88 protein-coding genes and 1 pseudogene are annotated in these 85,386 nt (G+C 70.4%); 54 read left to right on the plus strand and 35 right to left on the minus strand.

The genetic code is table 11. The features are described from left to right. Window positions 1-208: hypothetical protein (locus tag ACFYWS_RS33375; RefSeq protein ID WP_389282655.1), on the plus strand; the 208-nt coding region annotated here is incomplete at its 5' end. A gap of 78 nt (window positions 209-286) precedes the next feature. Here ACFYWS_RS33375 and ACFYWS_RS33380 read toward each other — a convergent pair. Both ACFYWS_RS33380 and cofC read right to left on the minus strand, forming a co-directional pair. Further along, window positions 287-499 carry a hypothetical protein gene (locus tag ACFYWS_RS33380; RefSeq protein ID WP_389282657.1) on the minus strand — a complete coding sequence of 71 codons (213 nt, stop codon included), beginning with the start codon at window positions 497-499 and terminating at the stop codon, window positions 287-289. Between the two features lie 37 nt (window positions 500-536). Continuing rightward, a complete protein-coding gene (gene cofC, locus ACFYWS_RS33385) occupies window positions 537-1,172 on the minus strand; it encodes a 2-phospho-L-lactate guanylyltransferase (RefSeq protein WP_389282659.1) in 636 nt (211 codons plus the stop codon). 121 nt (window positions 1,173-1,293) lie between these two features. Between cofC and ACFYWS_RS33390 the strand changes: the two genes are divergently transcribed. From ACFYWS_RS33390 to ACFYWS_RS33400, 3 genes are all read left to right on the plus strand, one after another. Continuing rightward, complete coding sequence (locus ACFYWS_RS33390) at window positions 1,294-2,097, plus strand: lysophospholipid acyltransferase family protein (protein ID WP_389282661.1); 804 nt, start codon at window positions 1,294-1,296, stop codon at window positions 2,095-2,097. Next, window positions 2,094-3,104, plus strand: a complete 1,011-nt coding sequence (locus tag ACFYWS_RS33395; protein ID WP_389282662.1) for an NAD(P)H-dependent glycerol-3-phosphate dehydrogenase — start codon at window positions 2,094-2,096, stop codon at window positions 3,102-3,104. The genes ACFYWS_RS33390 and ACFYWS_RS33395 overlap by 4 nt, the downstream gene beginning before the upstream one ends. Before the next feature lie 92 nt (window positions 3,105-3,196). Further along, window positions 3,197-4,360: a D-alanine--D-alanine ligase family protein gene (locus ACFYWS_RS33400; RefSeq protein WP_389282663.1), complete on the plus strand. Its 1,164-nt coding sequence runs from the start codon at window positions 3,197-3,199 to the stop codon at window positions 4,358-4,360. 24 nt (window positions 4,361-4,384) lie between these two features. Here the strand turns inward: ACFYWS_RS33400 and ACFYWS_RS33405 are convergent, their stop codons facing one another. Then, window positions 4,385-4,897 (minus strand): DUF3515 domain-containing protein, encoded by a 513-nt coding sequence (locus tag ACFYWS_RS33405; protein ID WP_389282665.1) that lies wholly within the window; start codon window positions 4,895-4,897, stop codon window positions 4,385-4,387. Window positions 4,898-4,917: 20 nt separating this feature from the next. Then, complete coding sequence (locus tag ACFYWS_RS33410; protein ID WP_037933238.1) at window positions 4,918-5,151, minus strand: Lrp/AsnC family transcriptional regulator; 234 nt, start codon at window positions 5,149-5,151, stop codon at window positions 4,918-4,920. 241 nt (window positions 5,152-5,392) lie between these two features. Here ACFYWS_RS33410 and ACFYWS_RS33415 point away from each other — a divergent pair, with 241 nt between their 5' ends. Then, window positions 5,393-6,361 carry a thiamine-phosphate kinase gene (locus ACFYWS_RS33415; RefSeq protein WP_389282667.1) on the plus strand — a complete coding sequence of 323 codons (969 nt, stop codon included), beginning with the start codon at window positions 5,393-5,395 and terminating at the stop codon, window positions 6,359-6,361. A gap of 142 nt (window positions 6,362-6,503) precedes the next feature. On the opposite strand, the gene rpmB is transcribed toward ACFYWS_RS33415, so the two are convergent. Beyond that, the gene (rpmB, locus tag ACFYWS_RS33420) at window positions 6,504-6,689 is read right to left on the minus strand and encodes a 50S ribosomal protein L28 (RefSeq protein WP_266714523.1); all 186 of its coding nucleotides are present in this window, start codon (window positions 6,687-6,689) and stop codon (window positions 6,504-6,506) included. Between the two features lie 255 nt (window positions 6,690-6,944). Between rpmB and ACFYWS_RS33425 the strand changes: the two genes are divergently transcribed. Next, window positions 6,945-8,657, plus strand: coding sequence for a DAK2 domain-containing protein (locus tag ACFYWS_RS33425; protein WP_389282668.1), 1,713 nt, complete (start codon window positions 6,945-6,947; stop codon window positions 8,655-8,657). Between the two features lie 20 nt (window positions 8,658-8,677). Here the strand turns inward: ACFYWS_RS33425 and ACFYWS_RS33430 are convergent, their stop codons facing one another. Next, complete coding sequence (locus tag ACFYWS_RS33430; RefSeq protein WP_389282670.1) at window positions 8,678-9,472, minus strand: IclR family transcriptional regulator; 795 nt, start codon at window positions 9,470-9,472, stop codon at window positions 8,678-8,680. Between the two features lie 130 nt (window positions 9,473-9,602). Here ACFYWS_RS33430 and ACFYWS_RS33435 point away from each other — a divergent pair, with 130 nt between their 5' ends. Together ACFYWS_RS33435 and ACFYWS_RS33440 are read left to right on the plus strand one after the other, a co-directional pair. Then, window positions 9,603-10,883 carry a glucarate dehydratase family protein gene (locus ACFYWS_RS33435; RefSeq protein ID WP_389282672.1) on the plus strand — a complete coding sequence of 427 codons (1,281 nt, stop codon included), beginning with the start codon at window positions 9,603-9,605 and terminating at the stop codon, window positions 10,881-10,883. Then, the gene (locus tag ACFYWS_RS33440) at window positions 10,877-11,878 is read left to right on the plus strand and encodes a 2-hydroxyacid dehydrogenase (protein WP_389282673.1); all 1,002 of its coding nucleotides are present in this window, start codon (window positions 10,877-10,879) and stop codon (window positions 11,876-11,878) included. The genes ACFYWS_RS33435 and ACFYWS_RS33440 overlap by 7 nt, the downstream gene beginning before the upstream one ends. Window positions 11,879-11,931: 53 nt before the next feature. On the opposite strand, the gene ACFYWS_RS33445 is transcribed toward ACFYWS_RS33440, so the two are convergent. The 6 genes from ACFYWS_RS33445 to ACFYWS_RS33470 all read right to left on the minus strand — a co-directional run bounded on the left by ACFYWS_RS33445 (window position 11,932) and on the right by ACFYWS_RS33470 (window position 18,226). Further along, on the minus strand, window positions 11,932-12,648 hold the full coding sequence (locus ACFYWS_RS33445) for a sulfite exporter TauE/SafE family protein (RefSeq protein ID WP_389282675.1): 717 nt from the start codon (window positions 12,646-12,648) through the stop codon (window positions 11,932-11,934). Beyond that, entirely contained in the window at window positions 12,645-13,661 is a 1,017-nt protein-coding gene (locus ACFYWS_RS33450) for an ABC transporter ATP-binding protein (protein WP_389282676.1), read from the minus strand. The genes ACFYWS_RS33445 and ACFYWS_RS33450 overlap by 4 nt, the downstream gene beginning before the upstream one ends. Further along, window positions 13,658-14,647 (minus strand): ABC transporter ATP-binding protein, encoded by a 990-nt coding sequence (locus ACFYWS_RS33455; RefSeq protein ID WP_389282677.1) that lies wholly within the window; start codon window positions 14,645-14,647, stop codon window positions 13,658-13,660. The genes ACFYWS_RS33450 and ACFYWS_RS33455 overlap by 4 nt, the downstream gene beginning before the upstream one ends. Beyond that, window positions 14,644-15,654, minus strand: a complete 1,011-nt coding sequence (locus tag ACFYWS_RS33460; RefSeq protein WP_389282679.1) for an ABC transporter permease — start codon at window positions 15,652-15,654, stop codon at window positions 14,644-14,646. The genes ACFYWS_RS33455 and ACFYWS_RS33460 overlap by 4 nt, the downstream gene beginning before the upstream one ends. A gap of 10 nt (window positions 15,655-15,664) precedes the next feature. Next, the gene (locus ACFYWS_RS33465) at window positions 15,665-16,594 is read right to left on the minus strand and encodes an ABC transporter permease (RefSeq protein WP_389282680.1); all 930 of its coding nucleotides are present in this window, start codon (window positions 16,592-16,594) and stop codon (window positions 15,665-15,667) included. 90 nt (window positions 16,595-16,684) lie between these two features. Next, window positions 16,685-18,226 (minus strand): ABC transporter substrate-binding protein, encoded by a 1,542-nt coding sequence (locus ACFYWS_RS33470; protein ID WP_389282682.1) that lies wholly within the window; start codon window positions 18,224-18,226, stop codon window positions 16,685-16,687. 247 nt (window positions 18,227-18,473) lie between these two features. Between ACFYWS_RS33470 and kdgD the strand changes: the two genes are divergently transcribed. From kdgD to mutM, 10 genes are all read left to right on the plus strand, one after another. Next, complete coding sequence (kdgD, locus tag ACFYWS_RS33475) at window positions 18,474-19,388, plus strand: 5-dehydro-4-deoxyglucarate dehydratase (RefSeq protein ID WP_389282683.1); 915 nt, start codon at window positions 18,474-18,476, stop codon at window positions 19,386-19,388. Between the two features lie 42 nt (window positions 19,389-19,430). Continuing rightward, window positions 19,431-20,411 carry a 2-hydroxyacid dehydrogenase gene (locus tag ACFYWS_RS33480; RefSeq protein WP_389282685.1) on the plus strand — a complete coding sequence of 327 codons (981 nt, stop codon included), beginning with the start codon at window positions 19,431-19,433 and terminating at the stop codon, window positions 20,409-20,411. Window positions 20,412-20,459: 48 nt separating this feature from the next. After that, window positions 20,460-22,664: an ATP-dependent DNA helicase RecG gene (gene recG, locus ACFYWS_RS33485; protein ID WP_389282687.1), complete on the plus strand. Its 2,205-nt coding sequence runs from the start codon at window positions 20,460-20,462 to the stop codon at window positions 22,662-22,664. A 152-nt stretch (window positions 22,665-22,816) separates the two neighbouring features. Next, the gene (rsmD, locus tag ACFYWS_RS33490) at window positions 22,817-23,416 is read left to right on the plus strand and encodes a 16S rRNA (guanine(966)-N(2))-methyltransferase RsmD (RefSeq protein ID WP_389282689.1); all 600 of its coding nucleotides are present in this window, start codon (window positions 22,817-22,819) and stop codon (window positions 23,414-23,416) included. Window positions 23,417-23,442: 26 nt separating this feature from the next. Continuing rightward, window positions 23,443-23,922 carry a pantetheine-phosphate adenylyltransferase gene (gene coaD, locus ACFYWS_RS33495; protein WP_389282690.1) on the plus strand — a complete coding sequence of 160 codons (480 nt, stop codon included), beginning with the start codon at window positions 23,443-23,445 and terminating at the stop codon, window positions 23,920-23,922. 91 nt (window positions 23,923-24,013) lie between these two features. After that, entirely contained in the window at window positions 24,014-25,084 is a 1,071-nt protein-coding gene (locus ACFYWS_RS33500; RefSeq protein ID WP_389282692.1) for a cell division initiation protein, read from the plus strand. 148 nt (window positions 25,085-25,232) lie between these two features. Next, the gene (locus ACFYWS_RS33505) at window positions 25,233-25,877 is read left to right on the plus strand and encodes a YceD family protein (RefSeq protein ID WP_389282799.1); all 645 of its coding nucleotides are present in this window, start codon (window positions 25,233-25,235) and stop codon (window positions 25,875-25,877) included. Window positions 25,878-25,879: 2 nt separating this feature from the next. Beyond that, the gene (gene rpmF, locus ACFYWS_RS33510; RefSeq protein ID WP_030361955.1) at window positions 25,880-26,053 is read left to right on the plus strand and encodes a 50S ribosomal protein L32; all 174 of its coding nucleotides are present in this window, start codon (window positions 25,880-25,882) and stop codon (window positions 26,051-26,053) included. Window positions 26,054-26,060: 7 nt separating this feature from the next. After that, on the plus strand, window positions 26,061-26,864 hold the full coding sequence (gene rnc / locus ACFYWS_RS33515) for a ribonuclease III (protein ID WP_389282693.1): 804 nt from the start codon (window positions 26,061-26,063) through the stop codon (window positions 26,862-26,864). Window positions 26,865-27,013: 149 nt separating this feature from the next. Next, window positions 27,014-27,874 (plus strand): bifunctional DNA-formamidopyrimidine glycosylase/DNA-(apurinic or apyrimidinic site) lyase, encoded by an 861-nt coding sequence (gene mutM, locus ACFYWS_RS33520; RefSeq protein WP_389282695.1) that lies wholly within the window; start codon window positions 27,014-27,016, stop codon window positions 27,872-27,874. Between the two features lie 15 nt (window positions 27,875-27,889). Here mutM and ACFYWS_RS33525 read toward each other — a convergent pair whose 3' ends face one another. Then, on the minus strand, window positions 27,890-28,831 hold the full coding sequence (locus ACFYWS_RS33525; RefSeq protein ID WP_389282697.1) for a CAP domain-containing protein: 942 nt from the start codon (window positions 28,829-28,831) through the stop codon (window positions 27,890-27,892). A 160-nt stretch (window positions 28,832-28,991) separates the two neighbouring features. Here ACFYWS_RS33525 and ACFYWS_RS33530 point away from each other — a divergent pair, with 160 nt between their 5' ends. The 4 genes from ACFYWS_RS33530 to ACFYWS_RS33545 all read left to right on the plus strand — a co-directional run bounded on the left by ACFYWS_RS33530 (window position 28,992) and on the right by ACFYWS_RS33545 (window position 35,347). Then, on the plus strand, window positions 28,992-29,273 hold the full coding sequence (locus ACFYWS_RS33530; RefSeq protein ID WP_389282699.1) for an acylphosphatase: 282 nt from the start codon (window positions 28,992-28,994) through the stop codon (window positions 29,271-29,273). A 382-nt stretch (window positions 29,274-29,655) separates the two neighbouring features. Continuing rightward, the gene (locus ACFYWS_RS33535; RefSeq protein ID WP_266714564.1) at window positions 29,656-29,859 is read left to right on the plus strand and encodes a hypothetical protein; all 204 of its coding nucleotides are present in this window, start codon (window positions 29,656-29,658) and stop codon (window positions 29,857-29,859) included. 222 nt (window positions 29,860-30,081) lie between these two features. Beyond that, complete coding sequence (gene smc / locus ACFYWS_RS33540; RefSeq protein ID WP_389282701.1) at window positions 30,082-33,690, plus strand: chromosome segregation protein SMC; 3,609 nt, start codon at window positions 30,082-30,084, stop codon at window positions 33,688-33,690. A gap of 238 nt (window positions 33,691-33,928) precedes the next feature. After that, entirely contained in the window at window positions 33,929-35,347 is a 1,419-nt protein-coding gene (locus ACFYWS_RS33545; protein ID WP_389282703.1) for a sugar porter family MFS transporter, read from the plus strand. Window positions 35,348-35,437: 90 nt separating this feature from the next. Here the strand turns inward: ACFYWS_RS33545 and ACFYWS_RS33550 are convergent, their stop codons facing one another. Together ACFYWS_RS33550 and ACFYWS_RS33555 are read right to left on the minus strand one after the other, a co-directional pair. Beyond that, window positions 35,438-36,415 carry an LLM class flavin-dependent oxidoreductase gene (locus tag ACFYWS_RS33550; protein ID WP_389282705.1) on the minus strand — a complete coding sequence of 326 codons (978 nt, stop codon included), beginning with the start codon at window positions 36,413-36,415 and terminating at the stop codon, window positions 35,438-35,440. 65 nt (window positions 36,416-36,480) lie between these two features. Further along, on the minus strand, window positions 36,481-37,926 hold the full coding sequence (locus ACFYWS_RS33555) for a cytosine permease (RefSeq protein WP_389282706.1): 1,446 nt from the start codon (window positions 37,924-37,926) through the stop codon (window positions 36,481-36,483). A gap of 256 nt (window positions 37,927-38,182) precedes the next feature. On the opposite strand from ACFYWS_RS33555, the gene ftsY reads away from it, so the two are divergent. After that, window positions 38,183-39,409, plus strand: coding sequence for a signal recognition particle-docking protein FtsY (gene ftsY / locus ACFYWS_RS33560; protein WP_389282708.1), 1,227 nt, complete (start codon window positions 38,183-38,185; stop codon window positions 39,407-39,409). Between the two features lie 113 nt (window positions 39,410-39,522). Here the strand turns inward: ftsY and ACFYWS_RS33565 are convergent, their stop codons facing one another. Continuing rightward, on the minus strand, window positions 39,523-40,191 hold the full coding sequence (locus ACFYWS_RS33565) for a bifunctional DNA primase/polymerase (RefSeq protein WP_389282710.1): 669 nt from the start codon (window positions 40,189-40,191) through the stop codon (window positions 39,523-39,525). A gap of 435 nt (window positions 40,192-40,626) precedes the next feature. Between ACFYWS_RS33565 and ACFYWS_RS33570 the strand changes: the two genes are divergently transcribed. The 4 genes from ACFYWS_RS33570 to ACFYWS_RS33585 all read left to right on the plus strand — a co-directional run bounded on the left by ACFYWS_RS33570 (window position 40,627) and on the right by ACFYWS_RS33585 (window position 46,508). Then, complete coding sequence (locus tag ACFYWS_RS33570; protein WP_389282712.1) at window positions 40,627-42,099, plus strand: hypothetical protein; 1,473 nt, start codon at window positions 40,627-40,629, stop codon at window positions 42,097-42,099. 239 nt (window positions 42,100-42,338) lie between these two features. Continuing rightward, entirely contained in the window at window positions 42,339-43,688 is a 1,350-nt protein-coding gene (locus ACFYWS_RS33575; protein WP_389282713.1) for an ammonium transporter, read from the plus strand. Beyond that, complete coding sequence (locus ACFYWS_RS33580; protein ID WP_326015327.1) at window positions 43,685-44,023, plus strand: P-II family nitrogen regulator; 339 nt, start codon at window positions 43,685-43,687, stop codon at window positions 44,021-44,023. The genes ACFYWS_RS33575 and ACFYWS_RS33580 overlap by 4 nt, the downstream gene beginning before the upstream one ends. Before the next feature lie 10 nt (window positions 44,024-44,033). Continuing rightward, window positions 44,034-46,508, plus strand: a complete 2,475-nt coding sequence (locus ACFYWS_RS33585) for a [protein-PII] uridylyltransferase (RefSeq protein WP_389282715.1) — start codon at window positions 44,034-44,036, stop codon at window positions 46,506-46,508. Window positions 46,509-46,552: 44 nt separating this feature from the next. On the opposite strand, the gene ACFYWS_RS33590 is transcribed toward ACFYWS_RS33585, so the two are convergent. From ACFYWS_RS33590 to ACFYWS_RS33605, 4 genes are read right to left on the minus strand one after another with little or no spacing between them, the layout of a single operon-like run. Continuing rightward, window positions 46,553-47,581: a glycine betaine ABC transporter substrate-binding protein gene (locus ACFYWS_RS33590; RefSeq protein ID WP_389282717.1), complete on the minus strand. Its 1,029-nt coding sequence runs from the start codon at window positions 47,579-47,581 to the stop codon at window positions 46,553-46,555. A gap of 31 nt (window positions 47,582-47,612) precedes the next feature. After that, window positions 47,613-48,413: an ABC transporter permease gene (locus tag ACFYWS_RS33595; protein WP_389282719.1), complete on the minus strand. Its 801-nt coding sequence runs from the start codon at window positions 48,411-48,413 to the stop codon at window positions 47,613-47,615. Continuing rightward, window positions 48,410-49,519 carry an ABC transporter ATP-binding protein gene (locus tag ACFYWS_RS33600; protein WP_389282720.1) on the minus strand — a complete coding sequence of 370 codons (1,110 nt, stop codon included), beginning with the start codon at window positions 49,517-49,519 and terminating at the stop codon, window positions 48,410-48,412. The genes ACFYWS_RS33595 and ACFYWS_RS33600 overlap by 4 nt, the downstream gene beginning before the upstream one ends. Continuing rightward, a complete protein-coding gene (locus tag ACFYWS_RS33605) occupies window positions 49,516-50,163 on the minus strand; it encodes an ABC transporter permease (RefSeq protein ID WP_389282722.1) in 648 nt (215 codons plus the stop codon). Before ACFYWS_RS33605 ends, ACFYWS_RS33600 begins: the two co-directional genes overlap by 4 nt. Before the next feature lie 372 nt (window positions 50,164-50,535). Between ACFYWS_RS33605 and ffh the strand changes: the two genes are divergently transcribed. Together ffh and ftsH are read left to right on the plus strand one after the other, a co-directional pair. Beyond that, on the plus strand, window positions 50,536-52,095 hold the full coding sequence (ffh, locus tag ACFYWS_RS33610; RefSeq protein WP_389282724.1) for a signal recognition particle protein: 1,560 nt from the start codon (window positions 50,536-50,538) through the stop codon (window positions 52,093-52,095). Between the two features lie 172 nt (window positions 52,096-52,267). Next, window positions 52,268-54,211, plus strand: coding sequence for an ATP-dependent zinc metalloprotease FtsH (ftsH, locus tag ACFYWS_RS33615; RefSeq protein WP_389282726.1), 1,944 nt, complete (start codon window positions 52,268-52,270; stop codon window positions 54,209-54,211). A gap of 64 nt (window positions 54,212-54,275) precedes the next feature. On the opposite strand, the gene ACFYWS_RS33620 is transcribed toward ftsH, so the two are convergent. Further along, window positions 54,276-55,139, minus strand: coding sequence for an SAM-dependent methyltransferase (locus ACFYWS_RS33620; RefSeq protein ID WP_389282727.1), 864 nt, complete (start codon window positions 55,137-55,139; stop codon window positions 54,276-54,278). Between the two features lie 275 nt (window positions 55,140-55,414). On the opposite strand from ACFYWS_RS33620, the gene proS reads away from it, so the two are divergent. The 18 genes from proS (at window position 55,415) to ACFYWS_RS33710 (ending at window position 70,758) form a co-directional block, all read left to right on the plus strand. Next, window positions 55,415-56,830 (plus strand): proline--tRNA ligase, encoded by a 1,416-nt coding sequence (gene proS, locus ACFYWS_RS33625; RefSeq protein WP_389282728.1) that lies wholly within the window; start codon window positions 55,415-55,417, stop codon window positions 56,828-56,830. Between the two features lie 194 nt (window positions 56,831-57,024). Further along, window positions 57,025-57,621 (plus strand): hypothetical protein, encoded by a 597-nt coding sequence (locus tag ACFYWS_RS33630; protein WP_326015317.1) that lies wholly within the window; start codon window positions 57,025-57,027, stop codon window positions 57,619-57,621. 195 nt (window positions 57,622-57,816) lie between these two features. Then, a complete protein-coding gene (gene rpsP, locus ACFYWS_RS33635) occupies window positions 57,817-58,236 on the plus strand; it encodes a 30S ribosomal protein S16 (protein ID WP_389282730.1) in 420 nt (139 codons plus the stop codon). A gap of 2 nt (window positions 58,237-58,238) precedes the next feature. Further along, complete coding sequence (locus ACFYWS_RS33640; protein ID WP_014176063.1) at window positions 58,239-58,478, plus strand: RNA-binding protein; 240 nt, start codon at window positions 58,239-58,241, stop codon at window positions 58,476-58,478. A gap of 98 nt (window positions 58,479-58,576) precedes the next feature. Beyond that, window positions 58,577-59,131 carry a ribosome maturation factor RimM gene (gene rimM / locus ACFYWS_RS33645; RefSeq protein ID WP_389282732.1) on the plus strand — a complete coding sequence of 185 codons (555 nt, stop codon included), beginning with the start codon at window positions 58,577-58,579 and terminating at the stop codon, window positions 59,129-59,131. Continuing rightward, window positions 59,128-59,949 carry a tRNA (guanosine(37)-N1)-methyltransferase TrmD gene (trmD, locus tag ACFYWS_RS33650; RefSeq protein ID WP_389282734.1) on the plus strand — a complete coding sequence of 274 codons (822 nt, stop codon included), beginning with the start codon at window positions 59,128-59,130 and terminating at the stop codon, window positions 59,947-59,949. Before rimM ends, trmD begins: the two co-directional genes overlap by 4 nt. Before the next feature lie 170 nt (window positions 59,950-60,119). Further along, window positions 60,120-60,470 carry a 50S ribosomal protein L19 gene (rplS, locus tag ACFYWS_RS33655; protein WP_389282736.1) on the plus strand — a complete coding sequence of 117 codons (351 nt, stop codon included), beginning with the start codon at window positions 60,120-60,122 and terminating at the stop codon, window positions 60,468-60,470. Between the two features lie 78 nt (window positions 60,471-60,548). Next, entirely contained in the window at window positions 60,549-61,253 is a 705-nt protein-coding gene (lepB, locus tag ACFYWS_RS33660; protein WP_389282738.1) for a signal peptidase I, read from the plus strand. Beyond that, complete coding sequence (gene lepB / locus ACFYWS_RS33665) at window positions 61,246-62,343, plus strand: signal peptidase I (protein ID WP_389282740.1); 1,098 nt, start codon at window positions 61,246-61,248, stop codon at window positions 62,341-62,343. The genes lepB (ACFYWS_RS33660) and lepB (ACFYWS_RS33665) overlap by 8 nt, the downstream gene beginning before the upstream one ends. After that, window positions 62,246-63,202: a signal peptidase I gene (gene lepB, locus ACFYWS_RS33670; protein WP_389282742.1), complete on the plus strand. Its 957-nt coding sequence runs from the start codon at window positions 62,246-62,248 to the stop codon at window positions 63,200-63,202. The genes lepB (ACFYWS_RS33665) and lepB (ACFYWS_RS33670) overlap by 98 nt, the downstream gene beginning before the upstream one ends. A 93-nt stretch (window positions 63,203-63,295) precedes the next feature. Next, entirely contained in the window at window positions 63,296-64,033 is a 738-nt protein-coding gene (gene lepB / locus ACFYWS_RS33675) for a signal peptidase I (protein WP_389282744.1), read from the plus strand. Continuing rightward, on the plus strand, window positions 64,026-64,538 hold the full coding sequence (locus ACFYWS_RS33680; RefSeq protein WP_389282745.1) for an NUDIX hydrolase: 513 nt from the start codon (window positions 64,026-64,028) through the stop codon (window positions 64,536-64,538). Before lepB (ACFYWS_RS33675) ends, ACFYWS_RS33680 begins: the two co-directional genes overlap by 8 nt. Before the next feature lie 55 nt (window positions 64,539-64,593). After that, a complete protein-coding gene (locus ACFYWS_RS33685; RefSeq protein WP_055510545.1) occupies window positions 64,594-64,902 on the plus strand; it encodes a DUF2469 domain-containing protein in 309 nt (102 codons plus the stop codon). Between the two features lie 94 nt (window positions 64,903-64,996). Continuing rightward, window positions 64,997-65,374, plus strand: a complete 378-nt coding sequence (locus ACFYWS_RS33690) for a YraN family protein (RefSeq protein WP_389282746.1) — start codon at window positions 64,997-64,999, stop codon at window positions 65,372-65,374. Then, on the plus strand, window positions 65,374-66,993 hold the full coding sequence (locus ACFYWS_RS33695) for a YifB family Mg chelatase-like AAA ATPase (protein WP_389282748.1): 1,620 nt from the start codon (window positions 65,374-65,376) through the stop codon (window positions 66,991-66,993). Before ACFYWS_RS33690 ends, ACFYWS_RS33695 begins: the two co-directional genes overlap by 1 nt. Window positions 66,994-67,690: 697 nt before the next feature. After that, entirely contained in the window at window positions 67,691-68,857 is a 1,167-nt protein-coding gene (dprA, locus tag ACFYWS_RS33700) for a DNA-processing protein DprA (RefSeq protein WP_389282750.1), read from the plus strand. A 350-nt stretch (window positions 68,858-69,207) separates the two neighbouring features. Beyond that, complete coding sequence (whiG, locus tag ACFYWS_RS33705; protein ID WP_389282752.1) at window positions 69,208-70,050, plus strand: RNA polymerase sigma factor WhiG; 843 nt, start codon at window positions 69,208-69,210, stop codon at window positions 70,048-70,050. A 150-nt stretch (window positions 70,051-70,200) separates the two neighbouring features. After that, window positions 70,201-70,758 carry a TetR/AcrR family transcriptional regulator gene (locus ACFYWS_RS33710; protein ID WP_389282800.1) on the plus strand — a complete coding sequence of 186 codons (558 nt, stop codon included), beginning with the start codon at window positions 70,201-70,203 and terminating at the stop codon, window positions 70,756-70,758. Here the strand turns inward: ACFYWS_RS33710 and ACFYWS_RS33715 are convergent. Both ACFYWS_RS33715 and ACFYWS_RS33720 read right to left on the minus strand, forming a co-directional pair. Continuing rightward, window positions 70,719-70,805: pseudogene (locus tag ACFYWS_RS33715) on the minus strand (hypothetical protein); the annotation flags it as partial. The gene ACFYWS_RS33710 and the pseudogene ACFYWS_RS33715 overlap by 40 nt on opposite strands. Further along, window positions 70,768-71,349 carry a M23 family metallopeptidase gene (locus tag ACFYWS_RS33720; protein WP_389282753.1) on the minus strand — a complete coding sequence of 194 codons (582 nt, stop codon included), beginning with the start codon at window positions 71,347-71,349 and terminating at the stop codon, window positions 70,768-70,770. The pseudogene ACFYWS_RS33715 and the gene ACFYWS_RS33720, both read right to left, overlap by 38 nt. Before the next feature lie 288 nt (window positions 71,350-71,637). Between ACFYWS_RS33720 and rpsB the strand changes: the two genes are divergently transcribed. The 6 genes from rpsB (at window position 71,638) to ACFYWS_RS33750 (ending at window position 77,230) form a co-directional block, all read left to right on the plus strand. Further along, the gene (rpsB, locus tag ACFYWS_RS33725; protein ID WP_389282755.1) at window positions 71,638-72,573 is read left to right on the plus strand and encodes a 30S ribosomal protein S2; all 936 of its coding nucleotides are present in this window, start codon (window positions 71,638-71,640) and stop codon (window positions 72,571-72,573) included. 121 nt (window positions 72,574-72,694) lie between these two features. Then, entirely contained in the window at window positions 72,695-73,531 is an 837-nt protein-coding gene (gene tsf, locus ACFYWS_RS33730; protein ID WP_389282757.1) for a translation elongation factor Ts, read from the plus strand. A gap of 171 nt (window positions 73,532-73,702) precedes the next feature. Then, window positions 73,703-74,473, plus strand: coding sequence for a UMP kinase (gene pyrH, locus ACFYWS_RS33735; protein ID WP_389282759.1), 771 nt, complete (start codon window positions 73,703-73,705; stop codon window positions 74,471-74,473). Window positions 74,474-74,628: 155 nt separating this feature from the next. Further along, window positions 74,629-75,186 (plus strand): ribosome recycling factor, encoded by a 558-nt coding sequence (gene frr / locus ACFYWS_RS33740; protein WP_389282761.1) that lies wholly within the window; start codon window positions 74,629-74,631, stop codon window positions 75,184-75,186. A 32-nt stretch (window positions 75,187-75,218) separates the two neighbouring features. Continuing rightward, complete coding sequence (locus ACFYWS_RS33745) at window positions 75,219-76,424, plus strand: phosphatidate cytidylyltransferase (RefSeq protein ID WP_389282763.1); 1,206 nt, start codon at window positions 75,219-75,221, stop codon at window positions 76,422-76,424. Window positions 76,425-76,573: 149 nt separating this feature from the next. Next, window positions 76,574-77,230 (plus strand): YceI family protein, encoded by a 657-nt coding sequence (locus tag ACFYWS_RS33750; protein WP_389282765.1) that lies wholly within the window; start codon window positions 76,574-76,576, stop codon window positions 77,228-77,230. A gap of 138 nt (window positions 77,231-77,368) precedes the next feature. Here the strand turns inward: ACFYWS_RS33750 and ACFYWS_RS33755 are convergent, their stop codons facing one another. The 12 genes from ACFYWS_RS33755 to ACFYWS_RS33810 all read right to left on the minus strand — a co-directional run bounded on the left by ACFYWS_RS33755 (window position 77,369) and on the right by ACFYWS_RS33810 (window position 84,792). Then, a complete protein-coding gene (locus ACFYWS_RS33755; protein ID WP_389282766.1) occupies window positions 77,369-78,631 on the minus strand; it encodes a tyrosine-type recombinase/integrase in 1,263 nt (420 codons plus the stop codon). Then, complete coding sequence (locus tag ACFYWS_RS33760; RefSeq protein ID WP_389282768.1) at window positions 78,631-78,825, minus strand: helix-turn-helix transcriptional regulator; 195 nt, start codon at window positions 78,823-78,825, stop codon at window positions 78,631-78,633. Before ACFYWS_RS33760 ends, ACFYWS_RS33755 begins: the two co-directional genes overlap by 1 nt. 2 nt (window positions 78,826-78,827) lie before the next feature. Further along, window positions 78,828-80,201, minus strand: a complete 1,374-nt coding sequence (repSA, locus tag ACFYWS_RS33765; protein ID WP_389282770.1) for a replication initiator protein RepSA — start codon at window positions 80,199-80,201, stop codon at window positions 78,828-78,830. Then, window positions 80,194-80,385 carry a hypothetical protein gene (locus tag ACFYWS_RS33770; RefSeq protein ID WP_389282771.1) on the minus strand — a complete coding sequence of 64 codons (192 nt, stop codon included), beginning with the start codon at window positions 80,383-80,385 and terminating at the stop codon, window positions 80,194-80,196. The genes repSA and ACFYWS_RS33770 overlap by 8 nt, the downstream gene beginning before the upstream one ends. An 87-nt stretch (window positions 80,386-80,472) precedes the next feature. Next, window positions 80,473-80,787, minus strand: coding sequence for a SpdD-like protein (locus ACFYWS_RS33775; protein WP_389282773.1), 315 nt, complete (start codon window positions 80,785-80,787; stop codon window positions 80,473-80,475). A 26-nt stretch (window positions 80,788-80,813) separates the two neighbouring features. Beyond that, window positions 80,814-80,969, minus strand: a complete 156-nt coding sequence (locus ACFYWS_RS33780) for a hypothetical protein (protein ID WP_328633431.1) — start codon at window positions 80,967-80,969, stop codon at window positions 80,814-80,816. 10 nt (window positions 80,970-80,979) lie between these two features. Continuing rightward, window positions 80,980-81,171, minus strand: a complete 192-nt coding sequence (locus tag ACFYWS_RS33785; RefSeq protein ID WP_266714668.1) for a mobile element transfer protein — start codon at window positions 81,169-81,171, stop codon at window positions 80,980-80,982. Between the two features lie 18 nt (window positions 81,172-81,189). Then, the gene (locus ACFYWS_RS33790; protein ID WP_389282775.1) at window positions 81,190-81,882 is read right to left on the minus strand and encodes a DUF2637 domain-containing protein; all 693 of its coding nucleotides are present in this window, start codon (window positions 81,880-81,882) and stop codon (window positions 81,190-81,192) included. Window positions 81,883-81,885: 3 nt separating this feature from the next. Then, window positions 81,886-82,071 (minus strand): hypothetical protein, encoded by a 186-nt coding sequence (locus tag ACFYWS_RS33795; RefSeq protein ID WP_389282776.1) that lies wholly within the window; start codon window positions 82,069-82,071, stop codon window positions 81,886-81,888. 78 nt (window positions 82,072-82,149) lie between these two features. Beyond that, complete coding sequence (locus ACFYWS_RS33800; protein ID WP_389282778.1) at window positions 82,150-83,514, minus strand: FtsK/SpoIIIE domain-containing protein; 1,365 nt, start codon at window positions 83,512-83,514, stop codon at window positions 82,150-82,152. 2 nt (window positions 83,515-83,516) lie between these two features. Next, the gene (locus ACFYWS_RS33805; RefSeq protein WP_389282780.1) at window positions 83,517-83,873 is read right to left on the minus strand and encodes a hypothetical protein; all 357 of its coding nucleotides are present in this window, start codon (window positions 83,871-83,873) and stop codon (window positions 83,517-83,519) included. A 139-nt stretch (window positions 83,874-84,012) separates the two neighbouring features. Continuing rightward, window positions 84,013-84,792 (minus strand): GntR family transcriptional regulator, encoded by a 780-nt coding sequence (locus ACFYWS_RS33810; RefSeq protein WP_389282782.1) that lies wholly within the window; start codon window positions 84,790-84,792, stop codon window positions 84,013-84,015. A gap of 18 nt (window positions 84,793-84,810) precedes the next feature. Between ACFYWS_RS33810 and ACFYWS_RS33815 the strand changes: the two genes are divergently transcribed. Then, a complete protein-coding gene (locus ACFYWS_RS33815) occupies window positions 84,811-85,278 on the plus strand; it encodes an NUDIX hydrolase (protein WP_389282783.1) in 468 nt (155 codons plus the stop codon). The last annotated feature ends 108 nt before the right edge of the window (window positions 85,279-85,386 follow it).

Consider the following 85,386-nt stretch of genomic DNA (forward strand, 5'->3'; position numbering starts at 1 on the left):
CGCCAAGAAGGCGGCCCCGGCGAAGAAGGCCACCACCGCCAAGAAGGCCACGGCCAAGAAGACCACCGCCAAGAAGGCGGCCCCGGCGAAGAAGGCGACCGCCAAGAAGACGGCGCCCGCCACGAAGGCCACGGCCAAGAAGGCGCCCGCCAAGAAGTCGACGGCGCGCAAGACCACCGCCAAGAAGGCCACCGCCCGCAAGAAGTAAGTCGCTTCTCGGGCGTACGCCACAAGGTTGCTCACGCGTCGGGCCGGGCTCCCTCCGGGGAGACCGGCCCGCGGTGTGTCAGAACGTCTGCAGGGTCACCAGTGTGATCCGCCGCGCGTCGGCCGCGCCCTCGGTGTCCTGCACCTCGATACGCACCCGCTGCCCGGGGCGCAGCAGCCGCAGGCCGCCCGCGTCGAAGGCGGCGGCGTCGAAGGGGACGGGCGTGCCGTCGTCCAGGAGGACGCTGCCGGCGCGGGTCTCGGAGTCGTAGGTGTACGCGGTGGCCTGCATACGGGCAGCGTACTCAGTCCGGGATTCCCCAAGGGATTCAGTCCGGGATCAGGAGCCCCGCCGCGGCCTTCGCGGTGTGCGGGCCCACGCCGAGGGCGAGCGCCGCTCGCAGGTCATCGCCGGTGTCGACGTCCTGGCGTACGGAGTGGACGCCTTCGAGGGGGAGTTCCGCGGCGCCGGACGCCGTATGGCGGGCGCGGGATGCCCCGCCGAATGCGGGCAGCAATTCCGTGCCGGGGGCCGCGGACAAGAGTGTTGTGCCGATTCCGGCGGCATCGGGCAGAAATGCGCGGGGAAATTCCGCGGCCGTCGCGAGAACGCGGGCCAATTCGGAGGGGCGCAGAGCCGGCAGATCGGCGTTCAGGGCCGCCACGGCGGCGGCCCGGCGTCCGGAGCGTACGAACGCCTCTCCGTGCGCGAGGGCGGCGTTGAGGCCCGCCTGTGGGGTGTCCGGCACCACGTGGGCGCCCAGGGCCGCCAGTTCGCGCTCCGCACGGGAATCGTCCGTGACGACCACCACATCCCGCACCGCCGCACAGGCCCCCGCCGCGGCCACGGTGTCCTGGGCGAACGCCAGGGCGAGGCCCGGGCGCAGGGCGTCCCCCGCCGTCGGGGCCAGTCTGCTCTTGGCCCGCACCAGCGGTTTCAGCGGTATCACCAGGGTCCACTGCACGCGCCCATTGTGACCTGTGCATGAGGTGCGGCTGTCTGCGCGGGCGTACGGTGTTCTCGACAGGCCGGTGGGCCGGGGCGACACTTGTGCGGCCCCAGGCCCCCTAGAGGAAGGTGTCCGAGTGTCCCGCCGCAGAATCGGCTTCTGGTACCGCTTCGCCGCGGTCCTCTGCAAACCACCGCTGGTGGTTCTGTTCAAGCGGGACTGGCGTGGAATGGAGAACATTCCGGCCGACGGAGGATTTATCACCGCGGTCAACCACAATTCGCATCTCGATCCGTTCCTCTACGCCCACTTTCAGTACAACACGGGGCGGGTCCCGCGTTTCCTCGCCAAGCACGGCCTCTTCAAGAAGGGGTTCGTGGGCGCCGCGATGCGCGGCACAGGACAGATTCCCGTCTATCGCGAGTCCACGAACGCGCTGAGCGCCTTCCGCGCCGCGATCGACGCCGTGGAGCGCGGTGAGTGCGTGTCCTTCTATCCGGAAGCAACGCTCACGCGCGATCCCCAACTGTGGCCGATGACCGGTAAAACCGGCGTCGCGCGCGTGGCTCTGCAGACGAAGTGCCCGGTCATTCCCGTCGGCCAGTGGGGCGCCACCGAAGCGCTCGCGCCGTACTCCAAGAAGCCGCACTTCTTCCCGCGCAAGACGCACCACGTGCTCGCGGGTGCACCGGTCGACCTCTCCGCGTACTACGGCAGGGAGATCACGCCCGACCTCCTTAAGGAGGTGACCGAGGTCATCATGACCGCGATCACCGCCGAGGTGGAGGTGCTGCGCGGCGAGAAGGCCCCGCAGAAGCGTTACGACCCGCGTGAGGCGCGCATCGAGCAGCGCCGCAAGGCCCAGGCGGCAGGCGGCAAGTCCCCGGCGGAAAGCGGCAGTTCGGCAGTGAGTGGCACGAGCGAGGAGAGCAGCAAGTGACCCGACCCGTGAAGGCCGCCGTCTTCGGCACCGGCTCCTGGGGCACCGCTTTCGCGATGGTGCTCGCGGACGCGGGCTGCGACGTCACCCTCTGGGCCCGCCGCGCCGAACTCGCCGAGGCCGTCAACTCCACGCGTACGAACCCGGATTACCTGCCCGGCGTGGAACTCCCGGAGAACATCCGGGCCACCACCGACCCGGCACAGGCCGCCGCGGACGCCGATTTCACGGTGCTCGCCGTGCCCTCGCAGACGCTGCGCCAGAACCTGGGGGAGTGGGCGCCGCTGCTCGCTCCCGACACCGTCCTCGTGTCCCTCATGAAGGGCGTCGAGCTCGGCTCCGCGATGCGCATGAGCGAGGTCATCGAGGACGTCACGAAGGTCGGCGAGGACCGCATCGCGATCGTCACAGGACCCAACCTCGCGCGCGAGATCGCCGCCCGGCAGCCCGCCGCCGCGGTCGTCGCCTGCCGCGACGAGGCCGTGGCCCAGCGCCTCCAAGTCGCCAGCCACACCCCGTACTTCAGGCCGTACACGAACACCGACGTGATCGGCTGCGAGCTCGGCGGCGCGGTCAAGAACGTCATCGGGCTCGCCGTCGGCATCGCGGACGGCATGGGGCTCGGAGACAACACGAAGGGCTCGCTCATCACGCGCGGGCTCGCGGAGACGACCCGGCTCGGGCTCGCCATGGGCGCCGACCCGCTGACGTTCTCCGGACTCGCGGGCCTCGGCGACCTGGTGGCCACCTGCTCGTCGCCGCTGTCGCGCAACCACACGTTCGGCACGAACCTCGGCAAGGGCATGACCCTCCAGGAGACCATCGCGGTCACCAAGCAGACCGCCGAGGGCGTCAAGTCCTGTGAGTCGGTGCTCGATCTGGCGCGCCGCCACGACATCGACATGCCGATCACGGAGACCGTCGTCGCGATCGTCCACGAGGGCAAGTCCCCGGTCGTCGCGGTGAAGGAGCTCATGTCGCGCTCCGCCAAGCCGGAACGACGCTGAGCGACGAGTCGGCGACGGGTCTACGACAACTGTGCGACCGGCGCTCTGTGGGCGCTGACTCTCGTACTACCAGCAGGTACGCTCAACGCGATATGAGCAGCGAGAACCTCCCCCAGAGCCCTGCGTCCACCGCGGGTGGGCCCAAGCCGCGTGTGGCCGTCGTCTTCGGTGGCCGCAGCTCCGAGCACGGCGTCTCCGTGGTCACGGCGGGCGCCGTGCTGCGCGCCATCGACCGCTCCAAGTACGACGTGCTGCCGATCGGCATCACGCGCGAGGGCCGTTGGGCGCTGACGACGGACGATCCCGAGCGGATGGCCATCACCGACCGCCAGGTGCCGGACGTCGCCGATCTCGCCGAGTCGCCCGAGGGCGGCGTGGTCCTCCCCGTCGACCCGGGCTCCCGCGAAGTCGTCTACAACGAGCCGGGATCCGTCCCCAAGGCCCTCGGCGAGGTCGACGTGGTCTTCCCCGTGCTGCACGGCCCGTACGGCGAGGACGGCACGATCCAGGGCCTCCTGGACCTCTCCGGAACCCCGTACGTCGGCTGCGGTGTGCTCTCCTCGGCCGTCGGCCAGGACAAGGAGTACATGAAGCGCATCTTCACGTCCTTCGGACTGAAGGTGGGGCCCTACGTAGTCGTGCGGCCGCGGGAGTGGGAGCTCGACCAGGAAGGCGCCCGCCGCCGCATCGCCGACTTCGTCGGGGACCACGGCTGGCCGCTGTTCATCAAGCCCGCGCGCGCGGGGTCGTCGATCGGCATCACGAAGATCGACTCCTTCGACGGGCTCGACGAGGCGATCGACACCGCCCGTGAGCACGACCCGAAGGTGATCATCGAGGCCGGCATCGTCGGGCGCGAGATCGAGTGCGGGGTCCTGGAGTTCGAGGACGGGCCGCGCGCCTCCGTCCCGGCCGAGATCCCGCCGGCCGACTCCCACGCGTTCTACGACTTCGAGGCGAAGTACATCGACTCCGCGGCCGGCATCGTGCCCGCGCCGCTGAGCGAGGAGCAGACCGCCGAGGTCCGCCGGCTTGCCGTCGACGCCTTCGAGGCCATGTCCTGCGAGGGGCTCGTGCGGGCGGACTTCTTCCTCGACGAGGACGGGGAGTTCGTCATCAACGAGATCAACACGCTGCCGGGCTTCACGCCGATCTCCATGTACCCGCGGATGTGGCAGGAGACCGGGGTCGGCTACCCGGAGCTCGTGGACCGGCTCATCCAGGCGGCGCTGCGGCGCTCGACGGGACTGCGGTAGACCGCGGCTTCCGTGTCGGGCCTTCTAGTCGGCGATCCCCTTGGGGATCGCCTTCTTGATGGGTCCTGCCAGGTCGACCAGGGAGCCCGCCCCGTTCTTGGCCACCTCGTCCTTGGGGATCGTCACTTCTACGTAGGCGAGGCGTCCGCCCGTCGTCATGCGCTGCGCGCCGTCGTCGAGTTCGTCCGCGACCCAGCCGACGCCGTCGATCGTCGCCGTGTTGCTGCTCGTCTTCAACGCCGCGTCGGGCCACGGCACGCCGCAGCGCAGTATGATCGCGGGGCTTCCCCACGCCGCGGTGAGCTCCGAGCCCGGTTCGGGATCGTTGCGATCGAGTCCGTCGACCTTCTCCGGCAGGACCTTGTCCAGGTTCCGGCACAGCTTGGCGGCCTTCGCGTCCGGAGTGGGAACCGCCGCCTTAGGCGCCTCGTCCGTCGAAGCGCAGCCCGCGGTGGCGATCAGCAAGGAGAGCGAGGGCACCGCGATGGACAGGCGGCTCAGCCGGCCGTGCCGGATCCGGTGACGATATGACTTCACCGGCACAGCGTAGACGGGGGCTACAGGTGGACGACCGGGCAGGTCAGAGTGCGCGTGATGCCGTCCACCTGCTGGACCTTGGCGACCACCATGCGGCCCAGATCGTCGACGGTGTCGGCCTGCGCGCGCACGATCACGTCGTAGGGGCCGGTGACGTCCTCGGCCTGGATCACTCCTGGAATCTTCCCGATCAGCTCGGCGACGGTCGACGCCTTGCCTACTTCGGTCTGGATCAGGATGTACGCCTGTACCACGGAACCTCCAGGGCAGCCACGAGGATCATCACGGGGATCATGTGGGAGAAGGGACGCCACGTTATCGCGTCACCGCTCGTCGCGGGGAGACCCGGTGACGGCTGTGGCGCCCGACGGACGTGGAAGGCAGGCCCGTGACACAAACCGTACCCATGACAGAGACGGCCCGCGACCGCAAGCGGGCCGGGGCAGATGGCCCTGGCGGGCGGCAGCGAACCGGGGCAGAAAGGGCAGCACGCGCATGAAGGGCACCGTCGGCGAGTTGGGGGAGTTCGGCCTCATCCGAGAGCTGACCTCTCGGCTCACCACCACCCCGGCCGTACGCATCGGTCCCGGCGACGACGCCGCCGTGATCGCGGCACCGGACCGCAGGGTCGTCGCGAGCACGGACGTCCTGCTGGAGAACCGGCACTTCAGGCGCGACTGGTCCACCGCGTACGACGTCGGTCGCAAGGCCGCCGCGCAGAACCTCGCCGACATCGCGGCCATGGGCGCCGTGCCCACCGCGCTGCTCCTGGGCCTCGTGGTGCCCGCCGAACTGCCCGCGTCCTGGCCCTCGGAGCTGATGGACGGGCTGCGGGACGAGTGCCAGGTGGCCGGTGCCGCCGTCGTCGGCGGTGATGTCGTGCGCGGCGACACGATCACCGTGGCGATCACCGCGCTCGGCGACATGCAGGGCCACGAGCCGGTGACCCGCGCCGGCGCGCAGCCCGGCGACGTCGTGGCCGTGACCGGCTGGCTGGGCTGGTCCGCCGCCGGATACGCGGTGCTCTCGCGCGGCTTCCGCTCGCCCCGTGCCTTCGTCGAGGCGCACCGCCGCCCCGAACCGCCGTACGAAGCGGGCCCCGCGGCGGCCGGGCTCGGCGCCACCTCCATGTGCGACGTGAGCGACGGGCTCATCGCCGACCTGGGGCACATCGCAGAGTCGAGCAAGGCCCGTATCGACATCAAGTCGGGGCAGGTGGATGTGCCCTCGCAGATGAGCGACATCGGCCAGGCCGTCGGCGTCGACCCGCTGCAGTGGGTGCTGAGCGGGGGAGAGGACCACGCGATCGTGGCCACGTTCCCGCCGTCCGTGAAGCTGCCCGCCCGGTGGAAGGTGATCGGCGAGGTGCTGGGCCCCTCGGCGCTGCCCCAGGTGACCGTGGACGGGGCGCCCTGGACGAACCAGAGCGGCTGGGACCACTTCGGCGGGGAGATCGAGTCGTGAGCGCCTGCCCAGCAGGGCCCTAGAGGCAGGGTCCTGGAGGCAGGGTCCTGGAGGCAGGGTCCTGGAGTACAGAAAAGAGCCGGTCCCCGAGGGGACCGGCTCTTTTCAAGCAACCAGCTAGGTGGCCGCGCTAGGCGTAACGTCAGCGCGAGACCTTGCCGGCCTTGATGCACGAGGTGCAGGCGTTGAGGCGCTTCGGCGTCCCACTGATCACGGCACGCACACGCTGGATGTTCGGGTTCCAGCGACGAGGCGTACGGCGGTGCGAGTGGGAGATGCTGTTGCCGAAGCCCGGCCCCTTGCCACAGACGTCGCAGTTGGCAGCCACGGGTCACTCCAAAGACTTCAGATGCTCTTACGGTTGATCCCGGCATGCCGGGATCAGGATCGGAGGATCTGAGTGGCGGTGCCAGGGGATGGCCCGATGAATATCGGGCAACCCGAGCAGCATACAACGGCTGCGTCGGTACAACGAAACTACCATGGCTGGTCGGGCGGCCCGCCCGGGCTCCGGACCAGGTCGGGACCGGCTTGCGGGCCGGGCCCTCTTTCCGGACGCTCGTCTTCCGCGGTCTACTCTGCGGTGCCAGTCCAGCTGCTCGAGGAGGCGCAGGTGCCGCAGGTGCTCGACGTGATCGCGGTGCGCGCCTGGTGCTCACTCGCCCTGGAGGCGCTCGGCCGCGACCGTGCGGAGATAGACGCGATCAACGTGTATCCGGTGGCCGACGGGGACACCGGCACCAATCTCTATCTGACCGTCGAGTCCGCGCATCAGGCGGTCGAGGCGGTCTTCGCCGGTCTTGAGGCGGGGCCCGAGCCGGCCGCTCCCGCGCTCCCCGAAGTGATGCGCGCCATGGCGCACGGCGCCCTCATCGGCGCCCGGGGCAACTCCGGGACGATCCTCGCGCAACTGCTCCGGGGCATGGCGCAGGTCCTGGCCGCGGGCGGAGTCAGTGAGGGAGATCACGCCGCGGGAGCCGACGGCGACGCCCTGCGGCTCGCGCTGGGCCGGGCCGCCGAGTCCGCGCGCGAGGCGGTCGCCCATCCCGTGGAGGGCACCGTCCTGACCGTGGCGACGGCGGCCGCGGAGGCCGCCTCCGGGGCCGAAGGGGGTTGCCGGGACGTCCTCCGCGCCGCCTACGAAGGCGCGTGTGTGGCGCTGGACGCGACGCCGGGGCAGCTCGCCGTCCTGGGCAGCGCCGGGGTCGTGGACGCGGGTGGGCGGGGGCTCGTGGCCGTCCTGGGGGCGCTGAGCGAGGCGGTCTCGGGGGAGGCGGCGCCGGTGCGCCGGGGTGGACCGGGCGTCCACGCGCGCGTGGACGCCGTCCCCGATGGCGTACTGCTCGAATGCCCTGAGGACGAGGGTGCCGCGGGCCCCGCCTTCGAGGTCATCTATCTGCTGGAGGCGGACGACGGGCCGGTGGCCCGGCTGCGGGCCCGGCTCGACGCCCTCGGGGACTCGCTGGTCGTCGTCGGCGGGGACGGCCTGTGGAACGTCCACGTACATGTCGACGACGCGGGCGCGGCCGTGGAGGCGGGCGTCGAGGCCGGGCGCCCGTACCGCATCCGCATCACCCACTTCGGGCTCGGCGACGTGCACGCGACGCACGCCTCGGCGCCGCCCCGTGAGCGCGCGCAGCGGGCCGTCGTGGCGGTCGTGCCGGGCGACGGGCTCGCCGGGCTCTACCGGGAGGCGGGCGCGACGACGGTGCCCGACCGGCCCGGCGAACCGCCCGCGAGCGGGGAGCTCGTCGACGCGATACGGCGGGCCCACGCGCGCGAGGTGGTGCTGTTGCCGAACGACGCCGAGCTGCGGCACACCGCCGCGGCGGCGGCCGAGCAGGCCCGCTCCGAGGGGCTGCGGATCGCGCTCATCCCGACCCGCTCGGCGGTCCAGGGCATCGCCGCGCTCGCCGTCCACGAGCCCGACCGGCGCTTCGACGAGGACGTCGTGGCGATGACCTCGGCCGCGGGCGCGACCCGGTACGGCGAACTGGCCGTCGCCGAGCGGCAGTCGTGGACCATGGCGGGCATCTGCCAGGCGGGCGACGTCCTCGGCCTCATCGACGGCGACGTGGCGGTCATCGGCGGCGAGGTCCCGGCGACGGCCCGCACGATCCTCGACCGGATGCTGGCGGCGGGCGGCGAGCTCGTCACGCTCGTCCTCGGCGAGGAGGTCTCCGACGAGGTCGCGGCCGGACTCGAACAGCACGTACGCGAGTCCTACCTGGCAGTGGACACGGTGGTGTACCGCGGCGGCCGGCAGTCGGCGCTGATGCTGATCGGCGTCGAGTAGGCGGAGTGTGACGGCAGGCCCTAGCGGATGCCCCTGCGGCGCAGGGTCGCCGCGAGTTCGTCCGCGTGGCGGCGCAGTGTTTCCGTGACGCGGGTGAGTTCTCCGGCGGAGGCGCGGGGCAGTGGCATCGAGCAGCTGATCGCGTCGGTCGCCGGGATGCGGTAGCCGACGCAGGCCGCCACGCAGCACAGCCCCGCGGTGTTCTGCTCCCGCTCGATCGACCAGCCGCGCACCCGGCCGGCCTCCAGCTCTGCGTGGAGCGCCGCGCGCGTGGTCACCGTGTGCTCGGTCAGCTGCCGCAGCGTGTCGTCCGGCAGGATCGCGTCGACCTCGGCGGGGGTGCGCTCGGCGAGCAGCGCCTTGCCCAACGAGGTGGCGTGTGCGGGCAGTTGGCGGCCCACGCGGGACACGAGACGCTTGGGCTCCGTGACCTCACGGCTGGCCAGGTAGATGACGTTGGGGGCGTCCAGGCGCGCGTAGTGCACGGTGTAGCCGGTCTCGGCCCGCAGGCTCTCGAGCTGCTGGACGGCGAAAGGCAGTGCCGGGTCGCGGTCGAGGTAGGCGGTGCCCGCGAGCAGGGCGCGCGGCCCGATGCCGTATGTCTGCTCGCCGTCGGAGGTCTCGATCCACTTCAGGGTCGTGAGCGTGCGCAGCAGGGCGTACAGGCTGGAGCGGGGGTAGCCGGTCCGCTGTTGCAGTCCGCTCAGGCTGAGGCCGTCCGCGGACTCGGCGAGCGTTTCCATGATCCGCGCGGTGCGCTCGGCGGACTTGACCAGGCCCCGGCCCAACTGGGCGTTTTCCGCTGCCACTTCCATCCCCCCGAACGTCCGGCTGAACGTCCGGGTCATCGTAGGCGACGGGGTGGCGGATGCCGGTGGGCCCGGACCTCCGGAATCACATACGCAAGTCTTGTCTACGTACGTGGACGCGTGCCAGGATCCCGTCATGTCTGACACTGAGAAGCACCGGATCTCCGAGGTACGCGTGACGCCGGTGGCCTTCCGCGACCTTCCGCTGCTCAACTCCGTAGGCGTGCACGAGCCCTTCGCGCTGCGCTCGGTCGTCGAAGTCGTGACCGACAGCGGTCTGTGCGGGCTCGGAGAGTCCTACGGGGACCTGCCGCATCTGCGCCGCCTGGAGCGGGCCGGGCAGCACTTGGTCGGCACCGACGTCTTCGACCTCAACGGCGTCTGGCGCGCGGTCAACGAGTCGCTGGCCGCCGACAGCGGCGTGGGCGGGCACGGGATGAGCGGGATGGTGACCGACAGCTCGCTCGCCGACCGCGTCGTCTCGCCGTTCGAGGTCGCCGCGCTCGACCTTCAGGGCAAGGTCGTCGGCCGCCCGGTGAGCGACCTGCTGGGCGGCGCCGTGCGTGACCGCGTCGCCTACAGCGCGTACCTCTTCTACAAATGGGCCGGCCACCCCGGCCAGGAGGATGACGAGTGGGGCGCCGCCCTTGACCCGGAGGGGCTGGTCCGGCAGGCCCACCGCATCATCGACACGTACGGCTTCGGTGCGATCAAGCTGAAGGGCGGCGTCCTCCCGCCAGAGGAGGAGATCGACGCGGTCCGGGCGCTGCGCGCCGCCTTCCCCGAGCTGCCGCTGCGGCTCGACCCCAACGGGGCCTGGAGCGTGGCCAGTTCGATCAAGGTGGGGCAGGAGCTCGACGGTGTCGTCGAGTACCTGGAGGACCCGACGCCCGGCATCGAGGACATGGCCCGCGTCGCGCGCGAGGTGTCGATGCCGCTGGCCACCAACATGTGCGTGGTCGCCTTCAAGCACCTGCCGCCCGCCGTGCGCCAGGACGCCGTCCAAGTGGTGCTCTCCGACCACCACTTCTGGGGCGGGCTCCGCCGCTCCCAGCGGCTCGGCGCGATCTGCGAGACGTTCGGCATGGGGCTCTCCATGCACTCCAACTCGCATCTGGGCATCAGCCTCGCGGCCATGACCCACCTCGCATCCGCCACCCCGAACCTCGACTACGCCTGCGATACGCACTGGCCGTGGAAGGACCCCACCGAGGACGTCGTCGTGCCGGGCGCGCTCACGTTCGAGGACGGCGCCGTCGCCGTGCCCACTGCACCCGGTCTCGGCGTCGAGCTGGACCGTGACGCGCTCGCCCGGCTGCACGAGCAGTACCTCGCCAGCGGCATCCGCGAGCGCGACGACACCGCCTACATGCGCCGCTTCCAGCCGGAGTTCGACCCGACGGTGCCGCGGTGGTGAGCGGGGGAGCCGGGCGGCCGCTGGACGTCCTGGTCACCGAGCCGGTCATGGGGCGGTTCAGGGACGTACTCACCGAGGGCGGCGCGCACCGCTGGACCTTCGCGTACGGCGACGATCCCGCGGCCCGAGCCGCCGCCGCGGCCACCGCCGACGTCCTCGTGTGCTCCGCGGCCGACCGCGAGCTGCTGGCCGGGATGGAGCGGCTGCGGCTGCTGCACGTCACCGGGGCCGGCTACGACAAGATCCCGCTGGACGCGCTGGGGCCCGGAGTGCGGGTGGCGAACACGTTCCATCACGGCCGGTCCATCGCCGAGCACGTGGTGATGGTGTCGATGATGCTGCTGCGCGACGTGGCGCGCGGCGAGCGGGACATGCGGGCCGGAGTCTGGCGCAACGCCGTCGTCGACCGGTCCTACGCCTTTGGTGAAGTCCTCGCCGGGCGCACGCTCGGCGTCCTCGGCATGGGCAAGATCGGGAGCGAAGTGGCGCGCGTGGCAGGCGCGTTGGGCATGCGGGTACGCACCGTGCGCCGCGACCCGGGCGCGCCGCCGCCTGCCGGGGTGGACCTGGAGTGGGTGGGCGGGCAGGACCGGCTGCACGAGATGCTCGGCGGCTGCGACGTGGTGGTGGTGACGGTGCCGCTGCGCGAGGAGACGCGAGGGCTCGTGGACGCCGCCGCGCTCGCCGCGATGAAGCGGTCCGCCGTGCTCGTCAACGTGGCCCGGGGCGCGGTCGTCGACGAGAAGGCGCTGCACGCCGCGCTGAGCGAAGGCGCCATCGCGGGGGCGGGCCTCGACGTCTGGTGGCGCAACCCGCGCGAGCCCGCGGCGCCGCCGCCATCGCACCTGGACTTCACCGGGTTCCATAACGTCGTGCTCACGCCGCACCAGTCGGGCCACACCGAGGAGACCTTCCGCGGCCGGGCCGAGGACATCAGGGCGAACGTCGACGCGCTCGCGGAGGGGCGGCCGCTGCGCAACCTCGTGCGTGGGTGACGGTCACACCCAAAGGTGCCCCCCCAAGGTCCCCCCAAGGTCACACCCAAGAGTCACACCAACTGCTCGCCGATCAGCAGCACCGCCCCCAGCGCCGACACCCCGATCGCCGCCCAGCGCAGCCGTCGCGCGTCCAGGAAGCGGTTCACGTAGCGCGACAGTACGTAGCCGAGGATCGCGGCCGGTGCCAGCAGGGCGGACGCCAGGAGGGTGTGCGTACCGATGGCGCCCGTGGCCGCGAGCGTCGCGACGGAGAGCACCGAGCCGATGAGGAAGAACCCGCTCATGGTGCCGCGCAGCACCGGGGCGTCCTTACCCTGCCAGACCAGGGCCATCGGCGGGCCGCCGATGGAGGTCGCGGTGCCGAGGAGTCCCGACGCGGACCCGGCGAGGACCAGGACAGGGCGGTGCGGCCTGGGGGCCCAGCCGAAGCAGGTCAGTACGACGCCCAGGAGCACCACACCGGACAGCATCAGGGCGAGGCCCTGTGGCGGCAGCGCGGTCACGAGCAGCGCTCCCGCGACGGTGCCGGGCACCCGGCCGGCCAGTGCCCAGCCGGTGCCCCGCAGATCGATGTGCTGCCGCTCCGCCACCGTGACGAGGAGGGTGAGCACGCCCGCCTGGATGATCAGCGTTCCCGGTACGAGGGTGGGGTCCACGACGGCGACCACCGGCGCGGCGAGCATCCCCATGCCGAAGCCGATGGACGCCTGCAGACAGGCGGCGAACACCACCACGACCGCGACGACCAGATAGCCGGTGAGCGTCACAGCCCTTCCCCGCCCGCGGCCACCAGCCCTGAGGCGTCCTCCAGCGGGTGGAAGCAGGCCGCCGTGTGCCCCGGGTCCTGCGGGTCGACGGCCGGGTCGGGCGCGGCCGAGGCGCACGCGTCGGTCGCCTTCCAGCAGCGCGTACGGAAGCGGCACCCGGAGGGCGGCGAGAGCGGCGACGGCAACTCGCCCTGGAGGACGATGTGTTCGCGGCGCGCGTCCGCGTCCAGTGACGGCGCGGCCGACATCAGCGCCGAACTGTACGGGTGCAGGGCGCGCTCGAAGACGGACTCCGTGTCGCCCTGTTCCACGATGCCGCCGAGGTACATCACCAGCACGCGGTCCGCGACGTGCCGGACCACCGACAGGTCGTGCGAGATGAAGAGATAGCTGACGCCGAGCTGTCGCTGGAGGTCGTTGAGGAGGTTGAGCACCTGGGCCTGTACGGACAGGTCCAGCGCGGAGACCGGCTCGTCGCAGATGATCACGTCGGGGGAGAGGGCGAGGGCGCGGGCGATCCCGATGCGCTGACGCTGGCCGCCGGAGAACTCCTGCGGGTAGCGCCGCTCGTCGCCCTTGCGCAGCCCCACGAGGTCCAGCAACTCCCGTATACGGGCCGAGCGCTCGCCCGCCGTGGGGTACAGCGACTTGTGGGTGCGCCACGGTTCGCCGATGATCTCGCCGGCCGTCATCCGGGCGTTGAGCGAGGCGAACGGGTCCTGGAACACCATCTGCACCCGGCGCCGCCACGCCAGCAGCTCCGCCCCCTTGAGCGCGAACGGGTCCACGCCGTCGAAGCGGACGCTGCCGTCGTCGGGCCGCTCCAGCATGAGCAGCGTGCGGGCCAGCGTGGACTTGCCGCAGCCCGACTCCCCGACGAGGCCGAGGGTCTCGCCGCGCTTCAGATCGAAGGAGATGCCGTTCAGGGCGCGCAGCCGGCGGCCCTTGCCGGCGCCCTGGGCCTGGAACGTCTTGGTGAGTTCGCGTACTTGGAGAAGCGGCTTGTCGGTCATCGGGTCACCTCGTCGGAGAAGTGGCAGGCGGCCGTGCGGCCCGGCGCGACCTCCGCGGGTTCGGGGCGCCGCGTGCGGCACAGGTCGCGCACCAGCGGGCAGCGGTCCTGGTAGACGCAGCCGGGCGGGATCGAGTGCAGGTCCGGCGGGGCGCCGCCGATGGACCTCAGCTCCTCGCCGCGGGCGGCGTGCACCGGCACCGAGTCCAACAGGCCCTTCGTATACGGGTGGCGGGGTGCGCCGAACACCTCGCGCACGGGGCCCGACTCGACGACCGTGCCCGCGTACATCACCACGACCTCGTCGGCCTGCTCGGAGACGAGGGCCAGGTCGTGGGTGATCAGTACGACGCTCATGTCCCGCTCCGCGCGCAGGTCCCGCAGCAGCTGCATGATCTGCGCCTGCACGGTCACGTCGAGCGCGGTCGTCGGCTCGTCGGCGAGGAGTACGGACGGCGAGAGCGCCACCGCGATGGCGATCAGGAGGCGCTGGCGCATACCGCCGGAGAACTGGTGCGGATAGGCGTCCACCCGGCTCTCCGGCTCCGGGATGCCGACCCGGGCCATCAGCGCGATCGCTTCCTTGCGGGCCTGTCTGCGGGACATGCCGCGGTGGATCCGGAACGGCTCGGCGAGCTGGGTGCCCACCGTGTAGACCGGGTTCAGGGCGGTGAGCGCGTCCTGGAAGACGATGGCGAGTTCAGGTCCCGCGAGCGCGCGCCGGGTCCGCTCGTCGGCGGCGACCAGGTCGGTGCCATCGAGCAGTACCCGGCCCCCGCTCACCTCGGCGGCCGGGTCGAGCAGCGACACGATGGCCTGCGCGGTCATCGACTTGCCGCAGCCGGACTCGCCGAGCAGCGCGAGTGTCCGGCCGCGCCGCGCCTGGAAACTGACCTGGTCCACGGCGCGTACGGTGCCGTGCGGGGTGCGGATGTCGACGCTGAGGCCGGTCACCTCAAGGGCGGTGTCCGTGGCGGTGGCGGTCACGACTGGGCCTCCTGGGGAGCCGGAGCGGTGCGGGCGGCGCGGGCCGCGCGGCGGCGCGCCTTGCGGGGCAGCGTGAGGCGCCAGCGCTGCGCGGGGTCGGTGGCGAGCCGTGCCCAGGAGGCGAGCACCGTCGCGGAGACCGTCGTGACGACGATGGCGAGCCCGGGGAAGAAGGTCAGCCACCACGCGCTCTGCAGATACGTCCGTCCCTGCGAGACCATCAACCCCCAGCTCACATCGGGTGGTTGGATGCCGATGCCGAGGAAGCTCAGCGAGGACTCCGCGAGCATCACGTAACAGAATTCGAGCGTCGCGAGGGTCAGCAGCGTCGGCAGCACGATCGGGAACACATGCCGGCGGATGATCGCCCCGCTGGACGTGCCGAAGGTCCGCGCCGCGTCGACGAACAGGCGGCTCTGCAGCTCGGACGACTCCGACCGGGCGGTGCGCAGATAGACCGGGAGCCGGGTGACGGTCAGCACCAGGACGAGGTTGGCGACGCTCGGCGAGAAGACGTACAGCACGACGACCGCCATGAGCAGCGAAGGGAAGCTCATGATGACGTCGGCCACGCGCATCGCGACGGTCTCCCGGCGGCCGCGGTGGTACCCGGCCCACATGCCGATCACCGAGCCGACGGCCAGCGCGAACAGCACCGCGGGCACGGCGACGCTGAACGTGGTGCGGGCGGCGACGATCAGCCGCGCCAGCACGCTCTGGCCGAGCGGATCGGTGCCGAGGACGCCCAGCCAGCCGTGGTCGAGGGAGAACGGCGCCTGGTTGGCGTTCTTCAGGTCCTGCTCGGTAGCGGAGTCGCCGAGCAGTGGCGGGCCGAGGACCGCGGTGAGCGTGATCAGGACGAGCAGCACGGCCGCCACGGTGGCGACCTGGTCGCGCACCAGCATGCGCCACAGGGGGACTTGGCTGCTGCGCGGTGCCGCTTCCTCGACCTCCTTAGGAGGTGTGCCGGACGCGGAACCCACCGGCTTGTCGATCGAAGTACTCACGGCGTCCTCCTCAGGCCGTCGCCGTCTCGCGCACGCGCGCGTCGAGCAGCGCGTAGCAGACGTCGATGACGATGTTGAGCGCGAAGATGGTGATCGCGGTGATCAGCACCGCGGCCTGGAGCACCGCGAAGTCGCGGCCCAGGATGGAATCGATCATCAGCTTCCCGATGCCCGGCCAACCGAAGATCGTCTCCACCACCACGGCCCCGTTGACCAGCGAGACGGCGAGGTCGCCCGCCACGGTGAGCGCGGGCGCGGCGGCGTTGCGCAGCGCGTGATGGCTGACCACGCGGACGCTGCCGGCGCCCTTGCTGCGCGCCAGACGCACGTACGGGGCGGAGAGCGCGGAGACCATCGCGCCGCGCACCACCTGGGTGAGCACGCCGAGCGGCCGGATCACCAGCGTCGCCACTGGCAGCACCCACGAGAGCACGCCGTCGGTGACGCCGGAAGTGGGCAGCACGCCGAATGTCACGGCGAAGATCCATACGCCGGTGATCGCGAACCAGAAGTCGGGGACGCTCGCGGCGGTCATGGACAGGAACGAAGACACGCGGTCCGCAAGGGAGTTGGGCCGGAACGCCGCCCAGCTGCCGATGACCACCGCGCCGATGACGGCGATCAGCATGGTCGCGAAGGCGAGTTGCAGCGTGGCGGGGAAGGCCCGCAGCGCCATCGTCGCCGCGGATTCGCCGGTGCGCAGCGACTCACCGAAGTCGAGCTGGAAGACACCGCCGAAGTAGTCGGCGATCTGCTGCCAGATCGAGTCGTCGAAGCCGTTGCGGGCGGCGAAGGCGGCGCGCTGGGCCGGGGTGGCGGATTCGGGCAGGTACAAGGACGACGGATCGCCGGTGAGCCGCGCGAGGACGAAGACCCCGAGCAGCACCGCGAGCAGCGGCAGGATGCTGGTCAGCGTGCGGCGGCGTAGGAAGGGGAACATCGCTGTCCCTAGGTCGGAGGACGGGTGGGCACTTTCAGCCCCTGCGGCGATTGAGCAGCGGGGTCCGGGGCGGAGCCCCGTGACGTGGGATCAGTCGACGTGGCTGAACTCGGCGAGCCGCATCTCGTCGCCCGTCGCGGAGTTGGGCCGGTAACGAACCCCTTCGGCGAGCGCAGCGATCCCGTACATGTGCGCCACATAGGCGTACTGCGTCATCTCGTCCGGCTCCGCGGCGAAGACCCCGGCCAGCGCCCGCTGCCGCGCCTCCCCGGTGAGGGCCTCCGCGGCGCGGATCTTCCGGTCGAGGGCCGCCGTCCCGCCGGAGCTCTGGAAGCCCTTGCTCAGCAGGTACTGGTCCATGGAGAAGGCCGCGTCACCGGCCTGGTTCCCGTGCTGGATGAGCAGCAGGTACGGGCCCGTGTCCTTGGGGAAGGGGCGCTCCTGGAACTCGGTGCTGCCCGCCGTGTCCTTCATCTGGATCTTGACGTTGAGGCCGAGCTCCGCCAGCTCGTTCTGTATGACCTGCACGGTCTCGTCGACCTTCGGGAACAGGGCGGTGCGGCTGATCAGCCGGATCTGCCTGCCGGTGTCGACGCCGTCGGCCTTCGCCGCCGCGAGCAGCTTCCGCGCCTTGGCGAGGTCGGTCGGCCAGGGCTTCAGCCCCTTGTCGTACCCGGTGATCCCGGGGGGTACGAGCTGGGACGCGGCCTTGGCGTCGCCCTGGTAGAGGGAGTCGACGATGCCCTTGCGGTCGATCGCGTAGTTGATCGCCTTGCGCACCCGCTCGTCGTTCAGCGGCGCCTCGCCGAGCTGCATGCGCAGCGCGGTGGTCTCGTTGTTCGGGTACGTGACCGCGGTGTCGCCCGCCCCGTCCTGCGGGCCGAGCGAAGTGGCCACGTCCGCCTCGCCGTTGGTGACCATGGCGGCGCGGACACTGCCTTCGGGGCGCCACTGGTAGAGGGCCTTGCGGTAGTCCGGGGTCTCGCCCCAGTACCGCTTGTTGGCGGCGAGGGAGAGGCGCAGGCCCGGCTCCCAGTCGGCTATCCGGTACGGGCCCGTGCCGATGGGCTCGCGCACCTTCTTCTTGGCGTCGGTCGACGTCGGCACCATCTCGATGAAGGAGAGCCGCAGCGGCAGGATCGGGTCCGCCTCCGGGGTCGTCACCTTCAGGGTGCGGGCGTCGGGCGTCGACAGCTTCACGTCCATGTCCCCGAAGACGTAGCCCTCGACGTTGCAGCCGAGCTTCGAGTTGACCGCGCGGTCGATGGAGTACGCGGCGTCCTTCGCGTCGAACCGCGAACCGTCGCTGAACCGGACGCCCTCGCGGACGGTGTACGTCCACTGGGTGTCGGAGGTGCGCTTCCAGGAGGTCGCGAGCTTCGGTACCAACTTCCCGGAGCGCGGGTCGCGTTCGGTCAGTGGCTCGGTGATGTTGGAGCGCACCACCACGCCGGTGGAGGTCAGCGAGGACTCGCAGGGCTCCAGCGTGGGCGGCTCCTCCGGCAGGACCACGCGCAGCGTGTCCTTGCCCGCCGTCGCCGACGCGCTGTTGGCCACGGTGCAGCCACTTGCGGCGAGCGTGCAGACGAGCGTCAGAACGAGAGCCCGACCGGGGATGGGAACAGGGGGCATGGGGCTTCCTCCACCGCGACAGGCACCAGCATGTCCACGGATGTAGACGCCGTTTCAATTTGTGGACGCACGGTAAGTGTGGGTTCTGAGACGCGTCAAGAGATTGCGCAGGCGCGGGAGTTGGGCGCGAGGGCCGCGAGCGACGGGAAATGACGTTCTTATATGTAGACGCCATTCCTATCCATGATCGAGGTCTGCTAGCTTGCGGCCAGCCGGCCTCGTCCGCCAACGACCTTGGAGATGCCCCATGGCCCGTTTCTCGCCCGATGATCTGCGCCGCGCCCTGGGCTCCGGCCTGCTCTCCTTCCCCGTCACCCACACCACCCCCGACCACGCCTTCGACGAGCCGGCCTACCGCGCGCACCTGCAGCGCCTGGCCGGGTACGACGTGGCGGGCCTCTTCGCCCCGGGTGGCACCGGCGAGTTCTTCTCGCTCAGCCACACCGACGTCGACGCCGTGCTGCGGGCGACCGTCGCCGAGGTGCCGGACGGTCTTCCGGTCATCGGAGCGGCCGGATACGGCACGGCGACCGCGGTGGAGATGGCCCGGCGGGCGGAGGAGGGCGGGGCCGACGGCCTCCTGCTGCTGCCGCCCTACCTCACCGAGGTCGGGCAGGACGGGCTCTACGAACACGTGGCCCGGGTCTGCGCGGCCACCTCGCTCGGCGTGATCGTCTACCACCGGGCCAACGCCCGCTTCAAGGCAGCGACCGTCGACCGCCTCGTCGCACGCTTCCCGAACTTCATCGGGTTCAAGGACGGCGTCTGCGACATCGACCTCATGGCCCGGCTGCACGCCGAACACGACGGGCGCCTCGTCCTCATCGGCGGCCTCCCGACGGCCGAGACCTACGCCCTGCCCTACCTCGAACTCGGCGCCACCACCTACTCGTCGGCCATCTTCAACTTCGCCCCGCAATGGGCCTGCGACTTCTACGCGGCCGTGCGCGCCCACGACAAGGCGCAGGTCTACGACCGGCTGCGCGAGTTCGTCCTGCCGTACATTGCCCTGCGCGACCGGCAGCCCGGCTACGCGGTGTCGATCGTGAAGGCCGGCCTCACGGTCTCCGGCCACGGCGCGGGCCCGGTGCGCCCGCCGCTGACCGACCTCACCGAGGCCGAGCACACCGAACTCGCCGCGCTCGTCAAGAAAGTGATCTGAACCGGCCCTGGACCGCGATCCGGTCCGGGAAGGAGCCCTTGCATGACCACGTCCACCACCGCCACCACCACCGTCGGCCGCGTCCTCGCCGTCGGCTCGCTCAAGCCCTCGCTCGCCCAGACGCTCAGCACCACATACGACGCTCTCGTCCTTCCGAAGGAAGGACCGGAACGCGACAGTTTCCTCACCGAGTACGGGGGTGAGATCGGCGTCGTCGTCACCTCGGGCCGCGCCGGGGTCGCCGCCGAGCTCATGACCGCCCTGCCGCGCCTCGGCGCCGTCGTCAACTTCGGGGTCGGCTACGACACCACCGACGTCGACCTCGCCCTGGAACGCGGCATCGTGGTCAGCAACACCCCCGACGTGCTCACCGACTGCGTCGCCGACACCGCGCTCGGGCTGACGCTCGACGTGCTGCGCGGGATCTCCGCCGCCGACCGCTACGTACGCGCGGGGCGCTGGCCGGGCGAGGGGCCGGTCCCGCTGGCGCGGAGGGTCAGCGGGGCGCGGATCGGGGTGCTCGGCCTCGGCCGGATCGGCCGTGCCATCGCCACCCGGTTCGCCGCCCTGGGCTGCCCGATCAGCTATCACAGCCGCCGCGAGGTCCCCGGCGTCACGTACGCGTACGCGGCGACTCCCACAGAACTCGCCGCTTCTGTGGACGTATTGGTGATCGCCACCTCCGGTGGCGCCGCCACCAGCGGGCTCGTCTCCCGGGAGGTCCTTGAGGCGCTCGGCCCCGAGGGCTACCTCGTCAACATCGCGCGCGGCAGCGTGGTCGACGAAGAGGCGCTCGTCGACCTTCTGACCACCGGGGGCCTCGCGGGCGCGGGCCTGGACGTCTTCGCCGCCGAACCGCACGTACCGGAGCCGCTGCTCGCCCTGGACAACGTGGTGCTCACGCCCCACCTGGCCAGTGGCACCGTCCAGACCCGTGACGAGATGGAGCGGCTGACCCTGGACAACCTGGCCGCGTACCTGGCGCACGGGAAGCTGGTGACGCCGGTGCCCGAGATGGGCTGAGGCCCGTTTCGGGGCTTGGTTCGGCCATTGTCAGTGGCGTGGTGTGCAATGGATCTCGTGCCCGCGCTCGAAGAACCACTGAAGAAGGTGCTCGGCCCCGCCACCGCGAAGGTGATGGCCGAGCATCTAGGCCTGCACACGGTCGGTGACCTGCTCCATCACTACCCGCGCAGATACGCGGAGCGGGGCGAGCTCACCCGCCTCGCGGAGCTGCCGCTCGACGAGCACGTGACGGTCGTCGCGCAGGTCGCGACCGCCCGCATCCTGAAGTTCAACGGAGGCAGGGGCCAGCGCCTCGAAGTCACCATCACCGACGGCAGCGGCGAGCTCCAGCTCGTCTTCTTCGGCCGCGGTATCCACAAGCCGCACAAGGACCTGCTGCCCGGTACGCGCGCGATGTTCGCCGGCAAGGCCTCGGTCTTCAACCGGAAGATGCAACTGGCGCACCCCGCCTACCAGTTGCTCAACGCCGAGTCCTCCGACGAGGCCGCCGAAGCCGTCGGCTCGTGGGCCGGGGCCCTGCTGCCGATCTACCCGGCCACGGCCAAGCTGGAGTCCTGGAAGATCGCCAAGGCCGTCGACCTGGTGCTGCCCAGCGCGCGTGAGGCCGAGGACCCGCTGCCCGACTCGCTGCGCGAGGGCCGCGGCCTGGTCCCGCTGCCCGAGGCCCTGCTCAAGATCCACCGGCCGCACACCAAGGACGACGTCGCCGGCGCCCGAGCCCGCCTCAAGTGGGACGAGGCGTTCGTCCTCCAAGTGGCCCTCGCCCGGCGCCGCTTCGCGGAGACCCAGCTGACCGCCGTCGCCCGCGTGCCGCAGCAGAACGGGCTGCTGACCGCCTTCGACGCGAAGCTCCCCTTCACCCTCACCGACGGCCAGCAGAAGGTCTCCAAGGAGATCTTCGACGACCTGGCCACCGAGCACCCGATGCACCGGCTGCTCCAGGGAGAGGTGGGCAGCGGCAAGACGATGGTGGCGCTGCGCGCCATGCTCGCCGTCGTCGACGCGGGCGGTCAGGCCGCGATGCTCGCGCCCACCGAAGTCCTCGCCCAGCAGCACCACCGCTCCATCACCGAGATGATGGGCGAGCTGGCGCAGGGCGGGATGCTGGGCGGGGCCGAGCACGCCACCAAGGTCACCCTGCTCACCGGTTCCATGAACACCGCGGGGCGCCGCCAGGCCCTCCTCGACCTCGCCACCGCCGAAGCGGGCATCGTCATCGGCACGCACGCGCTGATCGAGGACAAGGTGCAGTTCCACGACCTGGGCCTGGTCGTCGTGGACGAGCAGCACCGCTTCGGTGTGGAGCAGCGCGACGCCCTGCGCTCGAAGGGCAAGCAGCCGCCGCACCTCCTGGTCATGACGGCGACGCCGATTCCGCGCACGGTCGCCATGACGGTCTTCGGTGACCTGGAGACGTCCGTGCTCGACCAGCTGCCGGCCGGCCGCTCGCCGATCGCCAGCCACGTCGTACCGGCCGCCGACAAGCCGCACTTCCTGGCCCGCGCCTGGGAGCGCGTACGGGAAGAGGTGAGCAACGGCCATCAGGCGTACGTCGTCTGCCCCCGCATCGGTGACGACGAGGACGAGAAGCCCAAGAAGGGCAAGAAGCAGTCCGCGGAGGACGAGGCGGAGAAGCGGCCCCCGCTCGCCGTGCTCGACGTCGCGGAGGACCTGGCGCACGGCCCGCTCCAGGGCCTCAAGGTCGAGGTCCTGCACGGCCGTATGCAGCCCGACGACAAGGACGCGGTGATGCGCCGCTTCGCCGCGGGCGAGACCGACGTCCTGGTGGCGACGACGGTCATCGAGGTCGGGGTGAACGTGCCGAACGCGACAGCGATGGTGATCATGGACGCCGACCGGTTCGGCGTCTCGCAGCTCCACCAGCTGCGCGGCCGCGTCGGCCGAGGCTCGGCTCCGGGCCTGTGCCTCCTGGTCACCGAGATGCCGGAGGCCGCCCCCGCGCGCGCCCGCCTCGGCGCCGTCGCCGCCACGCTCGACGGGTTCGAGCTCTCCCGCATCGACCTCGAACAGCGCCGCGAGGGCGACGTCCTCGGCCAGGCCCAGTCCGGCGTCCGCTCGTCCCTCCGGATGCTCGCCGTGATCGAGGACGAGGAGATCATCGCGGAGGCGCGGGAGGAGGCGACGAAGGTGGTTTCTGCAGACCCGGAACTGGAGGCATTGCCGGCCCTGCGAGTAGCGCTGGACGCCCTCCTCGACGAGGAACGAGAGCAGTACCTGGACAAGGGCTGACCCCATCAAGCCCAGCCGGCGTTTGAGGCGCGGGGTCCGGGGCGGAGCCCCGTGGCGTGCTGCCCGCCAGGCGAGGTGTGTCGGGGTCCTGACAGACTGGACCTGCAGTGACGTGACCGCAGAAGTCGTACGGAAGACAAGGACGTAGCCCGATGACCCGCGTGATCGCCGGTACCGCCGGCGGACGCCGCCTCGCGGTGCCGCCGGGCAACGGCACCCGGCCCACCTCCGACCGGGCGCGCGAGGCCCTCTTCTCCACCTGGCAGGCACTGCTCGGCGGCAGCCTCGACGGCACCCGCGTCGCCGACCTGTACGCGGGCTCCGGCGCCGTCGCCCTGGAGGCGCTCTCCCGCGGCGCCGCACACGCGCTGCTCGTCGAGGCGGACGCCCGCGCCGCCCGCACCATCCGCGAGAACATCCGCGCGATCGGCCTGCCGGGCGCAGAGGCACGTACCGGAAAAGCGGAGCAAATCGTCGCGGGCCCGCCCCCAACTGCCCCCTACGACCTGGTCTTTCTCGACCCTCCGTACGCCGTCTCCGACGACGATCTTCGCGAGATTCTGCTCACACTCCGGACGCGGGGCTGGCTCACGGACGAAGCGCTCGTCACCGTGGAACGCAGCACCAGAGGCGGCGAATTCCGGTGGCCGGACGGCTTCGAGGGCCTGAGGTCCCGTCGCTACGGCGAGGGCACGTTTTGGTACGGTCGCGCCGCCTTGAACACCACCCTCACGTGCGACGACGCACGATGACCGGACCGGAGAGCGAGGGACTTCCCGTGCGCCGCGCAGTCTGTCCGGGGTCGTTCGACCCCATCACCAACGGCCACCTCGACATCATTGCCAGAGCCTCCAAGCTCTACGACGTCGTGCACGTCGCGGTGATGATCAACCAGTCCAAGAAGGGACTGTTCGAGGTCGAGGAGCGGATCGAACTGATCCGCGAGGTCACGGCCGAGTTCGGCAACGTGGAGGTGGAGGCCTTCCACGGCCTCCTCGTCGACTTCTGCAAGCAGCGCGACATCCCGGCCATCGTCAAGGGCCTGCGCGCCGTCAGCGACTTCGACTACGAGCTGCAGATGGCCCAGATGAACAACGGCCTGTCCGGCGTGGAGACCCTCTTCGTCCCCACCAATCCGACGTACAGCTTCCTGTCGTCCTCCCTGGTGAAGGAGGTCGCGGCCTGGGGCGGCGACGTCTCGCACCTGGTCCCGCCGCTGGTCCACGAGGCCCTGACGGAGCGCCTTCCCAAGAAGTGACGCGCACGCGCACGTTGGGCTTACAGTCGTCTCGTCCGTCTCCAACACCCCAGCCAAACCGGCGTCTAGACGAGAGAGTGGCGAGCACACGGTGGACGTGCAGAAGAAGCTCGACGACATCGTCGGCACGGTCGGCGGCGCGCGCTCGATGCCCATGTCGGCCTCGTGCGTGATCAACCGCGCCGACCTGCTCGCGATGCTCGAAGAAGTGCGCCAGGCGCTGCCCGGCTCCCTCGCCCAGGCCCAGGAGCTCATCGGCGGCCGCGAGCAGATGGTCGAGCAGGCCCACGCGGAGGCCGAGCAGATCATCGAGACCGCGCGGGCCGAGCGCGGCACCCTGGTCGCCGACACGGAGATCGCCCGCCGCGCCCAGGCCGAGGCCGACCGGATCCTCACCGAGGCCCGTCAGGAGGCCGAGGAGGTCCGCGCGGAGGCCGACGACTACGTCGACTCCAAGCTGGCCAACTTCGAGGTCGTCCTCAACAAGACGCTCGGCTCGGTCGGCCGTGGCCGCGAGAAGCTGCTCGGCACCGGGCCCGGCGTCGACGAGGCGGGCTACGAGGACGAGGACGCCCCCGAGCGCAGCCACGACCCGGAGACGCTGCGCCGGGACGCCGACACGTATGTGGACACCAAGCTCGGCGCCTTCGAGGCGGTGCTCGCCAAGACCCTGGACGCCGTCGGCAAGGGCCGGCAGAAGCTGCACGGCCGCATCGCCAGCGACGACCTCGGCACGCTGACCGTGGACGGCGAGGGGCAGCCGCACACCAGCGACGCCGACTACCTCGCGGGTCTCGCCGAGATCGGCGACGCCCAGGTCAGGCAGCCGGCCGCCCCGCAGATGCCGCAGATCCCGTCCCAGGCCCCCGAGCCCGCGCCCGCGTACGCACAGCAGACCCAGGACCCGTACGCCGGCTACCAGCAGCAGCACTACGGCCAGCAGGACTCCTACGGCACCTACCAGCAGGACCCGTACGCGGCGTACCAGCAGGACCCGTACGCGTACCAGCAGCAACAGCAGCAGGACCCCTACGCGTACCAGCAGCAGCACCAGCAGGCCCAGCCGCAGCAGGCCCAGGACAGCGCGCTCGACGAGACGAGTCTCTTCGACACGAGCATGATCAGCCTGGAGCAGATGCGGCAGTACGAGCAGGGGCGCTGAGCCGGTCCGGGGGCAGATTGGGCCGTGAGCGAATGGTCCAGTACCCTGGTTGTTCGGCCGCGCGTAGCACGTGCGTTCCGAGCTGCCCGGAAAAAATCGGGGCGGCAAACCCCCACGTGAGCTTCGAAGAACGAAAGCAGGACCAGCCCTGAACACCCACCTCGACCACCGCAACCCGTTCGTGTTCGATACGCACGAGCTGGGTCGGCGTCCTGGTGCCATGCAGCGGCTGTCCCGCACGATCGACGCTCCCAAGGAGTTCGGCCTCCTGGGAGTCATCGAGGTGCCGGAAGGTGCCCCGGTGGAGCTCGACCTCCGCCTGGAGTCGGTCATGGAAGGGGTGCTTGTCACAGGCACCGCCCGTGCATCGGCCAAGGGGGAGTGCGTAAGGTGTCTGGAGCCGCTCGCCCAAGAGGTCGATGCGGACTTCCAGGAGATGTTCTCGTACCCTGACGCCGACGACCGGGGCCGCGTGAAAGCGGAACCGGCCGACGACGCCGAGGAAGACGAGGACAGGCTCTTTCTCGAGGGCGGCTTGTTCGACCTCGAGGCGGTGCTGCGTGATGCGGTGGTGCTCGCACTGCCGATGCAGCCGGTGTGCCAGGAAGACTGTGAAGGTCTGTGCTCCGAGTGCGGAGTGCGGCTTTCGGACGAGCCGGGCCACCATCACGACGCCGTCGACATCCGTTGGGCGGCTTTGCAGGGACTCGCTGAATCCATCCAGGACGGCGAGAAGGACGAGATGAGCGGCGCCGAAGCGCAAGCGGGCGTCGACGAGAAGCAGGAGAAGTAGCCGTGGCTGTTCCGAAGCGGAAGATGTCGCGCAGCAACACGCGCCACCGCCGGTCGCAGTGGAAGGCTGCGGTCCCCACCTTGGTTTCGTGTGAGCGTTGCCAGGAGCCCAAGCTGCAGCACATCGCGTGCCCTGCTTGCGGCACCTACAACAAGCGCCAGGTCCTCGAGGTCTGAGCGGCTGGTGAGAGGCACAGTGTCTAACGCCAAGAAGAACTCTCCCCGCGCAAGCGGGGGTGACCCGGTGGACACCACAGCCTCGTCCCACACGCTTCTGGAAGGGCGGCTCGGGTACAAGCTCGAGTCCGCCCTTCTGGTGCGCGCGCTGACGCACCGCTCGTACGCGTATGAGAACGGCGGCCTGCCGACGAACGAGCGCCTGGAATTCCTGGGCGACTCGGTCCTCGGCCTCGTGGTCACCGACACTCTCTACCGCACTCACCCCGACCTGCCGGAAGGCCAATTGGCCAAACTGCGGGCCGCGGTGGTCAATTCGCGTGCACTTGCGGAGGTCAGCCGCGGGCTCGACCTGGGCTCCTTCATCCGGCTCGGCCGGGGCGAAGAGGGCACGGGCGGCCGGGACAAGGCGTCGATTCTCGCCGACACCCTTGAAGCGGTGATCGGTGCGGTGTACCTGGACCAGGGGCTGGACGCGGCGGGCGAACTCGTCCACCGGCTGTTCGACCCGCTCATCGAGAAGTCCTCGAATCTCGGTGCCGGCCTGGACTGGAAGACCAGTCTCCAGGAGCTGACGGCGACGGAGGGACTCGGCGTGCCCGAGTACCTGGTCACCGAAACCGGCCCGGATCACGAGAAGACCTTCACTGCTGCCGCCCGCGTCGGAGGCGTCTCGTACGGCACCGGCACCGGCCGCAGCAAGAAGGAAGCGGAGCAGCAGGCCGCTGAGTCCGCGTGGCGTGCGATTCGCGCTGCCGCGGATGATCGGGCGGAGGCTGCGGAGGTCGTTGACACGGCTCCCGGAGCGTAAGCGCTCTGCTTCCTGAGCCCGTTCCCACCGGCCCACCCGGTGGGAACGGGCTTCGCATTTCCCCGCTCCTGGGGTTCCGCCCCAGACCCCGCTCCTCAAACGCCGGAGGGGCTTGAATATTGCCCACCCGCTCCCGTCCGGAGGACCCCGTGCCAGAGCTGCCCGAAGTAGAGGTCGTTCGGCGGGGGCTTGAGCGGTGGGTGGCGCATCGGACCGTCGCCGAGGTCGAGGTGCTGCACCCGCGCTCCGTGCGCCGGCACATCGCGGGCGGCCCGGACTTCGCGTCCCGGCTCAAGGGACGGACGATCGGCGCGCCGAGCCGCCGCGGCAAGTATCTGTGGCTGCCACTGGAGGGCTCGCACACCTCCGTGCTCGCCCACCTCGGCATGAGCGGCCAGCTCCTGGTGCAGCCGCACGACGCCCCCGACGAGAAGCACCTGCGCATCCGGGTCCGCTTCGCCGACGCTCTCGGCACCGAGCTGCGCTTCGTCGACCAGCGCACCTTCGGCGGGCTCTCGCTGCACGACACCGATGCGGCGGGCCTGCCCGACGTCATCGCGCACATCGCCCGCGACCCCCTCGACGCGCTCTTCGACGACGCCGCGTTCCACACCGCGCTGCGCGCGAAGCGCAGCACCATCAAGCGGGCCCTGCTCGACCAGTCCCTCATCAGCGGCGTCGGCAACATCTACGCGGACGAAGCACTGTGGCGCGCGAAGCTGCACTACGAGCGCCCCACGGCGTCGTTCACGCGCCCCCGCACGGCCGAACTCCTGGGCCACGTAAGGGACGTGATGAACGCGGCGCTGAGCGTCGGCGGGACGAGCTTCGACTCCCTGTACGTGAATGTGAACGGGGAGTCGGGCTACTTCGACCGGTCCCTCGACGCGTACGGGCGCGAAGGGCTGCCGTGCCGGCGCTGTTCGACGCCCATGCGGCGGCGCGCGTGGATGAACAGGTCCAGCTACTACTGCCCGCGCTGCCAGCGCCCGCCGCGTACGGTCGCGTAGGCAGTCCGCTACGCGTCAGTAGCCGAAGTCCTGCGTCCACCACGGCCCGCCCGAGGCGAAGTGCACGCCGACGCCCAGGGTCTTGAAGTCGCAGTTCAGGATGTTCGCCTTGTGGCCGGGGCTGTTCATCCAGGAGTCCATGACCGACTGGGCGTTGGCCTGGCCGCGGGCGATGTTCTCGCCGCCGAGGTCCGTGATGCCCGCTTCCTTGGCGCGGTCCCAGGGCGTCGCCCCGTCCGGATCCGTGTGGTCGAAGAAGTCCCGCGAGGCCATGTCGTCGCTGAACGCCGTGGCGAGCGAGGCGAGGCCGCTGTCCGCCGTCACCGGGGAGCAACCCACCTTGGAGCGCTCCTGGTTGACGAGGGCGAGGACCTGGGTCGACGCCGCCTTCTCCGACGTGGTCGCCGAGCCGCCGCCCGCACCGGAGGGCGCCTTCGTCCGCGCCGGTGCCGCCGGGGCGGACGTCGACGGGCTCGCGCTCCTCGTCTTCGTACCGCTGTCGTCGGAGGAGCCGGACCGCCGCGGAGGCTTCGAAGGTTCGGAGGAGCGCGGCGCGGCGCTCGAAGCGGACCGGGACGGCGTCGCGGACGGCGTGGCCCGCTCGGTGTCACGGCTCGCGGCGGACGGCGCCCGGTCGTCGACCGCACCGCCCGTGCCGCCCTGCGCCGTGACATCGGGGGAGTCGGCGGCCTGCACCTTGCTGCCGCTGTCGCCGCCGAACTCGAAGCTCCCGCCCCCGGGTATCAGCCCGGTGGTCACCGCGACCGCGCCCATCGCGACCGCGGCCGAGGCACCGAGCAGACCGGTGCGCAGCGGGACGCCGTCGCGCCTCTTGCGGTGGTGGGAGGCGGCGGGCTGTGCGGGAGGAGGGGCGGGGTGTGGTGGGTACTCCGCGTAGCCCTGCGCAAAGTCGCTCGCGTGCGGGCGGCCGACGGCGGAGCGTCGGTGGCGTCCCATGTCCTGGCCTTCCTGGTCCTCTGGTCCTACCGGTCGTCGCGATCGTCACTGTGGTGCGTGCTTCTCACTCGTACGAGTGAGGCGCGATGGTCGGGGACGCTACCCCAACTCCCCAGTGCAGGAAGTGCTCCGAGTGCTTTTGGCCGGTTAGCGTGCACCCATGAACGAAGAAGTACGGATCACCGCCTGGGTGCGCGGACGCGTCCAACGTGTGGGTTTTCGGTGGTTCACCCGTGCACGTGCGCTGGAGATCGGCGGCCTGAGTGGTTTTGCTCTCAATCTGGACGACGGGCGTGTCCAAGTGGTCGCCGAGGGACCACGCGGCGGATGTCAGCAACTGCTCGACTGGCTCCACGGTGACGACACACCCGGCAGGGTCGACGGTGTGACTGAGATCTGGGACACGCCCCGCGGCGGCTACGACGGGTTTGCCATCCGCTGAGTCGTCACCGCAGGCGGGGCCGGTGGAGGGGGCGCGGGAAGCGCCGCCGGCACCTGCGTGCGGCAGAAACTCCCTGGTGGTTGCCAATAACAGGGACTCGTGGCAGGCTCCCCGGAGAACGGATGATCTCTACGCCCCCGGGCCCCGAACGTGAGGCCGTACCGCAGGTTCTGCGGTGCGAAGCCCCCGGTTTGCCCGCCAATACGGGGCGTGATCGTGTTGACCGTCAAACTTTTTGGTGAGACTCTGGAAGTCCCCGCGCACCTTAGCTGTTTGGCATGTGAGAACGGCAGCAATACAAGAAGTGCCAAGCACCGCGGGTGCGATTCCCTCACGACCCACACCGCTTCGGTCGGTCACTCATTGTGGAGGACCATCCATCATGGCAAAGGCGCTTCTCGGTTACGTCGGCGGCAGCGACCCGCGACTTCTCGCCGAGATGCGACGGCTCCAGCAGCGCGTCCAGGATCTTGAATCCGAGCTCGGCCGCATTCAGGCCGAGAACGACGAGCTCGCGGCTGCCGCTTCTCACGACTCTCTCATCGAGGGCATCGACGTACCCCAGGCGGAGCCTGCGCTCACCTGACCACTCCCAGCGTCCTGGGTGGTCGGCACCGCCCGTAACCAGCCGCTCGACAGTTATCCAAGGGACGCTTCGGCGTCCCTTCTTTCTTCTCGGCCGTGCCTCGTGGCGCCCCCGCGCACCGGTTTTCCCTGACGTTCTTTACGTCTGATGTGCCCTGCATGTTCACGGGTGAAACCGTGGGTTCATGGAGTGAGACAGGGGTGCCGGGTAGAGTCCGACGGCGTGCACCTCAAGGCCCTCACCCTGCGCGGGTTCAAATCGTTCGCCTCGGCCACCACATTGCGGTTCGAGCCGGGCATCACCTGTGTCGTGGGTCCCAACGGTTCGGGCAAGTCCAATGTCGTGGACGCCCTGAGCTGGGTCATGGGCGAGCAGGGCGCCAAGTCGCTGCGCGGCGGCAAGATGGAGGACGTCATCTTCGCCGGCACCACCGGGCGGCCGCCGCTCGGCCGCGCCGAGGTCTCGCTCACCATCGACAACTCCGACGGCGCGCTGCCCATCGAGTACGCCGAGGTCACCATCACGCGGATCATGTTCCGCAACGGCGGCAGCGAGTACCAGCTCAACGGCGACACCTGTCGACTTCTCGACATCCAGGAACTGTTGTCGGACTCCGGTATTGGCCGCGAGATGCACGTCATCGTCGGCCAGGGACAGCTCGACGGCGTACTGCACGCCGATCCCATGGGCCGTCGCGCCTTCATCGAGGAGGCCGCGGGCGTCCTCAAGCACCGCAAGCGCAAGGAGAAGGCGCTGCGGAAACTGGACGCGATGCAGGCCAACCTCTCGCGCGTACAGGATCTGACCGAAGAGCTGAGGCGGCAGCTGAAGCCGCTGGGCAGACAGGCCGCCGTCGCGCGGCGGGCCGCCGTGATCCAGGCCGACCTGCGCGACGCGCGGCTGCGGCTGCTCGCGGACGATCTCGTACGTCTGAGGGGAGCGCTCAGTGCCGAGGTCGCCGACGAGGCGGAGCTGAAGCGGCGCAGGGGCGCGGCCGAGGAGGAGCTGAAGAAGGCGCTGCTGCGTGAGGGGCACCTGGAGGACGCGGTCCGGCAGTTGACGCCCCGGCTGCAGCGGGCTCAGCAGTCCTGGTACGAGCTGTCGCAGCTGGCCGAGCGGGTGCGCGGGACGGTGTCGCTGGCCGACGCGCGGGTCAAGAGCGCCACGTCGGCGCCCGCGGAGGAGCGGCGCGGGCGTGACCCCGAGGACCTGGAGCGCGAGGCCGCGCGGGTGCGCGAACAGGAGGCCGAGCTCGAAGCGTCCCTTGAGGCGGCGCAGGTCGCCCTCGACGAGACGGTCTCCCACCGGGCGGACCTGGAGCGGGAGTTGGCGGTCGAGGAGCGCAGGCTCAAGGACGTGGCACGGGCCATCGCCGACCGGCGGGAGGGCCTCGCCCGCCTCCAGGGGCAGGTCAACGCCGCGCGCTCGCGGGCCGCTTCCGCACAGTCCGAGATCGACCGCCTCGCCGACTCCCGCGACGGGGCGGAGCAGCGGGCGGCCGCGGCGCAGGAGGAGTACGAGCAGCTACAGGCCGAGGTCGACGGGCTCGACGCCGGCGACGAGGAGCTGTCCGCGCGGCACGAGGAGGCCAAGGCCGCCCTCGCCGAGGCGGAGGCCGCGCTGAGCGCCGCGCGGGAGGCCGCCACGTCCGGGGAGCGGGGGCGCGCGGCGCTCGCGGCCCGGCACGAGGCGCTCGCGCTCGGACTGCGGCGCAAGGACGGCACGGGCGCGCTGCTCGACGCGAAGGACCGGCTGACCGGGCTGCTCGGCCCCGCCGCCGAGCTGCTGTCGGTGGCGCCCGGGTACGAGGTGCCGGTGGCGGCGGCGTTCGGCGCGGCGGCCGACGCGATCGCGGTGACCACGCCCGCCGCTGCCGCGGAAGCGATCCGCCTCCTGCGCAAACAGGACGGGGGGCGGGCGGCACTGCTCCTGACTTCGGACCAGGCCCCCGCCATTCAAGCCCCTGCGGCGATTGAGCAGCGGGGTCTGGGGCAGAGCCCCAGCGGTGCCGCGCAATCCACACCTCAGGGCCCCCCACCCGCCGCCGATCTGATCCGCGGCCCCGCCGAGCTGATGCCCGCCGTACAGCGGCTGCTGCAAGGCATCGTCGTCGTAGGGACGCTGGAGGACGCCGAGGACCTGGTCTACGCGCGACCCGAGCTGACCGCGGTGACCGCCGAAGGGGATCTGCTCGGGGCGCACTTCGCGCACGGCGGGTCGGCCGGGGCGCCCAGCCTCCTCGAAGTACAGGCGTCCGTCGACGAGGCCGCCGCCGAGCTGGAGGAACTGGCCGCCCAGTGCGAGCAGTGGGCCGAGGCGCAGCACGCCGCGGCCGACCGGCGCACCGAATGCGCCGCGCGCGTCGAGGAGTTGGGGCAGCAGCAGCGGGTCATGGAGCGTGAGCGGTCGGGCCGGGCGCAGCAGCTCGGCCGGCTCGCCGGGCAGGCCCGCGGCGCCGCGGGCGAGGCCGAGCGCAGCGCCGCCGCGGCGGCCAAGGCGCAGGACGCGCTGGAGAATGCCGTACTCGATGCCGAGGAGTTGGCCGAGCGGCTTGTCGTGGCCGAGGAGCAGCCCGCCGACGAGGAACCCGACACCTCCGTACGCGACCGCCTCTCCGCCGACGGGGCCAACGCGCGGCAGACGGAGATGGAGGCGCGCCTCCAGGTACGTACCCACGAGGAGCGCGTCAAGGGGCTCGCGGGGCGTGCCGACTCGCTCGACCGGGCCGCCCGCGCCGAGCGCGACGCACGCGCGCGTGCCGAGCGACAGCGCGCCCGCCGCCAGTACGAGGCGGCCGTCGCCGAGGCCGTCGCCTCCGGCGCCCGTCTGCTGCTCGCGCACGTCGAGGTGTCCATCACCCGGGCCGACGAGGAGCGGACCCTCGCCGAGCGGGCGAAGGCGGCGCGGGAGCAGGAACTGGGCACCGAGCGGGCCCGCGGCCGCGAACTCAAGGAAGAACTCGACAAGCTGACGGATTCGGTCCACAAGGGTGAGGTACTCGGCGCCGAGAAGCGGCTGCGGATCGAGCAGCTGGAGACCAAGGCGCTGGAGGAACTCGGTGTCGAACCGGCCGGACTTGTCGCGGACTACGGTCCCGACCAGCGCGTGCCGCCCTCGCTCCCCGCCGAGGGCGAGGAGCTGCCCGAGGACCCGGAACACCCGCGCAACCAGCCGCGCGCGTTCCACCGTTCGGAGCAGGAGAAGCGGCTCAAGTCCGCGGAGCGCGCGTACCAGCAGCTCGGCAAGGTCAACCCGCTCGCCCTCGAGGAGTTCGCGGCGCTGGAGGAGCGCCACAAGTTCCTCAGCGAGCAGTTGGAGGACCTGCGAAAGACCCGCGCCGATCTGCTTCAAGTGGTGAAGGAGGTCGACGAGCGCGTCGAGCAGGTCTTCACCGAGGCCTACCGGGACACGGCGCGTGAGTTCGAGGGCGTCTTCAGCCGGCTGTTCCCGGGCGGTGAGGGACGACTCGTCCTGACCGACCCCGAGAACATGCTCACGACGGGTGTCGATGTCGAGGCCCGCCCGCCGGGCAAGAAGGTCAAGCGACTCAGTCTGCTCTCGGGCGGCGAGCGGTCCCTGACCGCTGTGGCGCTGCTCGTCGCCATCTTCAAGGCTCGGCCGAGTCCGTTCTATGTGATGGACGAGGTGGAGGCCGCGCTCGACGACACCAACCTGCAGCGCCTCATCCGCATCATGCGGGAGCTCCAGGAGGCCTCGCAGCTCATCGTGATCACGCACCAGAAGCGCACGATGGAGGTCGCCGACGCGCTGTACGGCGTCTCCATGCAGGGCGACGGGGTGTCGAAGGTCATCAGTCAGCGGCTGAGCTAGAGCCGGTCCAGCCGAGCTGACCCCTCTACCAGTGTTCAAGTCTTGAACGCGTTGCGACACTCGCATGCCTGAAATTCACAGGACCCGAAGTATTGACTTCAAAACATGAAGGCATAGTCTCTGCAACGTTGCTTTTACCTTCAGGTGGTGGGCGGCGTGAAGGTATGCGCCACTGGAATCGCATCTGAAGGGCTCGCCCCCACCCCCGGCAGCGAGGCCGGTGGCCCGAGGAGTACATGTGACCAGCAGTGCGGCACCGCAAACGGGAGCCAGGCAGGAACAGCCCGGCAATCTTCGACGTGTCACCTTGATCGCGGCCGGTGCCGCCATGGGTGGCTTCCTCTTCGGCTACGACAGCTCAGTCATCAACGGAGCCGTCGAAGCCATCCGTGACCGGTGGGACATCGGCTCCGCGACCCTCGCCCAGGTCATCGCCATCGCGCTGCTCGGCTCAGCCATCGGCGCGGCGACCGCCGGGCGGATCGCCGACCGGATCGGCCGCGTGCGGTGCATGCAGATCGCGGCCGTGCTGTTCATCATCAGTGCCATCGGCTCGTCGATGCCGTTCGCGCTGTGGGACCTGATGGTGTGGCGCATCATCGGCGGATTCGCCATCGGCATGGCCTCGGTGCTCGGCCCGACCTACATCGCCGAGGTGGCGCCGCCGGCCTACCGCGGCCGGCTCGGTTCCTTCCAGCAGGCCGCCATCGTGCTCGGTATCGCGATCTCGCAGCTGGTCAACTACGGCCTGCTGAACGCGGCGGGCGGCGACCAGCGCGGTGAACTGCTCGGCCTGGAGGCCTGGCAGGTCATGCTCGGGATCATGGTGATCCCGGCCGCCCTGTACGGCGTGTTCACGTTCATGATCCCGGAGTCGCCGCGCTACCTGATCGCCAAGGGCCGCAGGGAAGAGGCCCACAGGGTCGTCCGGCAGGTCGAGGGCGACGGCGCCGACGCGGAGGCACGCATCGCCGAGATCGAGCACGGCATGAAGAACGAGCGTCTGTCGACCTTCCGGGACCTGAAGGGCAGCTTCATCTTCAAGCCGATCGTCTGGGTCGGTATCGGCCTCGCGGTCTTCCAGCAGTTCGTCGGCATCAACGTCGCGTTCTACTACTCCTCGACGCTGTGGCAGTCGGTCGGCGTCGACCCGACGGACTCGTTCTTCTACTCGTTCACGACGTCGATCATCAACATCATCGGTACCGTCGTGGCGATGCTCCTGATCGACCGGGTCGGCCGCAGGCCGCTCGCGCTCATCGGCTCCGTCGGCATGGTCATCGGTCTCGGCTGTGAGGCCTGGGCGTTCTCCTCCGACCTGGTCAACGGGCAGCTGCCGGCCACGCAGGGCTGGGTCGCCCTGATCGCCGCCCACTGGTTCGTCTTCTTCTTCGCGATGAGCTGGGGCGTCATCCTCTGGGTCATGGTCGGCGAGATGTTCCCGCCGAAGATCCGTGCCACCGCCATCGGCGTCGCGTCGATGTTCAACTGGCTCGCGAACTACCTCATCACCGCGACGTTCCCGTCCCTCTCCGACTGGAACCTGGGTGGCACGTACGTCATCTACACCGTGTTCGCGGCGCTCTCCATCCCCTTCACCCTGAAGTTCGTGAAGGAGTACAAGGGCAAGACGCTGGAGGAAGCCGAGACGGTCTGACCGTCGCCGCCTCCCCTCCGAGGACCCGGGGAGATGGGTCAAGTCCCCGCTGCCATCTCCCCGCTGCCGTCACTGCCCCGGCCGAAGGACCTACGACTGGTCCTTCAGCCGGGGCAGTACGTTTTCGCAGTACAGCTGGAGGCTGCGGCGGCCCTCGTCCAGGGGCATGCCGCCGGAGAGCGGATGCAGGATGTAGTTGTCGAGCCCCTGCGCCACGCACTCGTCGGGCGTGAGGATCCGGTACACGCCCTCGGCGCGCAGCTCCTCCACCGTCGAGGCCCCGGACTTCACCGCGGACTTGATGTCCCCCGACTGCCAGGACGCGTACGTCCGCGCCTCGTGCAGGAAGTGTTCGCCGTGCGTGGCCCAGGTGCGGTCCGGGTCCTCGGACAGGTGCAGGAGCGGGGTCACCTTCCCGGGCATCATGGTCCAGCCCTCGGTCCCGTACTCCTCAAGGCGTTCCTTGTAGTACGCCTCGATCTCCGGCAGATGCGCGCTCGGGAAGAAGGGGAGGCCGAGCCGGGCCGCCCGGCGCGCGGCCGCCTGTGAGGAGCCGCCGACCAGGAGCAGTGGGTGCGGCTGGGTGAACGGGCGCGGGGTGACGCGGACCCGGCGCCCGCGGAAGGTGAACTCCTCGCCGGTCCAGGCCTTGAGCAGCGTTTCCAGCAGCTCGTCCTGGAGCTTGCCGCGCCGCTTCCACTCCACGTCGAACTGTGCGTACTCCTCCGGCCGGTAGCCGATCCCGGAGACCGTCACCAGACGGCCGCCGCTGACCAGGTCGAGCACGGCGATGTCCTCGGCGAGGCGGAGCGGGTCGTGCAGCGGGCCGATGATCGCGGAGACGGTGACCGCGATGCGCTTCGTGGCCCCGAGGACGGCGCCCGCGAAGGTGAAGGGCGAGGGCAGCCAGTTGTTGGCGACGCCGTGGTGCTCCTCGGTCTGCACCGTGTCGATGCCCTGCTCGTCGGCGTAGCGGGCCATCTCGACGGCCGCCTGGTAGCGGGCGGCGAGCGTCTCGGGTGTGCCGGCGGGGTCGACGAGGTTGAACCGTACGACGGACACGGGCATGGAAAAGTCCCCCTCCGCGAGGCGTGGAGCCGGATGCGTGGAGGGGGACGTTAGCTGACGGAGCGTCAGGAGGCCATGGCCTCGGCGGCCTCGGACTCCTCCGGAGCCTTCGTGGTGTCGGCCGGCTTGGGCAGCGCCAGATACAGCAGGCCGGAGACGATGATCGTGACGACCCAGCCGAGACCGTACTCACCGACGAAGTTGTTCGTGGCGAGCGGCCCGGAGAACCAGGTCGACGACGTGAACAGCAGGCCGACGACCAGGCCGACCGCCCAGGCGACGCACGCGGCGGGGGAGAAGCCGCCCTTGTACCAGTAGGCGCTGGTGCGGGTGGTGTCGATCAGGGCCGCGGCGTCGTAGTGCCTGCGCTTGAACATGTCCGCGCCGAAGACGCCGACCCAGGCCGAGAAGGCCACGGCGAGCAGCGAGAGGAAGGAGATGAACGAGCCCATGAAGCTCGTCGCGACCAGCATCAGGATGGCGCCGAAGACCAGCGAGATCAGCGCGTTGATGGAGACGGCCCAGTGGCGCGGCACCTTGAAGCCGAGGGTCTGCGCCGTGAAGCCGGCCGAGTACATCGACATGGCGTTGATCAGCAGCATGCCGACCAGGGCGATCAGCAGGTACGGCACCGCGATCCACATCGGCAGGATCTCGCCGAGGAAGGAGACCGGGTCCTGGGCGGAGGCCAGGTCCGGGGTGGAGACCGCCATCACGGAGCCCATCAGGACCATCGGCAGCACGACGATGCCGGCGCCGCCGATCGAGTTCCCGATGATGCCCTTGGTGGAGGCGGTGCGCGGCAGATAGCGCGTGAAGTCGGGGGAGGACGGGATCCAGCTGACGCCACCCGCGGCGATCATGCCGATGCCCGCGACCATCAGGGACGTCTTCCCCGCGGGCTGCCCGAAGACCTCGGACCAGTCGGTGTTGATGACCAGGTAGACCAGCACCAGGACCGAGAAGATGCCGAACAGGAACGTCGCGTACTTGTTGCACATCTGCACGACGTTGATGCCGAGGCCCGAGATCGCGAACGTCACGCACACGAACAGCAGCAGGGTGAGGATCACCAGGAAGTTGTTCTGCTTGATGCCGAACAGGATGTCCAGGACGGTGAGCACGGCGTACGCGCCGGTCACCGCGTTGATCGTCTCCCAGCCCCAGCGTGCGACCCAGATCAGCGAGCCGGGCAGCAGATTGCCGCGCTGCCCGAACACCGCGCGGGACAGCGCCATGCCGGGCGCGCCGCCGCGCTTGCCGGCGATGCCGATCAGGCCCACGAGGCCGTACGACACGATCGGCGCCGCGATGGCGACGACGATGGCCTGCCAGAAGTTCAGCTTGTACGTCACGACGAGGCTGGCGCCCATCGTGAGCAGAAGCACGCTGATGTTGGCGGCGACCCAGGTGGGGAAGAGCTCGCGGGTCTTGGCGGTGCGCTCGGCGTCGGGGACGGGCTCGATGCCGCGTGTCTCCAGCGCGCCTTCGGCTTCGGCGGTCTTGCTCATGCGGTGGGGTTCCGTGCCTCTCGCTCGGCCCGGCCGTGGGGGACGGAGAGCCGGTGGGGGGTGACGGGCCCGCAGGGCCCTTGTGGAGTGGTGTCGTGATCCGGCGTGGTGTCCTGATCGCGTTGGACTCTACGCGCGTTGATGCGACGACAGCCATCGTACTTTAGTCCGAGTCCGACCCGTCAGAGCCCTTTGTCCTTTGGAGGAAGGAACGAACACTGCCCGGACGGGGCCCATGACTGATACTGGACGGGATATGGAAACCGTCATCCTTGCTGTAGTCATCGCCGTGGTCGTGATCGGCGCGCTCGGCGGGCTCGTGATCGGCAGCCGCAAGAAGAAGCAGCTGCCCCCGCCCCCGCCGTCGGCGCCCGACATCACCACCGCCCCGCCCACAGAGCCGCACGTCGGCGAAGAGGCCGAGACGCCGCGCGACGAAGCGCGGCGCACGATCGAAGAGGTCGACCTCCCCACCGCCGAGCCGGCCGTAGAGGAAGAACCCGAGGCCCCGGCCGTCGAGGAGCCCGCCGCTCCCGAGGTCGAGGTACCGGAGCCGACCGCGGGCCGCCTCGTGCGGCTGCGCGCCCGCCTTTCCCGGTCGCAGAACGCGCTGGGCAAGGGCCTGCTCACCCTCCTGTCCCGCGAGCACCTCGACGAGGACACGTGGGAGGAGATCGAGGACACGCTGCTCACCGCCGACGTCGGCGTGCAGCCCACCCAGGAGCTCGTCGAGAACCTCCGCGAGCGCGTCAAGGTGCTCGGCACCCGCACGCCGGACGAGCTGCGCGCGCTGCTGCGCGAGGAGCTCCTCAAGCTGCTCGTCCCCGAGTTCGACCGCACCGTGAAGACCGAGGGGTTCGCCTCCGAGGGCACGACGCCCGGCATCGTGATGGTCGTCGGCGTCAACGGCACCGGCAAGACCACCACCACGGGCAAGCTCGCGCGTGTGCTCGTCGCCGACGGCAAGAACGTGGTGCTCGGCGCCGCGGACACCTTCCGCGCGGCCGCCGCCGACCAGCTGCAGACGTGGGGCGAGCGGGTCGGTGCGCGCACCGTGCGCGGCCCCGAGGGCGGTGACCCGGCCTCTGTCGCCTTCGACTCCGTCAAGGAGGGCATCGAGGAGGGCGCCGACGTCGTCCTGATCGACACCGCCGGGCGACTGCACACCAAGACCGGACTCATGGACGAGCTCGGCAAGGTCAAGCGGGTCGTGGAGAAGCACGCTCCGCTCGACGAGGTGCTGCTCGTCCTCGACGCGACGACCGGGCAGAACGGTCTGGTCCAGGCGCGCGTGTTCGCCGAGGTCGTCGACATCACGGGCATCGTGCTGACCAAGCTGGACGGTACGGCCAAGGGCGGCATCGTCGTGGCCGTGCAGCGGGAGCTGGGCGTGCCGGTCAAGCTCGTGGGTCTCGGCGAGGGTCCCGACGACCTGGCGCCGTTCGAGCCGGAGGCGTTCGTGGATGCGCTTATCGGCGAGTAGGCGCTGCGCTTCGGTGCGGGAGACCGCGGTCGTGGCTGCTCTTCGGTGAGCAGAACGGCCGCGGCCTTTTTTTGGGCTGGGTCCGATTTTGGGCTGGGTCCGAGCCCACGTACCTACGCGCAGGGTGAGCGATGGGCCACGTACGCCAGCGTGCCCAACAGCAGCCTCGCCTGCGGCGGCCGGCTCGCCGTGTCGAGGGACGGCGCGCGCAGCCAGGTCGTCGGGCCGAGGCCGCCGCGGTCCGAGGGCGGGGCCGTGACGTAGCACCCCGCGCCCAGCGCGTGCAGGTCGAGGGCGGCGTCGTCCCAGCCCGTCCGGTAGAGCAGCGTGGGGAGTTCGGCCGCGGCGCCCGGCGCCACGAAGAAGTGGGCGCGGCCCTGCGGGGTGGCGATGACCGGGCCGAGGGGGACGCCCATGCGCTCCAGGCGGATCAGGGCGCGGCGGCCCGCGGCCTCCGGCACGTCGATCACGTCGAAGGCCCGGCCGGCCGGCAGCAGCACCGCGGCGCCGGGGAACCGGCCCCAGGACTCGGTCACTTCGCCGAGCGTGGCCCCCGCCGGCACCACCGCGGCCGGGTCGAGGGGATGGGCCCCGGGGGCCGGACAGCCGGCCTTTCCGCAGGAGCACTGGGAGTCGACGGCGCGGGCGCCCGGCACCACGTCCCAGCCCCAGAGGCCGGTGAACTCCGCCACCGTGGTGCAGTCCGAAGCGCGGCCGGACGTGCGGCCGCGGCGACGTGAGCCGGTGCGCATCTCGCGCATGCCGCCGATCGTGAAGCCCATGCCCCCTCCAACACATCCCGTGCGCCGGTGGTTACGCGGCGGACTCGGATCGTTACCCGACGTGTGTGCCGACCTGGCCGGACCGGGGCTCGTTGGTCTGAGGGGTGGTGCGCTCCGTGGTGCGCGCCCCTGTTCACCCTGGTTCGCCTACTTCCGGCTGTCCGATGTCAAGTGAATCGTGTGCGGCCACTGTTGGGTTCATTCGAAGGGGTGGCGAATGGTGGCGTTTCCGTGTTCGCCCTCGCCGGAGGGGTGATCGTAGGATTACTTTCAGTGCACGAGCCCTGAGGGTACGTGTACTCGTGGGTATGCCGCAGGCAAGTCGGTTTCCTGTTCGAGGAGTGACAACTGCCGGACGGGGAGCCTGGTTTGACGGCATCCTGGTAGGGCTTGCGGGCAGTGGCATCAGATGGACTGAGGGATGGGGGCGTTCCAGTGGGCGGCAGCGGCGGTGGCGTCACGAACGCCGAGAAGCGCCCGAACGAGCTGCTCGGTTCGTGGTTCGTGCGCAGTGGCTGGTCCAAGGGCGAGCTGGCGCGCCAAGTGAACCGACGGGCCCGGCAGTTGGGTGCGAACCACATCTCCACGGACACCTCCCGCGTACGCCGATGGCTCGACGGGGAGAACCCGCGCGAGCCGATTCCGCGGATCCTCAGCGAGCTGTTCTCCGAGCGCTTCGGCTGCGTCGTCGCCGTCGAGGACCTCGGCCTGCGCGCCGCGCACCAGGCGCCCTCGGTGTCCGGCGTCGATCTGCCCTGGACCGCCCCCCAGACCGTGGCGCTCATCGGCGAGTTCTCGCGCAGTGACCTGATGCTCGCGCGCCGCGGCTTCCTCGGCAGCTCCCTCGCGCTCGCCGCGGGCCCCTCGCTGATCGAGCCGATGCAGCGCTGGCTGGTGCCGACCCCCGGCGGTTCGGCCAGGCCGGAGCCGGTCACGCAGCGTCGTGGGAACCGGCTCTCGAAGCCGGAGTTGGACCTCCTCGAATCGACCACGGTGATGTTCCGCCAGTGGGACGCCCAGTGCGGCGGCGGACTGCGCCGCAAGGCCGTCGTCGGCCAGCTCCACGAGGTGACCGACCTGTTGCAGGAGCCGCAGCCGGAGGAGACGACGCGCCGCCTGTTCAAGGTCGCCGCCGAACTCGCCGAGCTGGCCGGCTGGATGAGCTACGACGTCGGCCTGCAGCCCACCGCCCAGAAGTACTTCGTGCTCGCCCTGCACGCCTCCAAGGAAGCGGGCGACAAGCCGCTGGGCTCGTACGTGCTCAGCAGCATGAGCCGGCAGATGATCCACCTCGGCCGGCCCGACGACGCCCTCGAACTCATCCACCTCGCCCAGTACGGCAGTCGAGACTGCGCCAGCCCCCGCACCCAGTCCATGCTGTATGCGATGGAGGCCCGCGCCTACGCGAGCATGGGGCAGCCCGGCAAGTGCAAGCGCGCCGTGCGGATGGCCGAGGACACCTTCACCGACGCCGACGACTGGGACGAGCCGGACCCCGACTGGATCCGCTTCTTCTCCGAGGCCGAACTGCACGGCGAGAACAGCCACTCGTACCGGGACCTCGCCTACGTGGCGGGCCGCAGCCCCACGTACGCGTCGATGGCCGAGCCCGTGATGAAGCGCGCCGTCGAGCTGTTCGGGAAGGACTCCGAGCACCAGCGTTCGTACGCACTGAACCTGATCGGGATGGCCACGGTGCACCTCCTGCAGAAGGAGCCCGAGCAGTCCACGGTGCTCGCGGGGCGGGCCCTGGAGATCGCCAGGAAGGTGCGCTCGGAGCGGGTCAACACCCGGATCCGTAAGACCGTCGACAACGCGACGCGCGACTTCGGCGATGTCGCCGAGGTCATCGACCTCACCGAACAGCTCGCGATCCACCTGCCGGAGACCGCGGAAGCCGCGGTCTGACGGCGGGGGATCACCCCCACGAACCCCGGCCACGGCCACCGTCCCGAAACAGCCCGACTCGGCTCCCCTACGCCAGGTCATCGCGGACGGCGGCCGTGGCCGGCCTGTTTCAGGCATTTCATTCACCCGTAACACCCGCGAGCTCTTCGTCACTGCGGCGAAACATCAAGGGGCCCGAACGGAAACGGCGCTGCAGCAATGTCATGGCGCATAACCGGCCCGATGACGAGGAGACGCCGATGGCTCCAGCCATCACGCTGGCGGCAGACGCACCCACACTGTCGCCCGCCAATACAGGCTTCATGCTTATTTGTTCCGCCCTGGTGATGCTGATGACCCCGGGCCTGGCCTTCTTCTACGGAGGCATGGTCCGCGTCAAGAGCACCCTGAACATGTTGATGATGAGCTTCATCAGCCTCGGGATCGTGACGATCCTGTGGGTTCTGTACGGCTTCTCCGTCGCGTTCGGCACCGACAAGGGCTCGCTCATCGGCTGGGACGGCGACTTCGTCGGCCTCAGCGGGATCGGCCTCACCCAGCTCTGGGACGGCTACACGATCCCGGTCTACGTCTTCGCCGTCTTCCAGCTGATGTTCGCGGTGCTCACGCCCGCGCTGATCAGCGGCGCGCTCGCGGACCGCGTGAAGTTCAGCGCCTGGGCGCTGTTCATCGCGCTGTGGGCCACGATCGTGTACTTCCCGGTCGCGCACTGGGTGTGGGGGACCGGTGGCTGGGCCTTCGAGCTCGGCGTGATCGACTTCGCGGGCGGCACGGCCGTGCACATCAACGCGGGCGCCGCCGCGCTCGGCGTGATCCTCGTGATCGGCAAGCGCGTCGGCTTCAAGAAGGACCCGATGCGGCCGCACTCGCTGCCGTGGACGATGCTCGGCGCCGGTCTGCTGTGGTTCGGCTGGTTCGGCTTCAACGCCGGCTCGTGGCTCGGCAACGATGACGGCGTCGGCGCGCTGATGTTCATCAACACACAGGTCGCGACCGCCGCCGCCATGCTCGCCTGGCTGGCCTACGAGAAGATCCGGCACGGCGCGTGCACCTCGCTCGGCGCCGCCTCCGGTGCCGTCGCAGGGCTTGTCGCGATCACTCCTTCAGGTGGTTCCTGCTCGCCGCTCGGCGCGATCGCCATCGGCGCCGTCGCCGGAGTCCTGTGCGCGCTGGCCGTGGGCCTCAAGTACAGGTTCGGCTACGACGACTCGCTCGACGTCGTCGGCGTCCACCTGGTCGGCGGCGTCGTCGGCTCCCTGCTCGTCGGCCTCTTCGCCACGGGCGGCGGCCAGTCCGACGTGGCGGGACTGTTCTACGGCGGCGGCCTCGACCAGTTCTGGAAGCAGTGCGCGGGCGTCGGAGGCGTCCTCGCCTACTCGCTGATCGTCTCCGCGGTCCTCGCCTTCGTCCTCGACAAGACCATCGGCATGCGGGTCGACGAGGACGACGAGGTCTCCGGCATCGACCAGGCCGAGCACGCCGAGACCGCGTACGACTACAGCGGCGCGGGCGGCGGCACCACGTCCCGCCAGGCGGCCCCCGCCCCGGTCACCCCGCAGGTTTCCCAGGACAAGAAGGTCGACGCATGAAGCTGATCACCGCCGTCGTCAAGCCGCACCGGCTCGACGAGATCAAGGAAGCCCTCCAGGCCTTCGGCGTCCAGGGCCTGACCGTGACCGAGGCCAGCGGATACGGCCGTCAGCGCGGGCACACCGAGGTCTACCGCGGCGCCGAGTACACCGTCGACCTGGTACCCAAGATCCGTATTGAGGTCCTGGTCGAGGACGACGACGCCGAGGAACTGCTCGATGTCGTGGTGAAGGCCGCGCGGACCGGCAAGATCGGCGACGGCAAGGTCTGGGCGGTCCCCGTCGAGACGGCCGTGCGGGTGCGCACCGGCGAACGCGGCCCGGACGCGCTGTAACGGATCTTTCATGGACGGAAGCGGGAGCCGCCGGGTGACGAGCGTGAACGACGTACGTGCTGAATCAGAGGATTCCGGACCCAGCGGCTACGCGGCGGCCCGGCTGCGCCTCCTCCAGAGCGAGGCGCGGTCCGGGCCGCCGCGCCGTGCCGCCCTCGCGGAGCTGACCGACGAATGGCTCGCCGGGCTCTTCGGCGCCGGGGCGCCGGGCGTCTCGCTCGTCGCGGTCGGCGGGTACGGCCGCGGCGAACTCTCCCCGCGCAGCGACCTCGACCTGCTCCTGCTGCACGACGGCTCGGCGGACCTGGGGGAGGTCGCCGCGCTCGCCGACCGCATCTGGTACCCGGTGTGGGACCTGGGCCTCGCCCTCGACCACTCCGTCCGTACGCCGGCGCAGGCGCGCAAGACCGCGGGCGACGACCTCAAGGTGCAGCTCGGCCTGCTCGACGCCCGGCATCTCGCGGGTGACCTCGGGCTCACGGCGGGCCTGCGTACCGCGGTGCTCGCGGACTGGCGCAACCAGGCGCTCAAGCGGCTGCCCGAACTGCGTGAGCTGTGCGAGGAACGGGCCGACCGCCAGGGCGAGTTGCAGTTCCTCCTCGAACCCGACCTGAAGGAGGCGCGGGGCGGGCTTCGGGACGCCACCGCACTGCGCGCCGTCGCCGCCTCATGGCTCGCGGACGCGCCCCGCGAAGGCCTCGCCGACGCGCGGCGCCGGCTCCTCGACGTACGGGATGCCCTGCATCTGGCCACCGGGCGCGCCACCGACCGGCTCGCGCTCCAGGAGCAGGACCAGGTCGCCGCGGAACTCGGCCTGTTGGACGCCGATACGTTGCTGCGGCAGGTGTACGAGGCCGCGCGCACGGTGTCGTACGCCAGTGACGTCACCTGGCGGGAGGTGGGCCGGGTGCTCAAGTCCCGGTCCGCCAAGCCCCGTTTGCGGTCCCTGCTCGGTGGCGGGAAGTCCGCGCCGGTGGAGCGCTCGCCGCTCGCCGAGGGCGTCGTCGAGATGGAGGGGGAGGTGGTGCTCGCCCGCGCCGCCAAGCCCGAGCGCGACCCGGTGCTGCCGCTGCGCGCCGCCGCCGCTGCCGCCCAGGCCGGGCTTCCGCTGTCGCTGCACGCGGTGCGCCGCCTTGCGGCCGCCGCCCGGCCGCTCCCCGCGCCCTGGCCAGCAGAGGCCCGTGAGCAGTTGGTCACGCTGCTCGGCGCGGGGCGCCCGACCGTCGAGGTGTGGGAGGCCCTTGAGGCCGAGGGGCTGATCACCCGGCTCATCCCGGACTGGGAGCGGGTGCGGTGCCGCCCGCAGCGAAATGCCGTGCACACGTGGACGGTTGACCGCCATCTCGTCGAGACGGCGGTGCGGGCCTCCGAGCTGACGCGCCGCGTGCACCGGCCCGACCTGCTGCTCGTGGCGGCGCTGCTGCACGACATCGGCAAGGGCTGGCCGGGGGACCACTCGGTCGCGGGCGAGGTCATCGCGCGGGACGTCGCCGCGCGGATCGGCTTCGACCGGGCCGATGTCGCCGTGCTCGCCTCCCTCGTACGCCACCACCTGCTGCTCATCGAGACCGCCACGCGGCGCGACCTGGACGACCCGGCGACCGTACGGTCCGTCGCGGACGCGGTCGGCTCGGCCGGCACGCTCGAACTGCTGCACGCGCTGACCGAGGCGGACGCCCTGGCGACCGGGCCCGCCGCCTGGTCGTCCTGGCGCGGCTCGCTGGTGGACGACCTGGTCAAGCGGGTCTCGGCGGTGCTCGCGGGGGACGAGCCGGTCGATCCGGACGACGCCGAACCGACGGCCGAGCAGGAGCGGCTCGCGGTGGAGGCGCTGCGCACCGGAGGGCCCGTGCTGGCGCTGCGGGCGCAGACGGACGCGGTGCCGACCGAGACGGAGGGGGCCGGGGAACCGGAGCCGCTCGGCGTCGAGCTGGTGATCGCGGTGCCGGAGCAGGACGGGGTCCTTCCGGCCGTCGCCGGGGTGCTCGCGATGCACCGGCTGACCGTGCGGACGGCGGAGCTGCGGGCGCTGACGCCGCCGGAGGGCGTGGAGGGGATCGCCCTGCTGCTTGACTGGCGGGTCGCCGCCGAGTACGGCTCGCTGCCGCAGGCCGCGCGGCTGCGCGCCGATCTCGTACGGGCCCTCGACGGCTCGCTCGACATCGCGGCGCGGCTCGCCGAGCGGGACGCCGCGTATCCGCGCAGGCGTGGTGTGGTGGCGCCGCCGGCCCGGGTGACGGTGGCCTCCGCGGGCTCACGGCGGGCGACGGTGATCGAGGTGCGGGCGCACGACGCGCCGGGCCTGCTGCACCGCATCGGGCGGGCGCTTGAGGTGGCGGGGGTGCGGGTGCGCTCGGCGCACGTGTCGACGCTGGGTGCCAACGCGGTCGACGCGTTCTACGTGGCCGGGGGCGACGGGGGACCGCTGCCTTCTAAGGAAGCGGTGTCCGTGGCGCGGCAGGTCGAGGAGGCCTTGCACGGGTGAGCGGGCGGGGGGGCCGGGGTGTGCGAACCCCGGCCCCTGCCGCGTCACTTGCCGATGAAGCCGTTCGTACGCAGGAAGTACAGCGCGGCCTGCTCCGCGCTCTTACCCTCCAGGTCGACCATGCCGTTGAGCTTGATGATGGTCTTCTCGGTGAGCGCGTCACCGAGCTTCTTCGCCAGCTTCGCGAGTTGCGGGTACTTCTTCGCGGTCTCGTCGCGCACGGTCAGCGCGGCCAGCTCCGTCGTGAAGTGCCCCTTGTCGTCGTCGAGGACCTTGAGGTCCAGGGACTTCAGGCGGGCGTCCGTGGTGAACACCTCGGCGAACTTGCAGGGGCTGCCCTTCGCCACGTTCACGAAGTTCAGCGCGAACGCGTTCTGGTAGACCTGCGGCGCGCCGAACTTGAGCTTGTACGGGCTCTGCTCCAGCGCCCCCAGCTCACGGTCAAGGAACTCCGAGGCCCCGCAGAGCGTGGCGTCCTGCGGGTGCTCCTTCGCCAGTTTCGCCAGGTCGCTGATCGAGTCGACCTTCCCGGCGCGGCCCTGCGCGTCGGAGGCGCGGGCCATCGTGTACTGGTTGCCGAACTTCGCGGGACCCAGCCACTTGATCTTGTGCTTCTTCAGGTCCTCGCTCGACGTGGCCCTGAACTGTGCGGCGCTGCCCTGCACGGGGGTGTCGTGCTGCAGGAACTGGGTCCAGCCGGTGCCGGAGTAATCCCAGTACATGTCGACGTCGCCGCTCTCCAGCGCGCTGCGCGCGATGGAGGTGCCCTGAAGGCCCGTCTGGTCCTTCGTGCTCGCCCCTGCCGCCTCGACCGCGTACTTCGTGATCTTGCCGAGGATCTGCTGCTCGGTGAACTCCTTGGAGCCGACCGCGAAGTGCGCGCCCTTCAGGTCGACGTCCTTGGCGATCGAGCCGCCGGCGAGCTGCTTCTGGCTCGCCGTCCGCGGCAGGTTCTCGGAGGATCCGCCGGCCGCGCCGGTGTCCGAACAGCCGGTCAGCGCGGCGCCGCCGAGCAGGGCCGCGCACAGGGCGACCGAGACCTTGGCGCGCGCCGTGCCCTGTCCGCTTCGCATGGGTGTCTTCACTTCTCTCACAGGCCCCTTCTCACAGACCGCGCGGGCGCAGCAGGTTCTCGACGATCCCGGCGACCCAGTCCACGAGCAGCGCGAGAACGGCCACGAGCACGCTTCCGGTGACCAGGACCAGGTTGCGGCTGGAGTTGATCCCGTTCGAGATCACATCGCCGAGGCCGCCCGCCCCGATGAACGTCGCGAGCGCGACCGTGCCCACGGTGATCACCAGTGCCGTACGGATCCCGGCGAGCATCACCGGCACCGCGAGCGGCAGTTCGATCCGGCGCAGCACCTCCCACCGGGTCATGCCCATGCCCTGGGCGGACTCGAGGATCGAGTCATCCACCTGTTGAAGGCCCGCGATGGTGTTGCGCAGCACCGGCAGCACCCCGTACGCGACGAACGCGATCAGCGCGATCTGCGTCACCCCGAGGCTGACGAAGGCCACCGCGAGCAGCACGATCAGGCCGAGCGAGGGAAGCGCCTGCCCGATGCTGGCGACCGCGAGGACGGGCCCTGCGAGGGGGCGGGCCCAGCGGCGGGTGAGCAGCACGCCGAGCGGGATGGCGATCGCCAGGATGAAGACCGTGGCGACCGCGGTCAGTTCGAGGTGCGTGAGCGTGCGGCTGAGCAGGTAGTCCGCGTTCAGGCTGCGCAGCTCGATCTGGTCCTTCCGCTGCCCGGAGACGTACCAGGCGAGCAGGGCGAGGACCACGGCGAGGGCGAGCGGGGTGAGGGCGAGGCGCCACAGCGGCGGCAGGACGCGGGTGCGTTCCGACGGTTTCGTGTCCTGTGCGGCGGCCGGGAGGCCGTCGACGAGTGCCTGGGTCACGGCCGGGCCCCCTGCAGCAGACCGGAGCCGCTGTCGGTGTGGATCAGCGTCCGCAGGGTGTCGAGGGAGACGACGCCGCGGTAGCGGCCCATGTCGTCGACGACCGTCAGCGCGGACGCGTTCACGGCGAGCAGCTCGTCGAGCGCGTCGTACAGGCTCGTGCCCGGGCCGAGCGGGGAGATCAGCGGCAGCCGGGTGCCACCGTCGGAGGGCAGCCAGCCGACGGGGCGGCGGTCCTCGTCCAGGACCACCACGAACTCGCGGTCGCTGTCCGCGGCGGCGTCCCGCTGCGCCTCGGCGCTCGCCGATTCGGTGACGGTGGGCCACAGCGGTACGTCGACGTTCCCGAGCTTGGTCAGCGAGAGACGGCGCACAGCGGCGCCCGCCCCGATGAAGTCGGTGACGAACTCACTCGCGGGCTCGGCGAGGATCTTCTCCGGGGTGTCGTACTGGACGACGTTTCCGTGCTCGGCGAAGACCGCGATCTTGTCGCCCATCTTCACGGCCTCGTCGATGTCGTGGGTGACGAAGACGATCGTCTTGCGCAGCTTCGACTGGATCTTGAGGAACTCGTTCTGCAGCGCCTCGCGGTTGAGCGGGTCGATCGCGCCGAACGGCTCGTCCATGAGCATCACCTGCGGGTCGCCGCCGAGCGCGCGGGCGACACCGACGCGCTGCTGCTGGCCGCCGGAGAGCTGCTTCGGGTAGCGGCCGCGGTACGTGTCCGGGTCCAGGCTCACCATGTCGAGCAGCTCGTCCACGCGCGCGTGGACGCGTTTCTTGTCCCAGCCGAGCAGGCCGGGCACGGTGGCTATGTTCTGGGCGACCGTCTGGTGCGGGAAGAGCCCGGACTGCTGGATCGCGTAGCCGATGCGGCGGCGCAGCTCGTGCACCGGGATCTGCGTGACGTCCTCGCCGGCGAGGTGGATGCGGCCGGACGTCGGCTCGATCAGCCGGTTGATCAGCTTCATCGTCGTCGTCTTGCCACAGCCGGAGGGGCCGACGAAGACCACGATCTTCCCCTCGGGGATCTCCAACGTCAGGTCGTCCACCGCCGGACGCTCCTGCCCCGCGTAGGACTTGGTCAGCCGGTCGAGCCGGATCATCGGGTGGCCCCCTTCGGAGTGGTCAGACGGTTGAGCAGGGCGAAGAGCAGATCGAAGAGCAGCGCGAGGACGACGATGGCGAGCGCGCCCTCCAGCGTCAGATAGACGGCGAACGGGGTTCCCGCGCTGGCGAGTCCGTCGAGGATGAGCTTGCCGAGGCCGGGACCGTTCACGGCGGCGGCGATCGCGGCGATGCCGAGCAGCATCTGCGTCGCGACCCGCAGGCCGGTGAGGACGACGGGCCAGGCGAGCGGGAACTCGATGGTGGCGAGCACCTTCAGCCGCGTCATGCCCATCGCGTTCGCGGACTCGACGACGGCCGGGTCCAGCTCGCGCAGGCCGACCACCGTGTTACGTATGACGGGCAGCAGCGCGTACAGCGTCAGGGCCACCACGGAGGGGCCGGCGCCCAGGCCGAGCGGCGTGATGAGCAGGCCGAACAGCGCGTAGGACGGGATCGTCAGAAGCAGCCCGGCCGCCCCGAGCACGGCGGCGCGCGGCGCCCGTGTCCGGTACGTCAGGATCGCCACCGGGACGCCGATGAGCACGGCGAGGGCCAGTCCTTCGAGGACCAGCAGGATGTGCGCGAGCGTGGCGTCGAGCACGTCGGGCCAGTTGCCCTGGAAGTAGTCGAAGAAGTTCACGCCGGCCTCCCTTGGGGTGCCGGTGGCCTACGGACCGGCCGTGCCGGCCGGTCCGTGGAGTGGGAGGTCATCTGTGAGCTCCTGTTCGCGTTCAGATGTGGGTACGGCGGTGCGCCGCACGGCTGCTGGTGGCGGTTCCGGACACGACCGGGCACGCCCCGGCCCGGGGCGGAGGGGAGGGGTGGTGTCGAAACCGGAGAGCGCCTACCCAGTCGGGCGCCACTGATGTGCACCGATTTACGGAACCGCTGGGACCGTAATTATGGGCCCGCGGGGCCCATCGGGACCGGGCCACTGACCACAGCACCGCGGACGGATACCCTGGAAGGCGACCTGTCCGTAACGCCCCCGACCCGAGGATTCGCGACCGCCGTGTTCGACACTCTCTCCGATCGCCTCGCAGCGACATTCAAGAATCTCCGCGGCAAGGGGCGCCTCAGCGAGGCGGACATCGACGCCACGGCGCGCGAGATCCGGATCGCCCTCCTTGAAGCCGACGTGGCACTGCCCGTCGTCCGCGCCTTCATCAAGCAGATCAAGGAGCGGGCGACCGGCGTCGAGGTCTCCCAGGCCCTGAACCCCGCCCAGCAGGTCATCAAGATCGTCAACGAGGAGCTCGTCGGCATCCTCGGTGGCGAGACCCGCCGGCTGCGCTTCGCCAAGACCGGCCCGACCGTGATCATGCTCGCGGGTCTGCAGGGTGCGGGTAAGACGACCCTCGCGGGCAAGCTGGGCCGCTGGCTCAAGTCCCAGGGCCACTCGCCGCTGCTCGTCGCCTGTGACCTCCAGCGCCCGAACGCCGTGAACCAGCTGAGCGTCGTCGCCGAGCGGGCGGGCGTGGACATCTACGCGCCGGAGCCGGGCAACGGCGTGGGCGACCCGGTCAAGGTGGCCAAGGACTCCATCGAGCACGCCAAGGCCAAGGTCTACGACGTCGTCGTCGTCGACACCGCGGGCCGCCTCGGCATCGACCAGGAGCTGATGCAGCAGGCCGCGGACATCCGCGACGCGGTCTCGCCGGACGAGGTCCTCTTCGTCGTCGACGCCATGATCGGTCAGGACGCGGTCAACACGGCCGAGGCCTTCCGTGACGGCGTCGGCTTCGACGGCGTGGTGCTCTCCAAGCTCGACGGTGACGCCCGCGGTGGTGCGGCCCTCTCCATCGCGCACGTCACCGGCAAGCAGATCATGTTCGCCTCCAACGGCGAGAAGCTGGACGACTTCGACGCGTTCCACCCGGACCGCATGGCGTCCCGCATCCTCGGCATGGGCGACATGCTCACGCTGATCGAGAAGGCCGAGCAGACCTTCTCGCAGCAAGAGGCCGAGAAGATGGCCTCCAAGCTGGCCTCCAAGAAGGGCCAGGACTTCACGCTCGACGACTTCCTGGCGCAGATGGAGCAGGTCAGGAAGATGGGCTCCATGTCCAAGCTGCTCGGCATGCTGCCGGGCATGGGGCAGATGAAGGACCAGATCGCCAATCTCGACGAGCGTGACGTCGACCGCACGGCCGCCATCATCAAGTCGATGACGCCGACCGAGCGCCAGGAGCCGACGCTCATCAACGGCTCGCGCCGCGCCCGTATCGCCAAGGGTTCCGGCGTCGAGGTCAGCGCGGTCAAGAATCTGGTCGAGCGGTTCTTCGAGGCCCGCAAGATGATGTCCCGCATGGCCCAGGGCGGCGGCATGCCCGGGATGCCCGGCATGCCCGGCTCGGGCGGTGGCCCCGGCAAGCAGAAGAAGCAGCAGAAGAAGGCCAAGGGCAAGCAGCGCTCCGGCAACCCCATGAAGCGCAAGCAGCAGGAACAGGATGAGGCCGCCCGGCGCGCGGCCGCCGCCGAGGCCGGCGGCGCACTCGGTCTGCCCGGCGGCGACCAGCAGAGCGCCAAGGACTTCGAGCTTCCCGACGAGTTCAAGAAGTTCATGGGCTGACACTTCAGCCGCTGTACGGGTAAGGGGCGTCCGCCATGGCGGATGCCCCTTACGCATGTCTCCCCCCTGTGTCCACGAGTGGCGGGCCCCTGGCAACTGTGCGGTCATGGGCGGAAGGCTTCGGGTCCGTGACGGCACCCGAGGGCGACAGGTGGCAGGAGGAGAGGCAGGCGTGGCGAACCCGGTACCCCCGCGCGATCGGACGGATCAGCCCTGGCGTTCCGAGGGCGCGCCGCCCCCTCCGCCCCCGCCGGGACCCAAACGCAAGATGCCCGGCGGCTGGGGCGGCCTCATCCTGACGGCCCTGATCGTCTACCTCATCACCAACCTGGTGCTGTCGTTCTTCAACGAGGGCGACGAGCCGACGGTCTCGTACACCGAGTTCAGCAAGCAGGTCGAGGCCGACAACGTCACCAAGATCTACTCCAAGGGCGACGCGATCCAGGGCGAGCTCAAGAAGGAGAAGGCCACCCCCAAGGACAGCGACAGCAAGCGCAAGAACTACACCAAGTTCACGACGCAGCGCCCGGCCTTCGCCGACGACGACCTCTGGGCCAACCTGGAGAAGCACGACGTCACGGTGACGGCCGAACCCGTCGTCCAGGAGCGCAGCTTCCTGTCCAACCTGCTCATCTCGCTCGCCCCGATGCTCCTCCTCGTCGTGCTGTGGGTGTTCATCGCGCGACGCATGAGCCAGGGCATGGGCGGCGGCGCGGGCGGCATGCTCGGCCGCAAACAGCCGCCCAAGCCGGTCGAACTCGAACCGGGCAAGAAGCGCACCACGTTCGAGGACGTCGCCGGCATCGACGAGGTCGAGGGCGAGCTCAACGACGTCGTCGACTTCCTCAAGAACCCCGACGACTACCGCACCATGGGTGCCAAGATGCCCCGCGGCGTGCTCCTCGCGGGCTCGCCCGGCACCGGCAAGACGCTGCTCGCGCGCGCGGTCGCGGGCGAGGCCGGGGTGCCGTTCTTCTCCGCCTCCGCCTCGGAGTTCATCGAGATGATCGTCGGCGTCGGCGCCTCACGCGTACGCGAACTGTTCGCGGAGGCCCGCAAGGTCGCCCCGTCGATCATCTTCATCGACGAGATCGACACCATCGGCCGGGCCCGCGGCGGTGGCGGCGGCATGGGCGGCCACGACGAGCGCGAGCAGACCCTGAACCAGATCCTCACGGAGATGGACGGATTCACCGGCTCCGAGGGCGTCATCCTCATCGCCGCCACCAACCGCGCCGACGTCCTCGACCCGGCCCTGACCCGCCCCGGCCGCTTCGACCGGATCGTCAACGTGTCCCCGCCCGACCGCGGCGGCCGCGAGGCCATCCTCAAGATCCACACCCGCGACATCCCGCTCGCCCCCGACGTCGACCTCGGCCAGGTCGCCCGTACGACCCCGGGCATGACCGGCGCCGACCTCGCGAACCTGACCAACGAGGCCGCGCTGCTCGCCGTCAAGCGCAAGCAGAAGGAGGTCGGCCAGTCCGACCTCTCCGAAGCGCTCGAAAAGGTCCAGCTCGGCGCCGAGCGGCCGCTGGTGATGCCCGAGGAGGAGCGCCGCCGCACCGCCTTCCACGAGAGCGGCCACGCCCTCCTGGGCATGCTGCAGCCCGGCGCCGACCCCGTCCGCAAGATCACGATCGTGCCGCGCGGCCGCGCCCTCGGCGTCACGCTCTCCACCCCGGACTCCGACAAGTACGCGTACACGGAGGAGTACCTGCGGGGCCGCATCATCGGAGCCCTCGGCGGCATGGCGGCCGAACACGTCGTCTACGGAGTCATCACGACCGGCGCCGAGAACGACCTGGAGCAGGTCACCAACATCGCCCGCGGCATGGTCGCCCGCTGGGGCATGAGCGAGAAGGTCGGCCGCCTGTCCGCCCTCCCGAACGACTCCCAGCAGGCGTACGGACTGGCCGCCGCTCCCGACACCCTCGACACGATCGACGGCGAAATGCGCCGCATCGTGGACGAGTGCTACGAGGAGGCGTGCCAGAAGCTGCGCGACAACCGGGACAAGCTCGACGCACTGGCCGAGGCGCTCATGGCGAACGAGACGCTGGAGGAGGCGGACGCCTACCGGATCGCCGGCGTCGCGCGCTTCACCAAGGACTGAACCGGCAGCCTGCTGCCGAGGGCCCGCACGCCGCACGGCGTGCGGGCCCTCGGCTTGTTGCGTCTCACCGTGTGCGGGCTATCAAGTACCTGAAGACATTGGGCATCCACACGGTCCCGTCGGCGCGCACATGGGCCTGAAGCGCCTCGGACACCTCCTTGTCGACCTGCGCCAGATCCGTCGCTCCCACCGCGGCGTCGAACAGGCCCGTCGACAGCAGCCCGCGCACCGCGCTCTCGGGGTCCGCGTACCCGAAGGGGCACGCCACCCGGCCGGATCCGTCGGGCCGCAGCCCCGCCCGCTGAGCGACCTCCTCCAGGTCGTCACGGAGTGCCGGGCGCCAACTCCCCGTACTACGTAGAGGGTCGGCGAGCTTGGTGGCCACACGTAGGACGGACGACGTGGCGCAGCGCTCCGGAGGACCCCAGCCGACCAGCACCACGGCGGCGCCCCGGCCCGCCAGCGGGGCCACGCTCTCCAGGCGCGCGGAAAGCCCCTCGGAGTCCCCGGCCACACACCCGATCGGCTGAAAGTCGGTGATCACGTCGTACGGGGCCCCGCCGGGCTCCGTCGCGGTGAGATCGGCGGCGTCGGCCGTCGTGAGCCGGGCGTCCGCGGCCTCCCGAGGCTGGGACGCGCCGGGCAGCAGCCGCTCCTCGGCCAGGGCCAGGCGCTCGGGATCCGAGGGCTCGACGCCGGTCACGGCCGCCCCGCGCGACGTCGCCATCAGGAGCGCGAGCCCGGAACCGCAGTCGAGCCCGAGGAGCCGGGTGTCCGGACCGACCTCCAGGCGCCGGTAGACCGCTTCGTAGAGCGGCACCAGCATCCGTTCCTGAATCTCCGCCCAGTCACGCGCGCGTGCGCACAAGTCCGTCTGCGGCGCGGGGGCCGTGTGAGGGAGGTGCCGTCGCACGAGCGTAGGTGTCATCGAAAGTGCCCCAATCCACCGAGAGATGCCGAGAGTTGTCGCCGTGCCACCTGACCGTTCGCGTGGCGTCGACCGTGTACGCGCGCTGCTCGCACTCCCCCCGTATGCCAGAGAACTCCGCAACGTCCGCCGCGTCTAGGGGGTGTTTGGCAGGCGCGGCGACAATGCGCGTGTGCACCGTCGTGCGCCCCCGGGCGGTCATATGACGGGCGCACGCGGGCATCCGGGCGAAAAGGATTCGAGTGCTCCACGGCCCGCGCCGTAGCATCCGCGCCATGGCCAAACCCCGCGTTCTCACGCCCCGGACGGAAGACTTTCCGCGCTGGTACCAGGACCTGATCGCCAAGGCCGAACTGGCCGACAACGGTCCGGTGCGCGGCACCATGGTCATCCGACCGTACGGCTACGGCCTGTGGGAGCGGATGCAGCGGGAGATGGACGACCGTATCAAGGAGACGGGCGCGCAGAACGCGTACTTTCCCCTCCTGATCCCGCAGTCGTACCTCACCAAGGAGGCTGACCACGTCGAGGGCTTCGCGCCCGAGCTGGCCGTGGTCACGCACGGCGGCGGCAAGGAGCTGGAGGAGCCCGCCGTCGTCCGCCCCACCTCCGAGATGGTCGTCAACGCCTCCTTCGCCAAGTGGGTGCAGAGCTACCGCGACCTGCCGCTGCTCATCAACCAGTGGGCGAACGTGGTCCGCTGGGAGCTCAGGCCCCGCCTCTTCCTCCGTACGACGGAATTCCTCTGGCAGGAGGGACACACGGCGCACGCGACCTACGAAGAGGCGCGCGACTTCGCGGCGCGCATCCACCGGCACGTCTACGCGGACTTCATGGAGAACATCCTCGCGATGGACGTCCTCCTGGGACGCAAGACGCCCAGGGAGCGCTTCGCCGGCGCCATCAACACCCTCACCCTCGAAGGAATGATGGGCGACGGCAAGGCCCTCCAGATGGGCACGAGCCACGAACTCGGCCAGAACTTCGCCAAGGCGTTCAACACCCGCTACCTGTCCAAGGACGGCACGGAGGAGCTGGTCTGGCAGACCTCCTGGGGCTCGACGACCCGCATGATCGGCGCGCTGGTGATGATACACGGCGACGACAACGGGCTGCGGGTCCCGCCCCGCCTCGCCCCCACCCAGGTGGTCGTCCTCGCCGTCAAGGACGACGAGGCGGTGCTCCACAAGGTGCGCGAAATCGGCGACGTACTTAAGAAGGCGGGCATCCGGGTCCACGTGGACGACCGCACCGACACCCCCTTCGGCCGCCGCGCCGTCGACTGGGAACTGAAGGGCGTGCCCGTACGTGTCGAGGTCGGGCCCCGCGACCTGGAGAACGGCACCGCGATGCTCGCCCGGCGCATCCCCGGCGGCAAGACCCCGGTCGCCCTGGAGGCACTGGTCGCGGTGCTGCCCAAGATCCTGGAAGAGGACCAGGCGCTGCTGCTCGCGCAGTCACGGGAGCGGCGGCAGCTGCGGACGACCGACGTGACCAGGGTCGCCGAGGCGCTGGAGGCGACCTCCGCGGGCGGCTGGGCGCGCATCCCGTGGGCCACCCTCGGGGAGGCCGGCGAGGACGAGCTCGCTGGGCACGGCGTCTCCGTACGGTGCCTGCTCACCCCCGAAGGGGCGGTTCCGGACGCCGACGACGCGGCCGGTAACGTCGCGGTCGTGGCACGCGCCTACTAGGTCCCGCCCAGGAGGGCGCCCGCCGAGGGCGTACATGCCACTACGCACCACCTTGTTGTGAGCTGTGCGCCTTCTCCGTACATCTGCGCACCCGCCCTCCTCGGGACGCATCAGTGGGAACTGACTGGTACGTGCAAATTATTTGGGATGCCCCGGAATAGGAACACGGAGGCACCCCGGCTCGTTGTCACGACGTGAGCACGACACCACCTGTTCTCGCCGCAGAGCTGGCAGGGGCGTGGGCCGACATTCAGCGGCACCACTCCGAACTGCCGGATCTTGCCGCGCCCGAATCCCTGATCGGCGAGTCGTCGTCCGCCTGTGGACGCGAGCTCTCCTTCGAGCGACTCCTTCACGAGGCAGTCCACGGCATCGCAGCCGCGCGCGGAATCCGCGACACATCGCGCGCCGGCCGCTATCACAACCGCAGATTCCTGGCCATCGCCGAGGAGTTGGGCCTCGACCATCCCGAGGAACCGCACCCCAGCAGCGGCTTCTCGCTCGTCACGCTCAATCCGGAGGCGAAGCAGCGCTACCGGCAGACCATCGAGCGGATCCAGCGCGCCCTGAAGGCGCACACCGTGGCGACCGCCGCGGACACCAAGCGAAGCTTCCGCGGCCCCGCCGCGCGGCACGGCTCCTCCGGGGGTGGCGTCCGCGTCAAGGCGGTCTGCGACTGCGGGCGCAACGTCCGAGTCGTACCGTCGGTGCTCGCGCAGGCCCCGATCATGTGCGGCGGCTGTGGAAAGCCGTTCCGCATTCCGGAGATCGTCGGCGTCGCGGCGGGCTGAGTCCTCCTGGTCGGGTGGCCGAGGGGGGATTCGGCTGCCCGGGAGACGTTGTGGCACAATGGCTAGCTGTACTCGACAGTCGCATAGGACCCCTCTCTCCTCCGGCTGACGCGTCCGTCGGGCACTCGGGTACCGCAACCCCACGCGGCAATCTCGCCGTGCCCACCCACGTCAAGACCAGGAGACACCACTCCCGTGGCAGTCAAGATCAAGCTGAAGCGTCTGGGCAAGATCCGCGCGCCTCACTACCGCATCATCGTCGCCGACTCCCGTACCCGCCGTGACGGCCGGGCCATCGAGGAGATCGGCCTGTACCACCCGGTGCAGAACCCGTCGCGCATCGAGGTCGACTCGGAGCGTGCGCTGTACTGGCTGGGTGTCGGCGCGCAGCCGACCGAGCCGGTCATGGCCATCCTGAAGCTCACCGGTGACTGGCAGAAGCACAAGGGTCTGCCCGCCCCCGCGCCGCTGAAGGTCGCCGAGCCGAAGTCCGCCCGCCCCTCCTTCGAGGCGCTGGCCACCGAGGACGAGCCCAAGGGTGAGGCCATCACCCAGAAGAAGAAGGCTGAGAAGAAGGACGAGGCCGAGGCCCCGTCCGAGTCGACCGAGGCCTGAGCATGCTCGAGGAGGCTCTTGAGCACCTCGTGAAGGGCATCGTCGACAACCCCGACGACGTGCAGGTCGCCTCGCGCAACCTGCGCCGGGGGCGCGTCCTCGAGGTCCGGGTCCACCCCGACGACCTCGGCAAGGTGATCGGCCGCAACGGCCGCACCGCGCGCGCTCTGCGGACTGTCGTGGGTGCCATCGGCGGCCGTGGTGTCCGCGTCGACCTCGTCGACGTCGACCAGGTTCGCTGAGAACAGTTGAACACCGGCTCGGGCCGGGGAGGGCTTACGAGCCGTCCCCGGCCCGAGTCGTTTGTGCCCCTTGGTGGGCTGACAGGAGAGTTTCCGACGTGCAGTTGGTAGTCGGGCGCATCGGTCGCGCCCACGGCATCAAGGGCGAGGTCACCATCGAGGTGCGCACCGACGAGCCCGAGCTGCGGCTCGGCCCCGGCGCGCGACTCGCCACCGACCCGGCCGCTACGGGACCGCTCACCATCGAGTCCGGCCGGGTGCACAGCGGCCGGCTGCTGCTGCGTTTCGAGGGCGTACGGGACCGGACCGGGGCCGAGGCGCTGCGCAACACCCTCCTGATCGCCGAGGTGGACCCCGAGGAACTGCCCGAGGAAGAGGACGAGTTCTACGACCACCAGCTCATGGACCTCGACATCGTCACGGTCGACGGCACCGAGGTCGGCCGGATCACGGAGATCTCGCACCTGCCTTCGCAGGACCTGTTCATCGTGGAGCGGCCCGACGGCAGCGAGGTCATGATCCCGTTCGTCGAGGAGATCGTCGTCGAGATCGACCTCGAGGAGCAGAAGGCCGTCATCGACCCGCCGCCCGGCCTGATCGACGACCGCGCCGAGATCGCGTCGTCGCGTGAAGAGGGGGACGAGTCCGCATGAGGCTCGACGTCGTCACGATCTTCCCCGAGTACCTGGAGCCGCTGAACGTCTCCCTCGTCGGCAAGGCACGCGCGCGTGGTCAACTCGACGTCCATGCGCACGACTTGAGGCAGTGGACCCACGACCGGCACAACACGGTCGACGACACCCCCTACGGCGGCGGCCCCGGCATGGTCATGAAGACCGACCCATGGGGTGACTGCCTCGATGACGTGCTCGCCGAAGGGTACGAGAACGGCGCCCAGGCGCCCGCCCTGGTCGTTCCCACGCCCTCCGGGCGCCCCTTCACCCAGGAACTCGCCGTGGAGCTCTCCGGGCGCCCCTGGCTGGTCTTCACGCCCGCGCGCTACGAGGGCATCGACCGCCGTGTCATCGACGAGTACGCGACCCGCATGCCGGTCTACGAGGTCTCCATCGGCGACTACGTCCTCGCGGGCGGGGAGGCCGCCGTGCTCGTGATCACGGAGGCCGTGGCGCGCCTGCTGCCCGGCGTCCTCGGCAACGCGGCGTCGCACGAGGACGACTCCTTCGCGCCCGGCGCCATGGCCAACCTCCTGGAGGGGCCCGTCTACACCAAGCCTCCCCAGTGGCGCGGCAGGGACATCCCCGACGTGCTGCTCAGCGGCCATCACAGCAAGATCGCGCGATGGCGCCGCGACGAGGCGCTGCGCCGCACCACGCGCAACCGGCCCGATCTGATCGAGCGCACCGACCCCAAGGCCTTCGACAAGAAGGACCGCGAAATGCTCTCGATCCTGGGCTGGGGGCCGCGTCCCGACGGACGATTTGGGCCGACGCCCGGGATCGTGGAAGAATAGGCCGCTGCTGTACGTCCAGCCTGCGCCCCTGCCACAGGGGGAACGGCCAGAACATGCTCCCCGTGCATGCGGGGATGGTCCAGACGCAAGGCCCGACGCCATCAGCTACCGAAACTCATCACATACATCCCGTCGATGACCTGTGGCATCGGCGAAGAAAGCAGACGATCATGGCAAACCTGCTCGACTCCCTTGACTCCGCGTCGCTGCGCGACGACGTTCCGGCCTTCCGTCCGGGCGACACCGTCAACGTCCACGTCCGCGTCATCGAGGGCAACCGCTCCCGTGTGCAGCAGTTCAAGGGCGTAGTCATCCGCCGCCAGGGCGCGGGCGTCCGCGAGACCTTCACGGTCCGCAAGGTCTCCTTCTCCGTCGGCGTCGAGCGCACCTTCCCGGTGCACACCCCGATCGTCGAGAAGATCGAGCTCGTCACCAAGGGTGACGTCCGCCGCGCCAAGCTGTACTACCTCCGTGACCTGCGCGGCAAGGCCGCGAAGATCAAGGAGAAGCGCGAGAACTGAGCCGCTCGGCGCCCCCAGAGGGCGCCGGCGCATCTCGCCTGCGGCGTCCACAGGGCGGCCGGATAGCATCTGGCCCCGATGGACACCGAAGCACAGCATGAGGAGCGCGACCGCTCCTCCGAGCCCCATGAGAACACCTCACAGGGCGAGGAGGACCGGTCGCGCTCCTCTTTGCTCTCCTGGGTGGCCGACTGGCTGCCGGGCGGCCGTATCACCCTGGCCCTGCTGCTGTGCCTGGCGTGCCTGCTGGCCTTCAGTGTCTTTGTGATGCAGCCGTTCCAGATCCCCAGCAGCTCCATGGAGAGCACATTGAGGGTCGGGGACCGCGTTCTCGTAAATAAGTTGGCGTACCGTTTCGGTGCCGAGCCGACCCGTGGCGACGTGGTGGTCTTCGACGGCAGTGGGTACTTCGGGGAGGGCGACTACATCAAGCGCGTCGTGGGCACGGGGGGAGACCGGGTGGTCTGCTGCGACAGCATGGGGAGGATCGAGGTGAACGGGAAGTCCGTGGACGAGCGCGCCGTGCTGCACTCCGCGGACGCGCCTTCGGAGGTGCCGTTCACCATCGTGGTTCCCGAAGGAACCCTCTTTCTGCTCGGTGACCATCGCAGCAACTCCCGTGACTCCCGCGACTACTTGGGCGCGCCTGGCGGCGGATTCGTCCCTGTGGACCAGGTGATCGGCAGGGCCGAGTGGATCGCGTGGCCGACCGGACACTGGCACTCCTTGTCCCGTACGGACATCTACGCGCGTGTGCCCGCACCCGGCGGCGCCCATGGGTAGGCGCGGCAAAACGCGCAGCCACGGCGGAGACGAACGGCTGCCCACCGGCAGTCGGCCCACCAGTGGCCCCGAGCAGCAGGGGAGGGCCGAGCGGCGCAAGCTCGCCCGCAAGGTGAAGCGCCGCCGAAGGCGGTCCGTGCTCAAGGAGATACCCCTCCTCATAGGCGTGGCCCTGGCCATCGCCCTCGTCCTGAAGACGTTCCTGGTGCAGGCCTTCGTCATCCCGTCGGGCTCCATGGAACAGACGATCAAGATCGGCGACCGGGTCCTGGTCGACAAGCTCACTCCCTGGTTCGGCGCGCAGGTGCAGCGCGGCGACGTCGTCGTCTTCAGCGACCCGGGGAAGTGGCTCGAACAGGAGGCCGGTCAGAAGAAGGACCCCCCGGTCGGCGTGAAGCAGGTCAAGGAAGGCCTGACCTGGATCGGGCTGCTGCCGTCCGACAACGAACGAGACCTCATCAAGCGGGTCGTGGGCGTCGGCGGCGACACCGTGAAGTGCTGCGACACACAGGGCCGCGTCACGGTCAACGGGACACCGCTCGAAGAGCGTGCGTACATCCATCCCGGCAACGCCCCCTCGAAGTTCGACTTCTCGGTGAAGGTGCCCGAGGGGCGCCTGTTCGTGATGGGCGACCATCGCGCCAACTCCGCGGATTCCCGCTATCACCTCACCGAGGCCTTCAACGGGACCGTGTCCGAGGAGTCCGTCGTGGGGCGGGCCCGGTTCATCGGGTGGCCGATCGGTCACTGGGCCTCGTTGTCGGAGCCGCCGACCTTCGCCGCCGTGGCCGACGCGCAAGGTGACGGGTCGACCGCGGCCTCGGAAACGTCGCATAGGGTGGCCTCCACGTACGGTGCCGGACCGGGCTCGAACGCATCGGATTCGGCCGGATTTATCCCCCTCCCGACCCCTGCGGAACTCCCGCTCGTTATGGGAGTGGTGGGCCTGCATCGGATACGGATCAGGCGGCGGCACGGAGTGAGGAGTGGATGTGGGGGACTTGGCGGTCGGCGCACGGTCAGGGCATGGTCCCGAAGAGGAGCCCGGGCGATCCGACGATGCGGCGGGTCCGGACCCTGTGGCGGGTGACGGCTCGACGGCCGCTCCCATGGGTGACGCGGAGCGCGGCGGCTCGAAGGGTGGCTCCAAGAAGCCGCGTTCCTTCTGGAAGGAGCTGCCGCTCCTCATCGGCATCGCGCTCGTCCTCGCGCTCGTGATCAAGACGTTCCTGGTCCAGGCGTTCTCGATCCCTTCGGCGTCGATGGAGAACACGCTGAAGATCGGCGACCGGGTTCTGGTCGACAAGCTCACCCCGTGGTTCGGTTCGGAGCCGGAGCGCGGCGAGGTCATCGTCTTCCACGACCCGGCGAGCTGGCTGGAGGGCGAGCCGACGCCGGAGCCGAACGCCGTGCAGACGGTGCTCAGTTGGATCGGCCTGATGCCGTCCGCCGACGAGAAGGACCTCATCAAGCGCGCTGTCGGCGTCGGTGGCGACACCGTCGAGTGCAACGGCACGGGCCCGCTCAAGATCAACGGCAAGGCGCTGAACGAGCCGTACGTCTACCCGGGCAACACCCCGTGCAGCGACGACAACGCGGGTGGAACGTTCAAGGTGAAGGTTCCCGAGGGCAAAGTTTGGGTCATGGGTGACCACCGCCAGGACTCCATGGACTCGCGCTACCACCAGAACGACAAGAACGGCGGCTTCGTCCCCGTGGACAGCGTCGTGGGTCGCGCCATCGTCGTAGCCTGGCCGCCCACGCACTGGTCGACGCTGCCCGTGCCGGACACCTTCGACCAGTCGGGCCTCAATGCCGTGGCGAACGTGGCTCCGGGCGCGCTCGGACTCGCGGGCGCGGCGCCGCTGGTGCTGTGGCGCAGGCGCAAGATCAATCAGCGCGTTACCGAGGGGAACACCAGGGTTTCTGCGGCTGGTGGCGCCCGGTAGGGTGCCGTCCCAGATCGCCGATCTTCCGTTATCCGCACCGTTCCGGGGCAGGTTCGACGAGATCGACTTCTCCGAACCGCGGGAGCAACTGGGATGAGCAGGACGCGTCGTACCAATGAGGGTCACGGCAAGGCCGGCAGCGCACTGTCGGGCATAGCCGTGGCCCTCGGCTGTGTGTTGTTCCTGGGCGGGTTCGTCTGGGGCGCCATCCTGTACCAGCCCTACACCGTGCCCACCGACTCCATGGACCCGACGATCAAGGCGGGTGACCGGGTGCTCGCGGAGCGGATCGACGGCGGCGAGGTCAAGCGCGGCGACGTCGTCGTCTTCCAGGAGGCGTCCTGGGGAAACGTTCCGATGGTCAAGCGCGTGGTCGGTGTCGGCGGTGACAAGATCGCCTGCTGCACGGAGAAGAAGCTGACCGTGAACGGCGAGCAGATCGACGAGCCGTACCTCCCGAAGGGCGAGAGCGCCTCGCTCACCGGCATCAGGTCGACGACCGTCCCGCAGGGCCGGCTCTTCCTGCTCGGTGACCACCGCGCCGACTCCCTGGATTCCAGCGCGCACATCGGCGACAGCGAGAACGGCTCGGTGGAGCGCGGCGCCGTGCAGGGCCGGGTGGACGCCCTGGCGTGGCCCATGGCCGGTATGCAGAAGCCCACCGGGTTCGAGGCGCTGCCGGGCGGCATCTCGCAGCCGGGGCCCGTGAAGACGGTGCTCGCGGCCATCGTGGCGGGCGCGGTGCTGGTGCTCGGCGGAGCGGCGTACGGGCCCCTCGCGAATCGCTCGCGGCGCTCGCGCGGCGCGTCCCCGGAGCCGGCCCGTGTCTGAACCCGGCCGCGAACCGCGCAAGGTCGCCCGCGTCGTGCTGCTCGACCCAGAGGGGCGGATCCTGCTCCTGCACGGGCACGAGCCGGACGACACGGCGGACGACTGGTGGTTCACGCCGGGCGGCGGCCTGGAGGGCGACGAGACGCGTGAGGAGGCCGCCCTGAGGGAACTGGCAGAGGAGACCGGCATCACCGACGTCGAACTGGGGCCTGTGCTGTGGAAGCGGATCTGCTCCTTCCCCTTCGACGGCCGACGCTGGGATCAGGACGAGTGGTACTTCCTGGTCCGTACGAGGACGGCCTCGGCGGAGCTCGGGGAGATCAAGGGGACGGGCCTGACCGACCTGGAGCGCCGCAGTGTCGCCGGAGCACGCTGGTGGTCGTGCCGGGAACTGGCCGAGGCGCATGAGACGGTGTATCCGACCAGACTCGCCGGGCTGCTGACGCGGCTGCTCGACGAAGGTCCCCCGAGCCGGCCCGAGGTCCTCGACACGGAAATCGTCTAGAGGCGCACGGGGCTGGCGCACAATAGGGGGACGCACGGCTGAAGGGGAACATGCCATGAGCGCCGAGGACCTCGAGAAGTACGAGACCGAGATGGAGCTGAAGCTCTACCGGGAGTACCGCGACGTCGTCGGTCTGTTCAAATATGTGATCGAGACCGAGCGGCGCTTCTACCTCACCAATGACTACGAGATGCAGGTGCACTCGGTCCAGGGCGAGGTGTTTTTCGAGGTGTCGATGGCGGATGCCTGGGTCTGGGACATGTACAGGCCCGCTCGTTTCGTGAAGCAGGTCCGGGTACTCACGTTCAAGGACGTGAATATCGAGGAGCTCAACAAGAGCGACTTGGAGCTTCCGAGCAGCTGACGGGTGACGGGGTTTTCCACAACCCGTAAGTAGTTCACCAAGATCCACTTCTTTTTCGCCCGGGCGTCAGCGTGGGCGTCGGAGGTGGTGCGACGTGAACGCACGGGGAGCACTGGGAAAGTACGGCGAGGATCTGGCCGCGAGGCGGCTGACCGAGGCCGGGATGACGGTGCTCGCGCGCAACTGGCGCGCGGGCAGGTCCGGCGAGATCGACATCGTGGCGCGCGACGGCGACGCGATCGTCGTGTGCGAGGTCAAGACCCGCAGCGGACAGAGCGGCGAGGCCGGGGCCTTCGAGCACCCGATGGCCGCGATCACGCCGGTCAAGGCGGCGCGGCTGCGCGATCTCGCCGAGCGTTGGGTGCAGGAGCACGGGGGAGCGCCGCCCGGCGGCGTCCGCATCGATCTCGTCGGTGTGCTGCTGCCCGAGCGCGGAGCGCCCTGCGTCGAGCATGTGCGAGGGGTGTCCTGATGGGCTTCGCGCGTACGTGTTCCGTGGCCCTCGTGGGAGTCGAGGGCGTCGTCGTCGAGGTGCAGGCGGACCTGGAGCCGGGCATCGCGGCGTTCACGCTGGTGGGGCTGCCGGACAAGAGCCTGGTGGAGAGCCGCGACCGGGTCAGGGCGGCGGTGGTCAACTCCGGGGGCGACTGGCCGCAGAAGAAGCTCACGGTGGGGCTGAGCCCGGCGTCCGTGCCCAAGGGAGGCTCGGGCTTCGATCTCGCCGTCGCCTGCGCCGTGCTCGGCGCAGCCGAACGGATCGATCCGAAGATCCTCGCCGACATCGTGATGATCGGTGAGCTGGGCCTGGACGGGCGGGTGCGCCCGGTGCGGGGCGTGCTCCCGGCCGTGCTCGCGGCGGCCGACGCCGGTTACGAGCAGGTGGTGGTCCCCGAGGGCACGGCGGGGGAGGCGGCCCTCGTGCCGGGCGTATCGGTCCTCGGCGTGCGCAGCCTGCGTCAGCTCATCGCCGTGCTCACGGACGAGCCGGTGCCGCAGGAGGAGGTGGACGAGTCGGGGCGGCCCGATTCGCTGCTCGCCGGCCTGAGCATGCCCGGCAGCGGGGTCGGCACGGGCCTCGGCGGCTCCGCCCACGACGGGCAGGGGCTCGATCTCGCGGAGGTCGTCGGACAGTTGTCCGCCCGAACGGCGATCGAGGTCGCGGCGGCGGGCGGACACCACGTGATGCTGTCGGGGCCACCGGGCGCCGGCAAGACGATGCTGGCCGAGCGGCTGCCCGCCATCCTGCCGCCCCTCACGCGCGAGGAGGCCCTGGAGGTCACGGCGATCCACTCGGTCGCGGGAATGCTGCCGCCCGGCAAGTCGATGATCGACACCGCGCCGTACTGCGCACCGCACCACTCGGCGACCATGCAGTCCCTCGTCGGGGGCGGGCCAGGGGTGGCCCGGCCGGGAGCGGTGTCGCTGTCGCACCGGGGCGTCCTGTTTCTCGATGAGGCCCCCGAGTTCAGCGGGCAGGCGCTCGACGCCCTGCGCCAGCCCTTGGAGGCGGGCCATGTGACGATCGCGCGCAGCGCCGGGGTGGTGCGGCTGCCCGCGCGGTTCCTGATGGCGCTCGCCGCGAACCCCTGCCCCTGCGGGCAGTACCGGGCACTGGGCGGCGAGTGCGACTGTCCGCCGGCCACGGTCCGCCGCTACCAGGCGAGGCTCTCGGGGCCGCTGCTCGACCGGGTCGACCTCCGGGTGGAGGTGGACGCCGTCACACGCAAAGAGCTGTCGGGGTACGGGCAGCGGGGCGAGAGCACCAAGGTCGTCGCGGACCGGGTGCGGGGGGCCAGGGAGCGGGCCGCGGCCCGGTTCGCGGACACCCCGTGGCGGACCAACAGCGAGGTGCCCGGCCACGCCCTGCGTACCCGCTGGCCCGCCGCGCCCGGCGCCCTCGATGAGGCGGAGCTCGACCTGGAGCGCGGCTTTCTCACCGCGCGCGGGCTCGACCGGGTGCTGCGGGTGGCCTGGACCGTGGCCGACCTCGCGGGGCGGGACCGCCCGTTCGCCCAGGACGTGGCACTCGCGCTGCAACTGCGGACCGGGATCGCGCGCGGGGTGCCGATGACGATCGGGGCGGGTTCGTGACCGGGGGCCGGGGTGTGACCGGGGCCGTGGCTGTGGCTGTGGCTGTGGCCGGGCGCGGGTGCGGGTGCGGGTGTGGGTGCGGGGGCTTGGAGGCGGGGCGGCTCGCGCCGGGCGTGGGGTGGGGGTCGGGTGGGGTTGGCCGGCCTGTGTGGGGTGTGGGGTTGGGGTCGGGCTTGGTCGGCCGGCCTGTGTGGGGTGTGGGGTTGGGGTCGGGCTTGGTCGGCCGGCCTGTGTGGGGTGTGGGGTCGGGGTCGGGCTTGGTCGGTCGGCCCGTGTGGGGCGTGGGCTTGTGGTCGGGTGGGGTTGGCCCGTCTGTGTGGGGTGTGAGCTCGGGGTCGGGCTCGGTCGGTCGGCGTGTGTGGGGTGTGGGCTCGGGGTCGGGCTCGGTCGGTCGGCCCGCGTGGGGCGTGGGCTTGTGGTCGGGTGGGGTTGGCCCGTCTGTGTGGGGTGTGAGCTCAGGGTCGGGCTCGGTCGGTCGGCCTGTGTGGGGCGTGGGCTCAGGGTCGGGCCCGGTCGGCTGGCCTGTGTGGGCCGTGGGCTCAGGGACGGGCTCGGTTGGTCGGCCCGCGTGGGGCGTGGTGCCGGGGCGGGAAGTGGTCGGGCCAGGTGGGGTGTGCGGGGCGGCCGTGGTGGCCGTGTCATCGGTCCGGGCCGGGGCCCCGTGTGGGGAGTCGGTGTTGAGGGAGGGAGGGGCGTGATGGGCGTGGAAGGTGGCGACGGTGTGCGGCTCGCGAGGGTGCGGCTCACGCGGATCGTGGAGCCGGGCTGGGAGGTGGCCGGGCAGTGGCTGCGCGAGTTCGGGGCCGTGGAGACGGTGCGGCGCATCGAGGCGGGCGGGACGGAGGAGCCGCTGCCCGGGGTGCGTGCCGAACGATGGGCGGGGCTTGTCGCGCGGGCCGCGGACGCGCCGCCCGCCGAGCAGGACCTGGCGCGGGCTGCGACGGCCGGGGCGCGGTTCGTGTGTCCGGGGGACGCCGAGTGGCCGGGACAGTTGGACGACCTGGGGGACGGGCGACCGGTGGGGCTCTGGGTGCGGGGTGGGCCCAGCCTGCGGATGTGGGCGCTGCGCTCGGTGGCCGTGGTGGGCGCGCGGGCCTGCACGGACTACGGGGTGCGGATGGGCGCGAGCCTCGGGGCCGGGCTGGCGGAGCGGGGCTGGGTCGTCGTCTCTGGCGGGGCCTACGGGGTCGACGCCGCCGCGCACCGTGGGGCTCTCGGGGCGACCGGGGCGACGGTGGCCGTGCTCGCCTGCGGCATCGACCGGATCTATCCGCGGGGGCATGCCCAGTTGATCGACCGGGTCGCGGAACAGGGACTCGTGATCGGGGAGTTGCCGCCCGGGGACCATCCGACGCCCAGCCGGTTCATCCTCCGGAACCGGGTGATCGCGGCGCTCACCAGAGGAACGGTCGTGGTGGAGGCGGCCTATCGCAGCGGAGCGCTGGGCACGGTCCGTTGGGCACAGCGCCTCGGGCGGCACGCGATGGGTGTTCCGGGGCCCGTGACCAGCAGCGTCTCCGCGGGCGTGCACGAACTGCTGCGCAAGGAGGCGGTGCTCGTGACCGACGCGGCGGAAGTCGTGGAGCTGGTCGGGGAGATGGGCGAGCTCGCGCCCGAGCGCCGAGGTCCTGTGCTGCCCCGCGATCTGCTGCCTGCCGGTGCGGCGCGGGTGCTCGCCGCGCTTCCCGCACACGGAGTGTGCAGCGTCGCCGAGGTCGGCCGCGGGGCGGGGACGAGCCAGGACGAGACGATCGGGAGGTTGTACGAACTGCGCTCTTTGGGGTTCGTCGAACGACACGGCGAGGGTTGGCAGTTGACACGCCAGGCGATCGAATCGGTCTTTCCCGGAGGGCAGCTGTTCTGACGCGGTGTGTTGAGCCGTCCGGATGACCCCCCGATGGCCTTGGCAATTCCGGCAGTTGGCGCCCCGAGGCGATCGGCCGGGGCGACGGAACCGTCCACGCGAGTCGACGAAGGGAACGTATCTGCGCAACGGCGATCTCCCACCCTTCGCACACTGCGACGCTCCAGTCACGCTACGCTCACCAGGATCCGGGTTCGTCCCCTCCATCCGGAATCAGGTGGGTAGCTCGGTACCAGTCATCACCAGACGGGCAACACGGCATCTTCACAGGCAGAGCGATCACAGCGACCAGTACGTCAAGCACCCTCGGTTTCCTGGGGACGCAGCAGCAGAACGGCACAAGGCGGCGCATGCCACAACACACCTCAGGGTCCGACCGGGCGGCGGCACCCCCCGCCGCGCGGGGCTCCAGCGTGCGGCCTCCGGCTCCCTCCTCCCTCGAGGAGCTGTGGAGGTCGTACAAGGCGACGGGCGACGAGCGGCTGCGGGAGCAGCTGATCCTGCACTACTCGCCGCTGGTGAAATACGTGGCGGGCCGGGTCAGCGTGGGGTTGCCGCCCAATGTGGAGCAGGCGGACTTCGTCTCGTCCGGGGTCTTCGGGCTCATCGACGCGATCGAGAAGTTCGACATCGAGCGGGAGATCAAGTTCGAGACGTACGCGATCACCCGGATCCGCGGCGCGATGATCGACGAACTGCGCGCGCTCGACTGGATTCCCCGCTCCGTGCGGCAGAAGGCGCGCAACGTGGAGCGCGCCTACGCCACCCTTGAGGCCCAGCTGCGGCGCACTCCTTCGGAGAGCGAGGTGGCCGCCGAGATGGGGGTCGCGCTCGAGGAACTGCACGCGGTTTTCAGTCAGTTGTCGCTGGCGAACGTGGTGGCTCTGGAGGAGCTGCTGCACGTCGGGGGCGAGGGCGGTGGTGACCGGCTCAGTGTCCTGGACACGCTCGAGGACCACGCCGCCGACAATCCGGTGGAGGTCGCGGAGGACCGGGAGCTGCGGCGGTTCCTGGCGCGGGCGATCAACACGCTGCCGGAGCGCGAGAAGACCGTCGTCACGCTCTACTACTACGAAGGCCTGACGCTGGCCGAGATCGGCAATGTGCTCGGGGTCACGGAGAGCCGGGTCAGCCAGATCCATACGAAGTCCGTGCTCCAGCTGCGGGCGAAGCTGGCCAGTTTCGGGCGGTGAGGGACGCGGTCCGGCGGCCCGGCGAATCGTGCCTGCCGTGTGCGTACCGTGTGCCTGCCTCCGGTCGGAGGGGCATTGAAGGCCGACCGGCTCCCGTCGCGGGCCGCATCTTCGTAAAGTGGAGACGTGCCTAGGATTCGAGCGGCCTCCGTGGCCGAGCACCGATCGATGCAGCGCGGCGCCCTTCTGGACGCGGCGCGTTCCCTGCTGTCCGAGGGCGGGACGGACGCGCTGACGTTTCCCGCGCTCGCGGAGCGGACGGGGCTCGCGCGCTCGTCCGTCTATGAATACTTCAAGTCGCGCGCGGCCGTGGTCGAGGAGTTGTGCGAGGTCGACTTTCCCGTGTGGGCCGCGGAGGTCGAGGCCGGGATGGCGCGGGCCGATACGCCCGAGGGCAAGGTCGAGGCGTATGTGCGGGAGCAGTTGGCGCTGGTGGGGGACCGGCGGCACCGGGCGGTCGTCGCCATCTCCGCGAGCGAGTTGGACGCCGGGGCGCGGGAGAAGATCCGGGCCGCGCACGGCGGCCTCGTCGCGATGATCGTCGAGGCGCTCCAGCAGATGGGGCATGCGCAGCCCCGGCTCGCCGCGATGCTGGTTCAGGGCGTGGTGGACGCGGCTGTGCGCAGGATCGAGCTGGGCGCCGCGGAGGAGCCCGGCGTGATCGTGGACGCGGCCGTGGGCATGGCGCTGCGGGGCGTCCGCGGCTGAGCCGGGCGCTCATCCGAAGAGCGCGCCCGACCATGCGCCCGACCATCCCCCTGGCCGCTCCGACTCCCACTCCCACCCCCACACCGGCAGCAGCCTCGAAGGCCCTCCGCGCATCAGCGACGGGTCCAGGAGCGTCAGCGGGTTCAGGTACGTGTCACCCCGAAGAAGGCCCCAGTGCAGGCACGACGGGGCGGCGCGCGGGCAGTGGCCCGTGGGGAGTTGGAGGGTGCCCACCACCTCGCCGGCCTTGACGTCCTCGCCCTTGCGGACCGTCGGCGTCACCGGTTCGTACGTCGTGCGCAGAGGCGGGTCGCCGGTGTCGGGGAGTTGCAGGGACACGACGCCTCTGCCCGCGATCTCGCCCGCGAAGAAGACCCGGCCGTCGGTCACCGCGCGTACCGGGGCATCGATGGGGGCCGCCAGATCGACACCGCGGTGGCCGGGGCCGTAGGGCGTCGCTGGAGGTGCCCAGGCGCGGACCACCGTGGGGCGCTCGCCCACCGGCCACAGGCGTGCGTCCCCCGCCCGCGCCGAGGACGGGAAGGCCAGCAGCACGAGCAGCACGACCGTCACTGTGAGTAGTTTTCGCATGGCGGTCAGGTTCCACCGCGGCGCCGTTCCGCGGGGATCATGGCCGGGAAACGTGGACTACCGAGCGGTTGTGGACAGCGGCGTCACCCGGTACCTCGCGGGTCCCGTACACTTCATGTGGCGATCCGGCCCACCGGATCGACTTCGCACGCCCCGACACCGGCCTTCACTGGTTTTGTGTCAGTGGCCTATCGGTCCCGTACGACCGCCTCGACAAGAGCGCGAGCGTACGCGGCAGGCACACGCAGTGGGCGTCAGGAAACAACCGAGAACACAAGGAGTACGGCCATGGCCGTCGTCACGATGCGGGAGCTGCTGGAAAGCGGCGTCCACTTCGGTCACCAGACCCGTCGTTGGAACCCGAAGATGAAGCGCTTCATCTTCACGGAGCGCAACGGCATCTACATCATCGACCTTCTCCAGTCGCTGTCGTACATCGACCGCGCCTACGAGTTCGTCAAGGAGACCGTCGCCCACGGCGGCACGGTCATGTTCGTCGGCACGAAGAAGCAGGCGCAGGAAGCGATCGCCGAGCAGGCGACCCGCGTCGGCATGCCCTACGTGAACCAGCGCTGGCTGGGCGGCATGCTCACCAACTTCTCGACCGTCTACAAGCGTCTGCAGCGCCTCAAGGAGCTCGAGCAGATCGACTTCGAGGACGTCGCCGCGTCCGGTCTCACCAAGAAGGAGCTTCTCGTGCTCTCGCGCGAGAAGGCCAAGCTGGAGAAGACCCTCGGCGGTATCCGCGAGATGTCCAAGGTTCCCAGCGCCGTCTGGATCGTGGACACCAAGAAGGAGCACATCGCTGTCGGCGAGGCCCGGAAGCTCAACATTCCGGTCGTCGCGATCCTCGACACGAACTGTGACCCCGACGAGGTCGACTACAAGATCCCCGGCAACGACGACGCGATCCGCTCCGTCACGCTGCTCACCCGCGTGATCGCCGACGCCGTCGCCGAGGGCCTCATCGCCCGCTCCGGCGTCGCCACGGGCGACCAGAAGCCGGGCGAGAAGGCCGCCGGCGAGCCGCTCGCCGAGTGGGAGCGCGACCTGCTCGAGGGCGAGAAGAAGGCCGACGACAAGGCCGAGGCGAAGCCCGCCGAGGCCGACGCCAAGGCCGAGGAGAAGGCTGAGGAGGCCCCGGCCGCCGAGGCTGCCGCTCCCGCCGAGGCCCCGGTCGAGACCCCCGTCGAGGCCCCGGCCGCGGACGCCGAGCAGGCCTGACCCGCACGGGATTCGGTTTCATGAGGTGACGGCGGGGGTCGATAGCGGCCCCCGCCTTCACCCGTAACCGTCACCTTCGTTCTCACACTGCTTCAGACTTCGTAGAGAGAAAACCAGGATCATGGCGAACTACACCGCCGCTGACGTCAAGAAGCTCCGCGAGCTCACCGGCGCCGGCATGATGGACTGCAAGAAGGCGCTCGACGAGGCCGACGGCAGCGTCGACAAGGCCGTCGAGGCCCTGCGCATCAAGGGCCAGAAGGGCGTCGCCAAGCGCGAGGGCCGTTCCGCCGAGAACGGCGCGGTCGTCTCCCTCATCGCCGACGACAACACCTCCGGTGTCATCGTCGAGCTGAAGTGCGAGACGGACTTCGTCGCCAAGAACCCGAAGTTCCAGGCCGTCGCCGACCAGCTGGTCGCCCACGTCGCCAAGACGTCCCCCGCCGACATCGAGGCGCTGCTCGCCTCCGAGATCGAGGCCGGCAAGACCGTCCAGGCGTTCGTCGACGAGGCCAACGCCAACCTCGGCGAGAAGATCGTCCTCGACCGCTTCGCGCAGTTCTCGGGCGCGTACGTCTCTGCCTACATGCACCGCACCATGCCCGACCTGCCCCCGCAGATCGGTGTTCTGGTCGAGCTGGACAAGGCCGACGCCGAGCTGGCCAAGGGCATCGCGCAGCACATCGCCGCCTTCGCGCCGAAGTACCTCACCCGTGAGGACGTTCCGGCCGAGATCGTCGAGTCCGAGCGTCGCGTCGCCGAGGAGACCACGCGCGCCGAGGGCAAGCCGGAGGCCGCGCTCCCGAAGATCGTCGAGGGTCGCGTCAACGGCTTCTTCAAGGAGGCCACGCTGCTCGGTCAGCCGTACGCCCTCGACAACAAGAAGTCCGTCGAGAAGGTCCTCCAGGAGGCCGGTGTCACCCTGAAGCGCTTCGCGCGCATCAAGGTCGGCATCTGAGTCCGTACCGCGCCAGACGCGAGACCCCGCTAGGGTCGACAGCAGTCGTCCGGGAACGCGCCGGACGACCGCAGTTGTGACGAGGAGGCCATTGCCGCGCATGGGATGCGAACCACCCCACCGGCAATGGTCTTCTTCGTATGTGTGCCAAGTAAAAGAGGCGAGAATCCCATGACCACCACCCAGGCCGGCAACGGCGACAAGAGCGACGAAGGCAAAGGCGCGGGGCGCTTTCTGCTGAAGCTTTCCGGCGAGGCGTTCGCCGGGGGCGGGGGTCTGGGCGTCGACCCCGACGTGGTGCACGCCATTGCCCGTGAGATCGCGGCCGTCGTACGCGACGGCTGGCAGCTCGCCGTCGTCATCGGCGGCGGCAACTTCTTCCGCGGCGCCGAGCTGCAGCAGCGCGGCATGGACCGCGCCCGCAGCGACTACATGGGCATGCTCGGCACGGTCATGAACTGCCTGGCCCTCCAGGACTTCCTGGAGAAGGAGGGCATCGACTGCCGCGTGCAGACCGCCATCACCATGGGGCAGGTCGCCGAGCCGTACATCCCGCTGCGCGCCGTACGTCACCTGGAGAAGGGCCGCGTCGTCATCTTCGGCGCCGGCATGGGCATGCCGTACTTCTCCACCGACACCACCGCCGCGCAGCGCGCCCTGGAGATCGACGCCCAGGCGCTGCTCATGGGCAAGAACGGTGTCGACGGCGTCTACGACTCGGACCCGAAGACCAACCCCGGGGCCGTGAAGTTCGACGGGCTCAGCTACAGCGAGGTCATCACCCGCGACCTGAAGGTCGCCGACATGACCGCGATCACCCTGTGCCGCGACAACAAGCTGCCGATCCTCGTCTTCGAGCTCATCACGTCGGGCAATATCGCCCGTGCCGTCAAGGGTGAGAAGATCGGGACCCTCGTGGGCGAACAGGGCACCCGCGCCTGACACCCTTTCATCCCCCTGGAACCCTGTGTCCTCGAAGGTTCCCGAGGGATGGACAATGTCCTGCCGGTCGGACACCGTGCAGGAAAGACACACGACGCAGCCGACCGCGCCCCCGTGCCCGGCCGGGCCTCACTCAAGACACGCAGGAGCAAGTGGTGATCGAAGAGACCCTCCTCGAGGCCGAGGAAAAGATGGAGAAGGCCGTCGTCGTGGCCAAGGAGGACTTCGCCGCGATCCGTACTGGTCGTGCGCATCCGGCGATGTTCAACAAGATCGTGGCCGACTACTACGGCGCCCTTACGCCGATCAACCAGCTGGCCTCCTTCTCGGTGCCCGAGCCGCGGATGGCCGTGGTGACCCCGTTCGACAAGAGCGCGCTGCGCAACATCGAGCAGGCGATCCGCGACTCCGACCTTGGCGTCAACCCGAGCAATGACGGCAGCATCATTCGTGTGACGTTCCCCGAGCTGACCGAGGAGCGCCGCCGCGACTACATCAAGGTCGCCAAGAGCAAGGCGGAGGACAGCAAGGTCTCCATCCGCTCGGTCCGTCGCAAGGCCAAGGACGCCATCGACAAGGCGATCAAGGACGGCGACGTCGGCGAGGACGAGGGCCGTCGTGCCGAGAAGGAACTCGACGACACCACCACCAAGTACGTGGCCCAGGTGGACGAGCTGCTCAAGCACAAGGAAGCCGAGCTGCTCGAAGTCTGAAGCAGCGCGGAAGATCGAGGTTCGAGGAATCCGTGAACGACTCTTCCTGGAGTGCGCCGACCGGGCCCGGACACTGGGGCCCGACCGACGGCCAAGGGTCCGCCCCTGGTCAGGGGCCCGCGTACGGGCCGGTGCCGGCGTACGGCCAAGAGCCGTCGTACAACCAAGGACCGTCGTACGACCACGGGCGCGCTCCGGCGGGTCCCGCGTACGAACGGCACGCGGTCGATGAGACTCGGCCCATGCCCATCGTGCCCGATATGCCCGATACGCCTTCTGGAGACGGAAGGGGTGACGGTCAGGACGACCGGGGGACCGCGCGGCTGAGTGGTCCCTTGTTCCGCGACGAGGCACCGCACCGGCCGGAGCCGGCCGAGCGGCCCGCGGAGCCTTCGGGGTCCACGCGGTCCCAACCGCCCAAGAAGAAGAGCGCGGGCCGGGACCTCGGGGCGGCCATAGGTGTCGGCGTCGGGCTCGGCGCGCTGGTCATCGCCTCGCTCTTCATCGTCAAGGCCGTGTTCGTCGGCGTCGTAGCGGTCGCCGTCGTCGTCGGCCTGTGGGAGCTGACCTCGCGGCTCGAGGAGCGCAAGGGCATCAGGGCGCCGCTCGTGCCGCTCGCGGTCGGCGGCGCCGCCATGGTGGTGGCCGGCTACGTACGGGGCGCAGAGGGCGCCTGGGTGGCGATGGCGCTGACCGCGCTCGCGGTCCTCGTGTGGCGGATGACCGAGCCGCCCGAGGGGTACCTGAAGGACGTCACGGCGGGGGTCTTCGCGGCCTTCTACGTGCCGTTCCTCGCGACCTTCGTGGCGATGATGCTCACCGCGGACGACGGGGCGTGGCGCGTGCTCACGTTCCTCATCCTCACGGTCGTCAGCGACACCGGGGCGTACGCGGTCGGCTGGCGCTTCGGCAAGCACAAGCTCGCGCCGCGCATCAGCCCCGGCAAGACCCGCGAGGGACTGCTGGGCGCCATCGCGTTCGCCATGGTGGCGGGCGTGCTGTGCATGCAGTTCCTGGTGGACGACGGCACGTGGTGGCAGGGCCTCGTCATGGGCGCCCTCGTCGCGGCCAGCGCGACCCTCGGTGACCTCGGCGAGTCCATGATCAAGCGAGACCTCGGGATCAAGGACATGGGGACGCTGCTGCCGGGCCACGGCGGGATCATGGACCGGCTCGACTCCCTGCTGCCGACGGCCCCCGTCGTATGGCTGCTCCTGGTGCTGTTCGTCGGTTCCTGAAACGCACGCGTGAGAGCCCCCGTCCGTAACCGGACGGGGGCTCTTCGTATATGTGCCGACGAGACTTGTGAAGACCTCTTCGCGAAGGTGGTCGGGTTCGTTGAGGGGGGCTTGCGTGTGTTGTTGACGCTCAAGTAACAACGGGCCTCATGAACATCTTCGGCCGCAGCTTCACATCCCGACGCACCGAGGGATCCGGTGCTCCGGGAGCCGCCGGCACGGCAGTACTGCCCGATCCGTTCGGTCCCGACCCCTCCATGACGGCCCTCACCGGCACGTGGATGGTCGATCCCGCGCACAGCAGGATCGGGTTCTCCGTTCGGCACGCCATGGTGACGACCGTGCGCGGCTCCTTCTCGGAGTACCAGAGCCGCCTCTACTTCGACGGCGACGATCCCTCCCGCTCCTCCGCCGAGCTCGTCCTCGCCACGGCGAGCGTCGACACCGGTGTCGAGCAACGGGACGCCCACGTGATGGGCCGTGACTTCCTGAACGCCTCCCAGTACCCGCGGATGACCTTCAAGAGCACGGCCGTGGAACTGGCGGGCAATGATGTCTACCGGATGCACGGCGACCTCACCATCAAGGACGTCGCCCGCCCTGTCGTCCTCGAACTCACCTACATCGGCTTCGTCACGGACGCCTTCGGCGACGAACGCGTCGGCTTCGACGGCACCACCACCATCAACCGCACCGACTGGGGCCTCACGTACCAGGCCCGCCTGGCCCAGGGCGGCAACATGGTCAGCGAAAAGGTCCGCCTCCAGTTCGACATCGCGGCGATCCGCACCCCGTCGGGCCCCTGACATCGCGGGGGCGCGGGTCACCCTCGTAGATCTGCGACACTGGTATCGCTATGCCTAAGCCCGGAGAACTAGCGGTGACCCGGCATCAAAAAGGCCCCCGAACTGCGCGTTTGGCGCGGATCAGGGGCCTGTTTTGGCTTACTGGGCCGTGTCTGGGCCGTCTGGCTCAGGAGGCGGCGGCAGGAACATCCGGTCCACGGCGTTCCGAGTGCGCTCCTGGCTCGACGGCATCAGGTGCGCGTACACGCGGAGCGTCAGCGCCGGGTCGGTGTGACCGAGGTACTGGCTCACGGCCTTGATGCTCTCCCCGGCGTCGAGGAGGACGGACGCGTAGAAGTGCCTGAGCGCGTGCATGCCGTGCTCGCGGGCCGATACGTACCTCCCGTCGGGTCCGGCGTCTGGGATGAGCCCAGCGAGCGCCAGAGCGGGCTTCCAGACCTGGGCGTTGAAGTTGCTGCGCCACACGATGCCGTTCGCGGCGTTCGTGAACAGGAGACGGGCCGTCACCTTCGGGCCGTCCGGCTTCCGCCACGGCAGCGTGATCTCAACCGGCTTGAAGGCGTCCATGTGGAGGCGCAGCGCCTCAGCGACGTACGACGGCAGCGGGACGTCACGCTCCTTGCCGCACTTCGGCGGGGCGAACACGGCCTTGCCTCGGATCAGCTTCACCTGGCGGACCACGCGGAGGATGCCGCCCTCGAAGTCGACGGCGTCCTCGGCGAGACCGATGATCTCTCCCTGCCGGAGCCCGCATCCGGCACCCGTGTCGACCATGGTCCGGTAGCGATGGGGGAGGGCCTGACGGACCGCCTGAACCTGTGTGGGCAGCCACGGGACGACACGGCGGCGCTCGGCAGTCGGCGGGCGCACGGACTTCGCAGAGCACGGGTTCCGGGACAGGAGGCCGTCGTCCACGGCCGCGCTCAGGACGGCACGAACGTCACCGTAGATGTTGCGGGCGTAGGCACCGCTCACGGCCGGGTTCGCCTCCAGGGCGCTCGTGAGCTGGCGGATGTGCTCGGGGCGGAACGAGTCCAGCGGGCGCGTGCCGACGACCGGGAACGCGTGCAGGCGTAGCCGCTGCTCGGTGACGATCTGGCTGGACACGTCGGAGGTGTGAGCCTTGAGCCACTTCTCGGCGTACTTCTGGAAGGTGATCCGGGCGGCCCGAGGGTCGATGTAGTTGCCGCGCGACATGTCCGACGCAATGTCGGTCAGCCACTGCTCGGCGAGCCGCTTCTGACGGTCTGGGAAGCTCTTGGACTTCTCGGTGCCGTCCGGGCCGATGTAGCGGGCGCGGTAGCGGAGGCCGAGGCCGTGGCGGTCGCTCTTGACCTTGACGGGCTTGCCGTTCGGGCCGGGCTCGACCTTGTACCAGCGGTCTTGGATGTGTCCGGCCATCAGGCAGCCACCGCCATCTGCGACTCGACCCAGGCGCGTACGTCGGCGGGGTCGAAGCGGAGGTGCCGGCCGACGCGGAAGCCCTTCGGTCCGGTGCGCTTGCGGCGCCATTGGTAGACGGTCTCGACCGGGACGCCGAGGAGGTCGGCGACGTCGACCGGGGTCAGGTAGCGCTCGGGCAAGGCGTGCTGCATGGTCACCACTCCTTCTCGTCTGCCAGGTCGGCCAGGGCTTCGCGGGCTGTCTCGCGGTTGAGTTGGAGGCCGCGGGCGATGGTGGCGGCCAGGGCGGATTCGCCGGGGGTGTGGCCGTGGCCCGCGTACTGCCAGTCGGCCAGGACGAGGACGGTGTCGGGCTCGTAGTCGGGGTTGCCGAGGGCTTCGCGTTCCTGGGCGGCGCGGAAGTCGGCGCGGGCTTGGCGGAGTTCGCCGAGGGTGGTCGAGTAGCGGCGGGACTTTGAGGAGAAGTGGCCTCGGAAGCCGAGCATGTGAGCCCAGGCCCAGAGGCGGCGGTCCGGGTAGAGCGGGTCGAGGTGCTTGCAGGCCTCGATCAGGCGGCGGGTGTGGTCGGGGACCTGGTGGCGGTCGAGTTCGGAGAGTTCGCCGATGCGGCGGTCGAGGGTGCCGGTGTTCTCGGCGGCCTTGGTGGCGTACTTGGCGACGTAGGAGGCGACGGCCTGTTCGGTGATGTCGGAGCCGTCGCCGAAGGCCTTGACCGGGCGGACGTCGAGCTGCGTGCCCCAGCGGAAGGTGCGGGCCGGTTCGTCCTCGGCGGCTGGCACCGACACGGACGTGTAGCTGTGGCTGGCGGCGGCCTGGATCGCATCGGCGAGGAGCGTGACCGTCGCCCAGGACGGCGGCGGGGTCTCCGGGCCTTCTGGGCCGTCGATGCGGATCACCGCGTGGAAGTGCAGGGCGCCGCGCTTCTGGAACTCGGCGACCTTGCCGTACGAGAGGCGGGCGGACTCCTTGAGTTCGCGCTGGGTGACTCCGGCGCGGGCGGCGATCTCGCGGCGCAGGCGGGTCGTGAAGCGCATCCACAGGTCGCCCGCGTGGTTGTTGAAGAGGACGGCGGCGGCGTAGTCGTACGTCGTCGGGTCCAGGGCCGTGCCGAGGGCCGGGTCGTCGGAGGCGTGGCGGGTGCCGCAGCGGCAGGTGCCGGAGTCGGGGCGGTTGTGGACCGGGCCGAAGGACGGGGCCGTGAGTGTGGCGAAGACGCGGGGGTGGTCGCGGACCGTGGAGGGGATGTCGCGGCGGTCGTCTCCGGCCAGGCCCGCGCGGATGAGGTGGTAGGTGTCGCCCGCGTACGTGAAGGCGCAGGACGGGCAGCGGGAGGCGCGGCGGTTGCCGCAGGCGAGGCGGAGTCGGCCGCCCGGTTCGGTCTCGGTGGAGTAGTGGTGCAGGGTCTCGCCGGTGGTCTTGTCCTTGGTGAGGGTCCAGCCGGTGAGGTGGATGGGGTCGGAGCAGCCGCCGGTGCGCTGGATCTGGTCCTGCCAGCGGTCGAAGTCGGAGGCCGAAGCCACCCTCAGCAGGTCGCCGAGGGTGGTCGGGTCGAGGAGCGTGTCAGGCACGGGCGCCCTCCCGCGCGATGCGGGTGCGGAGGACGACGAAGCCGGTGTCGTCGCAGGCCGGGCAATCGGCAGTGATGGTGCGCAGGTGGCCGTTCCGGTCGCGGCCGCCGAGGGTGATGGCGACGGAGGCGAAGCCGTCGCAGGCGGCGCAGATCCGGGACAGGCGGCGGGTGCGGTGCGTCATGCTGGGGGTTCCTTCCGGTTCTTGGATCGGTTGGGGACGGCTCCCGGGCGGTGGAGACTTGGCGGTTTCAGGCCGCCCGGGGGCCGGTCAGCGGCGCTTGTGCTCGGAGTTCATGAGCGAGCGGATGACGAGTGCGGTGATGGCGGTCGATCCGGCGGTGATGGCGACGGCCAGGAGCAGCGAGACCAGGACGGTGCCGAGGACCAGGACGACGCCCGTGCCGCCGACGACGAGGGTGATCAGGGCGCCGGGCGTGAGCTGGATCGTGGGGCGGGTCGAGACCGGAGGCTGGGTCGCCACCGGGGCGGGCTGAGACTGCGTGATCGAGGTCGGCTCGACGACGGCGGGCGGGATGACCTGGCCGGTCGGGACGGGCATGGACGGGACCTTGGGGCGCAGCATCGGGACGTACTCCCTTCCGTGGGCGGTTACTTGACGGCGGTGTCGATGACCGGTGCGAGGACGCTGTCGGCGAGGAGGTAGCCGCCCAGGAGCAGGAGGGCGACGAGCCACCAGGGCGGGCGCATGAGCTTGATGCCGACCAGGCCGACGCAGGCGACGAAGAACCAGAGCGGGACGTCCATGGCGGTCTCCTCAGCGCACGCGGCAGCGGTGGGTGCGGGCGGCGAGCTGGGCGGCGGACTGGCTGGAGTAGTCCGAGGACCAGCCGCAGCGGTCGGCAGTGCAGACGGCGGCGTGCTTGGTGCGGCCGTGCCGGTCGCGGTGGGTTCCGACCTGGACCGGGCCGATCTGCATCACCGAGTGGAAGTGGTCGCGGGCGGGCATGGTGGTTCTCCTTTCGGGTCAGGTGAGTTGGGCGGCGATGGCGTCGGCCAGCTGGGGCGGGACGCCGAGGCGGGAGCGCAGGGTGTCGGGGTCGATGGCGGTGCCGGTGTTCGCCTGGTGGGCGTCGGCGACCTTGCGGGCGTGGGCGACGAGGGCGGCCGGGACGGCGGGGGCCGGTTCGGCGGGCGGCGGGGCCGCGGGCTCGGTGGCGGCCGTGGGCGCCGAGGCTTCCTCGACGGCCGGAGGCTCTACGGGCTCCGGGATCGGGGGCGTCGGTCGCTCGATTTCCGGCTCGGGCTCGGGTGCCGGCCGAACGGTTTCCCGCTCGACTTCGGCGGGCGCGGCCGTGGCCGTGTGGGCCAGGAGCGTGCCACCGAGGAAGGCGATCGCGGGCCATCCGGCGACTCCGATCCGGAGCCAGGCGGGCGGGTGGTCGACGTCCAGGAGCCCGGCGGTGGCGACGTTGGCGCCGAGCGAGGCGAACAGCGCGACGGCGAACCAGGACCAGGCGAGCCGGGAACGGCGGTCGCTGCGAAGCCGACGCCAGGCCGCGACCAGGAGCAGGTCGACGCTGACCGGGTAGGCCCAGGCCTTCCAGCCGTCTTGCCCGGCAGCGGCGGCCAGGTCGTGGAGGTGGGCGAAGGAGAGGGCTCCGGCGATGACGGCCTGGACGAGGACGGCGTCCGGGCGAAGCGTGGTGCGGGCCGTCACCGGTCAGCCCTCCGAGGCGTCGTCACTGCCGTCGTACGGCATGGGCGGCAGGACTCCGATCGGCAGGGACAGGGCGAGTGCGGGGGCGATGACCTCGACGAACGCGGGGTCGGTCTCGTAGCGGCGCTCGTACAGGTCGAGTGCGCCGAGGAGGGCGGCGGTGCGGGCGAAGTCCTCGTTGGCGTCCATGGGGGGCCTCCTGTTTTGGGCATGGGCGGGGTAGGGACGTGGCGCGGGGCGGTCGCGCCGACCGTGGAGCGGAGGGAGTCAGGCCGTGACCGTGGCGGCCTTGGTGAGCGACACGGAGGACCGGGCGGGCGCGGGCACGGCGGGCCGGAAGGCGGCGAGCGCGGGCAGGTCCGGCGTGCGGTCGGCGTGGGCGTTGCAGAGGTTCACGGCGGCGCGAAGCGAGGTGTGCGGGGCGCGGATGCGGGCCCAGCCGCCGGTCGAGTCACCGGCGACGGCGATGCCGGGGGTGTCGGGCGAGATCTGGATGGCGGCGAGTACGGCGTCCGGGGAGATGTCGCCGAAGGCCATGTTGGCGCTGGTCTCGTCGTTGACGCGGTGGGCGGTACGGCCGGTGAGCTGGGCGCGGAGCATCGTGATGCCCTTGCCGAGTTCGGAGCCGAAGCGCTGACCGCAGATCTCCAGGTAGATCCCGGCGGCGCGGCCGAGCTGGGCGAGGCGGACGAGCGCGGTGACGATGCGGTCGCGGCGCTTCTCCTCGTCCTTGGTGGCGTACAGGGCGAGTTCGGCGACCTCGTCGACCAGGACGACGACCGGGGTCGGGCGCAGGTCGGCGGGCAGATCCCAGATGTCGGCGGCGATCTCCGCGTCCGGGATACCGACGCTGATGCGCTGTTCGGCGCGGATGAGCTGGTAGACCTCCTGCATGTGGTCGACGAGCGCGTCGAGGAGTTCGAGCGCGGTGTCCGGGTCGTCGGCGAGCGCGGAGAATCGGCGGGCGAGCGGGAAGAGCTCCACGCCCTGCTTGCAGTCGATGCCGACCAGGGCAACGTCGAGCGGGGCCAGGCCGCACACGAGGTTGCGCTGGTAGACGGACTTGCCGGACTCGGTGGCGCCGAGGGTGAGGCCGTGCGGAACGGCCCGGTAGTCGCGGTAGTGGACCGAGCCGTCCTCGCGCAGTGCGACCGGGACACGTAGCGGCGACGAACCGGCGGCACTGCTGGCGGCAGGCATCTGCACCCGCTTGAGCACGTCGTAGCCGGTCATCCGCAGCTCGACGACACCGGCGCGCAGTTCACGGGAGGTGACGCCGTGCATCCCGAAGGAGTGGCGCAGCCGGTCCGTGGCGGCGGAGAAGTCGAAGGCGTCCTGTCCGGGGCGGAGCTTGAGGCGCAGGACGAGGCCGGTCCGGGTGGGCCGAAGCCGCAGGATGCGCGGCGAACGGGACTCGGGAAGCGGCCGGTTGGCCAGTCGGGCGAGTGCGAGGCGCCAGCGCGACGGCGGGACCGTGAGCCCGCAGGCCTCCATCACGGAGGCGTAGCGGACCAGAAGCCGCAGCGACGCGAGCACGGCGCCGAAGCAGACCCAGTACCAGGCGGGGCGCCGCCACCGCAGAAGACCTGCGACGGCGGCCACCACCACGAGCACGACGATGAACTCGCCCATGATCAGGCCGCCTTGGCCTTGGCCGCAGAGGCGGCGAGCGAGGTGACGGCGACGGCGCGGAAGGCGATGCCGTGCCGCTTCTGCCCGTTGAACTCGTTCTCCCACGGCCGGGCGATCAGACCGGTGAGCGCGACGGGCGTACCCATCGTCAGCTCCTCGGAGACGCCGGTCTCGGGGACGGTGACGGACAGGATCTCCACCTGGTCGTTGGCCGCGAACATCACGTCCACGGTCATCAGCTTGCCGCCGGTCTCGACGTCCAGGGCGACCTCACCGGTCTTGCGGTCCTTGACCTTGACCTGAGGTGTCTTGGCGACCATGACGGTGGCGGCGGAGGTGTCGACGGGGATCTGACGCACAGCGGATCACTCCTATATAGAGGCTGGACTCCGTCACTTATGTACATGAGTGACATGAAGAAGAGTGCAACACTCCTATACATGAGTCAACCCGCCGCGACGAGAAAGTCACGACGGGCTGCGGATCAGTGAGGGTGCGTCAGTCGGCGGCGGGGATCCGGTACTCGAAAACGAACTGGTCAGCGGCCATGAGGGTGTCGCACACCTCGACCACGCGACCCTCGGTCGTACGAGCCTCACGAATCAGATGGATCACCGGGGCGCCGGGGCTCAGCGCCAGTTCGGACGCCTCCGCCTTGGAGGCCGGACGTGCTTGCAGCGTCTCGACGAACTCCGCGAACTCGTGCCCGTGGTCTTCGAGTCGGGCGTAGATGCCACCGCCGCCGGGGTTCTCGGCGAACAGCTCGGGGATGTCCTTCACGACGTCCCACGGGAGGTACGAGGAAGCCGTCTCGACCGGGGTGCCGTTGCGGAAGTAGAGCCGTCGGCGGGCGAGGACCTGGGTGCCGGCCGGAACGCCGAGACGTTCGGCAGCATCCTCCGGGGCCTCCATGGGGCCGATGTAGAGCACGCTGACTTTCGCCGTGGCGCCGGACTGTGCGGACTCGGCGAGGTAGGCGGCCTTGCCGCCCTGGCGGTGCGAACGCCGGAAGCGATCCGAGGAGCGATGCCGCACCGGCGGCCGGTCCTTCACCATCGAGCCCTTGCCGTGCCGGGTCTCCACGAGCCCACTGGCCCGGACCTCGACCATGGCCTTGCGGATCGTGCCGCCCGAAACGCCGTAGCGCTCGACCAGCTCCGACTCACTCGGCACCAGCTCACCCGGCTTGAGGACCCCAGCCCTGATCTGCTGAACCAGATCCTCAGCGATCCGCACGTACTGAGGGACGGACCTCCCCTCTCCCACTGCAGTTCCCATAGTCCTTTTCTTCCTCCTATGCTCCTGTACATGAGTAACAGCGCCAAGGAAGGCCAGTCAACGCCACTGCACTCCGTGTCCGTAGCCGGAGTGGTGGTCCGCGATGACGGCCGACTGCTGGCCATCCGCCGAGCGGACAACGGCACGTGGGAGCTCCCCGGCGGCGTACTCGAGTTGGAGGAGTCCCCGGAGGCAGGCGTACGGCGCGAGGTCTGGGAAGAGACCGGCATCCACGTCGAGGTGGACGAGCTGACCGGCGTCTACAAGAACACCACCCGAGGCATCGTTGCGCTGGTCTTCCGCTGCAAGCCCGCGGGCGGCGAGGAGCGCACGTCGGACGAGTCCACGGCCGTGGAGTGGCTGACGCCCGACGAGGTGTCGCAGTACATGGCCGAGGTCTACGCGATCCGACTCCTGGACGCCCTCGACGGGGCAGGCCCGCATGTCCGAAGCCATGACGGCAAGCGGCTGACGCCAGCGCGATAGAACTTTCCCTACTTCATCAAGACCGGCTGCGCTCCGCTCCGCCGGGCGCGCTTCCCGGCTCCGCTGCCCTTCGCGCTCATGCCTTCGGCCCGCGCTACGGGCGCTGCG

This window comes from Streptomyces sp. NPDC002795 (assembly GCF_042888725.1).
GTDB lineage: Bacteria > Actinomycetota > Actinomycetes > Streptomycetales > Streptomycetaceae > Streptomyces.

What these genes read in the sequence shown, in the direction of transcription:
- ACFYWS_RS33430 (WP_389282670.1), bottom strand. Translation starts at nt 9,472, where the DNA reads ATGGAAGTGGCAGCGGAAAACGCCCAGTTGGGCCGGGGCCTGGTCAAG.
- ACFYWS_RS33810 (WP_389282782.1), bottom strand. Translation starts at nt 84,792, where the DNA reads ATGGGAACTGCAGTGGGAGAGGGGAGGTCCGTCCCTCAGTACGTGCGG.
- ACFYWS_RS33755 (WP_389282766.1), bottom strand. Translation starts at nt 78,631, where the DNA reads ATGGCCGGACACATCCAAGACCGCTGGTACAAGGTCGAGCCCGGCCCG.
- ACFYWS_RS33760 (WP_389282768.1), bottom strand. Translation starts at nt 78,825, where the DNA reads ATGCAGCACGCCTTGCCCGAGCGCTACCTGACCCCGGTCGACGTCGCC.
- rplS (WP_389282736.1), top strand. Translation starts at nt 60,120, where the DNA reads ATGGCAAACCTGCTCGACTCCCTTGACTCCGCGTCGCTGCGCGACGAC.
- ACFYWS_RS33380 (WP_389282657.1), bottom strand. Translation starts at nt 499, where the DNA reads ATGCAGGCCACCGCGTACACCTACGACTCCGAGACCCGCGCCGGCAGC.
- trmD (WP_389282734.1), top strand. Translation starts at nt 59,128, where the DNA reads ATGAGGCTCGACGTCGTCACGATCTTCCCCGAGTACCTGGAGCCGCTG.
- ACFYWS_RS33780 (WP_328633431.1), bottom strand. Translation starts at nt 80,969, where the DNA reads ATGGACGTCCCGCTCTGGTTCTTCGTCGCCTGCGTCGGCCTGGTCGGC.
- ACFYWS_RS33550 (WP_389282705.1), bottom strand. Translation starts at nt 36,415, where the DNA reads ATGCCCGTGTCCGTCGTACGGTTCAACCTCGTCGACCCCGCCGGCACA.
- lepB (WP_389282744.1), top strand. Translation starts at nt 63,296, where the DNA reads ATGAGCAGGACGCGTCGTACCAATGAGGGTCACGGCAAGGCCGGCAGC.
- ACFYWS_RS33695 (WP_389282748.1), top strand. Translation starts at nt 65,374, where the DNA reads ATGGGCTTCGCGCGTACGTGTTCCGTGGCCCTCGTGGGAGTCGAGGGC.
- ACFYWS_RS33530 (WP_389282699.1), top strand. Translation starts at nt 28,992, where the DNA reads ATGAACGAAGAAGTACGGATCACCGCCTGGGTGCGCGGACGCGTCCAA.
- ACFYWS_RS33585 (WP_389282715.1), top strand. Translation starts at nt 44,034, where the DNA reads ATGGACGGAAGCGGGAGCCGCCGGGTGACGAGCGTGAACGACGTACGT.
- rpsB (WP_389282755.1), top strand. Translation starts at nt 71,638, where the DNA reads ATGGCCGTCGTCACGATGCGGGAGCTGCTGGAAAGCGGCGTCCACTTC.
- rsmD (WP_389282689.1), top strand. Translation starts at nt 22,817, where the DNA reads ATGACCCGCGTGATCGCCGGTACCGCCGGCGGACGCCGCCTCGCGGTG.
- ACFYWS_RS33565 (WP_389282710.1), bottom strand. Translation starts at nt 40,191, where the DNA reads ATGGGCTTCACGATCGGCGGCATGCGCGAGATGCGCACCGGCTCACGT.
- ACFYWS_RS33480 (WP_389282685.1), top strand. Translation starts at nt 19,431, where the DNA reads ATGACCACGTCCACCACCGCCACCACCACCGTCGGCCGCGTCCTCGCC.
- ACFYWS_RS33435 (WP_389282672.1), top strand. Translation starts at nt 9,603, where the DNA reads ATGTCTGACACTGAGAAGCACCGGATCTCCGAGGTACGCGTGACGCCG.
- kdgD (WP_389282683.1), top strand. Translation starts at nt 18,474, where the DNA reads ATGGCCCGTTTCTCGCCCGATGATCTGCGCCGCGCCCTGGGCTCCGGC.
- ACFYWS_RS33800 (WP_389282778.1), bottom strand. Translation starts at nt 83,514, where the DNA reads ATGGGCGAGTTCATCGTCGTGCTCGTGGTGGTGGCCGCCGTCGCAGGT.
- tsf (WP_389282757.1), top strand. Translation starts at nt 72,695, where the DNA reads ATGGCGAACTACACCGCCGCTGACGTCAAGAAGCTCCGCGAGCTCACC.
- proS (WP_389282728.1), top strand. Translation starts at nt 55,415, where the DNA reads ATGGCCAAACCCCGCGTTCTCACGCCCCGGACGGAAGACTTTCCGCGC.
- pyrH (WP_389282759.1), top strand. Translation starts at nt 73,703, where the DNA reads ATGACCACCACCCAGGCCGGCAACGGCGACAAGAGCGACGAAGGCAAA.
- ACFYWS_RS33795 (WP_389282776.1), bottom strand. Translation starts at nt 82,071, where the DNA reads ATGGACGCCAACGAGGACTTCGCCCGCACCGCCGCCCTCCTCGGCGCA.
- ACFYWS_RS33720 (WP_389282753.1), bottom strand. Translation starts at nt 71,349, where the DNA reads ATGCGAAAACTACTCACAGTGACGGTCGTGCTGCTCGTGCTGCTGGCC.
- dprA (WP_389282750.1), top strand. Translation starts at nt 67,691, where the DNA reads ATGGGCGTGGAAGGTGGCGACGGTGTGCGGCTCGCGAGGGTGCGGCTC.
- ACFYWS_RS33400 (WP_389282663.1), top strand. Translation starts at nt 3,197, where the DNA reads ATGAGCAGCGAGAACCTCCCCCAGAGCCCTGCGTCCACCGCGGGTGGG.
- ACFYWS_RS33640 (WP_014176063.1), top strand. Translation starts at nt 58,239, where the DNA reads ATGCTCGAGGAGGCTCTTGAGCACCTCGTGAAGGGCATCGTCGACAAC.
- ACFYWS_RS33815 (WP_389282783.1), top strand. Translation starts at nt 84,811, where the DNA reads ATGCTCCTGTACATGAGTAACAGCGCCAAGGAAGGCCAGTCAACGCCA.
- ACFYWS_RS33775 (WP_389282773.1), bottom strand. Translation starts at nt 80,787, where the DNA reads ATGCTGCGCCCCAAGGTCCCGTCCATGCCCGTCCCGACCGGCCAGGTC.
- lepB (WP_389282740.1), top strand. Translation starts at nt 61,246, where the DNA reads ATGGGTAGGCGCGGCAAAACGCGCAGCCACGGCGGAGACGAACGGCTG.
- ftsY (WP_389282708.1), top strand. Translation starts at nt 38,183, where the DNA reads ATGGAAACCGTCATCCTTGCTGTAGTCATCGCCGTGGTCGTGATCGGC.
- ACFYWS_RS33470 (WP_389282682.1), bottom strand. Translation starts at nt 18,226, where the DNA reads ATGCCCCCTGTTCCCATCCCCGGTCGGGCTCTCGTTCTGACGCTCGTC.
- ACFYWS_RS33750 (WP_389282765.1), top strand. Translation starts at nt 76,574, where the DNA reads ATGAACATCTTCGGCCGCAGCTTCACATCCCGACGCACCGAGGGATCC.
- ACFYWS_RS33685 (WP_055510545.1), top strand. Translation starts at nt 64,594, where the DNA reads ATGAGCGCCGAGGACCTCGAGAAGTACGAGACCGAGATGGAGCTGAAG.
- ACFYWS_RS33770 (WP_389282771.1), bottom strand. Translation starts at nt 80,385, where the DNA reads ATGACGCACCGCACCCGCCGCCTGTCCCGGATCTGCGCCGCCTGCGAC.
- ACFYWS_RS33575 (WP_389282713.1), top strand. Translation starts at nt 42,339, where the DNA reads ATGGCTCCAGCCATCACGCTGGCGGCAGACGCACCCACACTGTCGCCC.
- lepB (WP_389282738.1), top strand. Translation starts at nt 60,549, where the DNA reads ATGGACACCGAAGCACAGCATGAGGAGCGCGACCGCTCCTCCGAGCCC.
- ACFYWS_RS33590 (WP_389282717.1), bottom strand. Translation starts at nt 47,581, where the DNA reads ATGCGAAGCGGACAGGGCACGGCGCGCGCCAAGGTCTCGGTCGCCCTG.
- ACFYWS_RS33415 (WP_389282667.1), top strand. Translation starts at nt 5,393, where the DNA reads ATGAAGGGCACCGTCGGCGAGTTGGGGGAGTTCGGCCTCATCCGAGAG.
- ACFYWS_RS33785 (WP_266714668.1), bottom strand. Translation starts at nt 81,171, where the DNA reads ATGCCCGCCCGCGACCACTTCCACTCGGTGATGCAGATCGGCCCGGTC.
- ACFYWS_RS33600 (WP_389282720.1), bottom strand. Translation starts at nt 49,519, where the DNA reads ATGATCCGGCTCGACCGGCTGACCAAGTCCTACGCGGGGCAGGAGCGT.
- ACFYWS_RS33620 (WP_389282727.1), bottom strand. Translation starts at nt 55,139, where the DNA reads ATGACACCTACGCTCGTGCGACGGCACCTCCCTCACACGGCCCCCGCG.
- ACFYWS_RS33555 (WP_389282706.1), bottom strand. Translation starts at nt 37,926, where the DNA reads ATGAGCAAGACCGCCGAAGCCGAAGGCGCGCTGGAGACACGCGGCATC.
- recG (WP_389282687.1), top strand. Translation starts at nt 20,460, where the DNA reads ATGGATCTCGTGCCCGCGCTCGAAGAACCACTGAAGAAGGTGCTCGGC.
- ACFYWS_RS33450 (WP_389282676.1), bottom strand. Translation starts at nt 13,661, where the DNA reads ATGACCGACAAGCCGCTTCTCCAAGTACGCGAACTCACCAAGACGTTC.
- whiG (WP_389282752.1), top strand. Translation starts at nt 69,208, where the DNA reads ATGCCACAACACACCTCAGGGTCCGACCGGGCGGCGGCACCCCCCGCC.
- ACFYWS_RS33580 (WP_326015327.1), top strand. Translation starts at nt 43,685, where the DNA reads ATGAAGCTGATCACCGCCGTCGTCAAGCCGCACCGGCTCGACGAGATC.
- ACFYWS_RS33525 (WP_389282697.1), bottom strand. Translation starts at nt 28,831, where the DNA reads ATGGGACGCCACCGACGCTCCGCCGTCGGCCGCCCGCACGCGAGCGAC.
- ACFYWS_RS33535 (WP_266714564.1), top strand. Translation starts at nt 29,656, where the DNA reads ATGGCAAAGGCGCTTCTCGGTTACGTCGGCGGCAGCGACCCGCGACTT.
- ACFYWS_RS33465 (WP_389282680.1), bottom strand. Translation starts at nt 16,594, where the DNA reads ATGTTCCCCTTCCTACGCCGCCGCACGCTGACCAGCATCCTGCCGCTG.